The organism is Kitasatospora sp. NPDC004272 (genome assembly GCF_053603035.1).
Window position 1 is genome coordinate 1 of the sequence record NZ_JBSGET010000006.1, and the last position, 106,142, is coordinate 106,142.

The 106,142-nt window shown below is 75.0% G+C and carries 81 protein-coding genes; 36 read left to right on the forward strand and 45 right to left on the reverse strand.

The window, feature by feature from the left end; translation table 11 throughout:
• The first annotated feature begins 334 nt into the window (after positions 1 to 334).
• Both ACWEO5_RS03675 and ACWEO5_RS03680 read left to right on the forward strand, forming a co-directional pair.
• Complete coding sequence (locus ACWEO5_RS03675) at positions 335 to 1,792, forward strand: helix-turn-helix transcriptional regulator (protein ID WP_452159752.1); 1,458 nt, start codon at positions 335 to 337, stop codon at positions 1,790 to 1,792.
• A 158-nt stretch (positions 1,793 to 1,950) separates the two neighbouring features.
• Positions 1,951 to 3,168, forward strand: coding sequence for an MFS transporter (locus ACWEO5_RS03680; RefSeq protein WP_452159754.1), 1,218 nt, complete (start codon positions 1,951 to 1,953; stop codon positions 3,166 to 3,168).
• A gap of 25 nt (positions 3,169 to 3,193) precedes the next feature.
• Here the strand turns inward: ACWEO5_RS03680 and ACWEO5_RS03685 are convergent, their stop codons facing one another.
• Positions 3,194 to 3,925 (reverse strand): hypothetical protein, encoded by a 732-nt coding sequence (locus ACWEO5_RS03685; protein ID WP_452159756.1) that lies wholly within the window; start codon positions 3,923 to 3,925, stop codon positions 3,194 to 3,196.
• Positions 3,926 to 4,185: 260 nt separating this feature from the next.
• On the opposite strand from ACWEO5_RS03685, the gene bioB reads away from it, so the two are divergent.
• From bioB to ACWEO5_RS03720, 7 genes are all read left to right on the forward strand, one after another.
• Positions 4,186 to 5,445: a biotin synthase BioB gene (gene bioB, locus ACWEO5_RS03690; RefSeq protein ID WP_452159758.1), complete on the forward strand. Its 1,260-nt coding sequence runs from the start codon at positions 4,186 to 4,188 to the stop codon at positions 5,443 to 5,445.
• An 8-nt stretch (positions 5,446 to 5,453) separates the two neighbouring features.
• Positions 5,454 to 6,818: an adenosylmethionine--8-amino-7-oxononanoate transaminase gene (locus ACWEO5_RS03695; protein ID WP_452159760.1), complete on the forward strand. Its 1,365-nt coding sequence runs from the start codon at positions 5,454 to 5,456 to the stop codon at positions 6,816 to 6,818.
• Positions 6,819 to 6,964: 146 nt separating this feature from the next.
• Positions 6,965 to 7,696 carry a dethiobiotin synthase gene (gene bioD / locus ACWEO5_RS03700; RefSeq protein WP_452159762.1) on the forward strand — a complete coding sequence of 244 codons (732 nt, stop codon included), beginning with the start codon at positions 6,965 to 6,967 and terminating at the stop codon, positions 7,694 to 7,696.
• Between the two features lie 160 nt (positions 7,697 to 7,856).
• Positions 7,857 to 7,994 carry a hypothetical protein gene (locus ACWEO5_RS03705; protein WP_452159764.1) on the forward strand — a complete coding sequence of 46 codons (138 nt, stop codon included), beginning with the start codon at positions 7,857 to 7,859 and terminating at the stop codon, positions 7,992 to 7,994.
• Positions 7,995 to 8,156: 162 nt separating this feature from the next.
• On the forward strand, positions 8,157 to 10,268 hold the full coding sequence (locus ACWEO5_RS03710; RefSeq protein ID WP_452159766.1) for a vWA domain-containing protein: 2,112 nt from the start codon (positions 8,157 to 8,159) through the stop codon (positions 10,266 to 10,268).
• A 43-nt stretch (positions 10,269 to 10,311) separates the two neighbouring features.
• The gene (ligA, locus tag ACWEO5_RS03715; protein WP_452159768.1) at positions 10,312 to 12,372 is read left to right on the forward strand and encodes an NAD-dependent DNA ligase LigA; all 2,061 of its coding nucleotides are present in this window, start codon (positions 10,312 to 10,314) and stop codon (positions 12,370 to 12,372) included.
• A 185-nt stretch (positions 12,373 to 12,557) separates the two neighbouring features.
• The gene (locus tag ACWEO5_RS03720; RefSeq protein ID WP_452159770.1) at positions 12,558 to 13,424 is read left to right on the forward strand and encodes a YihY/virulence factor BrkB family protein; all 867 of its coding nucleotides are present in this window, start codon (positions 12,558 to 12,560) and stop codon (positions 13,422 to 13,424) included.
• 163 nt (positions 13,425 to 13,587) lie between these two features.
• On the opposite strand, the gene ACWEO5_RS03725 is transcribed toward ACWEO5_RS03720, so the two are convergent.
• Entirely contained in the window at positions 13,588 to 13,719 is a 132-nt protein-coding gene (locus tag ACWEO5_RS03725; protein WP_452159772.1) for a hypothetical protein, read from the reverse strand.
• A 220-nt stretch (positions 13,720 to 13,939) separates the two neighbouring features.
• Here ACWEO5_RS03725 and ACWEO5_RS03730 point away from each other — a divergent pair, with 220 nt between their 5' ends.
• From ACWEO5_RS03730 to ACWEO5_RS03780, 11 genes are all read left to right on the forward strand, one after another.
• Positions 13,940 to 14,707, forward strand: a complete 768-nt coding sequence (locus ACWEO5_RS03730; protein WP_452159774.1) for a dienelactone hydrolase family protein — start codon at positions 13,940 to 13,942, stop codon at positions 14,705 to 14,707.
• A 243-nt stretch (positions 14,708 to 14,950) separates the two neighbouring features.
• Positions 14,951 to 15,148, forward strand: coding sequence for a hypothetical protein (locus ACWEO5_RS03735; protein WP_452159776.1), 198 nt, complete (start codon positions 14,951 to 14,953; stop codon positions 15,146 to 15,148).
• Between the two features lie 511 nt (positions 15,149 to 15,659).
• A complete protein-coding gene (locus tag ACWEO5_RS03740; protein ID WP_452159778.1) occupies positions 15,660 to 16,643 on the forward strand; it encodes a TauD/TfdA dioxygenase family protein in 984 nt (327 codons plus the stop codon).
• Between the two features lie 49 nt (positions 16,644 to 16,692).
• Positions 16,693 to 17,976, forward strand: coding sequence for an ROK family protein (locus tag ACWEO5_RS03745; protein WP_452159780.1), 1,284 nt, complete (start codon positions 16,693 to 16,695; stop codon positions 17,974 to 17,976).
• Between the two features lie 72 nt (positions 17,977 to 18,048).
• The gene (locus tag ACWEO5_RS03750; RefSeq protein ID WP_452159782.1) at positions 18,049 to 19,662 is read left to right on the forward strand and encodes an ABC transporter substrate-binding protein; all 1,614 of its coding nucleotides are present in this window, start codon (positions 18,049 to 18,051) and stop codon (positions 19,660 to 19,662) included.
• Between the two features lie 3 nt (positions 19,663 to 19,665).
• Positions 19,666 to 20,610: an ABC transporter permease gene (locus ACWEO5_RS03755; protein ID WP_344551078.1), complete on the forward strand. Its 945-nt coding sequence runs from the start codon at positions 19,666 to 19,668 to the stop codon at positions 20,608 to 20,610.
• 7 nt (positions 20,611 to 20,617) lie between these two features.
• Positions 20,618 to 21,472, forward strand: coding sequence for an ABC transporter permease (locus ACWEO5_RS03760; protein WP_452159785.1), 855 nt, complete (start codon positions 20,618 to 20,620; stop codon positions 21,470 to 21,472).
• 47 nt (positions 21,473 to 21,519) lie between these two features.
• A complete protein-coding gene (locus ACWEO5_RS03765; RefSeq protein WP_452159787.1) occupies positions 21,520 to 23,157 on the forward strand; it encodes a dipeptide ABC transporter ATP-binding protein in 1,638 nt (545 codons plus the stop codon).
• Entirely contained in the window at positions 23,154 to 25,511 is a 2,358-nt protein-coding gene (locus ACWEO5_RS03770) for an arylsulfatase (RefSeq protein ID WP_452159789.1), read from the forward strand. The genes ACWEO5_RS03765 and ACWEO5_RS03770 overlap by 4 nt, the downstream gene beginning before the upstream one ends.
• Positions 25,512 to 25,591: 80 nt before the next feature.
• Entirely contained in the window at positions 25,592 to 26,167 is a 576-nt protein-coding gene (locus ACWEO5_RS03775) for a TetR/AcrR family transcriptional regulator (protein ID WP_452159791.1), read from the forward strand.
• Positions 26,168 to 26,295: 128 nt separating this feature from the next.
• A complete protein-coding gene (locus ACWEO5_RS03780) occupies positions 26,296 to 27,084 on the forward strand; it encodes an SDR family oxidoreductase (protein WP_452159793.1) in 789 nt (262 codons plus the stop codon).
• Positions 27,085 to 27,226: 142 nt separating this feature from the next.
• Here the strand turns inward: ACWEO5_RS03780 and ACWEO5_RS03785 are convergent, their stop codons facing one another.
• On the reverse strand, positions 27,227 to 27,661 hold the full coding sequence (locus tag ACWEO5_RS03785; protein WP_452159795.1) for a GNAT family N-acetyltransferase: 435 nt from the start codon (positions 27,659 to 27,661) through the stop codon (positions 27,227 to 27,229).
• 226 nt (positions 27,662 to 27,887) lie between these two features.
• Between ACWEO5_RS03785 and ACWEO5_RS03790 the strand changes: the two genes are divergently transcribed.
• Positions 27,888 to 28,637, forward strand: coding sequence for a hypothetical protein (locus tag ACWEO5_RS03790; RefSeq protein ID WP_452159797.1), 750 nt, complete (start codon positions 27,888 to 27,890; stop codon positions 28,635 to 28,637).
• 161 nt (positions 28,638 to 28,798) lie between these two features.
• Positions 28,799 to 29,716 (forward strand): hypothetical protein, encoded by a 918-nt coding sequence (locus ACWEO5_RS03795; RefSeq protein WP_452159799.1) that lies wholly within the window; start codon positions 28,799 to 28,801, stop codon positions 29,714 to 29,716.
• A gap of 7 nt (positions 29,717 to 29,723) precedes the next feature.
• Here the strand turns inward: ACWEO5_RS03795 and ACWEO5_RS03800 are convergent, their stop codons facing one another.
• Positions 29,724 to 30,404 carry a class I SAM-dependent methyltransferase gene (locus ACWEO5_RS03800; protein WP_344551067.1) on the reverse strand — a complete coding sequence of 227 codons (681 nt, stop codon included), beginning with the start codon at positions 30,402 to 30,404 and terminating at the stop codon, positions 29,724 to 29,726.
• Between the two features lie 308 nt (positions 30,405 to 30,712).
• Between ACWEO5_RS03800 and ACWEO5_RS03805 the strand changes: the two genes are divergently transcribed.
• A complete protein-coding gene (locus ACWEO5_RS03805; RefSeq protein ID WP_452159802.1) occupies positions 30,713 to 31,867 on the forward strand; it encodes an ROK family protein in 1,155 nt (384 codons plus the stop codon).
• Between the two features lie 51 nt (positions 31,868 to 31,918).
• On the opposite strand, the gene ACWEO5_RS03810 is transcribed toward ACWEO5_RS03805, so the two are convergent.
• Both ACWEO5_RS03810 and ACWEO5_RS03815 read right to left on the reverse strand, forming a co-directional pair.
• A complete protein-coding gene (locus tag ACWEO5_RS03810; protein WP_452159804.1) occupies positions 31,919 to 32,647 on the reverse strand; it encodes a hypothetical protein in 729 nt (242 codons plus the stop codon).
• A gap of 98 nt (positions 32,648 to 32,745) precedes the next feature.
• Entirely contained in the window at positions 32,746 to 33,513 is a 768-nt protein-coding gene (locus ACWEO5_RS03815) for a GntR family transcriptional regulator (RefSeq protein ID WP_452159806.1), read from the reverse strand.
• 241 nt (positions 33,514 to 33,754) lie between these two features.
• Between ACWEO5_RS03815 and ACWEO5_RS03820 the strand changes: the two genes are divergently transcribed.
• Positions 33,755 to 34,558, forward strand: a complete 804-nt coding sequence (locus ACWEO5_RS03820) for an exodeoxyribonuclease III (RefSeq protein WP_452159808.1) — start codon at positions 33,755 to 33,757, stop codon at positions 34,556 to 34,558.
• A 26-nt stretch (positions 34,559 to 34,584) separates the two neighbouring features.
• Here the strand turns inward: ACWEO5_RS03820 and ACWEO5_RS03825 are convergent, their stop codons facing one another.
• Genes ACWEO5_RS03825 through ACWEO5_RS03850 form a run of 6 tightly spaced genes read right to left on the reverse strand, consistent with a single transcriptional unit; the run spans position 34,585 to position 44,425 of the window.
• Positions 34,585 to 38,613, reverse strand: a complete 4,029-nt coding sequence (locus ACWEO5_RS03825; RefSeq protein WP_452159810.1) for a tetratricopeptide repeat protein — start codon at positions 38,611 to 38,613, stop codon at positions 34,585 to 34,587.
• Entirely contained in the window at positions 38,610 to 39,944 is a 1,335-nt protein-coding gene (locus ACWEO5_RS03830) for a hypothetical protein (protein ID WP_452159812.1), read from the reverse strand. The genes ACWEO5_RS03825 and ACWEO5_RS03830 overlap by 4 nt, the downstream gene beginning before the upstream one ends.
• Positions 39,941 to 42,052: a hypothetical protein gene (locus tag ACWEO5_RS03835; RefSeq protein ID WP_452159814.1), complete on the reverse strand. Its 2,112-nt coding sequence runs from the start codon at positions 42,050 to 42,052 to the stop codon at positions 39,941 to 39,943. The genes ACWEO5_RS03830 and ACWEO5_RS03835 overlap by 4 nt, the downstream gene beginning before the upstream one ends.
• Positions 42,053 to 42,060: 8 nt before the next feature.
• A complete protein-coding gene (locus ACWEO5_RS03840; RefSeq protein WP_452159816.1) occupies positions 42,061 to 43,032 on the reverse strand; it encodes an AAA family ATPase in 972 nt (323 codons plus the stop codon).
• A complete protein-coding gene (locus ACWEO5_RS03845; RefSeq protein WP_452159818.1) occupies positions 43,029 to 44,000 on the reverse strand; it encodes a hypothetical protein in 972 nt (323 codons plus the stop codon). The genes ACWEO5_RS03840 and ACWEO5_RS03845 overlap by 4 nt, the downstream gene beginning before the upstream one ends.
• Positions 43,997 to 44,425: a hypothetical protein gene (locus ACWEO5_RS03850; RefSeq protein ID WP_452159820.1), complete on the reverse strand. Its 429-nt coding sequence runs from the start codon at positions 44,423 to 44,425 to the stop codon at positions 43,997 to 43,999. Before ACWEO5_RS03850 ends, ACWEO5_RS03845 begins: the two co-directional genes overlap by 4 nt.
• Before the next feature lie 594 nt (positions 44,426 to 45,019).
• On the opposite strand from ACWEO5_RS03850, the gene ACWEO5_RS03855 reads away from it, so the two are divergent.
• Positions 45,020 to 46,144 (forward strand): SUKH-4 family immunity protein, encoded by a 1,125-nt coding sequence (locus tag ACWEO5_RS03855; RefSeq protein ID WP_452159822.1) that lies wholly within the window; start codon positions 45,020 to 45,022, stop codon positions 46,142 to 46,144.
• 87 nt (positions 46,145 to 46,231) lie between these two features.
• Here ACWEO5_RS03855 and ACWEO5_RS03860 read toward each other — a convergent pair whose 3' ends face one another.
• The 12 genes from ACWEO5_RS03860 to ACWEO5_RS03915 all read right to left on the reverse strand — a co-directional run bounded on the left by ACWEO5_RS03860 (position 46,232) and on the right by ACWEO5_RS03915 (position 63,558).
• Complete coding sequence (locus ACWEO5_RS03860; RefSeq protein WP_452159824.1) at positions 46,232 to 47,128, reverse strand: geranyl diphosphate 2-C-methyltransferase; 897 nt, start codon at positions 47,126 to 47,128, stop codon at positions 46,232 to 46,234.
• A gap of 57 nt (positions 47,129 to 47,185) precedes the next feature.
• Positions 47,186 to 48,517: a family 2 encapsulin nanocompartment cargo protein terpene cyclase gene (locus tag ACWEO5_RS03865; RefSeq protein WP_452159826.1), complete on the reverse strand. Its 1,332-nt coding sequence runs from the start codon at positions 48,515 to 48,517 to the stop codon at positions 47,186 to 47,188.
• 491 nt (positions 48,518 to 49,008) lie between these two features.
• Positions 49,009 to 51,447: a glycoside hydrolase family 9 protein gene (locus ACWEO5_RS03870; RefSeq protein WP_452159828.1), complete on the reverse strand. Its 2,439-nt coding sequence runs from the start codon at positions 51,445 to 51,447 to the stop codon at positions 49,009 to 49,011.
• A gap of 187 nt (positions 51,448 to 51,634) precedes the next feature.
• Positions 51,635 to 51,928 carry a DUF6191 domain-containing protein gene (locus ACWEO5_RS03875; protein ID WP_452159830.1) on the reverse strand — a complete coding sequence of 98 codons (294 nt, stop codon included), beginning with the start codon at positions 51,926 to 51,928 and terminating at the stop codon, positions 51,635 to 51,637.
• A 407-nt stretch (positions 51,929 to 52,335) separates the two neighbouring features.
• Positions 52,336 to 53,979 (reverse strand): glycoside hydrolase family 13 protein, encoded by a 1,644-nt coding sequence (locus ACWEO5_RS03880; RefSeq protein WP_452159832.1) that lies wholly within the window; start codon positions 53,977 to 53,979, stop codon positions 52,336 to 52,338.
• Positions 53,980 to 54,117: 138 nt separating this feature from the next.
• Entirely contained in the window at positions 54,118 to 56,727 is a 2,610-nt protein-coding gene (locus ACWEO5_RS03885; RefSeq protein ID WP_452159834.1) for a carbohydrate-binding protein, read from the reverse strand.
• A gap of 233 nt (positions 56,728 to 56,960) precedes the next feature.
• The gene (locus ACWEO5_RS03890) at positions 56,961 to 57,851 is read right to left on the reverse strand and encodes a carbohydrate ABC transporter permease (protein ID WP_344551050.1); all 891 of its coding nucleotides are present in this window, start codon (positions 57,849 to 57,851) and stop codon (positions 56,961 to 56,963) included.
• A gap of 12 nt (positions 57,852 to 57,863) precedes the next feature.
• Positions 57,864 to 58,835, reverse strand: coding sequence for a carbohydrate ABC transporter permease (locus tag ACWEO5_RS03895; protein ID WP_452159837.1), 972 nt, complete (start codon positions 58,833 to 58,835; stop codon positions 57,864 to 57,866).
• Positions 58,836 to 59,001: 166 nt separating this feature from the next.
• Positions 59,002 to 60,360 (reverse strand): extracellular solute-binding protein, encoded by a 1,359-nt coding sequence (locus ACWEO5_RS03900; protein WP_452159839.1) that lies wholly within the window; start codon positions 60,358 to 60,360, stop codon positions 59,002 to 59,004.
• Positions 60,361 to 60,555: 195 nt separating this feature from the next.
• Positions 60,556 to 61,578, reverse strand: coding sequence for a LacI family DNA-binding transcriptional regulator (locus tag ACWEO5_RS03905; RefSeq protein WP_452159841.1), 1,023 nt, complete (start codon positions 61,576 to 61,578; stop codon positions 60,556 to 60,558).
• Positions 61,579 to 61,720: 142 nt separating this feature from the next.
• Positions 61,721 to 62,803, reverse strand: coding sequence for an LLM class flavin-dependent oxidoreductase (locus ACWEO5_RS03910; RefSeq protein WP_452159843.1), 1,083 nt, complete (start codon positions 62,801 to 62,803; stop codon positions 61,721 to 61,723).
• Positions 62,800 to 63,558 carry a GNAT family N-acetyltransferase gene (locus tag ACWEO5_RS03915; RefSeq protein WP_452159845.1) on the reverse strand — a complete coding sequence of 253 codons (759 nt, stop codon included), beginning with the start codon at positions 63,556 to 63,558 and terminating at the stop codon, positions 62,800 to 62,802. Before ACWEO5_RS03915 ends, ACWEO5_RS03910 begins: the two co-directional genes overlap by 4 nt.
• A 304-nt stretch (positions 63,559 to 63,862) precedes the next feature.
• On the opposite strand from ACWEO5_RS03915, the gene ACWEO5_RS03920 reads away from it, so the two are divergent.
• The 4 genes from ACWEO5_RS03920 (at position 63,863) to ACWEO5_RS03935 (ending at position 67,761) form a co-directional block, all read left to right on the forward strand.
• Positions 63,863 to 64,006 carry a hypothetical protein gene (locus ACWEO5_RS03920; protein WP_452159847.1) on the forward strand — a complete coding sequence of 48 codons (144 nt, stop codon included), beginning with the start codon at positions 63,863 to 63,865 and terminating at the stop codon, positions 64,004 to 64,006.
• Between the two features lie 197 nt (positions 64,007 to 64,203).
• Positions 64,204 to 65,520, forward strand: coding sequence for an LLM class flavin-dependent oxidoreductase (locus ACWEO5_RS03925; protein WP_452159849.1), 1,317 nt, complete (start codon positions 64,204 to 64,206; stop codon positions 65,518 to 65,520).
• A 22-nt stretch (positions 65,521 to 65,542) separates the two neighbouring features.
• On the forward strand, positions 65,543 to 66,931 hold the full coding sequence (locus ACWEO5_RS03930; protein ID WP_452159851.1) for an NtaA/DmoA family FMN-dependent monooxygenase: 1,389 nt from the start codon (positions 65,543 to 65,545) through the stop codon (positions 66,929 to 66,931).
• Positions 66,928 to 67,761, forward strand: coding sequence for a DUF1684 domain-containing protein (locus ACWEO5_RS03935; RefSeq protein WP_452159853.1), 834 nt, complete (start codon positions 66,928 to 66,930; stop codon positions 67,759 to 67,761). Before ACWEO5_RS03930 ends, ACWEO5_RS03935 begins: the two co-directional genes overlap by 4 nt.
• Before the next feature lie 250 nt (positions 67,762 to 68,011).
• Here ACWEO5_RS03935 and ACWEO5_RS03940 read toward each other — a convergent pair whose 3' ends face one another.
• The 7 genes from ACWEO5_RS03940 to ACWEO5_RS03970 form a co-directional block, all read right to left on the reverse strand.
• Positions 68,012 to 69,457 (reverse strand): MFS transporter, encoded by a 1,446-nt coding sequence (locus ACWEO5_RS03940; RefSeq protein WP_452159855.1) that lies wholly within the window; start codon positions 69,455 to 69,457, stop codon positions 68,012 to 68,014.
• A gap of 114 nt (positions 69,458 to 69,571) precedes the next feature.
• A complete protein-coding gene (locus ACWEO5_RS03945; RefSeq protein WP_452159857.1) occupies positions 69,572 to 70,363 on the reverse strand; it encodes a helix-turn-helix domain-containing protein in 792 nt (263 codons plus the stop codon).
• Between the two features lie 55 nt (positions 70,364 to 70,418).
• The gene (locus tag ACWEO5_RS03950; RefSeq protein WP_452159859.1) at positions 70,419 to 71,699 is read right to left on the reverse strand and encodes a glycosyltransferase family 2 protein; all 1,281 of its coding nucleotides are present in this window, start codon (positions 71,697 to 71,699) and stop codon (positions 70,419 to 70,421) included.
• Positions 71,686 to 71,847 (reverse strand): hypothetical protein, encoded by a 162-nt coding sequence (locus ACWEO5_RS03955; protein WP_452159861.1) that lies wholly within the window; start codon positions 71,845 to 71,847, stop codon positions 71,686 to 71,688. The genes ACWEO5_RS03950 and ACWEO5_RS03955 overlap by 14 nt, the downstream gene beginning before the upstream one ends.
• Positions 71,848 to 71,989: 142 nt before the next feature.
• Positions 71,990 to 73,465 (reverse strand): RICIN domain-containing protein, encoded by a 1,476-nt coding sequence (locus ACWEO5_RS03960; protein WP_452159863.1) that lies wholly within the window; start codon positions 73,463 to 73,465, stop codon positions 71,990 to 71,992.
• Positions 73,462 to 74,880 (reverse strand): pectinesterase family protein, encoded by a 1,419-nt coding sequence (locus tag ACWEO5_RS03965; protein WP_452159865.1) that lies wholly within the window; start codon positions 74,878 to 74,880, stop codon positions 73,462 to 73,464. Before ACWEO5_RS03965 ends, ACWEO5_RS03960 begins: the two co-directional genes overlap by 4 nt.
• Positions 74,881 to 75,111: 231 nt before the next feature.
• Positions 75,112 to 76,641: a helix-turn-helix domain-containing protein gene (locus ACWEO5_RS03970; protein WP_452159867.1), complete on the reverse strand. Its 1,530-nt coding sequence runs from the start codon at positions 76,639 to 76,641 to the stop codon at positions 75,112 to 75,114.
• A 217-nt stretch (positions 76,642 to 76,858) separates the two neighbouring features.
• Here ACWEO5_RS03970 and ACWEO5_RS03975 point away from each other — a divergent pair, with 217 nt between their 5' ends.
• Positions 76,859 to 78,991, forward strand: a complete 2,133-nt coding sequence (locus ACWEO5_RS03975) for a sigma-70 family RNA polymerase sigma factor (RefSeq protein ID WP_452159869.1) — start codon at positions 76,859 to 76,861, stop codon at positions 78,989 to 78,991.
• A 17-nt stretch (positions 78,992 to 79,008) separates the two neighbouring features.
• On the opposite strand, the gene ACWEO5_RS03980 is transcribed toward ACWEO5_RS03975, so the two are convergent.
• The 5 genes from ACWEO5_RS03980 to ACWEO5_RS04000 all read right to left on the reverse strand — a co-directional run bounded on the left by ACWEO5_RS03980 (position 79,009) and on the right by ACWEO5_RS04000 (position 89,050).
• Positions 79,009 to 79,260: a hypothetical protein gene (locus tag ACWEO5_RS03980; protein ID WP_452159871.1), complete on the reverse strand. Its 252-nt coding sequence runs from the start codon at positions 79,258 to 79,260 to the stop codon at positions 79,009 to 79,011.
• Between the two features lie 103 nt (positions 79,261 to 79,363).
• Positions 79,364 to 79,978 (reverse strand): class I SAM-dependent methyltransferase, encoded by a 615-nt coding sequence (locus ACWEO5_RS03985; protein ID WP_452159873.1) that lies wholly within the window; start codon positions 79,976 to 79,978, stop codon positions 79,364 to 79,366.
• A gap of 223 nt (positions 79,979 to 80,201) precedes the next feature.
• A complete protein-coding gene (locus ACWEO5_RS03990; RefSeq protein ID WP_452159875.1) occupies positions 80,202 to 83,456 on the reverse strand; it encodes an ATP-binding protein in 3,255 nt (1,084 codons plus the stop codon).
• 150 nt (positions 83,457 to 83,606) lie between these two features.
• A complete protein-coding gene (locus ACWEO5_RS03995) occupies positions 83,607 to 86,504 on the reverse strand; it encodes an FG-GAP repeat domain-containing protein (protein ID WP_452159877.1) in 2,898 nt (965 codons plus the stop codon).
• Positions 86,504 to 89,050, reverse strand: a complete 2,547-nt coding sequence (locus ACWEO5_RS04000) for a S8 family serine peptidase (RefSeq protein ID WP_452159879.1) — start codon at positions 89,048 to 89,050, stop codon at positions 86,504 to 86,506. Before ACWEO5_RS04000 ends, ACWEO5_RS03995 begins: the two co-directional genes overlap by 1 nt.
• A gap of 226 nt (positions 89,051 to 89,276) precedes the next feature.
• Here ACWEO5_RS04000 and ACWEO5_RS04005 point away from each other — a divergent pair, with 226 nt between their 5' ends.
• Positions 89,277 to 89,846 carry a DUF4232 domain-containing protein gene (locus ACWEO5_RS04005; protein ID WP_452159881.1) on the forward strand — a complete coding sequence of 190 codons (570 nt, stop codon included), beginning with the start codon at positions 89,277 to 89,279 and terminating at the stop codon, positions 89,844 to 89,846.
• Between the two features lie 39 nt (positions 89,847 to 89,885).
• Here ACWEO5_RS04005 and ACWEO5_RS04010 read toward each other — a convergent pair whose 3' ends face one another.
• Positions 89,886 to 91,019 (reverse strand): NlpC/P60 family protein, encoded by a 1,134-nt coding sequence (locus ACWEO5_RS04010; RefSeq protein ID WP_452159883.1) that lies wholly within the window; start codon positions 91,017 to 91,019, stop codon positions 89,886 to 89,888.
• A 184-nt stretch (positions 91,020 to 91,203) separates the two neighbouring features.
• Between ACWEO5_RS04010 and ACWEO5_RS04015 the strand changes: the two genes are divergently transcribed.
• Together ACWEO5_RS04015 and ACWEO5_RS04020 are read left to right on the forward strand one after the other, a co-directional pair.
• Positions 91,204 to 91,938, forward strand: a complete 735-nt coding sequence (locus tag ACWEO5_RS04015; protein ID WP_452159885.1) for a class I SAM-dependent methyltransferase — start codon at positions 91,204 to 91,206, stop codon at positions 91,936 to 91,938.
• Positions 91,939 to 91,962: 24 nt separating this feature from the next.
• Entirely contained in the window at positions 91,963 to 92,331 is a 369-nt protein-coding gene (locus tag ACWEO5_RS04020; RefSeq protein ID WP_452159887.1) for a VOC family protein, read from the forward strand.
• 67 nt (positions 92,332 to 92,398) lie between these two features.
• On the opposite strand, the gene ACWEO5_RS04025 is transcribed toward ACWEO5_RS04020, so the two are convergent.
• Complete coding sequence (locus ACWEO5_RS04025; protein ID WP_452159889.1) at positions 92,399 to 94,255, reverse strand: arabinofuranosidase catalytic domain-containing protein; 1,857 nt, start codon at positions 94,253 to 94,255, stop codon at positions 92,399 to 92,401.
• Positions 94,256 to 94,453: 198 nt separating this feature from the next.
• Between ACWEO5_RS04025 and ACWEO5_RS04030 the strand changes: the two genes are divergently transcribed.
• Complete coding sequence (locus ACWEO5_RS04030) at positions 94,454 to 95,491, forward strand: LacI family DNA-binding transcriptional regulator (RefSeq protein ID WP_452159891.1); 1,038 nt, start codon at positions 94,454 to 94,456, stop codon at positions 95,489 to 95,491.
• A gap of 11 nt (positions 95,492 to 95,502) precedes the next feature.
• Here ACWEO5_RS04030 and ACWEO5_RS04035 read toward each other — a convergent pair whose 3' ends face one another.
• The 6 genes from ACWEO5_RS04035 to ACWEO5_RS04060 all read right to left on the reverse strand — a co-directional run bounded on the left by ACWEO5_RS04035 (position 95,503) and on the right by ACWEO5_RS04060 (position 102,443).
• The gene (locus ACWEO5_RS04035; protein ID WP_452159893.1) at positions 95,503 to 96,549 is read right to left on the reverse strand and encodes an aldose epimerase family protein; all 1,047 of its coding nucleotides are present in this window, start codon (positions 96,547 to 96,549) and stop codon (positions 95,503 to 95,505) included.
• Between the two features lie 47 nt (positions 96,550 to 96,596).
• Positions 96,597 to 97,631, reverse strand: coding sequence for a LacI family DNA-binding transcriptional regulator (locus ACWEO5_RS04040; protein WP_452159895.1), 1,035 nt, complete (start codon positions 97,629 to 97,631; stop codon positions 96,597 to 96,599).
• A 64-nt stretch (positions 97,632 to 97,695) separates the two neighbouring features.
• Complete coding sequence (locus tag ACWEO5_RS04045) at positions 97,696 to 98,697, reverse strand: ABC transporter permease (RefSeq protein ID WP_452159897.1); 1,002 nt, start codon at positions 98,695 to 98,697, stop codon at positions 97,696 to 97,698.
• Entirely contained in the window at positions 98,694 to 99,659 is a 966-nt protein-coding gene (locus ACWEO5_RS04050; RefSeq protein ID WP_344550998.1) for an ABC transporter permease, read from the reverse strand. The genes ACWEO5_RS04045 and ACWEO5_RS04050 overlap by 4 nt, the downstream gene beginning before the upstream one ends.
• Positions 99,656 to 101,251, reverse strand: coding sequence for a sugar ABC transporter ATP-binding protein (locus tag ACWEO5_RS04055; RefSeq protein ID WP_452159900.1), 1,596 nt, complete (start codon positions 101,249 to 101,251; stop codon positions 99,656 to 99,658). Before ACWEO5_RS04055 ends, ACWEO5_RS04050 begins: the two co-directional genes overlap by 4 nt.
• A gap of 82 nt (positions 101,252 to 101,333) precedes the next feature.
• Complete coding sequence (locus ACWEO5_RS04060) at positions 101,334 to 102,443, reverse strand: ABC transporter substrate-binding protein (RefSeq protein WP_452159902.1); 1,110 nt, start codon at positions 102,441 to 102,443, stop codon at positions 101,334 to 101,336.
• Between the two features lie 471 nt (positions 102,444 to 102,914).
• Here ACWEO5_RS04060 and ACWEO5_RS04065 point away from each other — a divergent pair, with 471 nt between their 5' ends.
• Entirely contained in the window at positions 102,915 to 103,979 is a 1,065-nt protein-coding gene (locus ACWEO5_RS04065) for a universal stress protein (RefSeq protein ID WP_452159904.1), read from the forward strand.
• 104 nt (positions 103,980 to 104,083) lie between these two features.
• Here ACWEO5_RS04065 and ACWEO5_RS04070 read toward each other — a convergent pair whose 3' ends face one another.
• A complete protein-coding gene (locus ACWEO5_RS04070) occupies positions 104,084 to 105,088 on the reverse strand; it encodes an FkbM family methyltransferase (protein WP_452159906.1) in 1,005 nt (334 codons plus the stop codon).
• Between the two features lie 246 nt (positions 105,089 to 105,334).
• On the opposite strand from ACWEO5_RS04070, the gene ACWEO5_RS04075 reads away from it, so the two are divergent.
• Positions 105,335 to 105,997 (forward strand): hypothetical protein, encoded by a 663-nt coding sequence (locus tag ACWEO5_RS04075; protein ID WP_452159908.1) that lies wholly within the window; start codon positions 105,335 to 105,337, stop codon positions 105,995 to 105,997.
• Positions 105,998 to 106,142: the final 145 nt, after the last annotated feature.

Genomic DNA, 106,142 nt, shown 5'->3' on the forward strand with positions numbered 1-106,142 from the left:
CGACGGCCTCACCGCGGAGTGACCGCCCCCGGCCCGTCCCACCCGTCCCCCGCGTCACCTGAGCACCGTCCGCACCGCCCCGGCGTGGGAGAGTGACCGGCACGCCGCGCTGGCCGCCGACGCCGACGACCCGCGCACCGCCCGGGACGCGGCCCGGGCCGCCGTCGGCGCCCGCCTGCGCGGCGAGCACGCGCTCGCCGCCGAGCTCTCGCTGCTCGCCGCCCGGCGCACCCCGCCCCGGGACACCGCCCTGCTCAGCGAACGGGCGCTGACCGCCGCCCGCGACGCGGCGCACTACGGCGACCTGGCCCGCGGCCGCGCCGCCGCCCGCCTCGTGCTGGAGCACGACACCAGCCCCGCCCGGCGCGTGGAGACCCTCATCGCCCTGATCGACGCCAGCGGGCAGCACCTCCAGGCCGCGGACCGGCTGTTCGCCGAAGCCCTGCACGCGGCGGCCGACCACCCCGGCCTGGCCTCCCAGGTCCTGATCCGCCAGTCCGCCTGGGCCAACGTCAACGCCGGCGACCCCCACCGGGCGTGCGCGCTGGCCGAACGGGCCGCCGCCCTCGCCGCGACCGCCGGCGACAGCGCCGCCACCGCCATGGCCCTCACCCTGCAGGCCCGCTTCCAGCGCATCCTCGGCCACCCCGCCGCCGCGGCCACGCTGGCCCGCGCCCTGGCGCTGCCCCGCGACCCGCACACCCCCGCCAACGGCACGCCCCAGCACCTGGCCGCCCGCCACGCCCTCTTCGACGACCGCCCCGACCACGCCCGCGCCCTGCTGCTGCCCCTGCTCGTCGAGGCCGAACGCGCGGCCGACGCCGAGGCCACCGTCGACGTCCTGCGCAGCCTCGCCGAGACCGAACTGCGGGCCGGGCGCTGCGCCCGGGCCCTCGACCACGCCCACCGCGCCCAGGCCCTCACCGACCGCACCGCCCTGTCGCCCGCCCCCGCCTGCTACACCTCCGCCCTGGTCGAGGGCGCCGCCCGCAGCACGGAGGCCGCCCTCGCGCACGCCCGCCGCGGCATCGACACCGCCCGCCACGAGGACAACAAGGTCTTCCTCTCCCGCAACCTGCACGTCCTCGGACACCTGCTGCTGGCCACCGGCCGTCCGAAAGAGGCCCTGGAGCCGCTGGCGGAGGTCCGCGTCCTGGAGGAGGGGCAGCAGGTCCGCGACCCCTCCGTGCTGCGCTGGCACGCCGACCTCGCCGAGGCGCTGATCGCCGTCGGCCGCCTCGACGAGGCCGAGGACCTGCTGGCCGACACCCGCCGCACCGCCGCCGACCTCGGCCGGGCCTGCGTCCTCCCCGGGCTCGAACGGGCCGCCGCCCTCCTGGACGCCGCGCACGGCGACTGCGACGGGGCCGCCCGGCGCCTGACCGACGCGGCCGGCCGCCTGCGCCACCTCCCCCTCGAACGCGGCCGGACCCTGCTGGCGCTCAGCCAGACCGAACGCCGCGGGCGCCGCCGGGCCGGCGCCCGGGCGGCGGCCCGCGAGGCCGCCGACCTCTTCGCCGCCCACCTGGCCGGCCCCTGGGCGGACGCCGCCGCCCGCGTCCTGCACCGCCTGGAGCCCGGCCCGGCCGGGGACGGTGCCCGGCCCCGCCTCACCGGCGCCGAGGAACGCTGCGCCCGCCTCGCCGCCGCCGGCGCGAGCAACCGCGACATCGCCGCTGACCTGACCGTCAGCGTCAAGACGGTCGAGGCGACCCTCACCCGCGTCTACCGCAAGCTCGGCGTGCGCTCGCGCGTCCACCTCGCGCACGCCGTCGGCCCGGCGCTCGACTGACCGGCCGCCTCCGGTCGGCAACGGTCGACAACGGGTCTTCGGGGAGGGCGAGTTGCCGGAACGGGCCTTCCGGTTCCGGCGATTCTGGATACAGTGTGTCCGGAATAATTCAGGACCTCGGATGTCCTGGATACCGCACGCCCGAAGGGACCCCTCCGGTGACCGAAGCGCTCAAGGCCCCACCCGCACCGACCCCCGCCGCTCCCCCCGCCGGGGCCGGCCTCGGCCTCGCCGCCGTACTCGCCCTGGGCACCTTCGCGGTCGGCACCGACGCCTTCGTCACCGCCGGGTTCCTGCCCGCGATGGCCGCCTCGCTGCACGTGTCGACCTCGGCCGCCGGACAGTCGGTGAGCCTGTTCGCCGCCGGGTACGCGCTCGCCTCGCCGCTGCTCGCGGTCGCCACCGCCCGGCTGCCCCGGCGCACCCTGCTGGTCGGCGCGCTGGTGCTGCTGGCCCTCGCCAACGCGCTCACCGCGCTCGCCCCGAACTACCCGGCGCTGATGGGCGGACGGCTGCTCGCGGCGCTCGGCGCGGCCGCGTTCACCCCGACGGCGGGGGCGACCGCGGCGGCGCTGGTCCGGCCCGAACGGCGCGGCCGGGCCCTCGCGGTGGTGATCGGCGGGCTGACCGCGGCCACCGCGCTCGGCGTCCCGCTGGGCCGGGTGGCCGCCGTCGGCCTGGGCTGGCGGGCCGCGCTGGGCGCGGTCGCCGCGCTGACCGCGCTGTGCGCGCTCGCGGTGCGCCTGACCCTGCCCGCGCTGCCCGGCACCGAACCCGTCCCGCTGCGCACCCGGCTGGCCGCGCTGCGCCGTCCCGGGGTGCTCACGGTGCTGCCGCTGACCGTGCTCGGGATGGCCGCCTGCTACGTCCCGTACTCCTACAGCGTGCCGGTGCTGGACGCCGTCGGGGTCTCCGGGCGCACCGCGGTGGTCGCCGCGCTGGTGCTGTACGGGGCCGGCGCGGTGGCGGGGAACCTGCTGGCCGGACGGCTGGCCGACCGGCGCGGGCCGGTGCGGGTGCTGACCGCCGGGTACGCGGCGATGGCGGTATCGTTCACGGTGCTGGCGGCCCTGGCGGCCGGGCACGCCCGGGCAGGGATCGCGGCGGCCGGGGTGCTGGTGTTCCTCTGGGGCGCGAGCAGCTGGTGCCAGACCCCGCCGCAGCAGCTGCGCCTGCTGTCCGCCGCCCCCGAGCAGGGCGCGCTGCTGGTGTCGCTGAACGCGTCCGGCATCTACCTGGGCATCGGCGCGGGCAGCGTGCTGGGCGGGCTGGTGCTGCCGCTGGGCGCGGCCGCGGTGTACGCGCTGGCGGCGGTGCTGGCGCTGGCCGCCGGGGTGCTGCTGCGGACCACCGCGCACCGCGCGGCCGGCGGCTGAACCCGTACCGTTCCCGGCCGGTCCGCTACATCCACATGAAGGGCTGGCCGGCGACGGCCGCGGCGGACCGGTTGCTGTCCTTGAGCACCTCGTCCGGCGTCCCGCCGGGGCGCTGGTCGCGGTAGCGCGAGACGGTCAACGTGATGTGGTGGCCGACCAGTTCGACCTTGGCCACCGACATCGGCTCGGCGTCCCCGGCGGGCGGCAGCACCTCGTCCGGGTAGGTGAACCCGAAGTCCGCGACCTTCTCCCGGACGACCGGCAGCGCCTTGGCCGCGGCGCCCGCGTCGAGGAAGCGCAGCACCGTGACGCTGGAGACCACCGGCTGGTCGGCCCGGGTCAGCGCGACCCCGATCCAGCCCTGGCAGGCCAGGTCCGCCAGCACGTCCCGGCCCCGGTCCCGCTGCACGTCCTTGCAGTCCGCGCCCTCCCGGGAGGCCGAGCGGCGCGCCCGGTAGCCGTCGTACTCGTAGGCCCGCTGGGCGGGGAAGTACCGTTCCGCGACGAAGGACTGGGACTCCGTCAGCGGCGGCGCCGGCTGCCCCGCGGCGGCCGGCGCGGCGGCGGGCTTGTCCCCGGCGGGAGCCCCGGACGCGTCCCCCTGGTGCGGGTTCGAGACCACCCAGACGCCGCCGGCCGCGAGCACCGCGACGGCGCCCCACAGCGCGGCCAGCCGCCGCCGCTCGCCGGCCGCCCGGTGCCCGGCCGGCGGCTGCTCGTCGTCCGCGCGCGCGGGCGCGTCCCGCTGGATGGTCATGGCGCAGATTGTAAGCAGTTGATCGGACCGTCCTTCCTTCGGGTCGGTCGCACCCGCACTCCTGACCGCTCCCCGCCGTCCCGGGCCGCCCCCGTCCGCCCTTCTGCGCTCTCCGCTCCGCCCTTCCCCCCTCTCCGATCGGCCCGGAGGCCGGGCGGTCACCGTGGGCCGCGACACTGTGACAACTCGCACAGCCTGCGGGCGATCTTCTGGCGGGTTCCCTCTGGCGGACGCCGGGGCGGGGCGGGCAGGATCGGGCCATGGACCTCCTCGACATCCTCACCGACAAGGGCCTCCGCCGGGAACTTCCCACCCGGGAGGAGGCGCTGGCCGTGCTGGCCACCGGCGACGACGAACTGCTGGACGTGGTCGCGGCCGCCGGGCGGGTGCGCCGGCGGTGGTTCGGCCGGCGGGTGAAACTGAACTACCTGGTGAACCTGAAGAGCGGGCTGTGCCCGGAGGACTGCTCGTACTGTTCGCAGCGCCTCGGCTCGAAGGCGGAGATCCTCAAGTACACCTGGCTGAAGCCGGACCAGGCCGCCGAGGCGGCGGCCGCGGGCGTCGCGGGCGGGGCCAAGCGGGTGTGCCTGGTGGCCAGCGGGCGCGGGCCGACGGACCGGGACATCGACCGGGTCGCGGACACCATCGCGGCGATCAAGGGCGCGGACGAGGGCGTCGAGGTGTGCGCCTGCCTGGGCCTGCTCTCGGACAACCAGGCCGAGCGGCTGAAGGCGGCCGGCGCGGACGCGTACAACCACAACCTGAACACCTCCGAGGCCACCTACGGCGACATCACCACCACCCACACCTACGCGGACCGGGTGGACACCGTCACCAAGGCGCACGGCGCGGGCCTGTCGGCCTGCTCGGGCCTGATCGCGGGCATGGGCGAGAGCGACGAGGACCTGGTCGACGTGGTGTTCGCGCTGCGCGGGCTGGACCCGGACTCGGTGCCGGTCAACTTCCTGATCCCGTTCGAGGGCACCCCGCTGGCGGAGGAGTGGAACCTCACCCCGCAGCGCTGCCTGCGGATCCTGGCGATGGTCCGGTTCGTCTGCCCCGACATCGAGGTGCGGATCGCCGGCGGCCGCGAGGTGCACCTGCGCTCGATGCAGCCGCTCGGCCTGCACATCGCCAACTCGATCTTCCTCGGCGACTACCTGACCAGCGAGGGCCAGGCCGGGCAGGCCGACCTCGACATGATCAAGGACGCCGGGTTCGAGGTGGAGGGCGCCGGGCAGACCACCCTCCCCCGCCACCGGGTCACCGCCGGCGCGGGCGCGGGCTGCGGCGGCCACCAGGAGCAGCCGGGCGGCTGCGGGACGGGCGGCGGCTGCGGCACCGGCTGCGGCCCGTGCGGCGGCCACGGCGAGGTTCCGGAAGCCGGCGCGGCCGCGACCGACGCGGCTGGCGCGACCGACGCGGCTGGCGCGACCGGCGCCGCCGAGGACGAGGCGCGCACCGACCTGGTCCGGGTGCGCCGCCGCGGCGCGGGCACCGAGCTGGCCCCGAACGCCTGATGCACCTGATGGAACGTCAGAACCACCTGGACGCCGCCCGGTTGCTCGAACTGGACCGGGCGCACGTCTGGCACCCGTACGGCCCGATGCCGGGAACGGTGCAGCCCTTCGTGGTGGAGTCGGCCGCGGGCGTGCGCCTGCGGCTGGCCGAACCGGTGGGCGGGCACCGGGAGTTGGTGGACGGCATGTCGTCCTGGTGGGCGGCGGTGCACGGCTACCGGCACCCGGTGCTGGACGCGGCGGTGCGCACCCAGCTGGACTCGATGAGCCACGTCATGTTCGGCGGCCTCACCCACCGTCCGGCCGTCGAACTCGCGGTCAGACTCGTCGAGTTGACGCCGGAGCCGCTGCAGCACGTGTTCCTCGCCGACTCCGGTTCGGTGGCGGTCGAGGTCGCCCTGAAGATGTGCCTGCAGTACTGGCGCTCGCTCGGCCGCCCGGAGAAGCACCGGGTGCTGACCTGGCGCGGCGGCTACCACGGCGACACCTTCCACCCGATGTCGGTCTGCGACCCCGAGGGCGGGATGCACCACCTGTGGGGCGGCGTGCTGCCCCGGCAGCTGTTCGCCGACGAGCCGCCCGCCGGGTACGACGCCCCCGCCGACCCGGCGTACCTGGCGCACCTGGCCGAGCTGATCGGGCGGCACGCGGGCGAACTGGCCGCCGTCATCGTCGAACCGGTGGTGCAGGGCGCCGGCGGGATGCGCTTCCACTCCCCCGCCTACCTGCGCGCGCTGCGGGAGCTGTGCGACGCGCACGACGTGCTGCTGGTCTTCGACGAGATCGCCACCGGCTTCGGCCGCAGCGGCGAACTCTTCGCCGCCGACCACGCGGGCGTCTCCCCCGACGTGATGTGCCTGGGCAAGGCGCTGACCGGCGGCTACCTGACCCTGGCCGCCACCCTGTGCACCGGCCGGGTCGCCGAGGGCATCTCGCGCGGCGAGGTCCCGGTCCTGGCGCACGGGCCGACCTTCATGGGCAACCCGCTGGCGGCGGCCGTCGCCAACGCCTCGATCGACCTGCTGCTCTCGCAGGACTGGCGCGGCGAGGTGCGGCGGATCGAGTCCGCCCTGCGCACCGCGCTCGCGCCCTGCGCCGGACGGCCCGGCGTCGCGGACGTCCGGGTGCTGGGCGCGATCGGCGTGGTGCAACTGGACGCCCCCGTCGACATGGCCGCGGCGACCCGGGCCGCCGCCGAACAGGGCGTCTGGCTGCGGCCGTTCCGCGACCTGATCTACACCATGCCGCCGTTCGTCACCGCGGACGCGGACGTCGCCGCCATCGGCCGGGCGATCGCCGCAGCGGCGGCGGCCTCCACCGCGACCCACGCCGACACTGCCGTCGGCACCGGCACCGGCACCGGCACCGGCTAGGCCACCGGGCCACCGGGCCACCGGGCCGGACGTACCTGGTGGCCGTCCGTTCCGGCCCCGCCCCGTCCGTCGCCGACCTGCTCGCCTACCGTCCCGTCCGCCCCACCCCAGCACCCCCAGCACCCCCAGCCAGGAGCACCAACGCCATGTCCCGCGTCCTGTTCGTCACCGGCACCGGCACCGAGGTCGGCAAGACCCTGACCACCGCTGCCGTCGCCGCGCTCAGCCCGGGGCCGGTCGCGGTGCTGAAGCCCGGCCAGACCGGGTTGGGACCGGACGAGCCGGGGGACGCCGCCGAGGTGGCCCGGTTGGCCGGGCCGCTGGTGCGGGCGGTCGAGCTGGCCCGCTACCCGGAGCCGCTCGCGCCCGAGACGGCGGCCCGCCGGGCCGGGCTGCCGGCGCTGGACCCGGACGACGTGGCCAAGGCCGTGGCCGGTCTGGCCGCCGAGCACGACACCGTGCTGGTGGAGGGGGCGGGCGGGCTGCTGGTGCGCTACGACGGGCGGGGGCGCACCCTCGCCGACCAGGCGCTGGCCTGCCGGGGCCTCGGCCTGGAGGTCGGGTTCCTGCTGGTCGCGGCGGCCGGCCTGGGCACCCTGAACGCCACCGCGCTCACCGCCGAGGCGCTGGGCCGGCGCGGCCTGCCGCTGCACGGCGTAGTGATCGGCTGCTGGCCCGCCGTCCCGGACCTCGCCACTCGCTGCAACCTCGCCGACCTCCCGGCCGCCGCCGGCGCCCCGCTGCTCGGCGCCCTCCCGTCCGGTGCGGCCGCCCACACCCCCGCCACCTTCCGGCCGTTCGCCGCCGCCGCCATCGCCCCGTCCCTGGGCGGCAGTTGGGACGCCGCCGCGTTCGCCGCCGCCCACCGCCCGGCCTGATGGACGACCTCCCCGACGCCGCTCACGCCCTGCGCGGGGCCTCCGCTCCCCCGGGCAGGCGCTGGAGTTCGTCCGCTGGCCGGCCGCCGCCTGGACCGACCGTCCGCCGGCCCCGGAGGACGGCTGCCCGGAGGCCGAACTCGCCGCCGTCGAGGCCCGGTTGGGCTTTCCGCTGCCCGCCGCCCTGCGCTCCGGCTACGCCCTGTTCGGCCGCCGGGACGACCTGACCCGCAACCAGGACCCGCTGGTCCCGCCGTCCGCCCTGCACGCCGACCTCCCGGCCGCCTGGGTCCGCTGACCGGCCCGCACCGCCGCTCCCACCGCATCCGCCGCCGCACTCGCCGCATCCGCCACCGCACCCACCGCGTCCGCTCCGGTGACGCGCCCGCGTGGCATCCCCGGGCGCCCGGCGGACTGGCATAGCGTCGGGCCGACCTGCGGCGCGACGAGAGGATCAACGATGCGACGGGCCACCGTGACGACTTCCGCCCTGGCCGCCCTGGCCGTACTCGGTGCGGTCGGGGCCGCCCCCGCGGCGGTGCCCGGGCCCGGGGCGGGCGAGGCGGTGGTGACGGTGCGCACGGGCGGGGACCGGACGGGCGCGCAGTCCGTGGGGCCGCTGGCGGGCGTCCGGCTGGGGCTGTTCGCGGCGGAGGGGGACGCGGCGCCGGTCGATCCGGGGTGGGGCGTGTGCGTCTCGGACGCCGACGGCGACTGCTCCTTCCGGGTGCCGGACACCGGCCCGGGCGGGGCCAACGCGGGTCGGGAGCTGACGGTGCGGCAACTGGACGGCGGGGTCCCGGCGGGCTGGTTCGCCAATCCGGCGCTGCGGACGGGCCCGGGCAGCGGCTCGGACTCGGTGGCCTCCCCGTACGTCTTCCGCACCCCGGCGCTGACCGCCGGGAACACGTACCGCTCGACCGCCGACTTCATGATCAGCGACGACTACCGGAACCTGCCGACGGCCTCCGGCGGGGTGTGGCAGAACTCGCGGAACAATCCGCCGCTGCCCGCGCACTGCGGGCTGGACGTCGCCCTGGTGCTGGACCTGTCGGCCTCGGTCGGCAGCGAGCTGCCCTTCCTGAAGGCGGCCGCGGACCACTTCACCGACGCGCTGACCGGCACGCCCTCCCGGCTGGCGGTGTTCTCCTTCGACCAGGCGTCCCCGGCGACCAGCGTGAGCGCGAACCACCCGGAGCTGCACCCGGTGTCGACGCCGGCGGGCGCGGCGGAGTTCAAGTCGCTGTACGCGGACTGGACGCTGGGCAAGGGCACCAACTGGGACACCGCGCTGTGGTCGGTGGCGCGGGCCGCCCCGGTGTACGACGCGGTGGTGGTGCTGACCGACGGCAACCCGACCCGGTTCGCGGACGACGCCCAGGGCGACGGCTCGCGGACCCACTTCCGGGACGTCGAGAACGGCGTCTTCTCCGCCAACGCGGTGAAGGCGGAGGGCAGTCGGCTGATCGCGCTGGGCGTCGGCAAGGGCGTCGAGGGCGTCTCCGGACTGAACCTGCGGGCGATCTCGGGGCCGACCGCGTACACCGACGGCGGCGACCTGACCGCGGCCGACTACTTCCAGACCAAGGACTTCGCCACCGCCGGGCAGCAGTTGCACGACCTGGCGCTGTCGCACTGCGACAACAGCGTGACGGTGGTCAAGCAGCTCGTCCCGGCCGGCACCACCGGCGAGGACACCACGGGCGCGGTGAACGCCCCGGCGGGCTGGACGTTCGGGGCGTCGACCGGCACGCCGGGCGTCGGCGGGCTGCCGCAGGAGCTGACCACGACCGACGACGGGACGGGCTCGGTGGTCTTCCAGCCGGAGCTGGGCGAGCGGCCGTCCGCCTCCCTGGACATCAGCGAACTCCAGCACGACGGCTACGAGTTGGTCACCAAGGACGGCAAGAACGCGGTCTGCGTGAACCTCGACACCGGGCAGCCGGTGGACGTCTCCGACACCGGCACGGCCGACCGCCCCGGGTTCGCCCTGGAGCTGCCCCGGCTCGCCGCGGTCAGCTGCACGGTCTACAACCGGCCCGCCGCCGCCCCGGCCGGGGCGGACCTGACGGTGGACAAGACCTGGCGGATCGACGGCACCGTCCACCCGGAGGGCGGCCAGCCCGCCGGGTTCACCGCCACCGCCTCGCTGACCGGGCCGGACGGCGCCGCGGCCGCGCCGCAGCCGTGGGGCACCGCGCGCACCGGCTACCGGATCGGCGACCGGGCCACCATCACCGAACGGACCGAACTCGCCGATCCCGCCTGCACGTTGACCGACCGGCGGATCACCGCGCTGAACGGCGCCCCGGTCGACCTCCCGCTCGGCAGCGCGCTCACCCTCGACACCGCGCACACCCGGGCCGAGGTCACCAACACCGTCGAGTGCCACCGCACCGGCCCGTCCCCGTCGCCCTCGCCGTCCCCCGTCCGCCCGGGCGGCGGGCACCTCGCCGCCACCGGCAGCGGAGGCGCCTCCGTGCTGCTCCCGGCCGCCGGCGGCGCCGCCCTCGCGGGCCTCGCCCTGCTGGCCCTGCGGGCACGGCTCGACCGGCGGCGCGACGACGGCTGACCGACCGGTCGGAACCGGTCGGTTGTCAGTGCCGGACGGAAGGATGACGGTCATGAACAAGGCCGATCTGCTCTCTTCCGGCGACTACGCCGACGCCGTTGCCACTGCCGCGCGGGCCGCCGCCGCCTACTACGCGGACGGGACGACGACCCTCGGGGACGACGAGTACGACGCGCTGGCGCGGGCGATCGCCGCGTACGAGCAGGCGCATCCGGAGCAGGTCTCGGAGCAGTCGCCGACCGGCAAGGTCGCGGGCGGCGCCGCGGTGGGGGACGTGCCGCACTCGGTGCCGATGCTGTCGCTCGACAACGTGTTCTCCGGCGAGGAACTCGCGGACTGGGCGGCCTCGTTGGAGCGCCGGCTGGGTCGGGCGCCGGCCGGCTGGTGCGTGGAGCCGAAGTTGGACGGCCTGGCCGTCGCGGCCCGGTACGAGGGGGGCGTGCTGCGCCGGGTGCTGACCCGCGGCAACGGCCTCGCGGGCGAGGACATCACCCACACGGCGGGGGACGTGCTGGGCCTGCCGGCCGTCCTGGCCGAACCGCTGGACGTCGAGCTGCGCGGTGAAGTCCTGCTGACGCACGCCCAGTTCGAGCGGGCGAACGAGGTCCGCACCGCGCACGGCGCGGTGCCGTTCGCCAATCCGCGCAACGGCGCCGCGGGCACGCTGCGGGCCAAGGACCGGCCGTACCGGATCGAGTTGACCTTCTTCGGGTACGACGCGGTGGGCCTGGACGAGGAGTTGGCGCACAGCGCGCTCCTGGCGCGGCTGGCGGCGCTCGGGGCGAACACGGCCGCCTCCACGGCGGCCGCGCCGCTGCGCTGCGCGGGCGTCGAGGAGGTGCAGCGGCGGGTCGAGGAGATCACCGCGCTGCGGTCGGAACTCCCGTTCGGCATCGACGGCGTGGTGGTGAAGGCGGACGACGCGGCCGACCAGGCGCAGGCCGGTTCGGGTTCGCGGGCACCGCGCTGGGCGGTGGCCCGCAAGCTCGCGGCGGAACACAAGGTGACCAGGCTGCTGGCGGTGGAGTGGGCGGTGGGCCGCACCGGCATCATCGCGCCGCGCGCCGTGCTGGAGCCGGTGGTGATCGACGGCGTGACGGTCTCGTTCGCGACGCTGCACAACCCGGCGGACATCGAGCGGCGCGGCCTGATGCTGGGCGACCGGGTCTTCGTCTACCGCGCGGGGGACGTGATCCCGCGGGTGGAGGCGCCGCTGGTGGCGGAGCGCACCGGCGAGGAGCGGCCGATCGTCTTCCCGGCCGCCTGCCCGCGCTGCGGGGAGGCGATCGACACCGGCGAGCAGCGCTGGCGCTGCGTGCGGGGGCGCAACTGCCAGACGGTGGCGTCGATCGTCTACGCGGCGGGCCGCGACCAGCTGGACATCGAGGGCCTGGGGTCGACCCGGGCGGTGCAACTGGTGGAGTCCGGGCTGGTCCGCGACCTGGCGGACGTGTTCACGCTGACCCGCGAGCAGCTGCTCTCGCTGGAGCGGATGGGCGACACCAGCACCGAGAACCTGCTCGCGGCGATCGAGACCGCCCGCACCCGCCCGCTGAACCGGGTGCTGTGCGCCCTGGGCGTGCGCGGCACCGGGCGCAGCATGTCGCGGCGGATCGCGGCGCACTTCGGCTCGATGGCGGCGATCCGGGCGGCGGAGGCGGAGAGCCTGGCGGCGGTGGAGGGCATCGGCCCGGAAAAGGCCCGCCTGGTGGTGTCCGAACTCGCCGACCTCACCGATCTGTTGGACCGCCTGGCCGAACTCGGCGTCGGCACCCAAGTCACCGAGCCCACCGCCCCGGCGCCCACCGCCGAGCCCGCCGAGGACGCGGCGGCCGGGGCCGCCGGCCCGCTGGCCGGCCAGGCCGTGGTCGTCACCGGCGCCATGACCGGCCCGCTGGCCGCCCTCTCCCGCAACGAGGTGAACGAACTCGTCGAGCGCGCCGGCGGCAAGTCCTCCTCCTCGGTCTCCAAGCGCACCACCCTGCTGGTCGCGGGCGAGAAGGCCGGCTCCAAGCGCACCAAGGCCGAGGAGCTGGGCATCCGGATCCTGACCCCGGAGGAGTTCGCCACCCTGGTCGCCGACCACCTGCCCGTCGCGGCCTGAACCGCCCCCGGTCGGTTCGCCACCGGTCGGTTCGCGCCGGTCGGTTTCGCGCCGGGCGGGGCGGGCATCCGGTCCGGGCGACCGGTACGGCGCGTTCGGCTTTCAGTGGGTGGGGGTCTGCGGTGGCTCGGTCGCCGGAGGGGGACAGACGTTGGTGGCGGGCGTTGCGGCGCACGCCGTTGAGGATGTGGAACGACGACATCACCGACTTCGCGGCGGCGCTGACGTACTACGCCGTCCTGGCGATCCTTCCGGCGCTGCTGGCCACGGTGGTGGGCTTCGCGCTGATCAGTCCGGCGGCGGCCCGGGAGGCGGCGGTACGGCTGGCGGCCCTGGTGCCCGGTCAGGCCGGCGCGGAGGTGGGCGGGGCGCTGTCCCAGGCGCTGGGGGGCGGTTCGGCCGGGTGGACGCTGCTGGTGGCGGGCACCGGTAGCGCGCTGTGGTCGTGCTGCAGCTACCTGGCGGTGTTCCGGCGGGCGCTGCACCGGATGCACGGCACCAGCGACCGGCGTTCCCCGTTGCGCAAGGCCCCGCGGATCGTGGTGACCGCGGCGGTGCTGCTGGTGCTGCTCGCGGTGAGCGCCCTGGCACTGATCCTGAGCGGCCCGGTCGCGGAGGGGGCGGGCCGGGTGCTGCACCTGGGCGGGACGGCTCCGCTGGTCTGGTCGGTGGTCCGCTGGCCGGTGCTGCTGGTGGTGGCGGCGGCGCTGGTGCTGATCGTCTTCCGGACCGGCCCCGAGGCGGCCTGGCGGCGCTGGGGCAGCCTGCCGGGCGGCACGCTGGCGGCGGCGCTCTGGCTGGTCTTCTCGGCGGGTTTCGCGCTGTACACCAGCGTCCTGGGCACGTACAGCCACCTGTACGGTTCGCTGGCGGGGACGGTGGTGTTCCTGATCTGGCTCTGGCTCTCCAACCTGGCACTGCTGGCGGGCGCGCAGTTCACGGCGGAACTGCGCCGCGCCGCCGCGGAGCGCCCCGTCCGGCCGGAGGAGCGCGGCGCGCTCGGACCGGCGGGGGAACCGCCCGCCGACCTGCCCTCCCGCGCCGGGGGGTAGGGCCGGTTCCGAACGGGACGGGCGCCTTCGCTGCCGTCAGCTGACCGACGCCCCCGACCGGCGCTTCGACACCGTGCCGACGGGCCCGGGCGCCCACCGCCCTGGGCTGGACGCGGGCATCCCCGGCCCGTACCCGCGCCTGGAGCAGTACGCGGTCTCCGGTTCACTGCCCGGCGTGGACGGCCCGGCCGTGCGCCGGGTGCGCTCCGACCCGCTCGGGCTGGTGCGGGAACTGAAGCGGCAGCCCGACGGCGGCGATCTCCGGCTGTGCGGCGGTGGCATCCTGGCCGCTCAACTGCTCCCCGAAATCGACGAGTTGGCGCTGAAGCGGTGCCCGGTGGTGGCGGGCGGCGGCCTCCCGCGTTCGTCGGGCCGCTGCGCCCGCGCCCGTTCGCCCCGGTGGAGAACCCCACCTTCCGCCACGGCGGCACCGTCACCACCTACCGCCCCGCCGGGTAACGTGGCTCCACCGGGCCCGACCGGGTGCCGGGCCGCACGAGGGGGATCAACGCACGATGAACACCGCTGATGTGACGACCCGTTGGGTGCGCCCCGCGGAGGGCGGTCCCGAACTCTTCCTGGCCGCGCCCGCGGACGGCGCGCCGGTGGCCACCGTGGTGGTCGGCCAGGAACTCTTCGGGGTCACGTCCTGGGTGCGCGGGGTGTGCGAGCGGCTGGCCGCCGCCGGGTACGCCGCCGTCGCCCCGGACTTCTACGGCCGGGAGGCCGAGCGGGTCGAGCTGCCCTACGACGACACCGGCCGGGTGGAGGGCTTCAGGCTGCTGGGCACCCTGACCGCGGAGCAGGTCACCGCCGACACCGCGGCGGCCCTGGCCCTCGGCGCCTCGCTGGGCGGCGGCCCCGGCCGGGCCTTCGTCGGCTTCTCGGTCGGCGGCCACCTCGGCCTGCTGGCCGGCACCCGCCTCCCGCTGGACGTGGTCGCCGCCTGCTACCCCGCCTGGACCCTGGAGGGCGGCACCCCGCTCGCCGACGACCACCCGCCGCTCACCGAGCGGGGCGCGGCCGCGCTCGCCGCCCACGGCACCACCGTCCTCGGCCTGGTCGGCGCCGAGGACCACATCGTCCCGCCCGAGCAGTGGGACCGGATCACCGAGCGGCTCACCACCGCGGGCGTCGGCCACGACCTGGTCACCTACGCGGGCGTCCCGCACGGCTTCCTCTGCGCGGACCGCCCCGCCACCCACCGCCCGGCCGAGACCGCGGACGCCTTCGCCCGCATCCTCGCCGCCCTGGCCGGCCTGTCGGCCGTCCCGACCGTCTGACGCACCCCGCCCTGCGCCGCCCTGCCCCACCCTGCCCCGTCCGGCCACCCGCCGGGCGGGGCCGTTGCTTTCCCGAACAGTGCGGCCGGCCGCACTGCCGGCCGCACTGCCAGCCCCGCCGCCGGCCGCACCGCCGACCCCGCCGCCGGCTGCGCCGAACGGACGACCCCGCGTCACCGGCCGCGCCACCCCCGCGTTGAACCGGCGTCAGCCACACCCCCCGACCCCCGAGGACCTCACCCCGTGCGCACCGCCCTCACCACCCTCGCCCTCGCCGCCGCCCTGCTCGCCCCCGCCGGGGCGGCAGCCGCCGCGGAGGAGGCCCCGGCGCCCGTCCCCAACCAGGGCTACAGCATCCCCGTCGGCGCGATCACCGACCTGGGCGCGCTCCCGGTGCTGGGCGGCCTGGGCAACGACTTCGCCCACCTGCTCGGCCAGTAGGACGCCCCCGGCGCGGGGGGCGCCGGGCGGGGGCGCAGGGGGTGCGCGGGGGGCGGACAGGGGGGTGGCGGGGTTGTTTCCGCTCCGAAAGTTTTGCCCGGGGCCGGGGGCGGCGACAAGGGGCTACGGGGGTTCGTCGCGGGGTCGTCACCGGGCCGCAACATGTCGCAATACTCCGCAACACCCGCTCCCAACTGGGGATATGACGATTGACAGCGGGCGTTCGGGCCGAGCACGATGAGCGCCGAGCCCACTCGCAGCGAGCCGGAAGGAGGGCCGATGCGTACCGTCGTTGTCGTCTGTTGTCCGTCGTGCCCGGCCCCGGTGGGTCTGCGTCCGCGCGGCTGTTGTCGGCGCTGCTGCGCGTAGTCAGCGCGCCCTTCCTCCTCTCCCTTCTCCGTCCGCCACGGCGGTGCGCCCTGTGGGCTGCCCGGTCGCCGTGCGGTGTCCGGCTGTCGTGGCGGCGCCCGTGCCGCCGTCGCCGTTCCCCTCTCCCCGAAGGAGTTCCACCATGTCCGTTTCCACGTCCACTCCCGCTCCCACCGCGCTGCGGCTGACCCCGGCGGCGGGCCGGATCGGCGCGGTCGTCCACGACGTCAAGCTGGGCGGCGACCTGCCGGCCGAGACGGTGGCGGCGCTGGAGGCCGCGCTGTACGAGCACAAGGTGCTGTTCTTCCGCGGTCAGGCGCACCTGGACGACGCCGAACACGAGGCGTTCGCACGGCTGTTGGGGCAGCCGGTCTTCCACCCGACGGTGCCCAGCGCGGACGGCCGGTACATCTTCGAGCTGGACGCCACCAAGGGCGTCCGGGCGAACAACTGGCACACCGACGTGACGTTCGTGCCCTCGTACCCGAAGGCGTCGATCCTGCGGGCGCTGGAGCTGCCGCCGGCGGGCGGCAGCACGGTGTGGGCGAACACCGCGGCCGCGTACCAGGACCTGCCGGCGCCGCTGAAGGCGCTCGCGGAGAGCCTGCGGGCGGTGCACACCAACGACTACGACTACGCGGCGAACCTGGCGCTGGCGCCGGAGCTGGCGGACAACGCCGAGGTGGCGAAGCTGTTCCGGCAGGTGTTCGTCTCCACGGCGTTCAAGACCGAGCACCCGCTGGTGCGGGTGCACCCGGTGACGGGTGAGAAGCACCTGCTGCTGGGCTCGTTCGCGCAGAAGATCGTCGGGGTGTCGGGCAAGGACAGCCGGGCCCTGATCGAGCTGTTCCAGCGGTACGTGGAGCGGCTGGAGAACAGCGTGCGCTGGGACTGGCAGGTCGGCGACGTGGCGATCTGGGACAACCGGGCCACCCAGCACTACGCGGTGAACGACTACGGCGACGAGCCGCGCCTGGTGCGCCGGATCACCCTGGACGGCGACCTGCCGGTGGGCGTGGACGGGCGGCCGAGCCGGCTGCTGGAGCCGGCCGACCCGCCGCGGGTGGCGGGCCTGGTCCCGGCCGCCGAGCTGGAGGCCGAGGCGCTGGCCGGCCCGGTCTCCTGACCGGTCGATCGACGACGCAACCACCCGGCACAGCAGAGGAGTCGAATCCGTGACCAGCACCGTCCGCGGCATCCCGGCCGGCCCCGCGCCGCACTCCGCGACGCGTCCGGTGGCGCGCCCCGCGGCGCACGCCGCGCCGCGCCCCGCGTCCCGGCCCGGGGACGACCGGCGGGAGGCGAACGCGGCCACCGTGCTGCGGGCGGTGCTGGACCACGGGCCGGTGGCGCGCAGTGCGGTGGCCCGGCTGACGGGGCTGAGCGCGGCGGCGGTCTCCCGTCAGGTGGTGGATCTGCTGCGGCTCGAACTGCTGGCGGAGCGGCCGGAGTTGGCGGTTGCCACGCCGGGGGTGCGGGGCCGTCCGCAGCTGCCGCTGGAGGTGGACGCGGAGCGCCTCGCGGTGGCGGGGCTGCACGTGGGCCTGCCGTACAGCACCTTCGCGCTGCTGGACCTGCGCGGCCGGGTGCTGTTCCGGCAGGAGCTGCCCAACGGCGGGCGGCGCGGGTCGGCGGTGCTGAAAGCGCTGCTGGCGCGGCTGCCGCGGCTGCTGGCGGCGGCGGCGGCCGCGCCGGCCACGGCCGGGCGGCGGGTGCTGGGGCTGGGTGCGGTGACCGGCGGGGCGGTGGATCCCGAGCGCGGGGTGACCGTCCGGCACGAGCCGCTGGGCTGGCACGAGGTGCCGTTGCGGGCGCTGCTGGAGCGGGCGACGGGGCTGCCGGTGCGGGTGGACAACCACGCCCGGGCGCTGGCGGCGGCGGAGGTGCTGTTCGGTGATCCGGCGGCCCGGCGGTCGATGGTGCAGTTGTTCGTGGGCCACGTGGTGGACGCGTCCATCTCGGTGGCCGGGACGGTGCACCAGGGGCCGCCGTCGGTGACCGGTGACGGCGGGCACCTGCCGGTGCCGGGCAGCACGGCGCGATGTCACTGCGGCCGCAACGGCTGCCTGTCGGTGGCGGCCTCGGACGACACGCTGTTCGAGGCGGCCGTGGCGCAGGGGGTGATCGCCCGGCCGGACCGGGGGCTGCTGCTGGCGGCCGTCCGGTCCGGCGACGCCCGGGCCGACGCGCTGGTGCGCGAGCGGGCCCGGGTGGTGGGCGGGGCGCTGGCCCTGCTCGCCGACGTGGTCAATCCGGACCTGCTGGTGCTGACCGAGACCTTCGCGGTGGCCGACCCGGTCTACCTGGACGCGGTGCGCGAGGAGTTCGCGCTCCGCTCGCACCTGCACCGGGACGCCGACCTGCTGGTGGCGCAGCGCTTCGGCGCGGACGCGCTGGCGGTGGCGGCCTGTGCGCCGGTGCTGGGCGAGCTGTACGCCCGTCCGCTGCTGAACCTGTGAACCCCGGGCCTCCCTGCCCCTGCGCATTCTTCCCAACCATCCGAACTCGCTTCTCCTGAAGGACTGTTGACCATGAACGCGTTCTCCGCCGGCTCCGGTGGCCCGCTCCCCCTCTCCGCGATCTCGCGCCGGGCGCTGCTGCGCGGTGCCCTGGCGGGTACCGGTCTGCTGGCGCTGTCGGCCTGCCGTTCGGCGGCTGACTCCGCGGCGGGGACGGACGCGGCGGCGTCGGGCGACGCGGCCTCGCCGCGCCGGGGCGGGGTGCTGACGGTGGGCGTCGGGGTGGACTTCACGCCGGCCCTGCTGTTCGCGCAGAGCGCCAACTCGCTGCTGCAGCGGCTGGTGTTCAACACGCTGACCCGCTACGACGAGCAGTTGCGCCCGCAGCCGGAGTTGGCGAAGAGCTGGGAGGTGGCGGCGGACGGGCTGGGCGTGACGCTGAAGCTGCGGGACGACGTGACGTTCCACAGCGGGCGGAAGTTCACCGCCGACGACGTGGTGTTCGCGATCAAGAACCTGCAGAACCCGGTGCGTTCGGCGCAGTTGAGGTCGACGGCGCTGACCGTGACGGACTTCCGGAAGAACGGCGACTTCGAGCTGACGCTGGTGCTGGCGCACCCGGTGTCCAACCTGTTCGACCTCTTCGAGTTCATGATCATCCCGGATTCGGCGACCGTCGAGGACGCGGTGGCGGGCACCAAGCTGATCGGCACCGGCCCGTTCACCTTCACCGAGCGCAAGCCGGGCTCCTCGCTGAGCTTCGCCCGCAACGACGCGTACTGGAACCCGGGCCGCCCGTACCTGGACGGGGTGGAGATCAAGGTGATCCCGCAGGCGGAGACGCTGCTGTCCTCGGTGAAGACCGGGCAGACCCAGCTGACGTACGCGGTGCGCGGCAAGGACGTGGCGACGCTGAAGGACGACGAGCGGTTCCGGATCACCCAGTACGACACCGGCGCGGGCGCGTTCTACATCGGCGCGAACCTGTCCTTCCCGGAGGTGCGGGACAAGCGGGTGCGGCAGGCGATCGCCTGGGCGATCGACCGGGACCGGCTGGTGCAGCAGGCGCTGGGCGGGTACGCCACGGTGTCCTCGGTGCCGTGGCCGAAGTCCTCGCCGGCCTACCGGGAGGAGGACGCGAAGCGCTACCACCACGACCCCGAGAAGGCGAAAGCGCTGCTGGCGGAGGCGGGGGTGACCTCGCTGTCGCTGCCGCTGGCGCACCAGTCGGACGCCGGGTCGACGGCGGTCGCGCAGATCCTGCAGTACGACCTGAAGCAGGTCGGCATCGAGGTGCAGCTGCAGCCGGTGGACTCGCCGACCATGCAGAAGCAGCTGATATCCCAGTCCATGCCGGCGCTGTGGACGCTCAGCCACAGCTTCTCGCAGGCGCACCCGGCGACGCTGGCGGTCAGCGCGTACCCGTTCAACGAGGCGAAGAACACCTCGAAGTTCTCCTCCCCGGCGTACACCGACGCGGTGCAGAAGGCGTGGAACCGCTCGGACCCGGACAGCGCGGAGGCGAAGGCGCTGTACCAGCAGGTGACGGACATCCTGCTGGACGAGCAGTTCATCGTGGACCTGGCGATCGCCGGGCTGGTGGAGGTCGCGGGCGCGCAGGTGCGCGGGGTGACGCTCAACAAGTACTCGTACCTGAACCTCGACGACGCGTACCTGGCGGGCTGAGCCGTGCGGACCTTCCTGTTCAAACGGCTGCCGAGCGCGCTGGCGGTGCTGGTGGCCGCCTCGTTCACGGTGTTCCTGATGCTGCGGCTGATCCCGGGCGACCCGGCGACCACGCTGGCCGGGCCGGACGCCTCGCCGGCCACCGTCGCGGCGATCCGGGCCCGGCTGGGGCTGGACGCGCCGCTGGCCGAGCAGTACCTGCACTGGCTGGGGCAGGTGCTCAGCGGTGACCTGGGGCCGAGCTACGCGATCGGCGGGCAGGTGTCCGAGCTGATCGGGGACGGCCTGGCCGCGACCTTCCAGCTCACCGTCGCCGCCCTGCTGCTGGTGGTGCTGCTGGCGGTGCCGACGGCGCTGTACGCGGTGTCGGCGCGGCGGCGGGGCCTGGCGGGGGTGCTGCGGGCGCTGACCACGGGGGCGCTGGCGGTGCCGCCGTTCGTCACCGGGGTGGTGCTGGTGCTGGTGTTCGCGGTGGGCCTGGGCCTGCTGCCGGCCGGCGGGCACGCCTCGCTGTTCGACGCGCCGGACCTGGCGGTGCAGTACCTGGCGCTGCCCGCGCTGTGCCTGGCGCTGCCGAGCGCGGCGATCCTGGCCCGCTACCTGCAGGACGGGCTGGAGCGGGCGCTCGGCGAGGACTACGTGCGCACCGCGACGGCGCTGGGGGTGTCGCGGCGCCGGATCCTGTGGCGGCACGCGCTGCCGAACGCGCTGCCGCCCGCCGTGACCGTGCTGGGCCTGCAGATCGGGCAGCTGATCGCGGGCGCGGTGGTGGTGGAGCGGATCTTCGCCTGGCCGGGCCTCGGCCAGCTGATCGAGCAGGGCGTGTCGCGCCGCGACTACCCGGTGGTGCAGGACCTGCTGCTGCTGGTGGTGGTCGGCTACGTGGCCGTGCAACTGCTCACCGACCTGCTGTACTCCTGGCTCGACCCGCGCGTGCGGTGGGAGTGACGACACGATGACCACGATCTCCTCTCCTCTTCTCCTCAAGGCGGCCCGCCCGCGCAACCGCTACGTCGCCGGGCTGCTGACCTGGCGGGGCGTCAGCGGGCTGGTGCTGGTCGGCACGGTGGCGCTGGCCGGGCTGCTGGCGCCGTGGCTGACCGACGCCGACCCGAACGCGCAGGGCCCGCAGGCGCTGGCCGGTCCGAGCGGGGCGCACCCGCTGGGCACCGACGACATCGGGCGGGACCTGCTCAGCCGGATCCTGCACGGGATCCTCACCGACCTGTCGATCATCCTGACGGCCGTGCCGGCGGGCGCGCTGGCCGGTGCGGCGCTGGCCCTGCTGGCGGGCACCTCGCGGGCCGCCGACCTGGTGGTGCAGCGACTGTTCGACCTGGTGCTGTCCTTCCCCGGGCTGATCCTCGGCCTGGCGGTGACGGCGATCCTCGGGCCGGGCCGCTGGCCGGTGGTGATCATCATCGCGCTGGCCGAAGTCCCGTACTTCGGGCGGCAGTTGCGGGCGGGCGTGCTGGTGCAGCAGGAACGCGAGTACGCGCTGGCCGCCCGGGTGGGCGGCGCGGGCCGGGCCCGGGTGCTGCTGCGGCACGTGCTGCCGAACGCGGTGGACCCGCTGATCGTGCAGGGCGCGGTGGCGCTGTCGGTGGGCGTCTTCATCGAGGGCGCGCTCAGCTTCCTGGGCCTGGGCGTCCGCCCGCCGGAGCCCACCCTGGGCAGCCTGATCAGCGGCTCGGTCGCCTACCTGGACACCAGTCCGGTGCTGGCCGCCGCCCCGCTGGCCGTCACCACCGCGCTCGTCCTCGGCTTCACCCTGCTGGCCGAGGCACTGAACCGGGGAGCGCGCGGATGAGCGCGGGAACCCGACCCCAGCAGAGTCCCGAGCCGGAGGGCCGCCCGATGACCGAACTGATCGACCGTCCCCCGCTGGTGGACCGACTCCCCTCCCCCACCGCCGAGGTGCTGCGGGTGCGCGACCTGCACGTGGCCTTCGGCGAGCGGGTCGCGGTGCGCGGGGTGGAGTTCGCGCTGGGGGCCGGGGAGAGCCTGGGGATCGTCGGCGAGTCCGGGTCGGGCAAGTCGACGACGGCGCTGGCGCTGCTGCGGATGCTGCCCGCCGGGGGCCGGATCACCGGCGGCTCGGTGGAACTGGGCGGGCAGGACCTGGCCGGGCTGCCGGAGGAGGCGCTGCGGGCGGTGCGCGGCAGGCGGATCGCGATGGTCTTCCAGGACCCGATGTCCTCGCTGAACCCGGTGCTCTCGGTGGGCCGCCAGCTGGACGAGGCGCTGCGGGCGCACGGCGAGCGCCGGACGAAGGCCGAACGCTCTCTGCGGGCGGCGGAGTTGCTGGAACTGGTGGGCGTGCCGAAGGCCGCCACCCGGCTGGACGACTTCCCGCACCGGTTCTCCGGCGGCCAGCGCCAGCGGATCATGATCGCGCTGGCGCTGGCGCACGACGCCGAGGTGCTGGTCGCGGACGAGCCGACCACCGCGCTGGACCCGACCGTGCAGCGGCAGATCCTCCGGCTGCTGGCCCGGATCAACCGGGAGCGCGGCACCGCGCTGGTGGTGATCAGCCACGACCTGGGCGTGATCGCCGAGACCTGCTCCCGGCTGCTGGTGATGCGCGACGGCGAGGTGGTCGAACAGGGCCGCACCGAACGGCTGTTGACCGATCCCCGGCACGCCTACACCAAGTCCCTGCTGGCGGCGGTGCCCCGGCTGGACGCCCCGTCCCGGGCGGCCGCGAACAGCACCCCGGGGGCCGAACCGCTGCTGGTGGTGCGCGGGTTGGCGAAGGGCTACGGGCCGCGCCGGCGGCGGACGGTCGCGCTGGAGGACGTCGACCTGGAGTTGCACCCGGGCGAGACGCTGGGCCTGGTCGGCGAGTCGGGTTCGGGCAAGTCGACGCTGGCCCGGGCCCTGGTGGGCGGACACGCGCCCGACGCGGGCAGCGTCAGCTTCGCCGGCCGGCCGCTGGACGGCCGCCGGGCCCGGCGGGAGGTCCAGATGGTCTTCCAGGACCCGTACGCCTCGCTGAACCCCCGGCTGACGGTGGGCCGGATCATCGCCGAGCCGCTGATCGCGCACCGGATCGGCGACCGGGCGCAGCGGCAGGCCCGGGTGGCCGAACTGCTGGAGCAGGTGGGCCTGGAGGCGTCGGCGGCGGCCCGTTCGCCGCGCGAGTTCTCCGGCGGCCAGCGGCAGCGGATCGGCATTGCCCGGGCGCTGGCGCCGGAGCCGAGCGTGCTGGTCTGCGACGAGCCGGTGTCGGCGCTGGACGTGTCGATCCAGGCCCAGGTGATCGACCTGCTGGCCCGGCTGCAGCGGGAGTTGGGCCTGGCGGTGCTGTTCATCGCGCACGACCTGGCGGTGGTGCGGCAGGTCAGCCACCGGATCGCGGTGCTGCACCGGGGCCGGATCGTGGAGAGCGGCCCGGCCGACCGGGTCATCACCACCCCCGAACACCCTTACACGGCCGAGCTGTTGGCGGCCGTCCCGTCCCTTCCCACCCCTACCGCCGGGAGCCTGCTGTGACCGAACGGACCGAGCCGACCGAGCCGACCGAGGGCGCCGGCCGGCGCCGCGATCCGTACCAGGGCTTCCCCGGGCGGGTGGGGCGGACGTTCGGCGAGTCGGTGCCGTCCTGGCCGCGCCGGGTGCGGCCGCGCGCGGGGGCGCCGAACGTGGTGGTGGTGCTGGTGGACGACCTGGGCTACAGCGACATCGGGCCGTTCGGCTCGGAGGTGCCGACGCCGGTGCTGGACTCCCTGGCCGAGCGGGGCGTGAAGCTCGCCAACTACCACACCATGCCGCTGTGTTCACCGGCCCGGGCGGCGCTGCTGACCGGTCTGAACCCGCACCGGGTGGGGTACTCGTTCGTGGCCAACGCGGACCCGGGCTTCCCCGGCTACGGGATGGAGATCGCGGACGACATCCCGACCCTGGCGCAGACCCTGCACGACGCCGGGTACGCGACGTACGCGGTCGGCAAGTGGCACCTGACCCGGGACTCGGCCTCCTCGGCGGCCGACAGCCGGGCCAACTGGCCGCTGCAGAAGGGCTTCGACCAGTACTACGGGGTGCTGGAGGGGCTGACCAGCCTGTTCCACCCGCACCAACTGGTGTGCGACAACTCGCCGTTGGACATCGACGAGTTCCCGGACGGCTACTACTACACCGACGACATCACCGACCGGGCGATCGGCATGGTGAAGTCGCTGCGGGCGCACGACGCGGACAAGCCGTTCTTCCTCTACCTGGCGCACAACGCGGTGCACGGCCCGCTGCAGGCCAAGCCGGAGGACCTGGAGCGGCACCGGGGCCGCTACGACGGCGGCTGGGACGAGCTGCGCGAGCGGCGCTTCGCCCGGCAGTTGGCGGCCGGGCACTTCCCGCCCGGCACCGAACTGCCGGAGCGCAACGGCGAGGCCGGGTACGAGGTCGGGGCGTGGGACGAACTCGACGAGGTGCAGCGCGCGTTGTACGCCCGCTACATGGAGGTGTACGCCGCGATGGTCGACAACGTCGACCGGAACCTGGGCCGGCTGACCGCCGTCCTGGAGCAGCTCGGCGAACTCGACAACACCATCGTGGTGTTCACCTCCGACAACGGCGGCACCGGCGAGGGCGGCGCGGAGGGCACCCGCAGCTACTTCAGCCGCTTCGTCCACCACCCGAACCTGCCCGCCGACTGGAACCCGGACGTGCAGCGGGAGATCGACCTGATCGGCGGCCCGCAGTCGCTGGTGCACTACCCGCGCGGCTGGGGCATGGCCTCCAACACGCCGTTCCGGCTGTACAAGGGCCAGACCCACGCGGGCGGCGTGCGGGTGCCGTTCGTGCTGTCCTGGCCGGCCGGGCTGCCGCGCGCGGCGGGCGACGACGGGGTGCGCGGGCAGTACCAGTACGTCACCGACCTGCTGCCGACGCTGCTCGAACTCGCGGGCGTGCAAAGGCCGCTGGAGCGCGGCGGCCGTCCGGTGCAGGAGCTGGACGGGGTGTCGTTCGCGTCCGTGCTGCGGGCCGCCGACGCGCCCTCCACCCACCGCGAGCAGTACTGCGAGATGACCGGCAACCGCTCGTACTACCGGGACGGCTGGAAGCTGGTCACCCTGCACCGGCCGGGCGCGCCCTACGACGACGGCGAGTGGGCGCTCTACGACCTGCGCACCGACCCGACCGAGATCCACGACCGGGCGGCGCAGCACCCGGAGCTGGTCGAGGAGTTGGCGCGGGCGTGGGAGGACGCGGCCTGGCGGAACGGGGTCTTCCCGCTGGCCGACGCCTCCGGCGGCTTCGTGCTGCGCAACCCGGAGGAGGAGGCGCTGCGCCGCCCGGTCACCCTGCTGGCCGGGACGCCGGAGCTGGAGCGCTACCGCTCCTCCCGGCTGGTGGCGTTCCGCTCGTTCACGGCCGAGGTCGCGCTCGACCACCACGGCGCCGCCGACCAGGGCGTACTGGTCTCGCACGGCGACCAGGGCGGCGGCTACAGCCTGTACGTGGAGGGCGGGCGGCTGCGGCTGGCGTACAACCAGTACGGCGAGCTGTTCGAGGCCGACGCGGGCGAACTGCCGCCCGGGGCGCACCTGGTGGCGCTGGAGGCGACGGCGGTGGCCGAGCTGAAGTGGACGTTCGAGGTGCGGGTGGACGGGGTGGTGACGGGTGCGCTCGGCCCGGTGCACCAGCTGATCGGGATGGCCCCGTTCCAGGGCATCAGCGTCGGCGTGGACCGCAAGTCGCCGGTGTCCTGGCCGGTGTGGGAGCGCCACCGCTCGTTCCGCTACACCGGGGCGCTGCGCTCGGTGACCTACCTGCCGGGCCCGGCGGCGCCGTACGACCCGGAGACGGTGGTGCGGGCGCTGCGGGAGGCGGCGGCGGCCTTCGAGTAGCCGGGACGGGTACGAGGCCGGGAGGTCGGCGACCGCAAGGTTGTTGACCTCCCGGTCAAATATGGCGTACCGTCAGACGCATGGGAAGGCCGAAGCAGTTCGACGAGGAGGCCGCCGTCGCGCAGGCGATGGAGGTGTTCTGGACCAAGGGCTACGCCGGGTCCTCGCCCGCCGAGCTCGCGGAGGCCGCCGGGATCGGCAAGGGCAGCCTCTACCACGCCTTCGGCTCCAAGCGGGAGCTGTTCGGGCGGGCGCTGAACCGGTACGACCGGGCCGGCGCCGAGTTCACCGAGGAGTTCCTCGCCGGGCCCGGCACCGCGAAGGAGTGCATCCGCGCCTACCTGCGGACGCTGGTCGACGCGGACCTCGACGCCCCGGTGCGGCGCGGCTGCCTGGCCGTCAACACCGCGCTGGAGCTCGGCGGGCGCGACCCGGAGGCCACCGCCGCGGTGCGCCGCTCGATGGAGCGCAGCGCCGATCTGCTGGCCGCCCGGATCGAGCGCGGCAAGCTGGCCGGGGACGTGCCCGCCTCGGTGGACGCGGCCGCGCAGGCCCACTTCCTGATGGTGACGGTCGCCGGCCTGCGGGTCGCGGCCCGGACCTTCGACCGGGAGACCCTGCACGCCGCGATCGACACGGCCGTCGCCCCGCTCTGACCCGCCCTCCGCCCCCTCCCCCGGGAGGGGTCTCGCACGCCCGAATATTTGACCTTCAGTTCAAGAAAATTCCCCCCGCGCACCCCGCGCACCCCGCGCGCTCCACGGCCCCAGGAAAGAGGACCACCATGAAGCTCGGACTCGACGGACGCACCGCCCTGGTCACCGGCGCCGGACGGGGCATCGGCCTGGCCGTCGCCCGCGCCCTCGCCGCCGAGGGCGTCCAGGTGGTCGGGGCCACCCGCACCGCCACCTCCGAACTGACCGAGGTCGCGGCCGCCGTGGCCGTCGCCGACCTGGGCACCCCGCAGGGCGCCGCGGACGCCGTCCGGCAGGCCCTCGACGCGGTCGGCGGCATCGACCTGCTGGTCAACAACGTCGGCGGGGGCGACGCCGACCGGCTGGTGCTGGGCAGCGTGCTGGACGTCCCCGACGAGCAGTGGGCGGCGATGCTGGAGCTCAACCTGTTCAGCGCGGTGCGCACCACCCGGGCCGCGCTGCCGAGCCTGCTGGAGCGCGGCGGGGCGATCGTCAACGTCTCCTCCATCAACGGCCGCACCCCGGCCGGCTCCCCGGTCGGCTACGCCGAGGCCAAGGCCGCGCTCACCCAGTACGGCAAGCGCCTCAGCGAGGAGCTCGCCCCGCGCGGCGTCCGCGTCAACACCGTCTCCCCCGGCCCCACCGCCACCGACCTGTGGACCCACCCCGCGGGCTACGGCGGCCGGGTCGCCGCCTCCCTCGGCATCCCGCACGAGGCCCTGCTGGCCAACCTCCCCGCCCAGGCCGGGAGCGCCTCCGGCCGCCTCACCACCCCCGAGGAGGTCGCCGACCTGGTGGTCTTCCTGCTCTCCGACCGGGCCGCCAACATCCACGGCGCCGACCACGTCATCGACGGCGGCACCCTCAAGACCGCCTGACCACCTGACCACCTGACCGCCTCCGGCCGGCGCGGCAACGGGCCGACGGCTGCCCGCAGTTCGCCGCACGGGACGCACGACGGGGCGCCGGGAGCGGCCGGCACGGCGCGGACGTCAGGGCGCGGCCGGCACGGCGCGGACGTCAGGGGGCGGGGGCGTCCAGCGGCTTGGTCCAGCGGCGCCACTGGTCCTCGCGGCCGTAGCCGGCGGCCTGCCAGGCGGACCGGCCGAGCTCGTTGTGCTCCAGCACCATCGCGTCGGCCCGGCGGCCGCCGGCCTCGGTGAAGCGGGCGTGGGCGGCGTCGAGCAGGGCGGTGCCGATGCCGCGGCGGCGGGCGGCGGGGTGGACCGCGAGGCGGTAGAGGTGGCAGCGCCAGCCGTCCCAGCCGGCGATGACGGTGCCGAGGAGGGCGCCCTCCTGCTCGGCCAGGATCAGCGCCGCCCCGTCCCGCTCCAGCAGGCGGGCCACGCCCGCCCGGTCGTCGCTGATGCTGGTGCCTTCGGCGGCCTCGGCCCAGAAGGCCAGCACCGCGTCGATGTCCTCGGGGCGCGCGGCCCGCAGTTCGTACTCGCTCATGCCACCGTTCCTATCATCCCAGCTCAGCGCCCTGCCAACGGGTTTACGCCCGCGCTCCGACCCTGACGCGTCCACCCCGGCGGTCCGGCCGGCCGTCCCCGGCCGCCCCCGACGACCCTCCCGACGACCCTCCCGGCGGGCCCTCTTGACGGCCCGGGCCCGGCCCGACAGGGTGTGGCGCACTCCCTCGCACCGCTCCCGTCCTCCTCCCCATCCTGGAGATGGCATGCGTGCACCCCTGCTCCGCCGACACCGGCCCCGCTCCCGCCGCGCGGGCGACGGCCTGCCGGCGGCCGCCGCGATCGGCGCGGTCGCCCTGGCCGCGACGGCCACCCTCGGCCTCGGCGGCCCGGCGTCGTCCACCGAGCCGCCGCGGATCGAGGTGCTCGGCAACGGCACCTTCACCGCGCCCCTGGAGTACACCGGCACCCCGACGGGCTGGCTCTGCCAGCAGAACGTGCTGCGGTCCTACAACCAGTACCGGGGGTACTGGCTGGAGGGCAGCCCGGCCGCCGACGAACTCGCCTGGTGCACCCAGCGGGTGGCCGTGCTGCCGAACTCGACGTACACGCTGAGCGCGGACGTCCGCGGCCCGTACGTCTTCCTCGGCACCGAGGGCGGCGGGCCCGGCGAGACCGTGCAGAGCTGGTCGAACGATCCGGACTGGAACCTGCTCACCGTCACCGTGACCACCGGGCCCGACGCCTCCTCGCTGCTGGTGCGCCTGCACGGCTGGTACGGGCAGGCGCCCTACCAGGTCAAGCGGGTCAGCATGGTCGGGCCGGGCGTCCTGCCGACCTGGTGCGCCCCCAGGTCCCCGGGCAGTTCGCCGTCGACCCCGCCGCCCAGCGCCCCGCCGTCCACCCGCACCAACACGGCCAGCCCCGGCAGCACCGCCAACGACACCGTCGGGCCGTACCCGGAGACGCCGAACCCGACCTTCAACACCGTCGACCCGTGCCCCGACCAGTACTGACCGCCTGACCTGACCGTTCGTCACCTTCCGGCCCGCACACCCGCGGGAGCGGGCCGGAAGCGGCCTTTGCCGGCCCTTGACTCGCGCCCGCGGCATCCCGCATGGTGAGCTCACTCCCTCGCACCGCTGCCCCGTTCACCTCCCCCACCCGGAGTTCCGGCATGCGTGCATCCCCATCCCGTCGCCAGCGCGAGCGGCTCCCGCTCGGCACCCTCGCCACGGCCGCCCTGCTGACCGCCACCGGCGGTTTCGTCCTGTTCGGACCGGGCAGCGCCCAGGCCGCCCAGGAGACCGTCCGGGACGGCTCGTTCGCCCAGCCGCTGCCCGACAACTGGACCTGCGGGGGCGACGTCCGGCGGCTCGACCAGGGCCAGGGCGTCGAGGGCCGCCCCGGCGGGTACGACTACGCCGGCTGCACCCAGCAGGTGGCGGTCAAGCCGTACACCAGCTACGACCTGACCGCGGACGTCTCCGGCGCGTACGCCTTCGTCGGCGTCACCGGCGGCGAGGCCGAGAGCACCTACCTGTGGGCGAACGGGCCGGAGCGGACCGGGCTGCACACCGTGGTCCGCACCGGCGGGACCACCCGCACGCTCACCGTGTACTTCCACGGCTGGTACGGGCAGGGCCCCTACCAGGTGCGGCGGGTCTCGCTGTACGACAGCGGCACCGGCCTGCCGGCCTGCCCGGACATGACCGGGACGACGCCCAGCTCGTCGCCGCCCAGCCCGCCGACCCCGACCCGGACCACGACCACGGACCCCCTGCCGACCTGGAGCCCCGGTTCCAGCCCCAGCGGCACCCCCGTCCCCACCCACGCGCCGCCCTCGATCACGCCGACCCTGCTGCTGCCGGCCGGGTCGTACTCGCCGCCCCCCGGCCCGACGTTCGGCACCACGCCCGCACCGTCCTCGTCCTACTCGCCCCCGCCGGGCCCGACGTTCGGCACCACGCCCGCACCGTCCTCGGCCTCCCCGACCTGGACCGGTCCGACCTGCCTGGTCCCGCCGACCGCCCCGCCGACCGCCCCGCCGTCGGCCTCGGTCAGCACGCCGGCGCCCCGGCCGACCGAGACCTGACGCCGTGTCAGCCGCGCAGCGTCCACACCGTGGTGGCCTTCTCGGCCGCGTCCTCCAGGTCGGCGGCGACCGGGACGGTGTACTCGGCGAGCGCGGTGAAGCGCCCGCGCGGCAGGTAGGCCCGCCCGGGGTCGCCGACCACCACGGTCGCGCCCCGGGCCGCGGCCCGCTCCAGGAACGGCAGGAAGCGGGCCGCCATCGCCCGCTCGTAGAACACGTCCCCCGCCAGCACCACCTCGTCCGGCGCGCCGTCGCCGTCCAGCACGTCGGCCAGCTCGCCGGTCACCGCGACGCCGTTCAGCTCCGCGTTCACCTCGATCGAGGCCACCGCGTACGCGTCGATCTCGACCGCCCGCACCGCGGCCGCCCCGCTCAGCGCCGCCGCGACGGCCACCAGGCCGGAGCCCGCCGCCAGGTCCAGCACCCGGCGGCCCGCCACCAGTTCGCGGTGGTCCAGCACGTACCGGGCCACCGCCACCCCGCCCGCCCACGGGAACGCCCAGAACGGCGGCGGCAGCCCCTGCAGTCCGCGGGCCCGCTCGGTGGTCTCCCACAGCGCGATCGCGTCCCGCGCCGTCCGCAGCCGGACCTCCGGCACGAACGGCACCGGCTCCGGTGAGGTGTGGGCCCGGACGAACTCGGTGTCGGCGGACGCGCTCTGACGCACGGCGGCCGTGTTGTTCCCCATGCCGCCCAAGGGTAGGGGCAGCGGGCGGACGGCCCGTACCGCGGCGCGGCCCGCACCGGGTCACCACGTGATCACGGGCGACGTACCGTTTCGATACCGAAGCCGTTATGAGCTGCGGAAACGCTCGCCCCACCGCGGGCCGCGCGAGTACGATCCGGGCAGACGCCCCGGTCGTGGCACCCCACAGTGCCAGCCCGCGGGCGGCGGCTCCGCGCGGGCCCGCTCCTGCCCGACCACGGCGGGAGGGGCGAAACCGCGCTCCACGGCACCGCGCGCCGGGCAGTCGCGCGAAGCGGAAGGGCACCGATTTGACGGACCGGCTCACCGGAGGGGACTCCTCACTGCTGCGGCGGATCAACGCGGCGGTCACCCTGCGGTCGTTGCGCGACGGGCAGGCCGTCACGCTCACCCAGCTCGTCGGCGACACCGGCCTGTCCCGGCCGACCGTCGAGGGCGTGATCGAGGGACTGCTGGAGTCCGGGCTGGTCGCCGAGGTCGAGCACGGCCAGGAGGCCGGGCGCCAACGCGGCCGCCCGGCCCGCTGGTTCCGCTTCCGCGCCGAGGCCGGGCACGTGCTGGGCATCGAGATCGGCGTGCACGACCTGCGGGTGGTGCTCGCCGACCTGGCCGGCGAGATCCTGGCCAGCCACGCCAAGCCGGTGGACGAGTCGGTGGAGGCCGAGGAGCGCCTCACCCTGGTCCGCACCACCGTCGCCGAGGTGCTGCGCAAGGCCGGCGTCTCCCGCGACAGCCTGTGGGAGGTCGTCGTCGGCACCCCCGGCATCGTCGACCGGGACGGCACCGTCCGGCTCGGCACCGCGATGCCCGGCTGGACCGGCCTCGACCTCGGCGCCCGGCTGCGCCGCTCCTTCCGCTGCCCCGTGGTGATCGAGAACGACGCCAACCTGGCCGCCATCGCCGAGCACTGGAAGGGCGCGGCCGTCGGCAAGGGCGACGTGGTCTTCGTGATGGCCGGGCTCAGCCCCGGCGCCGGCTCGCTGATCGGCGGCCGCCTGCACCGCGGCCACGGCGGCGCCGCCGGGGAGATCGGCGCGCTCCACCTGCTCGGCCAACAGGCCACCCCAGAACGGCTGCTGTCCACCACCGGCAAGCCGCTCGACCCGCTGGACGAGGCCGCCGTGGCCCGGGTGCTGCGGCTCGCCCGGGAGGGCGACCAGGTCGCCCAGATCGCCATGGACCGCTTCCTGAGCCGGCTCGTCCACGACGTCACCGCGCTCGTCCTCGCCCTCGACCCCGAACTCGTCGTGGTCGGCGGCTGGGCGGCCGGCCTGGACGGCGTCCTGGAACCGCTGCGCGAACAGCTCGCCCGCTACACGCTGCGCTCCCCCGAGGTGGCGCTCGCCGCGCTCGGCTCCGAGGTGGTCGCGATGGGCGCGCTGCGGATCGCCCTCGACCACGTCGAGGAGCAGCTGTTCGCCGTCGACCCGCCCGCCAACCGGTAGGCCCAGCGGGGGCGTCGGGCGTCGGGCGTCGGGCGTCGGAGCGTCGGTCCGTTACGGCAGGCAGAGCAGGTCGTACTCGCCCCCGAGCCGCCCCCGGGCGTGCGCCGCCATCCGGCGCGCGTACCGGGGGTCGTGCTTGAGCCAGTCGTAGCCCGGGCGGTCGCCGGACGGCAGGACGCCCGCCGTCTCGGCGAGGTAGACGTCGAAGCCCGGGTGCATCAGCACCGCGTACGGCAGGTCGTCCACGTCGAGCGCGAACACCGGGTACTCGCCCAGCCCGTCCCGCTCGCCGCCCGGGCCGACCGAGAGGACCCGGCGCGAATCGGAGCCGCCGGGCAGCAGGAAGCACTCGCCGAACATCGCGGAGAACGGCTCGAAGCACGAACCCCAGCCCTCGCCGTACTCCTCGGTGGCGATCTCGCCCAGGGTGCGCGGCGCGAGCCCGCCACCGGCGTCGAACCAGCCGTGGCGCTCCAGCATCCCGCTGTCGTACGCCAGCCAGCTGCGCAGGCTGGGCGGCAGCGGGTGTCCGCTCGGGAAGGCTTCGAGTTCGGGGCGCGGGCGCAGCGGGCCGTCGACCCACGGGCCGGCGAACCGGTCGTGCGCCAGCACCGGACGGGACGGGTCCGCCCGGACGGCGGCGAGCGCCCGCTCGACCAGTGCGCTGCCGTGCGCCGCGGCGCCCCCGGGGCCGGTCGGGTCAGCCGGGTCAGCCGGGTCAGCCGGATTCGTCGGCTCCGAAGCGTCGATCAGGTCCATCGCGGTGCTGCCCCCGTCCACCGGCCGTCAGTGGGGAGAGCGTAACGCCGGTCACTGACAAGCGCCCTGACGCCCCGTCACACCGGGGCGGGGGCCCGGGGCGAGGGCCCGGGGCGGGTTCAGGAGACGGCGGCGGCCTTGACCTCGCCGGCGACCTTGACGGCCACGCCGGACTCGCCGAAGGTCAGCTTGCAGGTGTCGGCCCGGTAGGTGGAGACCGCGACCGCCGCCAGCCGGCCGGCCGCCGCGTACTGGGTGGTGACCACCAGCACCGGGGTGCCCGGGGGGCGCTCCAGCAGCGCGGCCTCGGCGGACTCCGCGACGCCCAGCTCCACCGAGCGGGACCGGCCGTCCACCCCGACCCGCTCCAGCTGGCGCAGCACGCCGCGGGCCCGGTCGTTGCCGTCCACCACCACGGCCAGGTGCGGCAGCGCGGCCGAGGGCACGTGCAGCGACTCGGCCGCCACCGTCACGCCCTGGACCACCCGCATCCGGCGCACCGTGTGCACCTGATCGCCCTCGGCCAGGCCCAGCGTGCGGGCCAGCGCGGCGGAGGCCGGACCGGTGGTGCAGTCCACCACCTTCCACTCCTGCCCGCCGTGGACGGCACTGCCCCGGCCGCCCTCCCGCCCGCTGACCGGGATGCCCACCCGCGGGGCCGCCACCAGCGTGCCGATCCCGCGGCGGCGGACCAGCCGCCCCTCCAGCTCCAGCTGGTCGAGCGCCTGCCGCAGCGTCGCCCGGGCGACGCCGAAGCGCGCCGAGAGCTCCCGCTCGTTGGGCAGCACCTGCCCGGTGGAGAACTCGGTGTCCATGGTGCGCAGCAGCACCGTGCGCAGGTGCCAGTACTTCGGCTCCGCCACCGCCGCGAGCGTTCCTTGCCCCACCGTGTCCTCCACCCTGAAGGGACGACAGTCCACCGCTCACCTCCGTTTCGGCAGGTGGAGGGGGCGGGCTTTATCCGTCCTTCTTTATTAAAGGTCTTTGCAGTAAGTGACAGTAGGGGGTGTCCCGGGAGATGGTCAAGACCAATGAGAAGGGTTCCTTGCGGATCGCCCGCCGACCCGGTATGGCGTCCCGATTCGCCCGCAATGCCCGGCTTTCCGGGCGAACCGGTACCCTCACTGCGTGCAAAGCATCACGACAGTCAACGTCAACGGGATCCGGGCCGCCGCCAAGAAGGGCTTCCTGGAGTGGATCGACGACACCAAGTCCGAGGTGGTCTGCCTCCAGGAGGTGCGCGCCGAGCCCGAGCAGTTCGCCGAGGTGCTGGCCCGCCTCGACGGCTGGCACGCCGTCTGGGCCCCCGCCGCCGCCAAGGGCCGGGCCGGGGTCGCCGTGCTCTCCCGCCGCACCCCCGACGCCACCCGGATCGGCTTCGGCTCCGCCGAGTTCGACCTCTCCGGCCGCTACGCCGAACTCGACCTGCCCGGCCTGACCGTCGCCTCGCTCTACCTCCCCTCCGGCGAGGTCGACACCGGACGGCAGGACGAGAAGGAACGCTTCATGGCCGAATTCCTCGTCCACCTGGGCGAGTTGCGCGCCCGCGCGGCCGCCGAAGGACGCGAGGTGCTGGTCTGCGGCGACTGGAACATCGCCCACCGCGAGGCCGACCTGCGCAACTGGAAGGCCAACCAGAAGAAGGCCGGCTTCCTCCCCGAGGAGCGCGCCTGGCTCTCCCGCGTCCTGGACGAGCACGGCTACGTCGACGTCCTGCGCCACCACCACCCCGACCAGGACGGCCCCTACTCCTGGTGGTCCTACCGCGGCCGCGCCTTCGACAACGACGCCGGGTGGCGGATCGACTACCACATGGCCACCCCCGGCCTCGCCGCCCGCTGCACCGACGCCCGGGTCGAACGCGCCGCGACGCACGCGGAGCGCTGGAGCGACCACGCGCCGGTCACGGCGGTGTACGACACCGCCGGGTAGCGGGCCGGGACGGGAGCGGGGACGGGTCAGCCCGCGCTGCTCCCGCCGTGGTCGTACCAGATGGCGGCCCGGTGGGGCAGTCCGCGGCGGACGTCCTCCGGTATCAACGCCTCCGGGTCCATTCGACGGTAGACGTCCGCTGCCTCCGCGCGCACCCGGGCGGCCTCCTCGGCACGGCCGCTCGCGTCCAGCCGGTCAGCGAGGACCAGGAGACTGGCCGCCAGGGCCGGCAGGTGGGCGTCGGGGTCGTCCGCGGCGAGCTGCCGCCGGACCGAGACGGACTCCTCCATCGCCGCGAGGTCCTCCGCGTCGCGGTCGGCCATGCCCGACAGCGTCGCGAGGAGGTTCAGGCTCGCTCTCAGTCCGGGCAGGTGGACGTCGGGATTCGCGTCAGCGAGCCGACGGCGGATGTCGACCCCCTCGGCGGCGGCCGCGAGGGCCGCCTCCTGCTCGCCCTGCCCGTGGAGCAGCGCGGCGAGGCCGATGAGCTCCGTGGCGAGGTCCGGCAGATGGGCGGCGGGATCGGCGGCGGCGAGCTGCCGCCGGACCGAGACGGCCTCCCCGAACGCCGACAGGGCCTCCGCGCCGCGGCCGAGGGCGGTCAGTGTCGCCGCGAGATTGCCCAGGCTCATGCTCAGCCCGGGCAGGTACGCGGCGGGACTCACCTCGGCGAGTCGACGGTAGATGTCGGTCGCCTCGGTGACGACGGCGAGAGCGGCCGCCTCCTCCCGCCGCTCGACCAGTGCCGCGGCGAGGTTGACGAGGCCGGCGGCGAGGTCCGGCAGGTGGGCGTCGGGATTCGCCGCGGCGAGCCGGCGCCGGATCGAGACGGCCTCCGTGCCGGCGCTCAGGGACTCGGCGTGGCGGTCCAGGTCGGCGAGCCGGGTGGAGAGGCTGTCGAGGCCGGTGGCGAGGTTCGGCAGGTGGGCGTCGGGGTTGGCTTCCGCCAGGCGGCGGTAGGTGTCGACCGCTTCCGACGCCACGGCCAGGGCTTCGGCGTGCCCGGCGCTCTGGCCCAGTTCCCCGGCGAGGTTGACCAGGCTCCCGGCGAGGCCCGGCAGGTGGGCGCCGGGGTTCGCGTCCGCCAGGCGGCGGTAGGTGTCGACCGCCTCCCGGCTGGCGGCGAGCGCCTCCTGGTGGCGGCCGACGGTGGCGTACCGGACGCCGAGGTTGCTCAGGGCGGCGGCGAAGGCGGGCTCCGCGCCGGGGCCGGCGGAGCCGCGTCGGATCGCGACGGCTTCCTCCGTGGCGGTCAGGGCCTCGTCGAAGCGGCCCTGCTCGGCGAGTTGGACGCCCAGGTTGCTGAGGCCGGTGGCGAGGGCGGGCAGGTGGGCGTCCGGGTCCGATGCGGCCAGGGCGCGCCGGATCGCCACGGTCTCGCCGGTGGCCGCGAGGGCGCCCGCCCGGTCGCCGGTGCCGAGGAGCCGGAGGCCGAGGTCGTTGAGGTGGTCGGCGAGGCGCGGCAGGTGGGCGGGATCGGTGTCGGCGAGCGCGCGGTACTCGGCAGCGAGGCGTTCGGTGAGCCGGAGCGCCCGGAAGGCCAGCCGTTCGCTCTGCTTCGGGAGGCGTGCGGCGAGCCGTTCCAGTTCGGCGAGCGGGGTCCCGGGCCGGTCGGTGATCTGCCGCAGGGCGTCCAGCAGCGGGCCGGGGTCCTCGGTCCGGACGGCGACGTCGACGGCCACCGGCCCGAGGAGGACGGCGTGGCCCACGCACAGTTCGGTGAGCTGCCGCCCGAGCCGGTCGTCGAAGACGGGGTGGGTGGCGGCCCGGGCGCAGACGCCGACGAACCGGGTGGCCTGGGCCGGGGAGACGGCGGGCAGCAGGTGGTCGGCGAAGCCGGGGTCCGCGTCGAGGCAGCGGCCGATGAAGCGCTCGTTCAGCCGGTCGGGCTGGAGCGAGTCCCAGGGGCGGGGGTGCGCGGACGGTGCGACGGCGCCGATCCAGGCCCGCACCGCCGCGCGCTGCTCCTCGGCCAGGCCCGCCAGGCCCGGTACCCGGCGCAGGAGCGCGTCGGCCTGCTCCTCGTCCTCGGCGCCGAACATGAACGCGGCGGCCAGGGCCCCGAAGCGGCCCGCGTGCGACAGCACGGTGCGCAGTCCGCGCGCTTCGGCGAGTTCCAGCCAGTACCACTCCTCGTGCTGGAGCAGCCGGTCCTCGAAGTCCTCGGACCCGCGGGTCTCCTCCTGCCCTTCCGTCCCGCCCGCGATCCGCCGGGCGGTGTCCAACAGGTCGGCGAGCGCGGTCATGTGGAGGGCGAGCATCGTTCCGGCGGCCCCGACTCCGGGGTGGTCACCGGAAATCCGGGCATCGACGAGACGCTCGGCGATGCCCGGCCAGTCGTGGCCCCTCCAGCCCATGACCTCGGGCAGGGCCGCCGCGAAACCGTGCACGGCGAGCAGGTACTCCTCCGCGCCAAATGATCCCAACTCATATTCCAGTGAAGGAAGTTCGAAAACGAAAGCGGCTTCCAGGAGTTCCTCGGCGGCCCGGTCGGCGGCCCGCAGCTCGCTCCACCAGTCGCCCGCCGTACGGGCGAGCAGCAGCAGTTTGAACGGGGTGCCGGGCCGCCGGGCCGCGAGGGCGGCGAGCAGCCCGGTGACCTGTTCGACCCGCCCCTCGGCGTAGTCGACGACGACCAGCGCGGGCACGGTCGCCAGCGTCAGCCGTCCCAGGTCCTCGACGGGGGCGTCCCCGCGCAGCCAGAGGACGGCCCAGCCGTCGGCGGTGAGGAGGTTGCCCAACTCCTGGGCCAGCCTGGTCTTTCCCTGTCCGCCGGCGCCGTGGACGAGTGCGGTCCCGGTGCCCGGCTCCCGGCTCCAGCCGTCGAGGTCGGCGAGCAGGCCGGCCCGGCCGTGGAACGGGAGGACCTCGTTGCGGGCCCGGAGCAGTGCGGCCGGTGAATGCCAGGCGCGCTGCTCCCGGGTGGGGAGCAGGTCGGCCCACTCCTGCCACTCGACCGGTTCGAGGCGCAGGTCGGCCCTCGACGGGTGCCGGGCCAGCACCTCGCGGAAGGCGGGGTCGCCCATCAGTTCGGCGCAGGGCAGCACCCGTGCCTCGGCCCGCAGCGGGTCGTGGCCGACCAGCACTCCGGCGAGCAGGTCACCGCAGAACACGGCGCTGCCGGCCGCCCCCGGGGCGCCCCAGGTGAACGGGGTGAGCGAGTACGTCGCGGGGCCCCGCCGCGGTGTTCCGTCCTGCCGGAGGAAGCCGGACCGGGAGAACGCCTGCACCAGCGAACCGTCCATCGGCCACGGTTCGGACGCGCCCAGCACCCGGCACGGCGTCTCCCCGTCCGTGACCAGCGCCCCCCAGCCGACGGTGGCGCTCCACCTCACGGACCCCGGGGCACGGTCCGTGAGGTGGATCAGCCCGATGCTCTCCTGCCACCAGACGGACCCGGCCCACGCGACGGTGGCGTCCAGGACGGTCCCGTCCGGCTCGTGGACCCACAGCACGGCACCCGGGTGAACCCCGAGCGGTAGGACGGTCAGCACCAGGTCCCGTGCGATCTCGTAGCCCGAGGCGCGGAACCCGGTCTCCGGCACGGTGACCGCGACGACCTGTTCGACCCGCGGCCCCCACCCGTACCGGGGCTCCGCCCCGTCCGCCGGGGCCGGCGCGTCCGGCTCCCGCGCGCGGGGCGGGAGCGGGACGGTGGGCTGCTCGTCGGCACCGGCGTCCGGGTCGGTGCCGAGCGGGAGGTCGAGGGTGCGGAAGGGGATGCCGCCGGCGGTGACCAGGGTGAGGCGGAGCCGCGCCGGCTCGGGCTCGGGAGGCGGGAAGTCGGCGGCGACGTGGACCGCGAAGCGGGCCGGGCCGTAGGTTCCGCCGTAGCGGTGCAGGACGAGGGCGGTGGCGCCGATGGCCTCGATCTCGACGCCGGGGCAGCCCGCGAGCATGCACCCGATCGCGAACTCCTCCTGCTCGTAAGGCCATTCGGGTACCGGGCCGGTTCCGGCGAGTTCGACGTCGACGGTGACGAGGTAGCTGCGTCCGGCCTGCGGCTGGTGCGGCCAGCTCACCAGCGGGCGCAGTTCGACCGTGGGGTGGGTCATCGCTCCGCCCCCTCCGCCGGGCCCCCGCTGCCGTCGGACCCCGGCGGGGTGAGGTGGAGCGTGGTGTCCGGGTGCCCGTAGTACACGTACAGGAAACTGGTCAGGAAGCGCCTGTAGTTCTCCTCCAGGTCCGCCGGGTCCTGGGCGGACGCGTCCTGGCCGGACGGGGCGTGGGTGAGGGCCCGGTGGTAGTGCCGGCGGTGCTCCTGGAGGACACCGGCCAGGTTGACGGGCTTCTCGGTGGCGGTGCGCAGCAGGCGGGTGGCGAAGTCGTGCGAGTGGCCGCTGTCGATGTCGCCGATGACCGCGACCACGGCACTGGCCCCGTGGCGGAGGAACAGTTCGACGAAGCTGCGCACCGGCCGGCCGGGCAGCCGGTCGTCCTCGATGGCCTGCCCGGAGGAGCAGGAGTTGAGCACGACGGGGGGCCGGAACTCCTGGAGGCGCTTCATCGGGTAGCCGGTGAAGCGGTTCAGCGAGGGGCCGCCGATGACGAACTCGCCCGCGGTGGGCGCGTAGAAGCCGTGGCAGCGGAGCATCACCAGGCCGAGCGGCCCGTCCTCGGGGCGGTCGAGGCGCCGCATGAAGGCGTCGACGGTGCGGTGGGGCGGTTCGAGCAGGTGCTCGGCGAAGGCGTCGACGGGCATGGCGAGGTTCTCCTCCTCCAGCATCAGCAGGCCGCCGGTGTTGACGTGCTGCGCCGCGGAGTAGCCCGCGACGCGGGGGCCGTCCTGGACGCTGGTCCAGCGGACGACCGGGACGAGTTCGCCGAGCCAGCCCTCGGGTCCGCCGCCGGCGTGCGCGGACGGCTGGTGGTAGAACAGCTCCCAGGGGATGTTGTGCGCGGTGTTGTCCCAGACGACGAGCCGGGGGCGGGGTTCGGCGGCGAACAGGTCGCGGATCCAGCGGACCAGGGTGCTCTGGTACTGCCACCAGTTGCGCACCTCGTAGTAAGCGGCCTCCCAGGGGCCCTCGCGTCCGGGCCGGACCGGTGCCTCCCCGGCCTCCTTCATCAGCCGACTCAACGAGAGTCCGAGTTCCGGAAGTTCGGGCCGGCTGGGCGCGGACTGGACGTTCCGGGCGTGGTGCCAGGTCATCGAGAGGCCGGGGCGGTCCGCGGGGCCGCTGCCGGTGACGCAGAGCATCGCGGTCCCGGTGGGCAGGGCCGCGCCGAGACCGGCCCAGCCGGGGTCGAACTCGTCCGGCGGGTCGGACGGCACGAGGTCCGGGGGCTCGGGTGCGGCCGCCGGGGGCGGAGCCGGGCGCGGGGCCGGGAGCCCGGTGTCGGCGTCGAGGAGTCCGCGCATCGAGGACGGCTGGCGGGTCGTCACCTGGGCCGCCCCACCCGGGAGCCGGGGTCGGACGGGCCGGGGTCGGACGGGCCGGGGGCTTCGACCGGGTCGAGCGGCTCCAGGAACAGTTCGGCGCCCAGCCGCTCGGCGAGGTCGTGGACGAGTTCCGGGTACAGGCCGGTCTCGGGGGCGAGCAGCACGGTGCGGGCGGGGGCGAGCCCGCGGACCACGGCGGCCGCGGCGAGGGCGTCGGTGACCCCCTCGCGACCGACCCGGGCGGTGACCCGGCCGAGCAGGCTGGCGTCGAGCGGCACGTTGCCCCGGCCGTCGGTCACCACCACCAGCACCGCCTCCTGGTGGCCGCCGCGGGCCCGGCGCTTGAGCCGGCGGAGTTCCTGGGCCGTCAGGTCCAGCGCGTGGGCGAGCGGGCTGGCCAGGCCCGGAGCCCGTCCGACGGAGCCGAGGACCCGCGGGTCGAGGAGCGAGGCCGCCCGGTACCGTTCGGCGGCCGGTTCGGTCGGGGCGCCGCGGTGGCCGAACTCGACGACGGTGACGGCGGCGTTCTGCCGGTGCGCCCAGCGCAGGAACGGGGCCAGCGCGGGGGTGGGGTCCCAGCCGGTCCGGCAGGAGTGGTCCAGCAGCAGGAGCAGCGTGCGGCCGCTGTCCCGGGCGTGGCGGTACTGGCGCAGGTCCGCCGCGCTGACGGCCAGCCGGGCCCCGCCGGGAGCGCGGACGGCTCGGAACTTCGCGGCCTCCAGCAGGGTGGGGACGAGCGCCAGGCCGTGGAGGTCCCGGGCGGGCCGCACCCCGGCGCGGTGGCCGCCCGCGGGCCGGTCGCCGCCGGCGCGGCGGTGGTCCGCGCGCAGCGAGGCGAACGGGGGCAGCGCGTCCGGGTCGTCCTCCGGGTACGGCGAGGCCCCGGGGGCGTCGGCCACCACGGCGGGCCCGGCGGCGAACGGACGGGGTGCGGGCCCGGCGACGGCGGAACGCTCGACGGTCGCCCCGGCGGCCGGCAGGACAGGAGCGGTGTCCGGGACGGTCGGCCCGGTCGGCTCGGCGGCCCCCTCCAGTACGGACGGCGGGACGGGAACGGGGCCGTTGGCGGCGGGCGTCGCGGCCGGCCGGGGCGGTGTCAGACCGAAGAGCCGGGCCGCCTCGTGCACGTGCTCCGCCCCGATGCTCCCGGCTCCGGCCGCCGTGGCCAGGGCCCGGGCGGTACGGGCCAACGCGAGGTCCCGCCGGTGCCCGGGGCCGCCGGGCATCCGCGCGACCACCAGGGCGGCCGCCTCCGCACCGAGCGGCACCGGACGACCGGCCCCGGCCCGGGCGGGCATCGTCGCGCGCAGCAACGCCAGGTCGTCGGGCACCGCGGGCCCGCCGGCGGCAGCGCCCTCGGGACCGAGGGACACCGGACGGCCGACCTCGGCCCCGACAGGCGACGCGGCGCGCAGCGACACCGGGCCGTCGGGCGCCACGAGCCCCTCGGCACCGGATACCACGGACTCATCGGCGACGGCCGCCCTCGCGACGGCGGTGCGCAGGGCGGTCAGGGCCCCGGCGAGGTCGCCCGCGTCCGCCCGGAGCGGGAAGCGGTCGAGCAGGTGCGGGGAGAGGCTGCCGGCTGCGGTGCGCGGCAGCGCGGCCAGCCAGCGGGCCCGGGGTTCCCAGCGGAAGCTGTGGCCGAAGCGTTCCTGGGCGGCGGCGTCGGAGTCGAGCAGGGCGAGGGCGGCGTGGACGACCGGGAGCGGGGCGTGCTGGAGGTCGGGCACCAGGACGACCGGTGGCGGCCGGTCGTGGTCGTCCTCGACCAGCGCACCGGGTTCCAGGACGAAGCCGTCGGCGGCGGGCGCCGTCCGGAGCCAGAGGTTCTCGGCGGTGGTCCAGGCGCCGAGCACGACGAACGGGTCCTGCCCCCGCCGCCCCGGCACGGCGGCCGCGCCACCACTGCCGCTGCCGTCCGACCGTCCGGCGTCCGCCCCTCCCCCGTCCGTCCCTCCACCGTCCAGCCGTTCGGCGAGCAGTCGTCCGAGCAGTGGCAGCAGTGCCGGTTCCAGATCGAACAGCAGCAGGCCGCCCAGCCGTGGTTCGGCCGCCACGCAGTCGAGCAGGGTCAGGATCCGGGCGAGCGGGGCGGGGGCCGGGGGCACGGGCGGGGTCACTGTTCCCGTCCGGCCGGGGCCGAGAGGAGTTCGTCGACCTGGCGGTCGTGTTCGGGTCCCCAGGCGGGCAGGGTGCCCGATTCTCCGGTGGCCCGGCGGTGGACCAGGGCCGGTCTGGCCACCCGTCGCAGGTGGTCGGCGGTGACGGCCGGCGCGTTCTCGATCGCGGCCAGTGCCCTGGCGGCCCGGCCGAGCACCAGGTCGCCGCGGTGGCCGACCAGGCGGAAGGCGGCGGCGATCCGGGCGCAGTCGTGCAGGGTGCGTTCGCCGTAGGCGACGGTGCCGAGTCGGCGGCGGGCCTCGTCGAGAACGGTCTTGCGAGCCTGGTCGCGGGCGAGGGCGTCGGTGATGAACGCGGAGGCGGGGTCGTCGCGTTCGGCTTCGAAGCGCAGCACGGTCTCGATGATCCGGCGGCGCCGTTCGGGGTCCTCCTCGGGGGCGGCGTCGGCGACCAGGCCGAAGCGGTCGAGGAGTTGGGGGCGCAGGCCGCCCTCGTCCGGGTTCATGGTGCCGACCAGGGTGAAGTCCACCTGCTCGCGGTGTTCGGCCCGGCCCTCCCGCTGGATGCCGAGCAGTCCGGTGGAGGCCACGTCGAGGATGATGTTGACGAGGTGGTCGTCGAGCAGGTTGATCTCGTCGACGTAGAGGATCCGGGAGCCCGAGTCGGCGGCCTCGACCAGCAGTCCGTCCTCCGGTTCGGCGGCGCCCTGCATGAGCTTCTCGATCCGCCAGCCGCCGATCACCCGGTCGTCGGTCGCCCCGATCGGCAGGGTCACCGGGAGTTCGCCCGCGACCATCAGGCTGAACGCGCGGACGGTGGTGGTCTTGGCGGTGCCGCGCTGCCCGGTGGCGAGCACCCCGCCGACGGCCGGGTCGACGTGGGCGATCTCCAGGGCGGCGCAGAGGTCTTCCTGGCCGACCAGCAGCGAGTACGGGAGGATCCGCCGTCCGGTGCCGCGGGGTGTCACGGGGTGCCTCCGTTTCCGCCGCCGATGGCGTAGGTGCGGGCGGGGTCGAGCGGGATGCCCTGCCGCCAGAAGTCGCTGAGTTCGGTGTGCAGGGCGTGTTCGTCGGCCTGGCTGGCGGGCGGGGCGAACTGGAGGGCCTTGAGCAGGTTCGCCCGGTGCAGGTCGAAGGCCACCCGGATGCTCTCGCCGTAGCCGAGGGCGGCCTGGACCGCGCCGCGGTAGGCGGCGGCCGCGACGGCGAGCGGGAGCAGGGCCAGCAGCAGCCACCAGCTGGTGCGCACCAGGAGCACCCCGGCCGCGGCGGCGGTGACCGTCATGACGGCGGTGATCCGGACGGCGCCGTCCAGGGCGTCGCGCCGGTCGTCGACGAGGGTGCGCACGTCCGGGCCGAGCACCGGGTAGAGCCGGGGCCAGGCCGCGACCGCGTCGAGGCCGTAGGGGCGTCCGGCACTGTCCTCCGCGGCGGCGAGGGCGTTGCCCAACGCGGTGCGGCGCAGCAGGTGGTCGGGGTGCGGGAAGCGGCGGCGCAGTTCGTACCCGGCCTCGCCGGCCCGTTGGACCTGTTCCGGCGTCAACGTCGCCGTCCCCTGTGGGAGTTGCGCGGCCACCTGGAGGGCGCGCCGGCGCTCGCGCTGGCGGGCCAGGGCCCAGCCGCCGCCGAGCCAGCCGGGCCAGGCACCCTGGAAGGCGCGGACCAGCGGGAGTTGCAGCGGGTTGAGCAGCACGCCGAGGAGGGTGACGGCGAGCAGCAGCACGACCAGTTCGCCCGCGCCCAGCTCGCCGGCGGTCGCCCAGGCGGCCTTGAAGCTCAGCCCGGCCGCCGCGGGGGCCGCCCAGCCGCGGGCGCCCGCCCACACCAGCGTCAGCAGGAAGGCCAGCGCCGCGTACGTCGGCAGGAAGCCGACCAGGAAGAACCGTCGGCCGCCGCCGAGTTCCGCGGGCGGTTTGAGGGTGTCGGAGAGGTTCATCGCCGGAACTCCAGGGGGCCGTGTCCGGCGACGCCGCACTCCGGCAGGTCGCGCGGTTCGTAGTACGAGCGGACGGCCGTCGCGCCGCAGGACCGGCAGGCGAACCGCACCGCCTTGAACTGCTGGGAGGGGCCGGGCAGCGCGGCCCGGTCGGCGCCGCCGAACTCGGGCTGCTCACCGGCGGTTCCGGCCGTCGCGCGGAGCCGTCGGCGGGTGGCGATCCCGATGTCCTGCCCGTCCAGCCGGATCGTCAGCGCGGACAGTTCCGGCCGTTCGCGGAACCTGGCCTCCAGCCGGGAGCGCACCTGGTCGGACCGGTCCTCGGCCGAGACGTCCAGGTGGCCGCCGGAGTCCGCCGGCCGGGCCTCGGGGTCGATCAGCTGGGCCAGCGCGGCGCGCGTCCACCTCACACCGTTGTCCGTCATGGCCCCCCTCGGGATGGACGATGCGGCTCGATCCTACGGTCGAGCGGCCCGCCGCGAAGGGCGTTCGGCCCACTCCGGCGACAGCGTCCGGCCGGCCCCGTCCGGTGCGCCGGCCCTCCAACCTCGCCGGGGCGGCGGTGGGCTACGGTGTCCGGGCACCGGAAGCGCGGGACGGCACCCGGGCGCCGGACGGCGGCCGCCCCGCGGCGGGACGCGCGGGACGCACCGGACAGCCCTCCCGACGACGATCCGCGCCCGACCCGCACCACGGAGCACGCCGATGACCACCGGACCCGAGCCGACCCCCCGTCCGAACCGCGCGTTCCGGCCCGCCGAGCTGCCCGCGCTGATCGAGGACCCGCTGTTCCTGGCCGGGGTGGACCGGGAGCGGCTGCTGGCCGGCATGGCCGAGTGCTGGCCGGACGGGGTGCCGGCCGGCACGCTGGCCGAGGACGTGCACCACCTGGAGCGGCTGGGCGTGCGCCCCACGGCGGGGCGGCACGGCGAGTGGCTGTCCTGGCTGCACCTGCTGCTGGTCAGCCACGGCCGGGCGGCGGACGCGGAGCTGCTCGCGGGTGCCGGGCACCGGCTGCCGTGGCGCACCGTCTGGTCGCGCTGGGTGCCGCCGGGCGCCCGGGCGGCCTGCCGGGCCCCGGGCGGCCGGGTGGTGGGGCTGCGGGTGGTGGAGCGGGACGGCACCCCGGTGGTGTCGGTGCAGGAGCGGTACGTGCTGGCCCGGCCGGAGCGGACGGAGCCGGACGACGAGGACGCCTACTACGCGTACGCGGTGGACCCGGCCGACGGCACCGTGCTGGCCGGGCCGCGGCTGTACCGCCCGTTCGTGACCGACGACCCGGACGAGCCGGGCGAGCCGCTGCTCCCGGAGGACCTGCCGGAGCTGGGCACGGCGGCGCTGAACGGCCCGGCCGGCTGGCGCGGGGCGCTCCTCCCGGCCGCGCCCGCGCAGTTCTCGCACGCCGTACGGCTGGACGGCCCCGCCGGACCGGGCGGGCCGGACGGACCGGCCGTGTTCGGCGGCGGCTGGGGCTGCTTCGCGGCCGTGCTGGACGAGGAGGCGGACGGTTTCGCCGCCCCGTTCGAACCCGCCGGGCCCCCGCGGTCACCGCACCGGCCCCCGCCGCCCTCCCCCCGGAGGCCCGGCGGCCCGACCGGGCGTGGCTGGCCCGCTGCTACGGCCCCGACGCGCTGTGGACCCGCCCGCCCGCCGAGCTCCCGGCCGGGCTGCGGCACGCCCCCACCCGGCGGTTCCTGTCCGAGGTCGGCTTCCCCGCGCGGTACCACCCGCTGCTCGACTTCGGCTCCGAGACGCTGGCCGAGCGCGGCCTGGTCGAGTTCCGCACCGACCACCTGCACAGCCCCGGGGAGCCGGACTCCGCCGCGCTCGGCGAGCACGCCTACCTGATCGCCACCGACAACGGGGGGCTCACCCTGATCACCGTGGACGGCGACAGCGGCCGGGTCTCCCGCTACTCCACCGAGGGCTGGGAGAACGCGTACTACCTGGGCCCGCTGGCCTCCTCGGTCGAGCAGCTCGCGGCCCTGCTGCGCCTGTACGCGACGTACTACTACGGCGCGGACGAGGCGGCGCTCGCCGACTCCGGGCGCCGGCTGCGCGACTGGGCGCTGGAGCTGGACCCGGTCCTGGCCGCCTCCGACCTGTGGGCGGACGTCTTCCAGGACCGGGAGGACTCCGTCTGACCGGCCCGGACCCGGCCGGACGCGGTTCGTCCCCGGCGCCGTTCGGGCACCGGGGACGAACCGGGACGGCCGCGGGCGGACGGCGCGTCAGACCCGGTCGGCGGCGATCAGCACGTACTGGAACGAGCCGTCCTTGTAGGACTCGATGAAGGCCTCCTCGATGCCGGTGACCAGCGAGGAGGTGGCGCGCAGCTCCCAGTAGGGCAGCGTGTCGGGGGTCAGGTCGATGACGGCCTGCGGGACGAGGCGGTTGTCGGCCATCGCGCGCAGGTACTCGCGGCGGGAGTGGATGTTGCACTCGAAGTGCGCGTTGATCTGCGAGACCCACTTGGAGGGCTGGCCGTAGCGCGGGTTCCAGCAGCCGGTGATGGTGACGTAGCGGCCGCCGACCTTGAGCACCCGGGAGTGCTCGGCGAACAGGTCGTGCAGGTCGACGTACATGCTGGACTCGTTGTTCCACGAGCCGGACATCTGGCCGTTGGCGAACGGGGTGTCGAGCATGTTGCAGACCCGGGAGCGGACGTGGTCGGCGATGCCGAGCTCCTGGACCCGGCGGTTGCCGAACTCGGCCTGGGTGCTGGAGAGCGTGACGCCCTCGACCTTGCAGCCGAAGCGCTGGTGGGCCATCACCATCGAGCCGCCGCGGCCGCAGCCCGCGTCCATCAGGGTGTCGCCGGGCGCGATCGGGCCGAGGTGGTCGAGGAGCACCTCGGCCTGGGCGGACTCCAGCCGGTGCAGCTCGTTGATCAGCTTCTTCTCGTACTCGCTGTCCTCGGGGGTGCCGAGGGCGGCGGCGTCGATCTCGCCGATGCCGTAGTGGTGGTGGTAGAGCCCGTCGACGTCGCCCAGGCGCAGGTTCACCGGGCGGGCCTCGTTGTTCCAGTAGCGGGCGATGTCGCTCTGGTAGGCGGTCGCCGGGGACGGGACGAACGCGGACGCGGACGCGGACGGGGACACGGCGGTGCCGGTCTCGGTGCTGGTCATCAGGAAGTATCCGTTTCCTACTGGTTATCGGTGTTCATCGGTGCGGATCCGCTGCTGCTACCAGAAGTCGGGCAGGCTGTAGCGGTACGTGTTGGTCTGGTGCCAGTGGTGGTTGCCGTCGACCCAGGCGGCCACGCCGCGCAGGAAGCGCAGCAGTTGCGGAGCCGGGTGGGTGGCGGCGAGGGCGGCGGCCTCGGCCTCGAAGGCGTGCATCAGCTCGTTGTGGACCTCGACGGCCTTGAGGTAGCCGTCCTGGTCGGAGAGGCCCTCGCGCTCGGAGATCACCACCGGCAGGTTGAGGTGCCGGCCGGGGCTGGCGAGCTCCTTGGTGTACGAGTACAGGTCGTTGACGATGGTGGTGGCGTTGCCGGCCAGCGCGATGACCCGCTGGGTGCCGGGCAGCGCGTGCAGGTCGGCCGGCAGCTCGTAGCCGCCGACGCTGTCGGTGATGGTCGGGCAGGGGCGGAAGTTGTTGAACTGGCGCATCGCCAGGTACTCCCACACCTCGGGCACGTGGTCGGTCTCGGCCCAGGCCGCCTCGGCCAGGTAGCCCAGGTGCAGTCGGGCCATGTCGTGCCGGAACCGGTCGGCCTGGGAAGGGCTGGCCAGCTCGGTGAAGTACCGCATCGCCGAGTGGTAGGCCCGGCGCGGGGCGTCCGAGCCGAGCGACTCGGCCCAGCCGGGCGCGTACTCCGCGGTGGTGTGCAGCGGGTCCAGCGCGGTGTGCGCGAGCAGCAGCCGGCTGCCGAGGCCGACCGGGGAGCCGCCGTGGTCCTCGCAGTAGCAGTCGTCCACCGCGTTCTCGGCCACCATCAGGCGGGTGGCCAGCATCAGGTGGTCGACGGTGGGGGCGTCCGGGTGGCAGGCCACCATGTAGCGCCCGACCGAGAACCCGTCGAACTGGTTCTCCCACTCCTCCGGGAACAGGTCGACCTCGTCCACCGCCCAGTCCTTGATCCGGCGGCTGACCTCCGCCACCCGGACCGGGTCCGGCTCCGGGATCGGGTGGAAGTACAGACCCGGCACCGGGATGCCCTCCACCGGGGCCGCCGCCGCGACCGGCCCGGCGAGCGGCCCGGCGAGCGGCTCGACCGCGGCGGCGGGCTGCGGCGGCACGACCCGGAACAGCCCGCCGGTGCCGAGCCCGCTGGGGCCGCGCAGGACCCGCCCGAGCCCGGAGTCGGCGGCCGCGGCCTCGGCCTCGACCGCGGGGGCGGCCTCGGCGGGAGCCGCGCCCTCCTCCCGGACGGCCGGCGCGACCGGCGCGACCGGCGCGGCGGTGGCGGTGGCAGCCTTGACAGACGCGGTGGCGGCGGCGAGCACGGCGCTGAGGGCCGCCGCGAAGGGGTCGGCGGTCTGGGGCGGAGAGGAGAGCCCTGGCTCGGGCATCCGTGACTCCTTCACTGGGAGGGGGCGGTCTGGTCGGGGCGTGCGGAGCTGACCGGTCGGGGTACCGGCGCGCCGGTGGTGCGAGCGGGGCGAACGATCCTCGGAGAACGAAAGGATGACGAATCGGCAGAACTCGTGGGCGACTCGGTCGGATCTTGAGGAACGCTAACGCTCCGTAGGCGCGCTTCGCCCGCGCGGCAGGGGGTATTTACCTCGATACGGTGATCTTGCGGACTGCGATGTTTACCCGGTCCACCAGCGGCATTTGAGTCATCCGCCCCGAGTCGCCCCCGAACCACCGGCCCGCGACACCGCCCCTCCACCCGCCGCACCACCCCACCGGACCGTTTCCGGCCATCGCCGCACCCCCGGGCGCCCCGCCCGCGAACGCGAACGCCCCCGCCCCCGCACGGCGGCGGGGACGGGGGCGGGACGGAACGCGGGACGGAGCCCGGTCGGACGGATCGGACGGGTCGGACGGGTCGGACGGGTCAGGCGTTCGTGCAGGCGGTGCCGTTGAGCGTGAAGGCGGGCAGCGCGGCGGGCGTCCCGGTGGCCTGGAAGCCGAAGGAGGCGCTGCCGCCCGGCGCCAGCGTGCCGTTCCACCCGGCGTCGGTGGCGGTCACGGCCGCACCGCTCTGGGCCACCTGGGCGTTCCAGGCGTTGGTGATCGCCTCGTTGCCCCGGTAGGTCCAGCCCAGCTTCCAGCCGGAGACGGTGCCGCTACCGGTGTTGCGCACCGTCACGTCGGCGGTGAACCCGCTGCCCCAGCTGTTCACCTTGTAGGCCACCGCGCACCCGGAGACCGGCTGCGGCGAGGCCGAGGGGGACGGGGACGCCGAGGGGGACGGCGAAGCCGAAGCGGACGGCGACGGGGACGGGGAGGGCGACGGGGACGGCGAGGCGGAGGCCGAGGCGGACGGCGACGGGGAGCCGGACGGCCCGGTGCCGCCCGGTTCGGCGCCCCACTGCGGCGCGCCCCCGTCCAGCAGCCGGATGTTCGCCGCGTCCACCGGCGTCGAGCCGGGCACCAGCGAGATGCCCTGGTAGGACCAGTCGTTGGTGGGGTCCCAGGCGCCCGAGGAGGCGATCCGGAACTGCACCTCCTTGCGGTAGGCGGACTGCCCGGCCGGGGCGATCACGGTGTTGGAGCAGTCGACCGTGACGTAGTAGGTGGAGCCGGAGTAGAGCGTGGGCCCGCTGACCGTGCCGCACTGGTTGTAGTTGGTGGTCAGGGTGATCTGGCTCGGGCTGACCCCGGGTTCCAGGGTGAAGTAGTAGCGCAGCGAGGCGTTCTTGAGCGCGCGGGCCGGCCAGGCCGACTTGTTGATCAGGTACGCCTTGATCTCGGTGAAGTTGGTGCCGGAGGCGTTCACCGACGCCTGGACGGACATCTCCGGGCCGTCCGGGGTCTCCTTGGGCGGGAAGCTGGCGAGCGGGTTGCCGCCGTACTCGCCGTAGAGCCGGGCCAGCGCACCGGTGAAGGCGGCGTTGTAGTCGGTGGCGACCTCGTTGTTGACGTAGTTGGAGCGGTCGTCGGTGTAGGAGTCGTCGGCCGAGCTGGGGCCGCCGACCAGGGCGCCGATCAGGGTGTGCCGGCTGTCGACGGGGTTGGTGAGCTGGTCGGTCCAGGAGCCGTGGGCGGTGCGGTGGTGCGGGTTCTTCGGGGAGTTGGTGCCGAAGCCGATCAGGTAGCTGGACTTGCGGGGGTTGTCGCCGAGCGCGTAGTCGATCTGGCGGACCGCGAAGTCGTGGTAGCGGGCCTTGCGGGTGGGGTCGCCGGTGAGCGTGTCGGAGTAGACCAGGGCGACGAAAGAGGTGTTGGCGGCGTAGCGCAGCGACCCCCAGGAGTCGAGCACGGCCTCGCCGCCCGGCGAGTACTTGACCTGGCTGCCGTTGACGCCGACGGTCCACCAGTCGAGCCAGCGGTTGGCGTCGTCGACGTACTGCTGCTTGCCGGTGAGCTGGGCCAGCAGCACGTAGGCGCCGTAGGACTTGTCGTCCCAGGCGATCGTCCACTTGTAGGACTTGATCGTGGACTGCGGTTCGGTGGAGAGGTTGGCGTAGTAGCTCTCGGCCTTGGCCAGGTAGCTGCTGTCGCCGGTGGCCTTGTAGAGCCAGATGGCGCCCCAGACCAGCTCGTCGTTGTAGCCGCTCCAGGAGTTGTAGTACCCCTGGGCGTCCTTGATGCAGTCGCTGTACTTGCCCCGGTAGGTGTCGGCGAAGGAGTACAGCTGCTTGGCGTGGGTGAGCAGGGTCGCGGAGTACGTCGGGTCGCTGTCGGCGAAGACCATCGAGGAGGAGGCGAGCGCGGCGGCCGTCTCGCCCGCCAGGTCCGAGCCCGGGCAGGAGGCGTCGATCTTGTAGGCGGGCCGGGCCATCGGCAGCACCTCGGCCGGGCCCCACCAGGCGTGGTCGGCGGAGCCGCTGCCGACCTGGCCGTAGAGCACGTTGGGGGCGGGGTGCGCCTTGATCAGGTAGTCGTCGACGAAGCGCAGGTTGTTCTTCAGGTACGTCATCTGCCCGGAGGCGGTGTAGCCCGCCTTCTCGGCGATGCCGCCCCAGGCCAGCATGGTGGTCGAAGCGGCCATCGGCAGGCCGAACTTGACGTGGTCGCCGGCGTCGTACCAGCCGCCGGTGAGGTCGAGTCCGACGTCCTTGCCGTCGTCCAGCGCGGAGTCGCCGCGCCAGCTCACCCGGTTGGTGGCGGGCAGCTTTCCGGACTGCTGGGCCTCGTAGAAGAGCAGCGACTTCTGCAGCGCCTCGCCGTAGTTGTACGCGGGGGCGGCGGTGGCGTCGGCGGCGGCGGTGTGCAGCGGCAGCAGCGCACCGGCGGCCAGCGCCCCGGCCGCGCACAGACCGAGGACGGTCCGGCGGACGGAGCGGGCGCCGCGCGACGGGCGGGGCGGGGGTGCAGCGGGACGGGACATGGCGTCCTTCCGGGGCGGCTGTGGGGGTGGCCGTAGGGGTGGGGCGTGCCGATCGGATGGCCCGTGACCTGCCCGAAAACTATGGGAGCGCTCCCATTCCCGATCGGCCCGGAGCGGTGTCGGCAGGCGGTGGGCGGCGTCCATGGTGTCCGCGCCGCCACATCCGTGTCAATGCGCAACTTGGAAGTTACAAGAGGGAGTTGACACCCGGTCCGCCGTCCGGCCGGACGGTGATCGTGACCTTGCCGCCGACCAGGTCGACCCGGTTCGCGGGCGGCGCGGCGTCCCCCTCCTCGTCGCGGAGCATCCGTTCGCTCTCCCGCTGCTCGATCTGGGCGCGCTTGGACGCCTGGAACGCGGCGTGGAAGTCGTCCAGCCCCGCCTGGGAGATCGACGTCCCCCGGTCCTTGACCCCGGCCGCCCACCGCCACAGCCGCTCGCCCACCATGAGCAGGGCCAACAGGATGACCACCAGTTCCACGTTCCCACCTCCGCCCGGAAAGCGGGCGCTCCCGGTCCTCCGTGAACGTCCCACCACCGGACGGGGTTCCGGTCGGCTCCGGGAGCCGGTTCCGCTACCCGGCAGGAAAATTGACGGTGCTTCAGGAAATGTCCGACGGCCTGTCGGGGCCGAGCGCGGGAGCCGGTCCCAGCTCGAACTCGCAGATCCCCATCCCGACGAACGAGTCGTGCTCCCGGTCCAGTTGGAGCCACACCCCTCCCCGGTGGGCCGGCGGGGTGTCACGGCCCCGCCGGCCCGTCCTACGGGTGAGGTTCCACGGTACGGCGGGGCGGGGTGGCGGGTGCAGGGGCCGAACGTCCCTGGTTGCGGGAGGTCCGGGCCCCGCCCTCGGGGCCGGTGCCGCGTCAGGCACTAGGCGCTAGGCACTAGGCGGGCAGGTCGAGCCAGGCGCAGGCGTCCGGGGCCAGTCGGCCGTCCTGGAGCGGGGCGCTGGCCAGCAGGACGGTGCTGCCGGGCGGGAGTGGCTGCGGGTGGGGGGTGAAGTTGACGGCGCAGGCGAAGGAGCCGTCGCGGGTGAAGGCGAGGACGCCGGGGGCGGCGGGCAGCCAGTCGAGCCGTTCGGGCAGGGCCGCGAGGCGGTCGCGGCGCAGTCGCAGGGCGGTGCGGTAGAGGGTGAGCGCGGAGTGCGGGTCGGCGTCCTGCGCGGCGACGCTCTGTCCGGCCCAGTCGGCGGGCTGCGGGAGCCAGGGCTCGGCGGCGCCGTCCGGGGAGAAGCCGAGCGAGGGGCCGTCGGCGGTCCAGGGCAGCGGGACGCGGCAGCCGTCGCGGCCGCGGTCGGTGCCGCCGGAGCGGACGAAGGTGGGGTCCTGGATGAGCTCGTCGGGGATGGACTCGACTTCGCCGAGGGCGAGTTCGTCGCCCTGGTAGACGTAGACGCCGCCGGGCAGGGCGGTGGTGAGCAGGGCGGCGGCGCGGGCGCGGCGCAGGCCGAGTTCGCGGTCGGTGGGGGCGCCGAGCCGCTTGTTCCCCATGTCGAAGGAGGTGTCTTCGCGGCCGTAGCGGGTGACGTGGCGGATGGTGTCGTGGTTGGAGAGCACCCAGGTGGGCGGGGCGCCGACCCGGGCGTGGGCGGCCAGGGTGCCGTCGACGACGTCCTTGACGGCGTCGAACTCCCAGGCGGAGCAGAGGAATTCGAAGTTGAAGGCGGAGTGCAGCTCGTCCGGGCGCAGGTAGCGGGCGAACTGTTCGGGGCTGGGGAGCCAGACCTCGCCGACGAAGGCCCGGTCGCCGGAGTAGCCGTCGGTGATCTTGCGCCAGGAGCGGTAGACGTCGTGGACGGCGTCGACGTCCTGGTAGGGCAGGTCGGTGACGTCGGGGTCGGGGCCGACGTCGGGCAGGCCGGGCTTCTTGGCGAGTCCGTGGGCGACGTCGATCCGGAAGCCGTCGACACCGCGGTCGAGCCAGAACCGCAGCACGGACTCGAACTCGGTGCGGACCTCGGGGTGTTCCCAGTTGAGGTCGGGCTGCTCGGGGGCGAACAGGTGCAGGTACCAGTCACCGGGGGCGCCGTCGGGGCCGGTGGTGCGGGTCCAGGCGGGGCCGCCGAAGTACGACTGCCAGTCGTTGGGCGGGAGTTCGCCGTGCTCGCCCCGGCCGGGGAGGAACCAGAAGCGTTCCCGTTCGGGGGCGCCGGGGTCGGCGGCGAGCGCCTCGCGGAACCAGGGGTGCTGGTCGGAGCAGTGGTTGGGCACCAGGTCGACGATGACCCGCAGGCCGTGCCCGTGGGCTTCGGCGATCAGGTCCTGGGCCTCGGCGAGGGTGCCGAACAGCGGGTCGATGTCGCGGTAGTCGGCGACGTCGTAGCCGCCGTCGGCCATCGGGGAGAGGTACCAGGGGTTGAACCAGAGCGCGTCCACCCCGAGGTCGCGCAGGTACGGCAGGCGGCTGCGCACGCCCGCGAGGTCGCCGACGCCGTCGCCGTTGCCGTCGGCGAAGCTGCGCACGTAGACCTGGTAGATGGCGGCGGTGCGCCACCAGGGCTGGGCGGGGCGGGCGGTGGGCGTGTTCACGGGGTTCTCCTCGTTCGTGGACGGTGCGGGGCCCGCCCGCGCGCGCCTGCGGGTGCGGGTGCGAGTGCGGGTGCGGGTGCGGGCGGGCCCGGGTACGGGTGCGGGTGCGGGCGGGCGACCCGCGGGGAGCGGGCCGGGCTACCAGCCGGTGTTGCCGGTGCCGCGCTGGACGGTGAAGCCGCCGGTGACGTTCAGCGGCGCGTCGGCGGTGCCGCTGACCTGGGTGTTCGCGAAGGTGCCGTGCCCGGTGGCGTTGACCTCGATGGCGTTGTGTCCGGTCCGGTCGATGACCAGTCCGTCGACGCGCAGGTCGGCGACCTGCTTCTGCCAGGACAGCAGGAGCGCGCTGTAGGTGGAGTCCTGGACGGTGTTGTCGGTCAGGACGATCGGCTGGGTGAGGTCGCTCTGGTCGGCGTAGACCCATACGGCGCCGAGCTGGGAGTTCCAGTTGACCTCCATGCTGCCGGTGCGGCGCAGCAGGTTGCCGGAGACGGTGGTGGTGCCGGTGAAGGGCTGGCCGAAGCGGCTGGAGACGGTGATGCCGGCGCCGGCGGTGACGGTGTCGGAGATCAGGTTGTCCTGCACGCTGTTGCCGCTGCCGCCGTAGACGGCGGCGCCGTTGGCGAGGGAGGGCAGCTGCACGGTGTTGTTGCGGAAGGCGCTGTCGGTGACGGCGGCGCCGTCGGACCACATGGCCAGGGCGTCGTCGCCGGTGCCCCGGATGCTGCTGTTGGAGACGACGGTGCTGTCGACCGCGCCGTGCAGGTTGACGCCGTCGGCGTAGGTGTTGCGGATGCGCAGGTCGCTGGCCCGCAGGCCCTTGGTCGGCGCGTTGATCCACAGGCCGACCTTGGTGTGCTGGATCCAGACGTCGCGGATCACCGATCCGGTGCCGAAGTCGCCCTCGATGCCGGCCTGGCCGTTGGCGTCGTCGCGGGCGGTGTTCTGCCCGTCGATCATCAGGTCCTCGACGGTGCTGGTGCCGCCGGTGCCGTAGAGGCCGCCCTTGAGGCCGGTGCCGCGCAGCACGGTGTACCAGACGCCCGCGCCGCGCAGCTTGACGCCGGAGAGGTTGACGTGGTCGGAGACGACGTAGGTGCCGGCCGGGAGGAACAGGCCCTTGCCCTGGTTCTTCGCGGTGCTGAGCGCGTTGTTGAGGGCGGCGGTGACGTCCTGGCCGTTGGGGAGGACGCCGAGGGTGTCGGCGGAGACGTACCCGGCGGGCAGGGTGCCGGCCGGGCCGGTCTGCTCGGCCTCGACGAGGTCGAGGGTGTAGGTGGCGGCGGTGTCCGCGGCGTCCTTCTGGAAGCGCAGCACCGTGCCGGCCGGCAGGGTCCGGCCGAAGGTGGCGCGGGTCTCGTCGAAGAAGCGGTGGCCCTGCCCGCCGGCCGGGTTGTTGTCGTACGGGTAGGCGCCGTAGACCCAGGCGTAGCGGGAGGTCAGCCGCAGGTCGGGCAGGGCCTGTCCGTCGGCGTAGACGCTCAGGGTGGCGTCGAGTCCCTTGCCGTCGGCGCTGTCGGGCAGCGCGTAGCGCAGGTTGATCGCGTTGGCCGGGGCGGTGAGCTTGATCTCGACGTACTGGCCGGTGGCGGCGAGCTTGACGGCGCTGCGGCCGGAGGCTTCGGAGGCGACGCTGAGGTAGCTGCGGTCGGGGGCCAGGACGGTGCCGTTGGTGCTGCCGGCCTCGGCCTCGTAGCTGGTGAAGGGCAGGGTGGCGCCCACGCCGGCCGGGTCCGGGGTGCTGGAGCCGGACGGGGACGGGCTGGGGGTGGTGGTGCCGGTGGGGGTGGTGGGGGTGAGGCTGTCGAGGTTGACGTTGCCGCTGTCGGCGGTGGTGAACTTCAGCGCGAGGGTGTTGGCGCCGGCGGCGAAGGTGACGGGCTGCTGGACGGTGGCCCAGCTGTCCCAGTTGGCGGTGGCGGGCAAGGTGACCTGACCGGCGGCGGCGCCGTTGACCAGCAGGGTCAGCGTCCTGGCGGAGCCGGTGCCGTTGGCGTACCGGATCGCGACGCTGCCGCTGCCCGCGGCGGCCGAGGTGACGGAGAACGCGGTGCTGGCGTTGCCCTTGTTGCCGTCGGTGTAGCCGCCGACGAAGCCGGTGCCGGTGTAGCCCGCGTGGTCGGCGGCGACGGCGGCGCCGCCGGTGAGCGCGGCGGACTCGGCCTCCAGGGTGCCGCCGGGGGCGGTGCTGCCGGTGGTGGCGGTCAGGTTGTCGAGGTTGACGTTGCCGCTGTCGGCGGCGGTGAACGCGTAGGCGACGGTGTTGGCGCCGGCCTTCAGGGTCACGGTCTGCTGGACGGTGGCCCAGCTGTCCCAGTTCGCGGTGGCCGGGAGGGTGACCTGCCCGGCGGTGGCGCCGTTGACCAGTAGGGTCAGCGTCTTGGCGGAGCCGGTGCCGTTGGCGTACCGGATCGCGAGGGTGGCGGTGCCGGCGCTCGGGGCCTGGACGGTGAAGGAGGTCTTCGCCGCGCCCTTGTTGGCGTCGGTGAAGCCGCCGACGAAGCCGGTGCCGGTGTACCCGGCGTGGTCGGCGGCGACGGCGGCGCCACCGGTGTTGGCGGCGGACTCGGCCTCCAGCACGGTGGAGGCGGCCTGGGCGGCGCCGGGGGCGAGCGTCCACAGCGCGAGGCCCGCCAGCACGGCGGCGGCCGAGGCGAGGGCGGTGGCCTTGCGGGCCGGGCGGGCGCTTCCGGCGGCGCTTCCGGTGGCACGGGCGGTGGTACGGGTGGTGCCGGGTGCAGGGTACACGTGGGCTCCCGAAGGTGACCGGGGCGCGGCGGCTCCCGGTGTGGGGGGTGGGGGTGGGGGGGTGGTGCGGCGGCGCCGGCCGGATCGAGCGGCTGCTTCGGCCGGTGCCGGGTCGGTGGGGGGCCGTCCCCGGGAGGTCGGCACCGGGGACGGCGGCCCGCGGGAGGGCGGCCCGCGGCAGGGCGGCAAGCCGCAACTGACTGGCCGTCAGTTCTTTTCTCTCACAAGGGAGTTCAGCCCTTGAGGCTGCCGGCGGTCAGGCCCGCCATGATGTGCCGCTGGAACAGCAGGAAGATCACCAGCAGCGGGACGGCGGCCATCGCCATCCCGGCCAGCAGCTGGTTGGCGGGCATGTCGTTGGCGAGGGTGTTGAGGGCGACGGTGATCGGCTGGCCCCGGGGGTCGGGCAGCGTCAGCATCGGCCACAGGAAGTCCTTCCACACCCCGACCACCGCGAAGATGGACACCACGGCCAGCACCGGCCGGGCCAGCGGCAGCACCACGTGCAGCAGGATCCGCAGCGGTCCGGCGCCGTCGATCCGGGCGGCGTCGACCAGTTCCTCCGGGATCTGGTCGAAGAACCGCTTCAGCACGAAGATGTTGAAGGCGTTGGCGCAGGCCGGCAGCCAGATCGCGAACGGCGTGTTGATCAGGTTGACGTGGATCAGCGGGATGTCCACCACCGTCAGGTAGGTGGGCACCAGCAGCGCGGAGACCGGCAGCATCAGGGTGGCCAGCATCATCGCGAGCACCACGTTGCCCAGCACCGGCCGCAGCTTGGACAGCGCGTACGCCGCGCAGACGTCCACCACCAGCTGGAACAGCAGCGCACCGGCGGCCAGCAGCAGGGTGTTGAGGAAGTAGCGGCCGAGCCCGGTGCTGCTCCACGCCTGGCTGTAGCTCTCGGGGTGGAAGCTCTGCGGGAGCAGCGTCGGGTTCGGGTCGGCGAGTTCGGCGGAGGACTTCAGCGCGCCGGAGACCAGCCAGTACAGCGGGAAGACGAACGCGACGGTGAAGGTGACCAGGACGGTGCCCAGCACCGTGCGGTAGAGCAGCCGTCCGAGCGGCCGGTCGAGCTCGGCGGGGGCGATGAGGGTGCGGGCCGGGGATTCGGCGTGGGCCATGGCGGGTTCCTCTCAGCCCTTGGAGCGGGTCAGCCGCAGGTAGAGCCCGGCGAAGGCGCCGAGGACGACGAACAGGACGGTGCTCATGGCGCTGGCCAGGCCGAAGTCGTTGTAGACGAAGGCGTAGCGGTAGAGCAGCAGCAGGACGGTGACGGTGGCGTCGTTCGGGCCGCCGCCGGTCAGCACGAAGGGTTCGATGAACACCTGCATGGTGCCGATCACCTGGAGCAGCAGGGTGATCAGCAGGATGAAGCGCATCTGCGGGATCGTCACGTGCCACAGCCGCTGCCGGATCGAGGCGCCGTCGAGCTGCGCGGCCTCGTACAGTTCGCCGGGCACCCCCTGCAGCGCGGCGAGGTAGATCAGCGTGGTGGTGCCCATGTTGGCCCAGGTGGAGACCAGGACGAGGGAGAGCATCGACAGGTTCTCCGACTCCAGCCACTGCTGCGGGGGCAGGTGCAGGATGCCCAGCGCGTGGTTGAACAGGCCCGGGCCCGGGTCGTAGAACCAGCGCCACAGCAGCACGGTGACGATCGGCGGCAGCATCACCGGCAGGTAGACGGTCATCCGCAGGTAGGCCCGGCCGTGGCGCAGTTCGTTGAGGACCACGGCGGTGACGAACGGCGCGGCGAAGCCGAACACCAGGGCCAGCACGGTGAACCAGAGCGTGTTGCGCCAGGCGGTGAGGAACAGCGGGTCGTCGAACAGGCGGTGGAAGTTGTCCAGGCCGACCCAGCTGGCGGGTTCGGCGAAGTTGACCTGCTGGAAGCTCAGCAGGAAGCCGCGGACGATCGGGTACCAGGAGAACAGCGCGAAGGCGAGGAGGCCGGCGGCGAGGAACAGGTACCCGACGAGGTTGTCGGTGACGCGGCGCCGCAGTCCCGCCCGGCGCGGGGTGGTGGTGGAGGAGGAGGACGGGGGCGGTGCGGGGTCGGCGGCGGGCCGCCGGGTGCGGCGCGGGGCGCCGACGGTGTCGACCTTCATCAGGGGTGGCTTTCGGCTCGGGCGGGACCGGGGATCGGGCGGGACCGGGAGGGGTCGAGCGGGACCGGGGGTCGGGCGGGACCGGGACGGTCGGGCGGACCGGGAGGGGTCCGGCGGGACCGGCGGAGCGGGCGCGGCGGGGCCGGTGGCCGGCCGCGCCCGGGGCTCACTGCGCGGTGGCGAGGATGCTGTCGACCTTCTTCTGGGCGTCCTTCAGCAGGCCGTCCAGGTCGGCGTCCTGCTTGGTCAGCACGGCCTGCATCACGCCGTCCAGCACGGTGTAGATCTGCTGCGCGTTCGGCGGCTCGACCTTGACCTTCACGTCCGCGGAGCGGTCCACGAAGGGCCGGTAGTTCTGCTGCGGGACGTTGGCGTACTGGGCGTGGATCGCCTTGACGGCCTCGCCGCTCTTGCCGTCGAGCAGGTCGGGCTGGGGCAGGCCGATCGGGATGTCGGAGCCGGCCGACTTCTTGGTCGCGGTCTCCTCGTGCTCCGGGCTGAGGTACTTCCACTGGACCCAGGCCAGGCCGGCCTTGATCTTCGCCGGGGTGTCCTTGGGGTTGAACATGAAGCCGTCGCCGCCGCCGAGGGTCGCGGTGCCGGGCATCGCGGCCAGGCCGTACTCGTCGTACTTGCGCTCGAACTGCTTGACGATGGTGGGGATGTTGTCGGGGCCGGCCAGGTACATGCCGAGCTTGCCCGCGCCCATCATCTTCTGGACGTCGGGGATCTCCAGCAGCTGGCGGCTGCCCATGCTGTCGTCGGTCCACCGCATGTCGTGCAGGTGCTGCAGGGCCTGGTGCGCCGCGTCGGAGTCGACGGCGGCCTTCCACTTGCCGGCGTCGTCCCGGGTGGCGACCTCGCCGCCCAGCGAGTAGATCCACGAGGTCAGGTGCCAGCCGCCCTGGTTGTTCTTGGAGAAGTCGGCGTAGCCGACGGTGCCGTCGCCGAGCGCGGTGATCTTCTGCGCGGCGGTGCGGACCTCGTCCCAGCTGGTCGGCGGCTTGTCCGGGTCGAGGCCGGCCTTGGTGAACAGTTCGCGGTTGTAGACCAGGCCCATCGAGTAGTTGCCGGTGGGCAGGCCGTAGACCTTGCCGTCCCTGCCCTTGAAGACGTCCTGCAGCGCGGGCTTGATGTCGGCGAGCCCGGGGACGTCCTTCAGGTACGGGGTGATGTCGGCGGCCTGGTGGCGCTGGATCAGGCCGGCCGGGTCGGTGAAGTAGACGTAGTAGACGTCCTCCAGCTGTCCGCCGGCCAGCTTCGCGGCGAAGGTCTTCGGGTCCATCAGGCCCTCGTGGGCGTCGATCCTGATGTTCGGGTGGCTGGCCTCGAACGCCTTGACGTCGTCCTCGAAGTTCTTGCGGTCCACGGTCTGGGTGGCCGGGGGAAGGCCGTTGACGGAGATGGTGACCACGCCCCCGGCGTCGCCCGAGCCGCTGCCGCCGCTCCCGCACGCGGTCGCGGCGAAGGCGGTGGCCGCGGCCAGCGCCACGGCGGAGGCACGGCGGATTCTGTTGCTTCCCATGATGATTCGGACCTTCCGTGGATCCTGCAACCGTTTGCGCGGAGCTCGGCCCGCAGCGCAAACGGTGTGACGGAGGAGAGGCCCGGGTCGGTGACTCCGGGCGCTCTTCGGTGCCCCGAACACTGACATCGTGAACGCAAGAAGTCAACGGGATGACGCAACATGCTTGCGTTGCCACGTTGTTTCGTGCCCCCACTACCTCCGGGCGGCCGCCACCGCGGGCGCCGGGCAGGTCGAACCCCGCACGATCAGCTCCGGCTCGAACAGCACCTCCTCCACCTGCGCCTGGCGGCCCTCGATCTGGTCCACCAGCGCCTTCGCCGCCGCCGCGGCCATCGCGGCCACCGGCTGGCGCACCGTGGTGAGCGGCGGATCGGTGGCGATCATGTACGGGGAGTCGTCGAACCCGATCACCGAGACGTCCCGCGGCACCACCAGCCCCTCCCGCCGCAACCGCCGCACAGCGCCCAGCGCCAGCGCGTCGCTCGCGCACACCACCGCACTCGCCCCGGCCTCCACCAGCCGGGGCACCGCCGCCGCCCCGCCGTCCATCGAGAACATCGCGTGGGCCACCAGCCGACCCAGCTCCCCCGCCCGCCCGCGCCGGCCCAGGTGGCGGGCGAACGCGTTCAGTTTGCGCACGGACGGAACGTGCCCGGCCGGGCCGAGCAGCAGTCCGATCCGCTCGTGCCCGAGCGCCTCCAGGTGGGCCAGCGACTGCTCGACGGCGGCCTCGTCGTCCACCGAGATCAGCGCCGAACCCCGGTGGCCGTCCGCCGCGTTGATCAGCACCACCGGCACCCCGCGCTCCCGCAGCGCCCGCCCCTGCTCCGGCCCGGCGTCCGCGTAACTGGCCCCCACGAACACGATCCCGGCGACGTTCTGCCGCAGCAGCATCTCGATGTAGTTCGCCTCCGACACCCCGTCGGCCGTCCGGGTGCACAGCACCGGCATCAGCCCCTGCTTGCTCAGCGCCCCCGCCAGCACCTCGCAGAACCCCGGGAACACCGGGTTCTGCAGGTCCGGCACCACCAGCCCGACCAGCGGCGCCCGGTCCGACCGGAACGCCGACGGCCGCTCCACCCCCAGCACGTCCAGCGCCGTCAGCACCGCCTCCCGGGTCTCCCGCGCCACCCCCGGCCGGTTGCGCAGCACCCGGCTCACCGTCACGGAGCTCACTCCGGCGAACCGGGCCACCTCGTCCAGCTTCTTCGTCATGGCCGAAGCGTACCGAGACCTACGCAAAAAAACGACTGATATCTGAAAATCTACGAAAGCGGGGCGGTCGATCCTCTGGTGGAACGCCGGAAGCCGGAACCCGTGGGGGTTCCGGCTTCCGGCCGGCGGTCGTCCGCCCGGCTCAGAGCAGCGGGCGGACGTGTTCGGCGAAGGTGTACGCCTCCTCCAGGTGGGGGTAGCCGGAGAGGACGAACTCGTCGACGCCCGCGTCGCGGTACTCGGCGAGGCGGTCGGCGACCTCGCGGTGGCTGCCGACCAGGGCGGTGCCCGCGCCGCCGCGGACCAGGCCGATGCCGGCCCACAGGTTGGGGGCGATCCAGAGCCGGTCGCGGTGGCCGCCGTGCAGGTCGAGCATCCGGCGCTGGCCGACGGACTCCAGGGCGCGCAGCCGCTGCTGTCCGGCGGCGATCGCGGTGTCGTCGAGCCCGGCCAGCAGCGCCTCGGCGTCCTCGCGGGCGCGGGCGGCGGTGGCCCGGCTGAGCACGTGCACCCGCAGGCCGAAGCGCGGGGAGCGGCCCTGCGCGGCGGCGAGCGCGCGCACCCGGGTGATCTTCTCGGCGACCTGTTCGACGGGTTCGCCCCAGGTCAGGTAGGTGTCGGCGTGCCGGGCGGCGACGGCGAGCGCGGGCTCGGAGGAGCCGCCGAAGTAGATCCCGGGCACGGGCTCGGGCGGCTGCCGCAGCTGCCCGTCCTGGATCCGGTAGTACTCCCCGGCGTGGTCGTACGGGGTGCCGCGCCAGGCGGTGCGGACCACGTCGAGGAACTCCTCGGCCCGGGCGTAGCGGGCGTCGTGGCCGAGCGGGTCGCCGTAGCCGCGCTGTTCGGCGTCGCTGCCGCCGGCCACCACGTTGAGCAGCAGCCGTCCGCCGGAGAGCCGCTGGAAGGTGGCGGCGGTCTGGGCGGCGAGCGCGGGTTCGACCAGGCCGGGGCGGAAGGCGACCAGGAACTTGAGCCGGCTGGTGGCGGCGATCAGCGCGGCGGTGGTGATCCAGGCGTCCTCGCAGTGCGCGCCGGTCGGGGTGAGCACCGCCTCGAAGCCCAACTGGTCTGCTGCCTGAGCGAGTTGGGTGAGGTAGCCGAGGGTGGCGGGCCGGCCGGCCGGGGCTCCGGCGGCGGGGCCGCCGATGCCGGTGCCGTGCGCGGCGCCGCCCAGGTCGCGGGCGTCGCCGCCGGTCGGCAGGAACCAGTGGAAGGCGGTGCTCATCGCTGCGGCCCCCCGTCCAGCACGGGCCCGGCCGGGGTGCGGACCAGCAGGAACGCGGTGCGGCGGCGCAGCGTGAAGCCGAGCGACTCGTACAGGGCGATCGCCCGGGTGTTGTCGGCGGCGGCGTGCAGGAACGGGGTGTCGCCGCGCTGTTCGATGCCGTGGGCGACGGCGCGCACCAGGCGGGTGGCGTGGCCGCGGCCGCGCTGTTCGGCGTCGGTGCAGACCGCGCTGATCTCGGTCCAGCCGGGCAGTCGCAGGCGTTCGCCGGCCATCGCGATCAGTCGGCCGTTCTGGCGCAGGCCGAGGTAGCGGCCGAGGGCGACGGTGCGGGGCAGGAACGGGCCGGGCCGGGTGCGGGCCACCAGGTCGAGCATCTCGGGGACGTCCTCGGGGCCCAACTCGACTGCGTCGGGGGCGGGTTCGGTGCGCAGCGCGGTGGCGACCAGTTGCACGCCGTGGCCGCGTTCCAGGATCTCCCAGCCCTCGGGGGCGGTGCCGGTGGCGGTGACGGGGGTGGTGCTGCCGGGCGGTCCGGCCAGCGTGGCGAGGTCCTGCCAGGCTCCCGGGTCGGCCGGGTCGGCGATCGCGGTGAACGGGGAGACGTCGACGGGGTAGCGGGCGGCGCGGCCGACCCGCTCGGCGAGGTGGGCGTGCGGGCCGGTGAGGGCGGCCCAGGCGGCGTTGTCCAGGACGTGGGCGCCGGTGTCGGCGGTGGCGGGCCCGGTGGTTCCGGGCACGGTGGTGACGGGCATGGCGGTGCGGCTCCTGTGCGGCGGGGGAACGTCGGTGCTGGCGCTGGTGCTTCAGCCGGCCGGACAGAGCGCGCTGCTGACCCGCTGGAGGTCGACGGGCCGGTCGAGGTACACCTCGCGTTCCAGTGCCCGCACCGCCGTCCACCTCCTGGATCGTCCCGTCGCAGTCAAGCTAGGCCGGTCCCGAACGGAATGTCAACGGCCGTCCACCGCAACGGATGTGGCGGTTCGTTACCGCTGTATGAACAGCGTTGTGCCGGGCCCCGGTGCGGGGTTACGGTGCGGGGACGGCGGTACCCGGGCGGTGCCGCGAGACGCGGACGGGGAGGTGACGGCGGTGCGGGCCCTGGAGCGCGAGGTGTTCCTCGACCGGCCGGTCGACCTGCTGCGGGTGAGCACCGCGCTCTGTCCGGGCTGCCCGTCCCGGCCCGTCCGTCCGGCCCGCTGAGCCCGGGCCGCTGAGCCGGGCCCGCAGCCCGTCCGGCCCCGCCCCTTCCGCTCCCGCCGCCGCTTCCCGGCCGCGCCCTGGTGCGCACCCCGACGCGGCCGCCCGCCCCTCCTCGTGAAACCCCGAAGCCGCGCGGCCCCGGACGCCCCCGAGGCCCCCGGAGCCCGCGAAGCCCCTGAACAGGAACCGGTCCCGCCATGCCCGCATCCCCAGCAGCATCCCCGTCCTCCCCCGCCCCCTCCCCCCTGCACCTGGCCGTCGCGCTGGACGGCGCCGGCTGGCACCCCGCCGCGTGGCGGGAGCCGGACGCCCGGCCGAAGGAGTTGTTCACCGCCCGGTACTGGGCGGACCTGGCGGCGGAGGCCGAGCACGGCCTGCTCGACCTGCTGACCATCGAGGACGGGCTGAGCCTGCAGTCGGAGCACCCGTTCGAGCCGGACGCCCGGACCGACCGGGTCCGGGGCCGGCTGGACGCGGTGCTGGTGGCGGCCCGGATCGCGCCGCTGACCCGGCACATCGGGCTGGTGCCGACGGCGGTCACGACGCACACCGAGCCGTTCCACCTGTCGAAGGCGGTGGCAACCCTGGACTTCGTCAGCCGGGGCCGGGCCGGGGTGCGGGTGAAGGTGTCGGCCCGGGCCGACGAGGTCGGGCACTTCGGCCGCCGCGCGCCGAGCACGCTGCGGCTGGAGGAGCTGGACTCCCCCGCCGGGCTGGCCGCGCTGGCCGAGTTCTTCGGCGAGGCCGAGGACTACGTCGAGGTGCTGCGCCGGCTGTGGGACAGCTGGGAGGACGACGCCGAGATCCGGGACGCGGCGACCGGCCGGTTCATCGACCGGGACAAGCTGCACTACATCGACTTCGAGGGCTCCCGGTTCTCGGTCCGCGGCCCGTCCATCACGCCCCGCCCGCCGCAGGGCCAGCCGCTGGTCACGGCGCTCGCCCACCGCGGTGAGCCGTTCCGGCTGGCGGGCCGGTCGGCCGACCTGGCGTTCGTGACGCCGCGCGACGCGGACGACGCCCGGGCGATCGTGGCCGAGGTCCGGGCGGCCCAGGAGGCGGCCGGCCGGGCGGACGAGACGGTGCACGTCTTCGCCGACCTGGTGGTGTTCCTGGAGGAGCGGCCGGGCTCGGCGGCCGAGCAGTTGGCGCGGCTGAACGCGGCGGCGGGCGCCGAGTACACCAGCGACGCCCGGGTGTTCACCGGCACCTCCACCGAACTGGCCGACCTGCTGGCCGAGTTGGCGCAGTCCGGGCTGTCGGGCTTCCGGCTGCGGCCGGGCCGGCTGCCGTACGACCTGGAGCGGATCACCCGCGACCTGGTGCCGGAGCTGCAGCGCCGGGGGCTGTTCCGCACCGCCTACGAGGCGTCCACCCTGCGCGGGCTGCTGGGCCTGCCGCGCCCCGCCAACCGCTACGCCGCCGGCACCGCCGGCACCGCTGCCGCCGACCCTTCCGGCCCCGCCGGCACCGGCACCGCTGCCACCGCCGCCACCACCGCCGTCGGCGCCTGAACTCCGAAGGAAAACCAGCGACATGAGCAACGAGAGCAGCAGCGGCAAGCCGCTCAAGCGGATCCACCTGGCGGCGCACTTCCCGGGCGTGAACAACACCACGGTGTGGAGCGACCCGCAGGCGGGCAGCCAGATCGAGTTCGACTCCTTCGCGCACCTGGCGCGGACCGCCGAGCGGGCAAAGTTCGACTTCCTGTTCCTGGCCGAGGGCCTGCGGCTGCGCGAGCAGAACGGCCTGATCTACGACCTGGACGTGGTCGGCCGCCCGGACACCTTCACCGTGCTGGCGGCGCTGGCGGCGGTCACCGACCGGCTCGGCCTGGCCGGCACGATCAACTCGACCTTCAACGAACCGTACGAGGTGGCACGGCAGTTCGCCTCGCTGGACCACCTCTCGGCGGGCCGCTCGGCGTGGAACGTGGTGACCTCCTGGGACGCCTTCACCGGGGAGAACTTCCGGCGCGGCGGCTTCCTGCGCGAGGAGGACCGGTACGCCCGGGCCCGGCAGTTCCTGGAGGCGTCCTGGGAGCTGTTCGACTCCTGGCGCGGGGACGAAGTACTGGCCGACCCGGCTTCCGGGGAGTTCCTCGGCGACCCGGGGGCGGGCGAATTCGCCTACCGCAGCAGCGAGTTCGACATCGCCGGCCGGTTCGACGTGCCGCGCTCCCCGCAGGGCCGTCCGGTGATCTTCCAGGCGGGCGACTCCGAGCAGGGCCGCGAGTTCGCCGCCGCCTCGGCGGACGCGATCTTCTCCCGACACGGCACGCTGGACGCCGGGAAGGCGTTCTACGCGGACGTGAAGGGCCGGCTGGCCCGGTACGGGCGCTCGCCCGACTCGCTGAAGATCCTGCCCGCGGTGACCTTCGTACTGGGCGAGACCGACGCGGAGGCGCACGAGAAGGCCGAGCAGATCCGCCGCCTGCAGGTCAGCGGGCAGACCGCGATCAAGCTGCTGGAGCAGGTCTGGAACCGGGACCTCTCCGACCTCGACCCGGAGGGGCCGCTGCCGGAGGTGGACCCGCTGGTCGGCGAGCACACCCTGGCCCGGGGGCGGGCCTCGGTCCGGATGAACCGGGACCCGCTGGCGGTGGCCCGCGAGTGGCGGGCGCTGGCCGAGGCGAAGAACCTCTCCGCCCGGGAGGTGGTGATCGAGGTGACCGGCCGCCAGTCCTTCATCGGCACCCCGGCCCGGATCGCCGAGGAGCTGAACCGCTTCGTCCAGGAGGACGCGAGCGACGGCTTCATCCTGGCCCCGCACCTGACGCCCGGCGGCCTGGACGAGTTCGCCGACACCGTCGTGCCGCTGCTCCAGGAGCGCGGCGTGTTCCGCACCGAGTACGAGGGCAGCACCCTGCGCGAGCACCTCGACCTGCCGCCCCTCACCAACGCCCTTACGAAGGAAACGATATGACGACCGCTCAAGAGACCGTCGACACCGCCGAGTTCACCCGCGAGTGGGAGGAGTGGCACGCGGCGAGCCAGCGTTCGCTGACCGACCCGCACGGCTTCCTCGCCGTCACCTCGCTGCACTGGCTGGACACCGAACCGGCCCGCTTCCCGGACGCGCCGGGCAGCTGGTGGACCGCCCCCGACGGGGTGTGGGTCGAGCTGGCCGAGGACGAGGAACTCGTCCTGGACGGCGAGCCGGTGCGCGGCCGGCACCACTTCGGCGTGCTGCCGGAGCGGGCCAGCGTGTACGCGACGGCGGGCGGGGCGGTGATCGAGGTCGCCAAGCGCGGCGGCCACGACATCCTCCGGCCCCGGCACCCCGACAACCCGCTGCTGCGCGACTTCACCCGCACCCCCGCGTACGCGCCGGACCCGAACTGGGCGCTGACCGGCCGCTACCTGCCGTTCGCGGAGCCGCGCCCGGTGACCGTGGGCGCGGTCACCGAGGGGCTGCAGCACGTGTACGACTCCCCCGGCGAGATCGAGTTCACCCTGCCGGGCGACGGCGGCACCCACCGGCTGACCGCGTTCAACGGCCACCTGCCGGGCAGCCTGCTGGTGCTGTTCACCGACGCCACCTCGGGCGTCACCACGTACGCCGCCAACCGGTCGCTGACCGTCCCGGCGCCGGACGCGGAGGGCCGGGTCACGGTCGACTTCAACCGGGCCACCAACCTGCCCTGCGCCTACACCGACCTGGCGACCTGCCCGCTGCCGCCCGCCGGGAACCGCCTCCCGTCGGCGGTCGAGGCCGGTGAGCGGATCCCGCTGGAGCGCGGCGGCCGGCCGTAGCACCCCGGGCGGCCGGGCCCCGGAGACTCCCCTCCGGGGCCCGGCTCTTCTCTCCGCCCGGCTCTTCTCTCCGCCCGTCGGCTCTCTCCGCCCGCCGCCTTTCTCCGCCCGTCGTCCGCCGGGGCGTCGACGGCCCGGCGGAACAGGCGTGCCGCGGAACAGGCGTGCCGCGGAACAGGCGTGCCCGGGCCGGAACCGGAGCCCGGCGGGGACGGACCGGGCCCGGCCGTCCCCCACTCCCGGGAGGTGCTCACCGCCCGGGCGCCTTCCGGCCGGGCAGGGCCTGGACCACCAGGGCGAACAGCGCGGTGGCGGCCAGCACGTACCACAGGCAGGCCCGGAACGCGGCCGGGACGGCGTCGGGGCCGGGGGTGTCGGCCAGCACCCGGTAGAAGACCAGGCCGATCAGGGCGACGCCGAGCGCGTTGCCGACCTGGAGTCCGGTGGTCAGCACGCCGCCGGCCGAGCCGGCGCTCGCGGCCGGGACGCGGGCCAGCACGGTGGCGGTCAGCGGGGCGAAGGACAGGCCCATGCCGCAGCCGTCCAGCAGCAGGCCGGGCACCAGCCACCACAGGCCGCGGTCGGAGCCGCTGACGGCCCACAGTTCCAGCAGCAGTCCGGCCGCCCGCAGCGCGCAGCCCATCGTGACGGCGTGCCGGCCGATCCGGGCGGCCAGGTGCCGGGCGTTGGCGGAGGCGGCGACGTAGCCGACGCCGAGCACGCTGAACACCAGGCCGGAGCCGATCGGCGCGAGGTGGCGGCCCTGCTGGAGGTAGAGCGCGAACACCAGGAAGTACGAGGCCATCGAGGCCCAGAAGGTGAGCTGGGCGGCCAGGCCGGCGGTGAAGGCGCGTTCCCGGAACAGCGCCAGGTCGAGCGAGGGCGAGCCGCCGGAGCGGCGCAGCCGGCGCTGGTGGAGGGTGAACGCGGCGAGCAGCGGCGGCCCGGCGGCGAGCAGCAGCCAGGTCCACAGCGGCCAGCCGCGTTCGCGGCCCTCGATCAGCGGTAGGCAGATCGCGGTCAGCCCGGCGGTGACCAGCAGCAGGCCGGTGAGGTCGAGCCGGGGCCGGCCGGGGGCCTTGGACTCGGGCAGCAGGCGGGCGGCGGCGGTCGCGGCGGCCAGTCCGATCGGCAGGTTGACCAGGAAGCAGGCCCGCCAGCCGAGGCCGAACAGGTCGGCGCGGATCAGCACGCCGCCGATCAACTGGCCGAACACGGCGGCGATCCCGGAGGCGGCGGCGTACCAGCTGACCGCCCGGGCCCGGGCCGGGCCCTGGTAGGAGGTGGTGATGACCCCGAGCACCTGGGGAGCCATCAGGGCGGCCGCGGCGCCCTGCAACACCCGTCCGGCGATCAGGAGTTCGGCGTTGGGTGCGGCTCCGGCGGCGACGGAGGCGGCGGTGAACAGGGTCATCCCGAGGGCGAGGACGCGTCGGCGCCCGTACAGGTCGCCGAGTCGGCCGCCGGTGATCAGGCCGACGCCGTAGGTCAGCGCGTAGGCGGCGACGACGAGTTGGATCTGGGCGTCGGTGGCGCGCAGGTCCTGCTGGAGGGCGGGGACGGCGACGTTGACGATGAAGAAGTCGAGTCCGGCGAGGAAGACGCCGGTGAGGACGATCGGCAGGGTGGCGCGGTGCGGCCCCGGCGGCGGGGTCGTGGTCGGGGCGGCCGCGGGCGCGGTGGTGCTGTCGGTCATGGGCGAGCGGGCTCCTGCGGGTGCGACTGCGGGAAGGGCGGGCCCGCGCCGCTCCGCCCCGGGGTGGGGCGGGGCGCGGTGCGCGCTCCACTCTTCCCGGGCCCGCCGGGTGCCTCAACTACCTGACAGGTAGGTGGCGGTGTCGTCGTCGGCCGGGAAGAAGCTCTCGATGATCAGCTCGGAGGAGGTCAGGTCGCGGGCGGTGCCGAAGGTGGTGAAGGTCGCGAGGAAGGACAGCACCCGCTCTCCGCACCGCAGTTCGAGCGGGAGCATGATCTCGTCGGGGCCGGGGATGTCGGCCTCGGGCACCGGCTGCTCGCACGGGTAGCCGAGCAGTTCCTCGTACAGCGGCCGGAGGTTCCCGTCGAGGGCCGAACGGCGGGCCAGCCCGGTGAGCAGTTTTCCGCGCCACCGGCCGAGGTTGACGATCCGGGGGGCCATCCCGTCGGGGTGCAGGGCCAGCCGCAGGACGTTCACCGGCGGCCGGAGCAGGTGCGCGGCGACGCCCTCGGTGAACAGCCGGTCGAACGGTTCGTTGGACGCGATGACGTCGCGCCGGCCGTCCATCACCACGGCCGGGTAGGGGTGGTGGCCGCGCAGCACCCGTCGGACCGCGTCCAGGACGGGCCGCATCGCCGGGTCGTCGAGCGGCTTCTCGTGGAACACGGGCGCGTAACCGGCGGCCAGCAGCAGCGCGTTGCGCTCACGCGGCGGCACGTCCAGGTGTTCGGCCAGCCGCAGCACCATCTCGCGGCTCGGCTGTGAGCGCCCGGTCTCCACGAAGCCGACGTGCCGGGCCGAGACGCCCGCCAGGTGGGACAGTTCCAGTTGGCTGACTCCGCGCCGCCGCCGCCACTGCGCCAACAGCGGCCCCACCTGCGTCCGTTCGACCGCTTCCGCCGTCACCTTCGCCCCCTCCCGGTGCCCGGCCCCAATCTACTCCGGTCGACGGGCGCGCCGCTCAGCGCGCGGCGGACCCCCGCAGGGCCTGCCGGGCCCCGGCGTGCGCGTCGCCGCGGGTGTGCCAGCCCCAGTGGCGGATCCGGCACAGCGCCCAGTACTTGGCCGGGTAGAGCACCAGCAGGGTCAGCAGCACGTCGGCGGGGGCGGCCCAGAGCAGGCGCAGCAGCCGGGCGCGCAGGGGCAGGCCGGGGCGCTGCAGCACGTACTGGGCGGCCTCCAGGTAGCGGACGAACAGGTAGGAAGCGGCGACGGCCCACGGGTTCGGCGGGTGGGGGCGGAGGAGGGCGCCGGTGAGGAGCACCGCGGCCAGCGCCGGCAGGGCGGTCCACTGCACCACCGCCAGCAGCGGGAAGAAGAGCTGTCCCCAGGAGAGGTTGGTGACGGCGAACGGCAGCGCCGCCCAGGCGGACTTGCCCCAGCGCACCCGCTGCTGGAAGGTGCCGCGCAGGGTGTGCGGCATGACGGAGTGCACGAGCGCGTCGTGGACGGCGACGACCCGGCCGCGCAGCTGGGCGTACATGGTCAGTCGGCGGTCGTCGCCGCTGGTCCCCGAGGTGACGTAGTCGGCGAGGTTGTCGAACAGGACGGGCGCCCGGTAGAGCGACAGCGCGCCGGAGGTGGTCTCGACGACGCCGAACAGCGAGCGGGAGGCGCGGCTGAGCAGGCAGGAGGTCCCGATGTTGAGGTCCACCACCCGGGTGAGCGCGTTCTGCCGGTGGTTGCGGGTGAGGACGACGCCGGTGGCGGCCGTCACCCGGGGGTCGCTCATCGCCCGCAGCAGGTGTTCCAGCGCGTCGTCGTCGGCGACCGAGTCGGAGTCCACGGTGAGGACGAAGTCCCATTCCGCGGGCCGCAGTTCGGCCAGTACGGCGGCCTGGGCGCGGCGCTTGCCCGCGTTGTCCTGCCGGTGGAAGCGGACCCGGGGGTGGTCGAAGGGGCGGACGGGGTACCGGGCGGAGCCGTCGTCGACCACGTGGATCTCGTCGACCGGCCGGGTCTGCCGCAGCAGGGCCCGCAGGGTGTCGTCGAGGAGTTGCGGGTCCTCCTCGTAGGCGGGGACGATCGCCACCACCCGGCCGGGGGCGACCGGTCCGCGCCCGCGCCGGAGGTTGGCCCGGGAGGCGATCAGGCACAGCAGGACCAGCGCGCCGCCGAGCAGGTAGAGCACCGTCAGGGCGGGGCGGGCGTGGGGGTTGAGCAGCGTGCGGCAGGCCACGATCCAGGCCGCCATGCCCGCGACACCGAGTACGCACGCCACCGCGCCGCTAGTGCGGTTCATGGCGGTTCCCCCGGTTCGCCCACCGGTAGAGCGCCGCGCCGCCGAGGACCATGGCGACGACGACCGCCAGGACCCACTCGTAGGCGACGCTCGCACCGAGCAGGGTGATGGTGGCTCCGGTCTGGGCCAGGCTCTCTCGTCCGTACATCGCACACCTCCGCCGTCGATGCTCGGCCACCCCGTCCGCGGCGGCGGGCAGGCTTACCGTGGCGCGGGGTGGAGCCACCCGGGCGGGGGAACGCCGGGTCCGCCCCCGCCCCCACCCGGCGCGGGGGCGGACCCGGCGGGTGTCAGCCGATGGTGCTCTGCGGGCCGGCGTACTGGGCGAGCAGCGCGGGCACGTCCTTGGCCTGGTCCAGGGTGTACGGGTAGAAGGAGGACGGGGTGAAGGTGGTGCCGTTGGTCTGCTGCTTGCCGGTGCTGTTGACCACGATGCTGCCGCTCTGGCTCAGCGCGGCGGCGGAGGTGTCGTTGTAGTAGGGGTTGTTGACGTGGTCGTAGTAGCTGTTCTCGATCACCGTCCTGGAGGCGCCGCGCGAGAGGTTGCCGTAGGAGGCGACGTTCTGCAGGTAGTTGTTGTAGAGGTGGGCGTAGGCGACGTTGTCCACGCTGGGGTTGCGCTGGTTGGTGTCGTGGATCCAGTTGTGGTGGATGGTGATCCGGGCGGTGACGTTGTCGGTCCAGCCGATGCCGAACGCCTTGTTCTCCTCGCCGAGGACGTTCCAGGAGACGGTGAGGTAGCTGGTGTCCTTCCGGCTGTCGATCAGGCCGTCGTTCATCCGCTCGATCCGGTTGTGGTCGATCCACACGTGGTCGGCGGTGTCCATCTGGATGCCGTCGTAGTCGTACACCTTGTCGTCCGGGTCGTCGTCGGCCATCTGCGCGTCCCGGATGGTGAGGTTGCGCAGGATCACGTTGTGGACGCCGGTGCCGAGGAAGAACCCGCCGTGGACGATCTCGCCCGCCGTGCCGACGCCGACGATGGTCTTGTCCGACTTCACCGGGATCTCGTGGCCGTACGGGGAGGCGGTGACGGCCGCCGCGACCCGGATCGTGTAGGGGCCGTCCGCCGTCGCGTACTTGACCAGGTCGGCGTAGCTGGTGACGGTGACGGTCGGTCCGGCCGCGCCGCCGGTCGTCCCGCCGCCGGTGGAGGCGAAGCCGTCCGCGGTGTTCGACCAGGTCCGTCCGGTGTCGACGGGGCGGAAGGCCCACTGCTTGTTGGTGTTGGCCGTGCAGGTCTCCTGGATCACCGGCGTCCCCGAGGTCGTCGACGCGCCCTGGTCACTGATGCACAACCCGCTGCGCACACTGACCACCTGGAACGTCCCCGACCCGCTCGCCACCAGCGACCACTGCTGGTTGCTCTGCCCCGCCCCGCACCCCCACTGCTGCAACTGCACACCGCTCACCGTCGAACCCGACGGCACGTCCACGCACATCCCGCTCTTCACGTTCACCAACTGGTAGACGCCCGAGGAGACCGGCACCAACCGGAACTGCTGATTGCTCTGCCCGCTACCGCACCCCCACTGCTGCAACTTCGTCCCCGACGCCGTCGAACCCGACGGCACGTCCAGACACATCCCGCTCTTCACCACCGCCAACTGGTACGTCCCCGCCGTCGGCAGGGTGACGGCCTCGGCCGGGGCGCCGAGGACCGAGACGGTGCCCGCGCCGAGCAGCAGGGCCGCGGCGGTGGCGGTCAGGCGGCGGGTGGTGGTGGCTCGCATGGTGGTGTCCCTTCGAACGGCGGTGGTGGTCATCGGACGGGGTTCCAGCCGTCGGCGCCCGCCAGGTACTTCTGCGGGGTGTACGCGGCGGCCTGGGCGTCGGTGAGCTGCGGGCGGTTGGCGTTCACGCCCGCGCCCGCGCCGGTGTTGCGGTACTCGAAGTACCGGGCCTGCTGCCAGGTGCTGGTGGACATGTTCGTCCAGGGCTGCGCGGTGGCGATGGTGTCGGTCAGCACCGACTCCCGGTACACCACCTGCGCGTCCTGCCGCCAGGGCCGCCCCAGCTGGGTCTTGCCGGCGGTCGTGCCGTCCACCGTCGAGCGGTAGAACAGGAAGCCGTAGGCCCGGGCGGCCGGGGTGCTGGCGGCGGTGATCGGGCCGCCGGTGGTGCGCTTCTCGTGGATCCGGCAGTTGTCGAACACGGCGACGCCGCCGCCGTAGATGAAGTCGACCGTCCCTTCGACGTACGAGCCGACGACGTACGTCCGGGCGCTCTCGTTGACCAGGAAGGTGTCCTGGTCGCCCAGCAGCCGCACGTTGTCCAGCAGCGCCCGGTCGGCGTCCAGGTAGAGCGCGAGCGCCTGGTCGCCGGTGTCGGAGCTGTTCTCGTCGAAGTCGTTGCTGAGGGTGAGGTTGGTCGCCGTGAAGTCGTGGCCCTGGGCGACCACGGTGGCGCTGCCCGAGGTGCCGTAGCTGCCGGCGTTCCGGTTGCCGACCAGCACCACGTCCGCCGGGCCCGCGCCCAGGCCCTGGAGGGTGACGAACGGCTTGTCGGCGGGGACGGTGACCTTCTCCCGGTAGGTGCCGGGCTTGATGGTGATCACCACCCGGCTGGCGTTCCCGCTGCCGACGGCGTCGATCGCCGCCTGCACGGTGCGGTAGCGGCCGGTGCCGTCCTGCGCGACGGTCGGCGCGGCGGTGCTGCCGACGGGGCGGAAGGCCCACTGCTTGTTGGTGTTGGCCGTGCAGGTCTCCTGGATCACCGGCGTCCCCGAGGTCGTCGACGCCCCCTGGTCACTGATGCACAACCCGCTGCGCACACTGACCACCTGGAACGTCCCCGACCCGCTCGCCACCAGCGACCACTGCTGGTTGCTCTGCCCCGCCCCGCACCCCCACTGCTGCAACTGCACACCGCTCACCGTCGAACCCGACGGCACGTCCACGCACATCCCGCTCTTCACGTTCACCAACTGGTAGACGCCCGAGGAGACCGGCACCAACCGGAACTGCTGATTGCTCTGCCCGCTACCGCACCCCCACTGCTGCAACTTCGTCCCCGACGCCGTCGAACCCGACGGCACGTCCAGACACATCCCGCTCTTCACCACCGCCAACTGGTACGTCCCCGCCACCGGCAGGGTGACGGCCTCGGCCGGGGCGGCCGTCACCACCCCCGCCCCGAGCACCACCGCGGCCACCGCCGCGCCACGCAATCTTCCGGACATCGGTCCGCCCTCTCTGCACAGGGAGCCCTCGCTGCCGGCCGGGTCGGCCCGCAGCACCCCTGTAGACGGGCGGCGGTATGACGGGATGACAAAAACTTTTCAGCGGGATTTCGGCCGGCCCCTCGGGGCGGGCACGCGGAAGGGCGCCCGACCGTCGGCCGGGCGCCCCTCACCGCACTGGTGCGATTCCGCGCTGGTGCGATGCCGCGCTGGTGCGTCGGCGCGGCTGCGTCAGATGTCGCGGAAGACCTCGATCTGCGCGCCCACCGAGTTGAGCCGGGCCGCCAGGTCCTCGTAGCCGCGGTTGATCACGTAGACGTTGCGCAGGATCGAGGTGCCCTCGGCGGCCAGCATCGCCAGCAGCAGCACCATCGCGGGGCGCAGCGCGGGCGGGCACATCATCTCGGCGGCGCGCCAGCGGGTCGGGCCCTCGACCAGGACGCGGTGCGGGTCCATGAGTTGGACGCTGGCGCCGACCCGGCCGAGTTCGGTGAGGTAGACCGAGCGGTTCTCGTACACCCAGTCGTGGACCAGCGTGCTGCCGTGCGCGCAGGCGGCGATGGCGGCGAAGAACGGCAGGTTGTCGATGTTGATGCCGGGGAACGGCATCGGGTGGATCTTGTCGATCGGCGCGACCAGCTTGGAGGGGCGCACGGTGAGGTCGGTGAGCCGGGTGCGGCCGTTGGCGGCCGGGTACTCGGGGCCGCGCTCGCAGTCGAGGCCCATCTCGTCCAGGACGGCGAGCTCGATCTCGATGAACTCGATCGGGACGCGCCGGATGGTGAGTTCGGAGTCGGTGACGACGGCCGCGGTGAGCAGGCTCATCGCCTCGACCGGGTCCTCGGAGGGGGCGTAGTCGACGTCGGCGTCGATGACGGCCTTGCCGTGCACGGTGAGGGTGGTGGTGCCGATGCCCTCGACCCTGACGCCGAGCAGTTCCAGGAAGAAGCACAGGTCCTGGACCATGTAGTTGGCGCTGGCGTTGCGGATGACGGTGGTGCCGGGGTGCCGGGCGGCGGCCAGCAGCACGTTCTCGGTGACGGTGTCGCCGCGTTCGGTGAGCACGATCGGGCGCTGCGGACGGACGCCGCGGTCGACGGTGGCCCGGTAGGTGCCGGTGGTGGCGCTGACGTGCAGGCCGAACTGGCGCAGCGCCGACAGGTGCGGCTGGACGGTGCGGGTGCCGAGGTCGCAGCCGCCCGCGTAGGGGATCTCGAAGCGGTCGGCGCGGTGCAGCAGCGGGCCGAGGAACATCAGGATGCTGCGGGTGCGCCGGGCAGCGTCCTCGTCCATGCCGGAGAGGTCGAGTTCGGCGGGCGGGGTGATCTCCAGGTCGGTGCCGCCGTTGGTCCAGCGGTGGCGGACGCCGATGCTGGCGAGCACCTCCAGCAGCCGGTAGACCTCTTCGATCCGGGCCGCGCGCCGCAGGGTGGTGCGGCCGGTGGTGAGCAGGGAGGCGGCGAGCAGCGCGACGCAGGCGTTCTTGCTGGTGCGGACCTCGATGCTGCCGGAGAGCGGGCGGCCGCCGACCACCCGCAGGTTCATCGGCCCGGCCACGCCGAGCGAGACGATCTCGCTGTCGAGCGCCTCGCCGATCCGGGCGACCAGGTCCAGGCCGATGTTCTGGCCGCCGGACTCGATCCGGGCCACCGCGCTCTGGGTGGTGCCGAGGGCGGTGGCGAGCTGGCTCTGCGTCCAGCCCTTGTGGGTGCGGGCGGCGCGGACGAGCTTGCCGATGCGGGAGAGGTAGTCTTCGCTCACCGCGTGAACATATCTCACCTGTGCGATACGGCGCACATCTGCTGGCCGTTCCCGGGCGTGTCGGGGGACGGCCGGGGACCGCCGGGGAACGGACGGGGGCCACCGGGGGGCCGGACGGGGACCGCCGGGAGGAGGCCGGGTACCGAACCGCTTTACTGACCGGGCGGGGTCATGCCAGGATGCGGACCCCGGTGCGGTCGGTCGGGGACGGAGAGGGGTGGCGGCGGTGCTCGCGGACGGTCGGCGGGAGGCGGTGACGGACGTCCCGCGACTGGTGACGGCGGCCCAGCAGGGGGACGCGGCGGCGCTGGAACGGCTGCTGGGCGCGCACCTGCCGCTGGTCTACAACCTGCTGGCCCGGACGGTCGGCCCGACGGACGCCGACGACCTGACCCAGGAGACCATGCTGCGGGCGGTGCACGGGCTGGCGGGCCTGCGCGAACCCGAACGTTTCAGGTCCTGGCTGGTGGCCATCGCCTACCGCCGGGCCCAGGAGCACGGGCGCCGCCGGACGGTGGAACTGCCGCACCGCTTCGAGGCGTTGGACGTCCCCGACCCGGGCACCGACTTCGCCGACCGGAGCGTCGCCGAACTGCTGCTCTCCGCCCAGCGCCGCGAACTCGTGCGCGCCACCGCCTGGTTGGACCAGGCCGACCGCCAACTGCTGGCCCTGTGGTGGCAGGAGACCGACGGCACCCTCACCCGCACCGAGCTCGCCGCCGCGCTCGGCCTCCAACCCGCACACGCCGCCGTCAAGTTGAAGCGGATGAAGGCCCAACTCGACCTGGTCCGCGCCCTGGTGCGGGCCTTGGACGCCACGCCCCGCTGCGCCGGGCTCGAACGGGCCGCCGCCGGGTGGGACGGCCGGCCCGGCTCGGTGTGGCGCAAGCGGCTGGCCCGGCACCTGCGCGAGTGCGCCGCCTGCGAGGACCGCGCCACCGGCCTGGTCGCCCCGGAACGGCTGCTGCCCGGCCTCGGCGTGCTGCTGGTGCCGGACCGGCTCGCGGACGGGCTGGGCGCCGCGCTGCGCAAGGGCGTCCCCGCCGCGGGCCGGACCGCCGCGGCCCGGACCGCCGGGTGGACGGCGGCGGGCACCGTCGCCGCGGCGACGGCGGTGCTGCTGGCCGTCGTCCCGTGGTCGGGCCCGGACTCCCCCGCCCCGCAGCCCCCCGCACCCGTCACGGCCGCGGCCACGCCCACGATCGCTGCCACGCAGGCGCCGCCGCCCTCCGAAGCCCCCTCGGCGTCCCCGTCCCCGTCCCCCTCCCCCACCGCGTCCGCCCGGCCCGCGGCCCCCGGCCCCGGCGTGGCGGTCGCGGACCTGTACGTCGCGCCGGACGGTTCGGACGACGCGGACGGCTCGCTGGCGCACCCGTTCGCCTCCCTGGCCCGGGCCGCGTCCGCCGTCCGGCCGGGGCAGACCATCGCGCTGCGCGGCGGCACCTACCGGCTGGCGGCGCCGGTGGGCATCACCGCGGCGGGCACCGCCGGGCAGCGGATCACGCTCTCCGCCTACCGCGACGAGCACCCGGTGCTGGACGCCGCCGCGCTGCCCGCCTCCGCCTGGGCGGTCACCCAGAGCGGCGGCTTCTGGACCGTCCAGGGCCTGGAACTGCGCGGCGCGGCGGGCCACGGCTGGGTGTGCACCGGCTGCCGCTCGATGGTGTTCCAACGCCTCGCCTTCCACGGCAACGGCCGCTCGGGGCTGCTGCTGCGGGACACCGGGACGAGCGGGAACGCGGTGCTGGACAGCGACTTCTACGACAACCGGGACGCGGCCGGCACCGCGGGCATCGGGCTGGGCCTGACCTTCGGCTCGGGCGCGGGCAACGTGGTGCGCGGCAACCGCTTCCACGGCAACGCCACCGACGGCCTCGACCTGGGCGGCTTCACCGACCCGGTGACGGTGGACAGCAACTGGTCGTACCGCAACGGCAACGGCTTCACCCTGGGCGGCGGGGGCGGCCGCGCCCCGGTGGCGCACCTGGTGGCCAACAACGCGGCCTGGGACAACTCCGGTCTGGGCTTCAACGACGAGGGCAACCCGGGCGGGCTGCGGCTGACCGGCAACTCCGCCTTCCGCAACGCCCTGGTCGGCTTCTACCTGCCGGACGCGGCGGCCGAGCTGGCCGCCAACGCCGCCCTCGGCAACGGCCGGGACGTCCAGCGCGCCCCGAAGTCCCGCTCATCCGGCAACAGTTGGGACGCCCCGGCCGCCGACCTGTTCGCCTCCACCGACCCGGCCGGCGCCGAGGGCCCGCGCCCGGCCGACGGCTCGCTGCCCGCCGGCGCCTTCCTGCTGCCCCGCACGGCGGCCGGCGCCACCATGACCGAGCAGCACGGCTCCTGACGCCCGGCCCGGGGTCCTCAGCGCAGCCGCCGGGCGGACGCGGCCCGCCGGGTGTCGGCCGGTCCGCTGTCGAGCAGGTCGTCGGTGCGGTGCATGAACGCGGTCGCGGCGATCACGTGCGGGACGGTCGCGGGCGGCAGCAGCAGCCCGGCAGCCAGCGCCACCTCCCGCTCGTACGCCACCACCCGCTCCCGTTCCCGCCCGTACCCGGCCCGCAGTTCCGGCTCCCGCACCCCCGCCGCGTCCAACGCCCGCTCCCAGCCGCCCACCCGTCCCCCTCTCCTCGTCCGTTCCGGCCGGTCCCCATCCGGCCGACCCCGCGGTGCCCCGGTTCCCACCGGGCCCTTTCCGGTCGCGGAACGGCCCGCCGGCTCAGCGGGCGGGCTTGTGCCAGGTCAGCGAGTAGCGGCGCAGCAGGTGCCGCCGGTAGCGGACGCCGGGCAGCAGGCGGCGGGCCTCGGCGCGGACCCGGCCGTAGCCCATCCGCGGGTCGGCGACCGGCATGCCGGCGGGGGCACTGGCCCGGCGGAGCACTTTGACGGCCCGGACGAGCGGGGCGGCGGCGATCAGGAAGGCCCGTTCGGCGGGGGTGCTCTCGCGGGCGATCCCGACGACCACCAGGGTGCCGCCGGGGCGCAGCAGTTCGCGCATCCGGGTGAGCGCGGCGGTGAAGTCCATGTGGTGGACGGCGGTCACCGAGCAGATGAAGTCGTAGCCCGCGGCGGGGAGTTCGGCGGTGAGGAAGTCGCCCTCCAGGAAGTCGGCCGCGGGCTTCCCGGCCGTCTGCCGCCGGGCTTCGGCGATCATCTCCGGCGAGCTGTCGATGCCGGTGACCCGGGCCGCCCGGCCGCTCAGTTTCCGCACCAGCAGCCCGTCCCCGCACCCGACGTCGAGCGCGGCGCCGCACCCGGGCGGGACCTTGCGCAGGATGCCGGGGTGCCTGGCGACGTTGGTGTTCCAGTACGGCCGGGGGTCGGGCTGCGGCATCCGTCCATGCTAGTGCCGCGTCAGGCAGCCTTTGCCGTGGAGGAGCGGCGTCCGGTGCGTGCTATCGGCGTGCCGGCCGGAAGCCCTCGTACTGGATGTACTCGGGTTTTCGGCCGGTGCGGCGAGAGTGCGTGCCGAGGGGGCACCTCCCAGCCCCCCTTGGGGCTGGGGGAGTCGCGACGGGCGAAGGTTGCCTGACGCGGGACTAGGCGGCCGGGGGCGGTCAACTGCCCGGTTCGGCCCGGAGGGCGAGGACCCGGGTGAGGCCGGAGGGGTAGGGGAGGGTGCGGGCGAGGTGGTCGGCGCGGGTGAGGGCGGTGCGGGCGGTGGCGCCGTCGCCGAGGCGGGTGGCGGCGGTGGCGTGGGCGATCAGGGCCTCGGTCTCGGCGAGGCGTTCGCCGGTGCTGCGGGCGCGGGCGGCTTCGGCGGCGGCGATCCGGGCGGCTTCGGCGGGGCGTCCGGCGGCGAGGTGGGCGTAGGCGGCGAGTTCGGGGGCCCGTTCGGCGGCGCCGTCGCCGAGGGCGGCGAGGGCGCCGTCCGGGTCGGCGGCGCGCAGGGCGTACAGGGCGCGGGCGCGCCGCACTTCGTGGTGGGCCTGCTGGTCCTCGGGGGTGCCGGCCCGCTCCAGGAGGGCGGCGGCGCGTTCGGGGTCGCCGGTGCGCAGCAGGACGCGGGCGAGGACGGCCAGGGCGTAGGGCAGCGACCAGGCGTCGTCCCAGGCGGCGCCGGCGACGGCGGCTTCGGCGTACTGGGCGGCGGTGTCGTTCTCCTCCAGCAGGAGGTGGAGTTCGGCGAGGTTGAGCTGTTCGAAGGCGGTGGCGACGGGGTCGCCGGACTGCCGGGCGTGGTCGAGGGCCTGTCGGCCGAAGCGGACGGCGTCGTGCAGGCGGCCGTGCCGGCGGGCGTTCTCGCGCAGGGTGGAGAGCACGGCGCCGAGCAGGGTGGGTTCGCCGTACGCCTGGGCGGGGGCGAGGGCGCGGTCGCCGGCCTCGCGGGCTTCGCCGAAGCGGCCGGCCAGGCCGAGGTTGATGGCCTGCATGGCGTGCGAGCGGGCTTGCAGGAGCTGGCCGGTGGGGCCGGGGACGTGCTCGGCGGGCTGCTGGGCGCGGCGGGCGGCCCGGTGGGCGTCCTGGTAGCGGCCGTGGACCTGGTCGAGGTTGGAGCGGGCCAGGTGGTGCAGGGCGCGGGCCTCGGGGCCGGTGTCCTCGCCGGGCGGGTGGGCGCGCAGGACGGCGTCGGCGCTCTCCGACTCGCCGGTGCGGAAGAGCGCCTCGGCGAGGTGGGCGGCGGCGATGACGGTGTCGTCCCGGTCGCCGCGGGCCAGGAACTCGGCGAGCGCGCTGCGCAGCACCTCGGCGGCGCGGCCGGGTTCGCCCATCCGGCGCAGGACCTGGCTGTGGGCGAGGCGGGCGCGGGCGGCGTCGACGTCGAGGCGGGCGACCAGGTCGCGGTAGTAGCGGTCGGCGGTGTCGTTGGCGTAGAGCGCGGCGGCGCGTTCGGCGGCGCGGCGCAGGTAGTCGGCGGCGCGCGGGTCGTCGGCGCGGGTGAAGTGCGAGGCGAGGGCGTCGACGGCGTCGGGGCGGCGGCGTTGGACGGCCTGGGCGTAGGAGGCGTGCAGTTGGCGGCGGCGGACGGCGGAGAGTCCGTCGTAGCAGGTGAGCCGGACGAGCGGGTGGCGGAAGGCGAGTCCGGCTTCGGCGCGTCCGGCGGTGACGACCTGGCGTTCTTCGACCAGGGCGGCGGCGATGGCGTGTTCGACGGCGTCGGCGGCGGCGGCGCCGGTGACGGGCGGGTGCAGGCCGTGTTCGGCGACGTCGAGGAGTTCGGCGAGGGCCGCCTCGACGCCGGCCACCGACAGCGCCTCCACGAAGCGGCGGGCGGCCGGGTCGAGCTTCAGGAGCCGTTCGCCGACCAGGTCGCGCACCCCGGCGGGGGGCTGGTCCGGGGCCTCACCCCGGGCGAGTTCGAGGGCGAACAGCGGGTTGCCGAGCGAGAGTTCCCACACCTCGGGGCGGGGGGCGCGGCCGGTGGCCTCGCGGACGGCGGCCAGCACGGCGGCCTCGCCGAGCCGGCCGAGTTCCTCGCGGACGGCGAGTTGCTGGCGGAGCAGGGCGGCGACGGCGAGGCGGCGGGCGTCGCCGTCGGGGAGTTCCTCCTCGCGGTAGGTGGCGAGGAAGCGCAGCGGGGTGCGGCGGTCGTGGGCGCGCCGGGCGAGGTGGCCGAGGAGCTGGTGGGAGCCGGTGTCGGCGGCGTGCAGGTCGTCGAGGACGACCAGGACGGGGCGGGTGGCGGCGAGGTCGCCGAGCAGGGCGGCCCCGGCCCGGAAGAGGCGGTCGCGCTCCTCCTCGGGGCTGCGGGCGGTGCCGGTGGGGATCTGGCCGAGCGAGGGGAGGAAGGCGGCGAGTTCGGGGTACTCGGCGCCGACCCTGGCCCGTTCGGCGGGGTCGTGTTCGGCGAGCCAGCCGTCGAGGGCGGCGGCGAAGGCGCCGTAGGGGGTGTGGTCCTCGGCGTCCTGGCCGCTGCCCCACAGGACGGCGGTGCCGGCGGTGGCCGCGCGGCGGGCGGCTTCGGCGGCCAGCCGGGTCTTGCCGATGCCCGCTTCGCCGGTGAGCAGGCGCACGGGCGGTCCGGCGGGGGCGAGCAGGCGGTCGAGTTCGGCGTCCCGGCCGTGCAGCCGGGTGGGGGCGGCGGTGCGCAGCCGGGCGGGGAGGGCGGTGGCGGCGGGTGCGGGGGCGGGGGTGGCGGCGAGGGCGGCGCGGTGCAGGCGTTCGGTCTCGGGGCCGGGGCGGATGCCGAGTTCGGTGTCGAGGGCTTCGCGGCACTGGTGGTACTGGCGCAGGGCGCGGCGGCGCTGTCCCTGGCGCAGGCAGGCGTCGATGAGCAGGCGGTGGGCGAGTTCCTCGGCGGGGCTGGTGGCGAGGACCTGCTCGGCGCAGGCGGCGGCGTCCTCGGGCCGGTCCTGGTCGAGGTGGGCGGCGGCGAGCCGGAGCAGGAGGTGTTCGCGCAGTTGCGCGAGCCGGCTGCGGCGGGCTTCGGCCCAGTGCGCGTAGCGGTCCTCGGGGAGCAGTTCGCCGGTGAACTGGCTTATCGCGTCGGTGAGTTGTTCGACACGGCCGTCGGCGAGGGCGTCCTCGGCGGCCTGTTCGGCGTGGTCGGCGTCGATCCAGACGGCGGCGGGGTCGAGCAGCAGGAGTCCGCCGTCGGCCTTGAGGTAGGAGGAGGAGGCGCGGGGGGCGAGTTCGGGTTCGAGGGCGTGCCGGGCGGCGTGCAGGGCGACCCGGAGGCTGCCGGCGGCGGCGGACGGGTCGGCGTCGGGCCAGCAGGTCTCCATGGCCTGTTCGCGGTGCAACCGGTGGCCGGGGGTGACGGCGAGCAGTTTGACCAGGGCGCGGGCGCCGGGCCGGGGCCAGCGTTCGGCAAGTGGCGGCCCGGCGTCGCGTTCGGCCCGGAATCCCTCGAAGAGGTAAAGGCGCAGCATGGGTGGTGCGGTGTCCGTCCGGTCTGTCTCTCGTGCGCCCATAAGGCCGGTAACAGTACACGAACGAGCCCGGTACCCCGCAGGCGGGAGCCTGCGGGGTACCGGGTCTTTACTCGTTCGGGCGGTCTCGCGGGGGTTCCGTGGAGAACCTCAGGAGAGCTTGTACGTCGTCATCTGGTGAATGCCGTTGTCGAGGGAGAGCACCCCGCCGCCGAGCAGTTCGGCCGCCCGGTTGACACCGAGGGCGTCGAAGTTGAGCGAGATCATCTCCTCCTTGCCGTCGCCGTCCAGGTCGACGGCCAGGTAGCTGCGGCCGCCGCGCGCGGTGACCCCGCCGATCGAGGAGTGGAAGGGGACGGTGTCGCCGACGATCGCCGGGTCGTAGGCGGCCAGGCCGCCCTCGACTCCGCCGACCAGCAGCTTCCTCCCGTCGGGGCCGGTGATGAACTGCGCGGTGCGCAGCGGCGCGGTGGTGGAGGTCCACGGGTCGTCGCCGCCGGCCAGGTACTGGCGCAGCACGCCGAAGCCCATCTCCAGCAGGCCGTCGCCGTCCTCGCCGGTGAAGAAGTCGCCGTGCGACCAGGGGCCGCCGACGACCTTCTGGTGCAGCACCTCGCCGGTGCGGCCGTCGCGGATCTCGGTGACCGACATCGGGCTGACCAGGTCGGTGCCGCCGTCGTCGATGCCGCCGGGCACCGCCGAGATCAGCCAGGTGTAGACCACCGCGTGGCCGTCGGCGTACGGGATCTTCGGCGAGGCGTAGACGGCGTGGTCGAGCAGCGCGCCGTGCACCTTGCCGTCGACGGCCTCGGCGGGCGCCTTCGGGTCGGCCTGCCAGCGCAGGGTGCCCTTGCCCGCGTCCAGCGCGACGCCGTTCTGCACGGAGTCGGTCTGCCGCATGGCGCCGATGCCCGAGTACTGGGCGAACACCGTGCCCTCGGAGACCACCGCGTCGGAGAAGACCACCTCGCCGGAGCCGGCCGGGGCGCCGTACGTCCACAGCGCCGTGCCGTCGCCCCGGTAGGCGCGCAGGGCGTCGGTGGGGACGAGGATCTCCTGCTTGCCGTCGCCGTCCAGGTCGGCCAGCGTGACCGAGCGGACGAACTTCCCGCCGCCGTCGATCGTGGCGAGCACCTTGCCGGTGCGGCCGTCCAGGACGACGGTGGCGGTGTCGGCGGCGACCACCACCTCGGGCTTGCCGTCGCCGTTGACGTCGCCGGTGGCGACGGCGTGCACCTCGCCGGGGACGGTGGCCCGCCACAGCTGCTTGGGGGCCCCGGCGAGCAGCGAGGGGCCGGAGTAGGCCCAGACGCCGTCGGAGCTGCCGCCCGCGACGACGTCCGGCCTGCCGTCGCCGTCCAGGTCGGCGGCGGCGGCGTAGTTGAGGTCGCCCTGGAGCGGGGTGAGGCTCTTCTGCTTGCCGTTGCCGAGGTTGTAGGTGTGGATGTTCTGCTGCTGGTCGACGGTGCGCACCGTGCCGCCGTCGATCTGCTGCAGGCGCGGGGAGGCGGCAGTGCCGTTGAGCTGCCAGCGGACCTTGCCGTTGCTGCCGTTGTACGCGGTGAGCAGGCCGTAGCGCAGGCCGGAGACGTTGGCGGCGGCCTCGGTGTCGCGGCCGTCCTGGGCGGTGGCGATCAGCGAGCCGTCGACCGCGTCGAGCTGCCAGGTGCTGGGGCCGTCGCCGCCCCCGGTGCGCTTGGTGGTGCTGGTCCAGCGGACGGTGGAGCCGTCGCCCTCCAACACCCGCAGGGTGCTGGCGTTGACGTAGAGGCTGGCGTCGAAGGTGTCCTCGGCGACGGCGTACTCGGCGCCGGGGTTGCCGCCGAGGTCGCCGACGGTCAGGGCGGTGGGGCTGGCGTTGACCCGGGTGTCGAGCACGGTGCGGGTGCCGTCGGCCAGGTCGTAGGCGACCACGGAGTAGGCCACCTGCTGGGTGTAGTCCGGCTGTTCGACGGCCACCAGGCGCCCCCGGCCCGCGTCCAGGCGCAGTTGGCGGCCGTACTGGTCGCCGTCGGTCCGCCAGCCGAGCGAGCCGTCGGCCGCGTTCAGCACGAAGGTGGTGCCGCGCCCGGGGGCGGTGGTGGTGCCGCGCCGGTCGAAGGAGACCGCGACCTTGCCGCCGCCGAGGTCGACCAGGTCGCCCCAGGAGGCCGCGCCCGCCTCGCCGGTGTCGTACGTCCAGGTCTTGGCCGGGGTGAGCCTGCCGTCCGCGTGGTCGAACCGGATGCCGGTCAGGGTGGCGGTGGCGGCGCGCGGGGCGCCGCTGTTGTCGCGCGGCGCGTCGGAGACCAGCAGGGTGCCGTCGACGACCCGGACGAGGGTGCTGGAGGCGTAGAGCTTCGACCAGAGGGTCTGGCCGGTGGAGCCGTCCAGCACGGTGACGAAGGAGCCGTAGGTCAGCGTGGAGCCGGGCGAGGTGAACGGCCGGTACGGGTTGCTGCCGACGGAGGCCGAGATCACCAGGTCGGGCACGCCGTCGCCGGTCAGGTCCGCGCTGTCGTAGCCCTTGACGGCGTCGCCGCCGAACGGGGTGAACGGGTTGTAGGCGACCGGGATGTGCGCCGGGTAGGGCTCGGTGTCCCAGGGGCGCAGCGGCTTGACCTGCCAGTCGGCGTAGAGCGAGGCGTTGGTGCGGGCCCAGGCGGTGGAGCCGTCGGCCTTGTGCAGTTGGACGTTGCCGAGGCTGTGCACGGTGAAGTAGCTGCCGTCGGCGCCCGCCGGGACAGTGGCGGCGATGCCCCGCACGCCCTCCATGGTGGAGGTGCCGGTGAACGTCACCGGCGCGTGGGCGTCCAGGTGGCTGCCGCTGCCGCCCGTGCCGGTGTCGCCCGCGGGGGCGGGGTCGGCGCTGTCGGTGGCGGTGGCCTGCGGGTAGGCGTCGGCGCTCAGCCGGGCCGCCAGGTCCTGGGCCTGGCGCTCGGTCAGCTTGATCACGCCGTCGGTTGCGGCGGTGGTGTCGGCGGCCAGCGCGTGGGGGGCGGCGGTCAGGGCGAGGCCCGCGGCGACCAGGCCGGAGGCGAGCCGGAGGGCTCTGCGGTGGGTGGTCATCACTTGGCTCCCTGGGTGAAGCGGATCGCCGAGCCGTTGGTCAGGACGGCCTGGTTGAAGGAGTACTGCAGGGCGTCGGTCCCGGCCTGGTTCTCCAGGCCGACGGTGGCGCCGGAGCCCGCCCCGGGCACGTTCTGGTACTGGAAGGTGATCGCGCCGGTGGCCTCTTCGAACAGCACCTCGAAGCTGACCCGCTTGGAGGTGTCGGCCACCAGCGGGACGTTGTCCCAGACCACGGCGAAGGTGCGCTTGCCCGCGGTGCCGGTGGTGGCGGTGGTGACGGTGGCCTTCTTGTCGAGCGTCAGGTCGTCCCAGAACGGGGCGACGACGCCGTTGGGCTGGTACGGGGTGGGCAGCGCGGTGTTGGCGTAGTCGCCGATCCGCGGCGCCAGGAAGTCGACCAGGCCGTTGGTGGTGACCGAGGCGCTGGTGTACGTCACGCCGTAGTACGTCACCGGGAACGGCAGGCTGACGGTCTTGGCGTCCTCGTCGCCGCTGAGCGCGACCTTGCTGGCGCCCTTGACCCAGGAGTACGCGGCGGGGGCGCAGCTGGTGCCGGAGTTGTCGGTGCGGGCCGGGGTCCGCACGGTCTTGGCGGTGTCGGCGGCGACGGCCAGCGGGCCGGTCCAGACGCCGTTGCACAGCACGGGCTGGGCGGGCTTGACGGTCAGCGTGTAGCTGCCCTCGGCGACCTTGCCCAGGCTGTAGGTGCCGTCCTGCCCGGAGACCACCGAGGCGACGGGGGTACCGGTGAGCTCGACCACGGCGCCCGCGAGCGGCTTGCCGGTGACGTCCAGCACGGTGCCGGTGACGGCGTGCGTGGGCACGGCGGTCATCGCCAACGGGACGCTCTGCGGCTGCCCGGCGGCGACCGTCAGGTTCTTGACCTCGAAGGGGGCGTAGCCGTAGCCGGCGGCGGTGACGCTGTAAGTGCCGGGGGCCAGCGCGAGCCGGTAGGAGCCGTCGGGCGCGGTGGTGACGGCGCGGGTGTCGCCCGCGGCGTCGGTGATCCGCACCACGATGCCGGGCAGCGCGGCGCCGGTCGCCCGGTCGGTGGCCTTGCCGGTGATGTTCACGGCGGTGTGCGGGGCCAGGTCGACGGATTTGAGGATGTCGAGCTTGCCCTCGCCCCACACGTTGTTCATGCCGGCGGTGCCCCCGCAGTGGGTGTCCTCCACGTCCCGGGCGCCCTGGTCGAGCAGCGCGCGGGTGCCCTCGATGTCACCGATCAGCGAGGGCGCGGCCGACCACAGCAGCGCCACCGCCCCGGCCACGTGCGGGGTCGCCATCGAGGTGCCGGACTCCGCCATGTAGTCCGAACCCGGCCAGGTGGAGCGGACGTTGACACCCGGCGCGGAGATGTTCGGCTTGGCCGAGCCGTCCACCAGGGACGGACCGAAGCCGGAGAACGAGGCGATCTTCCCGTTCACGTCGTACGCGCCCACCCCGTAGGACGGGGCCTGCGAGCCGGGCGCGTGCGCGGTCGAACAGGTCGCGCCGTCGCCGTCGTTGCCCGCCGCGAACGCCTCGAAGATGCCCGCGGAGTTCCACGCCTCGACGATGTCCTGGTAGAAGGTGGTGTCGCCGCCGCCCCAGGAGTTGTTGACGATGTTCGGCGCCATCTCCGGGCGCGGGTTGTTGCCGTTGTGGTCGGTCGGCGCCAGGATCCACTGCCCGGCCTTCAGCAGGTACTCGTCCGAGCACTGCGAGGACTCGCAGCCCTTCGCCGCTATCCACTTCGCGTTCGGGGCGACGCCGATGCCGTTCTTGGCAACCATCGTGCCCATCGTGTGGGTGCCGTGGCCGTTGTTGTCGCACGGGGTGCTGGGGGTGGCGCAGCTCCCGGTCGGGTCGTAGAAGTTGTAGTCGTTGGTGAAGGTGCCGTCGCCGTTGTTGCCCCGGTAGTCGGCGACCAGGTCCGGGTGGTCGTACTGCACGCCGGAGTCGACGTTGGCGATCACGATGCCCTCGCCGCGCGCGTCGTACTGCGACCACACCTGGTCGGCCTCGATGTCCTTCACGCCCCACTCGGGCGTGCCGTCGCCCTCGTCGGTGGAGGCGGCGGCCGACAGCTGGGTGTCGTCCACGTGGTACGTCTGCGCCTTGACGATCTTCTGCACGTCGTCGCGCCCGGCCAGCTTCGCGATCAGCTTCGCGTCGCCGGTGACCTGGACGGCGTTGGCGATCCAGTAGTCCTGGTGGCCGACCTTCTGCCCGTCCAGGAACTTCCTCAGCGCGCCCTGGCTGCGCTGCGCGGTGTCCTGCAGTTGCTGGTAGGCGGCCTTCGCCCGCTCGGCGTGCGAGCCCTTGCCCTTGGCCTTGCCCAGGTCGGCGCGGTCCTTGAGCACCACGAAGAAGGTGGCGTCCTGACCTCCCGTCACCGCGCTGGTCAGGGCCGGGTCCACCTGGACGGTGGCGGAGCCGGACGGGGCGGGGGCGGCGGCCACCGCCGCGGGCAGCGGGAACGCGGTCAGGCCGGCCGTCACGGTCAGTGCGGCAGTGGCCCAGAGAGCCGTTCTGCGCCGGTTCTGTCGGGGCAGGTGCATCGGGGAGATCCTCCAGGGAGGGAGCGGGATTCCCCGAAGGTAGGGAGGGGCCGTTACTGCGGAATTACAGGCTCCGCGGGCGCCGCCCACCGGCGTTGATCCGATGTTGATCGGGCTGCGCCAGCATGGCCGCACACCGGGCCGGGACACCCCGCGCCGACCGGTCGCCAGCCTCCCCCGGCCCCGCCGCACGGGCCGCCGAACCACGAGTGGGACCGCAACCGCCATGCACCCGAACCGCCCGCCCGCCGTCATGGGTCTGTCCGCCACCGCGGGCCTGACCGCCGCCCTGGGCCTGGTCCTCACCGCCTGCGCCCCCGGCCCGGCCCCACTGGCCCCACCGGCCGCACCGGCCCCGCCCGCCGCCACCGCCGCGACGGTGATCCCGGTGGAGGCGGTGCGCGACGGCAGCGGCCGCTGCACCGCCGACGACCTGCGGGCCACCGTCAGCGCACCGCCCGGCGGACGGGCCACCGAGCGGATCGAACTGACCAACCTCGGCCCGGTGCCCTGCACCATGACCGGCTACCCGCAGGTCGACCTGCTCAGCGACACCGGCACCTGGACCCTGCCCCGCAGCCCGGACTCCCCCGTCCGCACCGTCACCCTGTCCCCCGGCGGAACGGCCCTGGTGCTCGTCGACTACCTCCGCCACGAGGCTCCCGGCCAGGCCGGTTTCAAGGTCACCGGCATCGCCCTGACCCCGCCCGGCGGCACCGGCCGCCTCACCTTCCACTGGGAGGGCGCCAACCCCCGCACCGACGGCGGCACTTACGTCCACCCGGTGACCGGCTGACCCGAGGACCGCCCGACGGGCCGTCAGCGGCCCCGGGCGTCAGGACCGTCCGGGGTCCGGGGCCGGGGCGGGCAGGGCGGGTGCCGGGGCGGCGTCCGGGTCCGGGCGGACGGCGCCCAGGATCGGGAGCATGGTGACGGGGGCGAGCTTGACCACGGTGCCGGTGTGCGGGGCGTGCACGACGGTGCCGCCGCCCAGGTAGAGGGCGACGTGGCCGGCGTCGCCGTGGTAGATGACCAGGTCGCCGGGGCGCAGGTCGCGCAGCGCGACCCGGTGCAGGCCCGCCCACTGCTGCTGGCTGGTGCGCGGGATCGGGATCCCGGCGGCCTGCCAGGCCTGCGAGGTGAGGCCGGAGCAGTCGTAGGCGTCCGGGCCGGTGCCGCCCCACAGGTAGGGCTTGCCGCGCTGGGCGAGGGCGAAGTCGATGGCCTTGCGGCCGGCCGCGGAGGCCCCGCCGCCGGGGCCGAGGGCGCCCGCGGCGAGCAGTTGCCGGGCGGCGGCGTCGGCGAGGGCGGTCTCCCGCTGCTCCAGCAGGCCGAGTTGCTCGGCGGTGGCGGTGGAGAGCAGCCGTTCGGTGCGGGCGGCGTCCTCCTTGGCCCGGTCCAGGGCCCGGTGGGCCTCGGCGGCGGCGTCGGAGGCGGACTTCTCGGCCTGCGCGGCCTGTTCGGCGAGCAGCACCATCCGGCCGCGGGCCTCGCGCAGGTCGCGCAGCACGGTGGCGGCGCTGCGCGAGTCGGAGGCGGCGCGCTGCTGCCGGTCGAGGAAGTCCTCGGGTCCGCCGGAGAGGAACAGCCGGGCCAGGGTGCCGAGTCCGCCGCTGCGGTACTGGTCGGCGACCAGCCGGGCGGCTTCCGACTCGGCATCGGCGAGCCGTCCGCGCTGTTCGTCGGCCTGCCGGGCGGCGTCCGCGGCGAGCTGCCGGCGGTGCGTCAACTCCCCGTTCGCGGCGGTGTAGCGCTGTTCGGCGGCCTCGGCGGTGTGCCGGGCGGCGTCGACCTCCGCGGCCAGCAGGTCGAGCGCGGTGTCCGCTCCGGCGGGGGAAGCCTCGGCGGGGAAGGCCCCGGCGGGGGGTGCCGGGGCGGGGTCGGCGGCGGCCGGAACCGCCGGTACCAGCAGGATCGTTGCCACCAGCAGGGCCGCGGCCCGCCAGGATCGGGGTGTGTCACGGGACACTGCCGTCCACCGTCCTCGGTCTGATGATCGTAAGCCACGGTCACTCTGGCACCCGTCCCGGACCGCTCCGGGGACCTCGCCCCCGGGGAGCCCCGCGCTCACCCGCGCGGCCCAGCCCGGCCCGGCCCGGCCCCGCGGCCTGTCGGGGCGCCGGGAACCGGCCGGGTGCGGCAGGGTGGACGGCATGAGTACAGCGGAGGGGACGGACTACGCCGTCAGTTCAGAGTTCTACGACCTGCTGCAGGCGGAGCCCGACCGGCGGCGGGCCGAGCGGTGGTTCGCCGCGGCGGCGGGGCGGGCCCGGCACGGGATCGTCGACTTCGGCGCGGGCACCGGGATCGTCACCCAGGTGCTGCTGGAGTCCTCGGGCGTCCCGGTGCACGCGGTCGAACCGGCGGCGGCCATGCGGACGGTGCTGATGTCCCGGGCGGCGGCGCTGGGTGCGGACCGGCGGGCCCGGCTGACGGTCCATCCGGGCCGGGCCGAGGAGGCCGGGCTGGACGCGGTCGCCGACCTGGCCGTCGCCGCCAACGTGGTGGGCTGCGTGGAACCGGCGGCCCGGCGCGCCCTGTGGCGGGCGGCGGCCCGGGCCCTGGTGCCCGGCGGGGTGCTGCTGTTCGACCCGCCTCCGGTCGGGGTCCCGGACGGCGTCGAGGACTTGGCCGGTCTCGGCCCGGTCCGGATGGGCGTGGACAGCTACCGGGCGGACGTGACCCGGGTGCCCGACCGCGGGGTGCTGCGGATGGTCTTCGAGTACCGGGTGGAGCGGGCCGGCCTGCCGGTGCGCAGCGTCCGGGAGGAGTTCCCGATGTGGCCGGCCGAGGCGGCCGCGCTGGCGGCGGAGGCCGCGCAGGAGGGCCTGGAGTTCGTCCCGGCCCCGCTGCCGGAGCTGCTGGCGGCCCGTCGCCCGCCCGGTTGAGCCGAAGTCCGGCAGGATGGGGGCATGTTGACGATGGGTTCGGTGGTGCTGGGGGTGGCGGACGTGCCCCGGGCGGTGGCGTTCTGGACGGCCGCGCTGGGGTACGTCCCGCGCGGGGACGGCGACGAGCGGTGGGCGGTGCTGCTGCCGCCCCGGCCGGGCGGGGTGCAGTTGGCGCTGGGCCGCAGCGAGAGCCCGGTCCAGGTGCGCCCCCGGGTGCACCTGGACCTCTACGCGCAGGACGCCGCCGACCAGGCCGCCGAGGTGGAGCGGTTGGTGGGGCTGGGGGCCCGGCGGGTGGCGTGGGACAGCTACCCGCCGGACCCGGACTTCGTGGTGCTGGCCGACCCGGACGGCAACCGCTTCTGCGTGATCGACACCGCGCACGGCTGACGTCCGGCCGGCGCCGCCCGACGGCGCTCAGCGCCCCCGGGCGGCGGTCAGCACTTCCGGGCGGCGGTCAGCGCAGCGCGAACTTCTGCGCCGCGCTGCCGTTGCAGTCCCACAGCTGCAGCCGGGTCCCGTTGGCGGTGTTGCCGTTGGGGGCGTCCAGGCAGCGCCCGGACTGCGGGTTGAGCAGCGAACCGTCGCCCTGCTGCACCCACTTCTGGGCGCCGCCGCCGTTGCAGTCCCACAGCTGCAGGAGCGTGCCGTTGGCGGTCCCGTTGCCGGTGGCGTCCAGGCAGCGGCCCAGGGTGCCGAGCGAGGTGTCGGCGTGGTGGATCCAGTGCTGGTCGACCGCGTAGGACTGGCAGTTCCACAGCTGGACGGCGGAGCCGTTGCCGCCGCTGTCGTCGGCGGCGACGTCCGCGCACTGCCCGCCGGGGGCGGCGACGGGGCCGCCGCCGTTCACGGTGAACTTCTGCGCGGCGGCGCCGTTGCAGTCCCACAGCTGCAGCCGGGTCCCGTTGGCGCTGTTGCCGTTGGGGGCGTCCAGGCAGCGCCCGGACTGCGGGTTGAGCAGCGAACCGTCGCCCTGCTGCACCCACTTCTGCGCGCCGCCGCCGTTGCAGTCCCACAGCTGCAGGAGCGTGCCGTTGGCCGTGCCGTTGCCGGTGGCGTCCAGGCAGCGGCCGATGGTGCCGAGCGAGCCGTCGGCGTTGTGCGTCCAGTGCTGGTCCTCGGCGTACGTCTGGCAGTTCCACAGCTGGACGGCGGTGCCGTTGCCACCGGTGTCGTCGGCGGCGACGTCCGCGCACTGGCCGCCGGGGCCGGTGATCGTGCCCTGCGGGGCGCTCGGCAGGTCGGTGCGGCCGGCGTAGCCGACCGAGGTCACGTTGGACTGGACGGCGTTCTCGGTGGCGTCGCCCGGGTAGCCGGCCACCATGGCGCCCTCGAAGAAGGTGCCGCGGTTCCGGTTGGAGTTGTCGCCGCCGATGCCGAGGATGATGCCGCCCTCCTGCTGCATCGGGCGGTAGCCGGGGCGGCTGGGCAGCGCGCCGTTCCACCAGGTGGTGAGCGCACCGGACTGGGCGTTGCCGCCCTTGAGTGCGTAGGTGGTCTGGCCGTTGTTCTTCAGGACGGCGGTGACGTAGGGGCTGGTGTTGCCGAGGTTGGCGGTGTTGGAGCCGTTGTCGCCCTGGAACATGCCGTTCTCCAGGTCGGCCTCGATCCACGGGCCGCTGCCGCTGCACGGCGGGAAGTAGCAGGTGGTGGCGATGGAGACGGCGTCCATGTGGCCGTTGCCGGTGTCGGCGGGGGTGGATTCGGCGTTGCCGTAGTCGAAGCAGCAGTCGGCGCCGACGTGGGTGCCGGAGGCGACCATGTAGACGCCCTCGGGCTGGCCGTTGACGGCGACGCCGGAGGCGACGCCGGTGTAGCGGTAGCCGACGCCGGGCGAGATCCACACGCCGTAGACCTTGTGGCCGCCGGCGGTGACGGCGATCTCGGCGGCGTCCGCGCCGCGGTCGACGCCGCCCGCGGTGCCCGCGGGTCCGGGCAGGAGGTCGTTGTGCCGGGAGGTCTGGTCGTAGATCCGGGTGATCCGGCAGCTGCTGCCGTTGCAGAACTGGTCCTGCGCCTGGGCGTTGGCGTAGCCGCCCGCCGCGAGCAGGCCGATGTCGGTGCTCGCGCCGTCGGAGGCCCGGGTGACCCGGTACAGCGGGCCGCCGTAGTTCGCGAACAGGGCCCGGGTGGTGCTGTGCGCGGCGACGCAGGGGGTGCCGCCGGAGGCGTACAGGTCGCAGGGCAGCGCGGTGGCGGCGTGGCCGACGCCGGGCAGGCCGATCAGGGCGGCGACGAGCAGCGCCAGGACGGCGGCGGCGGCGCGCGCGTTGCGCCACAACTGCCTTGCGGGTGACTGCACTTGGCTGGACAAGGTGCGCTCCTTCTGGGTGGGGGTGCGAGGGGGCGGTACCGGTCTCGGGGGCGGCCGGGGCGGGGCCCGGCTCCGGGGCGCGGGGTGCTGTCCGTTCATCGGCGACCTTGTATTCTCACGTTGTAGTAGCTGTAGGAGCGGCGTCGTGGCGAGGCCGGCCGCGCTCCCTCGCGCCGGCCGGCGGGAGGAGGGTGCGGCGTGTCCGTGCCGGGTGGCGGTGCTGCGGCGCCGCGGTTGAAGGACGTGGCGGAACTGGCCGGGGTCTCGGTGAAGACCGTCTCGAACGTGGTGAACGGCACGGTGCCGGTCGCCGAGGCGACCCGCGAGCGGGTGCAGCGGGCCGTCGACGAGCTGGGCTACCAGCCGAACGTGACGGCCCGCCGGCTGCGCACCGGCCGCAGCGGGGTGATCGCGCTGGCCTTCCCGGAGCTGCCCTCGCCGTACTTCGCGGAGCTGGCGGTGGAGGTGATCGCGGCGGCCCGCCGGGTGGGCATCACGGTGCTGATGGACGACACCGGCGGCGACCCGGCGGCGGAGCTGCGGATCGCCTCCGGTCTGGGCGACCCGATGATCGACGGGGTGATCCTCAGCCCGCTGGGCCTGGACCGGGCGGCGCTGCTGTCGCGCTCCCGGGAGATCCCGCTGGTGCTGCTCGGCGAGGCCGACCTGGGCCCGGTCGCGGACCGGGTGCACATCGACAACGTGGCGGGCGCCCGCGAGGTGACCCGGCACCTACTGGACGAGGGCTACCGGCGGATCGCCGCGATCGGCTGGCAGGAGCCGGCGCCGCGGGCTACCGCCGAGCAGCGGCTGGCCGGGTACCGGGAGGCGCTGGCGGACGCCGGGCTGCCGCTGGACCCGGAGCTGCTGCCGCCGGTGCGGGCGTACTTCCGGCCGGACGGCGCGTCCGCGATGCGCCGGCTGCTGCGGCTGCCGGAGCGGCCGGACGCGGTGTTCTGCTTCAACGACCTGCTGGCGCTGGGTGCGTTGCGGGCCGCGCACGAGGCGGGGCTGCGAGTACCGCGGGACCTGGCGATCGTCGGGTTCGACGACGTCGAGGAGGCGGCGTACGCGATCCCGTCGCTGACCACGGTGGCGCCGGACAAGCGGCTGATCGCCGAACTGGCGGTGCGCTGCCTGGAGGAGCGGATCGAGCGGCGCTACACCGGCCCGGGGCGGCGGATCACGCCGGGCTTCCGGGTGGTGGTGCGGGAGAGCAGCACCCTGACGCGCTGAGCGGCGGCCGGTCACCGCGGCTCCAGGTGCGGGAAGCGGTACTCGGTGGTGCTGCGCCGGGTCGCGCCGGGGCGCAGCACGGTGTCGGGGTAGTCGGGGCGGTTGGGCGAGTCGGGGAAGTGCTGGGTCTCCAGGCACAGGCCGCCGTGCCGGGGGTGCGGGTTCCCGGCCAGGCCGTTGCCGGTGTAGACCTGCAGGCCGGGTTCGGTGGTCCAGACCTCCATCCGGCGGCCGCCGGCCGGGTCGTGCAGCCGGGCGGCCCGGCGCAGCGCGCCGGGGGCGGGCGGTGCGGTGAGCACGAAGCAGTGGTCGTAGCCGCCGGCCCGGCGCAGTTGCGGGTGCGGGTCGGCGAGCCGTTCGCCGAGCGGGGCGGGGGTGCGCAGGTCGAAGGGGGTGCCGGCGGCGGGGGCGGGGTCGCCGAGCGGGATGGCGGCGGGGTCGACGGGCAGGTAGGCGTCGGCGTCGACGGCGAGGCGGTGGCCGAGGACGCCATGGCCGCCCGGTCCGGCGAGGTTGAAGTAGGCGTGCTGGGTGAGGTTGACGGGGGTGGGCCGGTCGGTGCGGGCGGTCCAGTCGAGGCGCAGGGTGCCGCGCCGGTCGAGGGTGTAGCGGGCGGTGACGTGCAGGGCGCCGGGGAAGCCCATGTCGCCGTCGGGGCTGTGCAGGTCGAGGCGGAGTTCGGCGCGGTCGGGCGCGGCCCGGGCGGTGGCGCGCCACTGGCGGCGGTGGAAGCCGTCGGGGCCGCCGTGCAGGGCGTGGCCGCGGTCGGTGGCGGGGACGCGGTGGGTGCGGCCGTCGAGGTGGAAGCGGCCGTGGGCGATCCGGTTGGCGTAGCGGCCGATCAGGGCGCCGAGGTAGGCGGTGTCGGCGGTGTAGTCCGCCAGGGTGTCGTGGCCGAGGACGACGCTGGCGGTCTTCCCGTCGGGGTCGGGGACGTCGAGGCGGTGCAGGATCCCGCCGCGTTCCAGTACCTCGGCGCGCACGCCGGTGCCGGAGTCGAGCGTCCAGCGGGCGACGGGGGTGCCGTCGGGCAGGGTGCCGAAGGGGCTGCTGGTCACGGAAGGGAGCGTCAACTCGGTTTCCTCCGGTGGGAGTCGGCGGGCGGTCAGGTGCGGTTCGGGGCGCGGCCGGCGGTGGATTCGCGGACCACCAGGGTGTGGCCGGGCAGGATCCGGCGGGGCGGTGGCGGGGTGCGTTCGGGGGCGGCCTCGATCCGGGCGATCAGGCAGTCGACGGCGAGGCGGGCGATGGCGGCCTTGTCGGGGGCGATGGTGGTGAGGGTGACGGCGCCGTAGCGGCCGTCCTCGATGTCGTCGAAGCCGACCACGGCGACCTGTTCGGGGACTTTGACTCCGCGTTCGGCGAGGACGCGCAGCGCGCCGAGGGCGACCAGGTCGTTGTAGGCGAAGACGGCGTCGGGGGGTTCGGGCAGGTCGAGCAGCCGGGTCATGGCGACGGCGCCGTCCAGGCGGTCGTAGCCGTCGGTGGCGATCACCAGGTCCTCGCGGGGGGTGCGCCCGGCGGCCAGCAGTTCCTCGCGCCAGCCGCGCAGGCGCAGGTGGGCGGGTTGCCGGCGGCTGTCGCGGCGGGCGCCGACGAAGGCGATCCGGCGGCGGCCGAGGCCGAGCAGGTGGCGGACGGCGAGCCGGGCGGCGGCGACGTTGTCGATGGCGATGTGGTCGAACGGGGCGTCGTACTCGCGTTCGCCGAGCAGGACCAGCGGCGGCCGGGCGGGCCGGTGCAGCAGGTCCTCCCGTTCCAGGTGGATGGGGCTGAGGATGAGTCCGTCGATCAGGTGGGAGCGGAAGCCCTGGGAGACCAGGGTCTCGTTGGCGCGCAGCCCGGCGGTGTGGTCGAGCAGCACGGTGTGGGCGTGGTGGGCGGCGGCGTCGATGACGGCGGTGGCGAGGTCGGCGAAGTAGGGGTTGCCGAGTTCGGGGACGGCGAGCGCGATGATGCCGCTGCGTCCGGTGCGCAGCTGCCGGGCGGTGGCGTTGGGGCGGTAGCCGAGTTCGTCGATGGCGCGCTGGACGCGGTCGCGGGTGCCGGCCCGCACGTGCGGGTAGTCGTTGACCACGTTGGAGACGGTCTTGACGGACACTCCGGCCCGCAGCGCGACGTCCTTGAGGCTCACGCCCATGGGCCTCGGCCCCTCTCGTTCGGTTCCGGTCGGATCGGCGCGCGGCGCGGGAGGCGGGTGCCGCTCACTCGTCCCGGCGTCCCCGGTTGAGCAGCGCCTGGGCGAGCACCACGGCGGCGAGGAAGCCGCCGTTGACGGTGTCGGTGACGGCGGAGCCGTACTGGGAGGCGGAGCGGTCGATCAGGTTGTGGACCACCGACAGCAGCAGGACGCCGGCGACGGTGCCGCCGACCGAGCCGCTGCCGCCGGTGAGCAGGGTGCCGCCGATCACCACCGCGGCGATGGCGGTGAGTTCGTAGCCGACGCCGACGGTGGTGACGCCGGAGCCGAGCCGGGCGCCGCCGAGTGCGCCGGCCGCGCAGGCGAGCGTGGCGGAGAGCACGTAGACCAGCGCCTTGGTGCGGGCGACCGGCAGGCCCATCAGGGTGGCGGCGTGCTCGTTGCCGCCGATCGCGGTGGTGGTGGCGCCGAACCGGGTGCGGGTGAGCAGCAGCGCGCCGAGGCCGAACAGGGCGGCGGAGATCAGCACCGGCGTCCAGGTGCCCTCCCCCAGCGCGCGGAACGCGGAACCGCGCGGCACCAGGTGGGTGTCGGCGCCCTCGTCGGTGATCAGCTGGAGCAGGCCGCGGGCGCCGAGCAGTCCGGCCAGGGTGACGATGAACGGGGCCATCCGGGCCCGGGCGACCAGCAGTCCGTGCACGCAGCCCCAGGCCGCGCCGACCGCGAGCGGCAGCAGCAGGGCCGCCCAGGTGCCGTACCGCTCGGCGGCCCAGGCGGCGAGGACGCCGCCGAGCGCGTACATCGAACCGACCGACAGGTCGATGCCGCCGGTCAGGATCACGAAGGTCAGGCCGAGGGCGAGCAGCCAGACGAAGGCGTTGTTGCCGAGGATCGCGCCGAGGTTGTCGGTGCTCGCGAAGCCGGACGAGAACACCGAGGCGAGCAGCACCAGCAGGGCGAGCACGGTGAGCGCGCCGTGCCGCTGGATCCGGGCGGCGAGCCGCTCGGCGGCGGTCTCCGCGCCGGGGGCGGGGGCGGTGGGGGCCGCGGGGGCGGTGGGGGTCATCGGGTACCACGCTCCTGGGAGGCGTAGACGGCGGCGCAGATCACGACCGCCTCGACGATCTTGGTGAGGGAGGCGGGCACGTCGTGCTGGGTGAGCACGGCGGCGGTCAGCTGCATGAACAGCGCCCCGGCGACGGTGCCCAGCACCCGGACGCTGCCCCCGGCGAGCGGGGTCCCGCCGACCACGACGGCGGTGATCGCGTCCAGTTCGATGTTCCGGCCCTGGTTGGCCGGGTCGGCCTCGGCGCCGTGCCCGACGATCACCGCGCCGGCCAGCGCGGCCAGCACCCCCGACAGCAGGTACACCGTCAGCAGCACCCGGCGCACCGGCAGTCCGGCCAGCCGGGCGGCCCGCCGGTTGTCGCCGACCGCGACCAGCTGCCGCCCGAAGGTGGTGCGGTGCACCAGCACCGCGGTCAGCGCCACGCAGGCGGCCGCCAGCCAGGCCGTCAGCGGGACGCCCAGGAAGGCGTCCGAGCCCAGGGTCAGCAGCGCGCGGTCGGTGACCGGCTTGGCGGAGGCCCCGTTGACCAGCGAGGCGAGGCCCCGCAGTCCGATCATCAGGGCGAGCGTCGCCACGATCGGCTGCACCCGGGCGAACGCCACCATGGCCCCGCCCGCCAGCCCGCCCAGCGCCCCGAGCGCGACGGCGACCAGCAGCGCCACCGGTAGCCCCCAGCCGATGTACAGCGGGATGACGGCGGCGGCCAGCGCGATCACCGCGCCCACCGACAGGTCGATCCCCTCGGTGCCGATCACCAGCGCCATCCCCAGCGCGACCAGCAGCGTCGGCGCGACCTGGAACAGCTGGATCCGCACGTTCCCCGCCGACAGGAACCCGGCGTCCAGCAGCACCGCCGCCAGGAACAGCACGCCCAGCGCCAGGTACACCCCGTAGCGCCGCAGCAGCCGCAGCGCCGGGGCCCGCCCGCGCAGCACCCCCGCGGGGGCGAGAACGCTCATCGCCGCGCTCCGTTCTTCTCGTCGCCGGCTCCCGGCCGGGTCTCGTGGGCGAGGGCGGCGAGCAGGTCGTCGGGGGTGACCCGGTCGCCGGTGAGTTCGTCGACGGGGGCGCCGTCCTTGAGGACCAGGACCCGGTCGGCGCCGGCGGTCAGCTCCTCCGGGTCGGAGGAGATCAGCAGGACGCCGAGGCCGTCGGCGGCGAGTTCGTCGATCAGGGCCCGGACCTCGGCGCGGGCGCCGACGTCGATGCCGCGGGTGGGTTCGTCGAGCAGCAGGACCTTGGGGGCGAGGCAGAGCCAGCGGGCCAGCAGGACCTTCTGCTGGTTGCCGCCGGAGAGGTCGGCGACCTTCTGGTCGGGGCTCGCGGCCTTGATCCGCAGCCGGGCCATGAAGGTCTCCACCACCGCGTCCTGCCTGGCCCGGGAGACCATTCCGGCCCGGGAGAGCCGGGGCAGCGCGGCCAGCACGATGTTCTCCCGCACGGAGAGGCCGGGCACGATGCCTTCGGCCTTGCGGTCCTCGGGCAGCAGCACCACGCCGGCCCGGACCGCGGCGGCGGGACTGCGCCGGGCCAGCCGGCGGCCGTCCACCTCGACCGTTCCGGCGTCCGCGCCGAGCGCGCCGACCACGGCCTTGGCGGTCTCGCTGCGCCCGGAGCCGAGCAGCCCGCCGAGGCCGAGCACCTCGCCCCGGTGCAGGTCGAAGCCGACGCCGTGCACCCGGTGGCGCACGGACAGGCCCCGGGCGCGCAGCGCGGGCCGGGCCCCGGGGTCGGGCACGTGCCGGGCGGTGCGTTCCCGGGCGGCGAGCAGGGTGCGGCCGAGCATCAGGCCGACCAGGTCGCGGCGGGCCAGCGGGGCGAGTTCGCCGGTGTGCACGGCGCGGCCGTCGCGCAGCACGGTGACGTCGTCGCAGAGGGCGTAGAGCTCGTCCATCCGGTGGCTGACGTACACCACGGCGGTGCCGTGCGCGGTGAGGTCGCGGACCACGGAGAACAGGGTGTCGACCTCGCGGGGCTCCAGCGAGGAGGTGGGTTCGTCCATCACGACCACCCGGGCCTCGACCTGGACGGCGCGCGCCAGGGCGACCATCTGCTGGGCGCCGAGGCCGAGTTCGCGCAGCGGCCGGGTGACGTCGGTGTCCACGCCGTAGCGGAGCAGCAGCGCGGCGGCCTCCCGGTGCATCCGGCGCAGGTCGAGCAGGCCGCGGCGGCGCGGCTCGCGGCCCAGGTGCAGGTTGCGGGCCACCGACATCATCGGGACCAGGTTGACCTCCTGGTAGACGGTCGAGACCCCGGCCCGCTGCGCCTCCAGCGGGGTGCGGAACTCCCGTTCCCGGCCCGCGAGTTCGATCCTCCCGGTGTCGGGCCGGTGCACGCCGGTGAGCACCTTGATCAGCGTCGACTTGCCGGCGCCGTTCTCGCCGACCAGGGCGTGCACCCGCCCCGGGCGGAGCGTCAGGTCGACGCCCCGCAGGGCGTGGACGCCCGCGAAGCTCTTGCCGATCCCGCGCGCCGCCAGCACGGGCGCCGCCGCCGACTCCGTCGGTGCGGGCACGCCGGCGGGGCCGTCCGGCCGTTCCGCCTGGGCCATGGGGGTTCCTCCTCCTGCTCTGCTGGGACGGGGGTGCCGGGGGCCGCGGGCGGGCGGCCCCCGGCGGCGGTGCGGCGGGCGGTCAGTAGACCAGGCCCTGGTCGAGGGCCTGCTTGGCGTTGTCCGCGGCGAAGTGGCCGTCCTTGATGATCACCTTGGGCTGGACCCCGGCGGTGCCGTAGAAGTCCTTCAGCGACTGGAAGGCGAGCGGCCCGAAGCGCGGGTTGGTCTCGATGTCGGCGACCAGCTGCCCGTCGACCACGCCCTGCACGGCCTGCCGGATGCCGTCGATGGACACGATCTTGATGTCCTTGCCGGGGGTCTTCCCGGCCGAGCGCATCGCCTGGATCGCGCCGAGCGCCATGCCGTCGTTCTCGGCGTACACGGCGTTGATGTCCGGGTGGGCCTGGAGCAGCTGCTCCATCACCTTCTGGCCCTCGGTCTGGTCGAAGTTGGCCGTCTGCGCGGCCACCACCTGCATGTTCGGGTACTTGGCGGCGAGGCGGTCGGTGAAGCCCTTGGTCCGGTCCGCCGAGACGTTGTTGCCCGGCGTGCCCTGGAGGACCGCCACGTGCGCCTGCCCGCCGGTGGCGGCGGCCAGGTCGTCGGCGGCGATCTCGGCCTGGCCGTAGAAGTCGGAGCCGATGAACGCGACGAAGTCGGAGCAGGCGGTGCCGCCGACGCTGCGGTCGATGGTCAGCACCGGGATCTTCTTCGCCTTGGCGGCGGCCAGCGCCGGGCCGAGGCCGTCCGAGTTCTCCGGGGCCACGATCAGCACCTGGGCACCCTGCGCGATCAGGTCCTGGATCTGCGCGTTCTGGGCGTTGACGTCGGCGTTCGCGTTGCGCTCGATCAGCTTCACGCCGAGCTTCTTGGCCTCCGCCTCGATGCTGGCGGTCTCCGCGGCCCGGAACGGGTTGCTGGTGGACTCCGACTGGGAGAACCCGACCACCGTCTTGCCGTCGGTCAGGTCCAGCTTGGGCGCGCCGTAGGCGTCCGCGGTGCAGCCCGGCCCGGCGGCCGACGCCGAGGGCGCGACGACCTGCTGGGCGGCCGCGGTGTTGTCGGGGGCGGCGGCACTGTGCCCGGAGGAGCCGCCGTCGCCCTGGTTGGTGCAGGCGGAGGCCGTGACGCACAGCCCGGCGAGGAGCAGCGCGGCGACGGCGGACTTGGCGCGGGGGGTGAGGTTCATACGCCCGATCACATCCTTGACTGCGAGTGCGAGGGAGGGGAGGGGGAGAGCGGGGAGGGACTCAGGAGCACGGGGTGGGGCCCGTCGGGCGCACCGGCTACCCGCCGGTTTCCAACGTTGCAGAGGGACAATGGGCCATCCGTCGAGACGGTGTCAAGGACTCGCGCACCGCCGGCCCGGCCCACCTCCGCGCGCTGAACAGCCGTCAACTCGCCTTCACCAGCGCCGATCTGCTCGCACACCGCGATCGTCGCACCGATCCCGCAGGAGGTCTGGACAACCTGCGGCCGCCCTGCTGTGATGCCTCTGCGGCCGAATTTCCAACGTTGTGCAACCGGCCTCCGGCCGGCCCGCCGACGGATCGGGGGGCCGCCGCCCGGCATGCCCGCCGCTCCCCGGGGTAGCCGGTCGACGCCACGGACGGCAGAGACGCCGTCCGCTGCGAGAAGGCGCGAGAAGGGGACGTGGACCATGACGCAGAAGATCGTGAGCGGGTACGACGGCTCCCCGCGGGCACGGGCCGCCGGCCGCTGGGCCGCGGCGGAGGCCGAACGGCGCGGCGCGGAACTGACGCTGCTGCGGGTCTGGCCCTGGCTGGGGGCGGCCGACCCGGAGGGGCCGGGCGCCGACCCGGTCCAGCAGGCCGAGCACGACGACCTGGAGGCCCTCGCGGCGGAACTGCTCGCCGCGCACCCCGACCTGGCGGTGACCACCCAGGCCGCCGCGGGCGACCCCGCCGACCTCCTGGTCGAGGCCGCCGCGCACTACGACCTGGCGGTGCTCGGCTCGCACGGCCCGGGCGCCGTCACCGATCTGTGGGGCGGCTCGGTGGTCCGCTCGGTCGCCGCCCGCGCCACCTGCCCGGTGGTGCTGGTCCGGGAACAGCCGGCCGACCAGGACGCGCAGCCCGCCGGGACGGACACCCCGCTCACCGCGGAGGCGGCGGCCCTGCCCCCCGAGCCGGCGCCCGCTCCGGCCCCCGTTCCGGTTCCGGTTCCGGCCGGGGACGTCGCCCAGGCGGCGACGGCCACGGCACCCGACACCGCCACCATGACGGCCACCGTGGCCGCGCCGCCCGCCCCGGAGCCGCCGCGGGCCGCCGGAGCGCCGGAACGGCCGGAGATCGTGGTGGGCCTGGCGGGCGACTCCTCGCTGCCCGCCGTCGAGTTCGCGCTCGCCGAGGCGGCCCGCTCGGGCGGCCGGGTGCGGGCGGTGCACGGCTGGGAGATGGTGCCGCTGTGGGCGAGCACGCCCGGCTGGCTGCCGCCGGACCCGGACGCCGACCGGCAGGGCGAGCGGATCGAGGCCGACCTGGACCGCCTGCTGGCCCCCGCCCGGGCCGCCCACCCGGACGTCGAACTGTGCGTCGAGGCCGATCTCGGCGGCGCCACGGGCGCGCTGCTGGCCGCCGCCGAGCACGCCGACCTGCTGGTGATCGGCCGCCACCCGCACCTGCTCGGCAACCGCCTCGGCCCGGTCGTCCACGCCGCGCTCCGGCACAGCACCGCCCCCGTGGTCCTGGTCCCGCACGAGTGACCCGCGGCTGAACCGCGGGTCCACCGCGCCCGACCGGAACCACCCCGGTTTTCCGCCCGTCCGGATGAGCGAACCTCAGCCCCGGACGGGCGGAATCAGCGTGCTCAGCGCGCCGCCCGGGCCCGCCCCCGGGCCTTCGGAACGGCCCAGCGGGCGAGCAGTTCCCGGTCCTCGTCCCGGCCCGCGGCGACCACGTTGACCAGCCGCGAGCGGTAGGCCGGGGCGAGCAGCGCGGCCGGGGCGCAGGCCGTGACGGTGCGCCGGGCGGTGTCCACCACGTGGACCTCCTCGTACGCCTCGGCCAGCAGTTCGGTGAACTCCTCGGCCCGCGCCCCGCACCGGGCCAGCTGCGGCGGGCAGAACTCGGCGAACAGCACCGGCCGGTCGCGGGCCAGCAGCCGCCGGGCGCCGCGCAGCGCGTGCACGTCGTAGCCCTCGACGTCGATCTTCAGCACGTCCACCGGGCGCGGCCCGCCGTGCTCGGCGAACAGCGCGGGCAGCCGGGCGTCCAGCGCGACCTGACGCACCGACAGCCCGCCCGGCCCGCCGTCCGCAGCCCCGCTCGGACGCCCGCCCGGCCCGCCGGCCGCGACCCGGTGCAGGCCGATGTCCTCGGCCAGTTGCAGGGTGGCGCGGCCCTCGCACGGGCCGACCGCGTAGGGCTCGACCCGGACGGCGGGGCCGGGCCGACCGGGGTTGCGGCGCAGGTTGGCCGCCAGCCGGGCCAGGTTCTCGGGGGCGGGCTCGTAGCAGACCAGCAGGCCGTCGGCGGGCATCGCCCGGGTGGCCAGGCAGGCGTACACGCCGAGGTTGGCGCCGACGTCGACGACGGTGCGGCGCTCCGCGCACAGCTGCTCGAACAGGTCGAGTTCGCGCTCCTCGTAGAAGCCGCCGAGCAGGCCCGCCGCGATCGACGCGCTGGCCGTCGGCACCGCCAGCTCGGCGCCCCGGAACACCGCCCGCGCCTCGCCGTCGCCGTGCCCGGCCTGCACGAGCCGGCGCAGCACCGCCCCGGCCAGCGGCAGCCGGCCCACCGCGGTGCCCTTGAAGCACGTCCGGCCCGCCCGCACCACCGCGTCCGCCGCCCGCCTGCGCAACTCCCGTGCCATCGCTCCGCCTTCCTCCGCGCCGCTCCCGGCGTCCTGTCGTCGTGGCGACCAGGTACCGCACCGGGGGCGGCCCGCCGTGCGGCCACCCCGGGCGGGCGGCGCGGACCACCCGGGCGGCGCAGCGGCCACCGGGCCCTCCGGGTGAATCTCGCACTGACGGTGCGTCAGCGAACTGACGACGGTCAATGGCTGTGCGGGCAGCCCGGGTGATCGCACCCGGGTCCGACCCCTCCCTCAGGAGCTTCCATGACCAGTCCCCCCAGGGGCGTGCTGCGCTGCGGCGCGGCCGCCCTGCTGTTCCTCTCCGGCGCCGCGCTGGCCGCACCCGCCGCAGCGGCCGTGCCGGCCTTCGGCGACCTGGCGCCCGCCGCGGGCAGCTACCCGGTCGAAACGGGCACGCTGACCACCCCCAGCCAGACCGAGAACCTCGCCCCCGGCGGCAGCATCACCATCACCGGCGGCGGCTACCAGCCCGGCGGGACCGTCGAGTTGACACTGCACTCGACCCCCGTGGTGCTCGGCCAGGTCACCGCCGACGGCTCCGGCTCGTTCACCACGACCGTCACCCTGCCGGCCGGCACCGCCGCCGGCACCCACACGATCCAGGCCACCGGCCCGGACGCACGTGGCGGCACCCGGGTCGACTCGCTGACCGTGGAGGTCGCCGCCGCCGACAACGGCGGGGGCAATAGCGGCGGCGGCAGCAGCGACGGCAAGGGCGGCGGCAACGGCGGTGGCAAGGGCCACGACGGCAAGGGCGGCCGCCACCTGGCCGACACCGGTGGCGCCGCCACCGCCTCGGTCGGCTGGAGCGGCGGCGAGACCGCGGGCGTCGCGGCGGCCGGGCTGGCGCTGGTCGCCGGCGCGGCGCTGACCGGCCGGCGGCTGTACCGCAGGTCGCGCGGCTGAGCGGACGGCGATGACCCAACCTCCGGCATCCGCCCACGCGGTGACCGCCGACGGGCCGGTGGGCCCGGGCGGCACAGCCGGGCCCCCGGCCCCCCGCCCCCCGCTGCCCCGCCGGCCCGCCCCCCCCCCCGCCCGGGGCCAGCAA

Bases quoted from the DNA above. Each gene is read 5' to 3' on its own strand.
- ACWEO5_RS03685 (WP_452159756.1), bottom strand. From the start codon at position 3,925: ATGACCATCCAGCGGGACGCGCCCGCGCGCGCGGACGACGAGCAGCCG.
- bioB (WP_452159758.1), top strand. From the start codon at position 4,186: ATGGACCTCCTCGACATCCTCACCGACAAGGGCCTCCGCCGGGAACTT.
- ACWEO5_RS03695 (WP_452159760.1), top strand. From the start codon at position 5,454: ATGGAACGTCAGAACCACCTGGACGCCGCCCGGTTGCTCGAACTGGAC.
- bioD (WP_452159762.1), top strand. From the start codon at position 6,965: ATGTCCCGCGTCCTGTTCGTCACCGGCACCGGCACCGAGGTCGGCAAG.
- ACWEO5_RS03710 (WP_452159766.1), top strand. From the start codon at position 8,157: ATGCGACGGGCCACCGTGACGACTTCCGCCCTGGCCGCCCTGGCCGTA.
- ligA (WP_452159768.1), top strand. From the start codon at position 10,312: ATGACGGTCATGAACAAGGCCGATCTGCTCTCTTCCGGCGACTACGCC.
- ACWEO5_RS03720 (WP_452159770.1), top strand. From the start codon at position 12,558: ATGTGGAACGACGACATCACCGACTTCGCGGCGGCGCTGACGTACTAC.
- ACWEO5_RS03730 (WP_452159774.1), top strand. From the start codon at position 13,940: ATGAACACCGCTGATGTGACGACCCGTTGGGTGCGCCCCGCGGAGGGC.
- ACWEO5_RS03740 (WP_452159778.1), top strand. From the start codon at position 15,660: ATGTCCGTTTCCACGTCCACTCCCGCTCCCACCGCGCTGCGGCTGACC.
- ACWEO5_RS03750 (WP_452159782.1), top strand. From the start codon at position 18,049: ATGAACGCGTTCTCCGCCGGCTCCGGTGGCCCGCTCCCCCTCTCCGCG.
- ACWEO5_RS03760 (WP_452159785.1), top strand. From the start codon at position 20,618: ATGACCACGATCTCCTCTCCTCTTCTCCTCAAGGCGGCCCGCCCGCGC.
- ACWEO5_RS03765 (WP_452159787.1), top strand. From the start codon at position 21,520: ATGACCGAACTGATCGACCGTCCCCCGCTGGTGGACCGACTCCCCTCC.
- ACWEO5_RS03775 (WP_452159791.1), top strand. From the start codon at position 25,592: ATGGGAAGGCCGAAGCAGTTCGACGAGGAGGCCGCCGTCGCGCAGGCG.
- ACWEO5_RS03780 (WP_452159793.1), top strand. From the start codon at position 26,296: ATGAAGCTCGGACTCGACGGACGCACCGCCCTGGTCACCGGCGCCGGA.
- ACWEO5_RS03785 (WP_452159795.1), bottom strand. From the start codon at position 27,661: ATGAGCGAGTACGAACTGCGGGCCGCGCGCCCCGAGGACATCGACGCG.
- ACWEO5_RS03790 (WP_452159797.1), top strand. From the start codon at position 27,888: ATGCGTGCACCCCTGCTCCGCCGACACCGGCCCCGCTCCCGCCGCGCG.
- ACWEO5_RS03795 (WP_452159799.1), top strand. From the start codon at position 28,799: ATGCGTGCATCCCCATCCCGTCGCCAGCGCGAGCGGCTCCCGCTCGGC.
- ACWEO5_RS03800 (WP_344551067.1), bottom strand. From the start codon at position 30,404: ATGGGGAACAACACGGCCGCCGTGCGTCAGAGCGCGTCCGCCGACACC.
- ACWEO5_RS03825 (WP_452159810.1), bottom strand. From the start codon at position 38,613: ATGACCCACCCCACGGTCGAACTGCGCCCGCTGGTGAGCTGGCCGCAC.
- ACWEO5_RS03845 (WP_452159818.1), bottom strand. From the start codon at position 44,000: ATGAACCTCTCCGACACCCTCAAACCGCCCGCGGAACTCGGCGGCGGC.
- ACWEO5_RS03850 (WP_452159820.1), bottom strand. From the start codon at position 44,425: ATGACGGACAACGGTGTGAGGTGGACGCGCGCCGCGCTGGCCCAGCTG.
- ACWEO5_RS03860 (WP_452159824.1), bottom strand. From the start codon at position 47,128: ATGACCAGCACCGAGACCGGCACCGCCGTGTCCCCGTCCGCGTCCGCG.
- ACWEO5_RS03865 (WP_452159826.1), bottom strand. From the start codon at position 48,517: ATGCCCGAGCCAGGGCTCTCCTCTCCGCCCCAGACCGCCGACCCCTTC.
- ACWEO5_RS03870 (WP_452159828.1), bottom strand. From the start codon at position 51,447: ATGTCCCGTCCCGCTGCACCCCCGCCCCGCCCGTCGCGCGGCGCCCGC.
- ACWEO5_RS03890 (WP_344551050.1), bottom strand. From the start codon at position 57,851: ATGGCCCACGCCGAATCCCCGGCCCGCACCCTCATCGCCCCCGCCGAG.
- ACWEO5_RS03895 (WP_452159837.1), bottom strand. From the start codon at position 58,835: ATGAAGGTCGACACCGTCGGCGCCCCGCGCCGCACCCGGCGGCCCGCC.
- ACWEO5_RS03900 (WP_452159839.1), bottom strand. From the start codon at position 60,360: ATGGGAAGCAACAGAATCCGCCGTGCCTCCGCCGTGGCGCTGGCCGCG.
- ACWEO5_RS03905 (WP_452159841.1), bottom strand. From the start codon at position 61,578: ATGACGAAGAAGCTGGACGAGGTGGCCCGGTTCGCCGGAGTGAGCTCC.
- ACWEO5_RS03910 (WP_452159843.1), bottom strand. From the start codon at position 62,803: ATGAGCACCGCCTTCCACTGGTTCCTGCCGACCGGCGGCGACGCCCGC.
- ACWEO5_RS03915 (WP_452159845.1), bottom strand. From the start codon at position 63,558: ATGCCCGTCACCACCGTGCCCGGAACCACCGGGCCCGCCACCGCCGAC.
- ACWEO5_RS03925 (WP_452159849.1), top strand. From the start codon at position 64,204: ATGCCCGCATCCCCAGCAGCATCCCCGTCCTCCCCCGCCCCCTCCCCC.
- ACWEO5_RS03930 (WP_452159851.1), top strand. From the start codon at position 65,543: ATGAGCAACGAGAGCAGCAGCGGCAAGCCGCTCAAGCGGATCCACCTG.
- ACWEO5_RS03935 (WP_452159853.1), top strand. From the start codon at position 66,928: ATGACGACCGCTCAAGAGACCGTCGACACCGCCGAGTTCACCCGCGAG.
- ACWEO5_RS03940 (WP_452159855.1), bottom strand. From the start codon at position 69,457: ATGACCGACAGCACCACCGCGCCCGCGGCCGCCCCGACCACGACCCCG.
- ACWEO5_RS03950 (WP_452159859.1), bottom strand. From the start codon at position 71,699: ATGAACCGCACTAGCGGCGCGGTGGCGTGCGTACTCGGTGTCGCGGGC.
- ACWEO5_RS03955 (WP_452159861.1), bottom strand. From the start codon at position 71,847: ATGTACGGACGAGAGAGCCTGGCCCAGACCGGAGCCACCATCACCCTG.
- ACWEO5_RS03960 (WP_452159863.1), bottom strand. From the start codon at position 73,465: ATGACCACCACCGCCGTTCGAAGGGACACCACCATGCGAGCCACCACC.
- ACWEO5_RS03965 (WP_452159865.1), bottom strand. From the start codon at position 74,880: ATGTCCGGAAGATTGCGTGGCGCGGCGGTGGCCGCGGTGGTGCTCGGG.
- ACWEO5_RS03985 (WP_452159873.1), bottom strand. From the start codon at position 79,978: ATGCCGCAGCCCGACCCCCGGCCGTACTGGAACACCAACGTCGCCAGG.
- ACWEO5_RS03990 (WP_452159875.1), bottom strand. From the start codon at position 83,456: ATGCTGCGCCTTTACCTCTTCGAGGGATTCCGGGCCGAACGCGACGCC.
- ACWEO5_RS03995 (WP_452159877.1), bottom strand. From the start codon at position 86,504: ATGACCACCCACCGCAGAGCCCTCCGGCTCGCCTCCGGCCTGGTCGCC.
- ACWEO5_RS04000 (WP_452159879.1), bottom strand. From the start codon at position 89,050: ATGCACCTGCCCCGACAGAACCGGCGCAGAACGGCTCTCTGGGCCACT.
- ACWEO5_RS04005 (WP_452159881.1), top strand. From the start codon at position 89,277: ATGCACCCGAACCGCCCGCCCGCCGTCATGGGTCTGTCCGCCACCGCG.
- ACWEO5_RS04015 (WP_452159885.1), top strand. From the start codon at position 91,204: ATGAGTACAGCGGAGGGGACGGACTACGCCGTCAGTTCAGAGTTCTAC.
- ACWEO5_RS04020 (WP_452159887.1), top strand. From the start codon at position 91,963: ATGTTGACGATGGGTTCGGTGGTGCTGGGGGTGGCGGACGTGCCCCGG.
- ACWEO5_RS04040 (WP_452159895.1), bottom strand. From the start codon at position 97,631: ATGGGCGTGAGCCTCAAGGACGTCGCGCTGCGGGCCGGAGTGTCCGTC.
- ACWEO5_RS04045 (WP_452159897.1), bottom strand. From the start codon at position 98,697: ATGACCCCCACCGCCCCCGCGGCCCCCACCGCCCCCGCCCCCGGCGCG.
- ACWEO5_RS04050 (WP_344550998.1), bottom strand. From the start codon at position 99,659: ATGAGCGTTCTCGCCCCCGCGGGGGTGCTGCGCGGGCGGGCCCCGGCG.
- ACWEO5_RS04055 (WP_452159900.1), bottom strand. From the start codon at position 101,251: ATGGCCCAGGCGGAACGGCCGGACGGCCCCGCCGGCGTGCCCGCACCG.
- ACWEO5_RS04060 (WP_452159902.1), bottom strand. From the start codon at position 102,443: ATGAACCTCACCCCCCGCGCCAAGTCCGCCGTCGCCGCGCTGCTCCTC.
- ACWEO5_RS04065 (WP_452159904.1), top strand. From the start codon at position 102,915: ATGACGCAGAAGATCGTGAGCGGGTACGACGGCTCCCCGCGGGCACGG.
- ACWEO5_RS04070 (WP_452159906.1), bottom strand. From the start codon at position 105,088: ATGGCACGGGAGTTGCGCAGGCGGGCGGCGGACGCGGTGGTGCGGGCG.
- ACWEO5_RS04075 (WP_452159908.1), top strand. From the start codon at position 105,335: ATGACCAGTCCCCCCAGGGGCGTGCTGCGCTGCGGCGCGGCCGCCCTG.